The 115,343-nt window shown below is 63.6% G+C and carries 94 protein-coding genes, 5 pseudogenes and 1 riboswitch (2 of these 100 cut by a window edge); of the genes and pseudogenes, 31 read left to right on the top strand and 68 right to left on the bottom strand.

Features of this window, described 5'->3' with window-relative positions:
• A protein-coding gene (locus HB777_20195) for a sigma-54-dependent Fis family transcriptional regulator (protein ID QND66000.1) crosses the window boundary here: on the top strand, nucleotides 1–769 show its 3' portion. It extends 623 nt beyond the left edge of the window; the window shows 769 of its 1,392 coding nt (coding positions 624–1,392); its start codon lies off the left edge, out of view; its stop codon occupies nucleotides 767–769.
• Nucleotides 766–1,191: a GNAT family N-acetyltransferase gene (locus tag HB777_20190; protein QND65999.1), complete on the top strand. Its 426-nt coding sequence runs from the start codon at nucleotides 766–768 to the stop codon at nucleotides 1,189–1,191. The genes HB777_20195 and HB777_20190 overlap by 4 nt, the downstream gene beginning before the upstream one ends.
• On the opposite strand, the gene HB777_20185 is transcribed toward HB777_20190, so the two are convergent.
• From HB777_20185 to murA, 9 genes are all read right to left on the bottom strand, one after another.
• Entirely contained in the window at nucleotides 1,192–2,307 is a 1,116-nt protein-coding gene (locus HB777_20185) for an anhydro-N-acetylmuramic acid kinase (GenBank protein QND65998.1), read from the bottom strand.
• Nucleotides 2,308–2,317: 10 nt separating this feature from the next.
• Nucleotides 2,318–3,316 carry a serine hydrolase gene (locus HB777_20180; GenBank protein ID QND65997.1) on the bottom strand — a complete coding sequence of 333 codons (999 nt, stop codon included), beginning with the start codon at nucleotides 3,314–3,316 and terminating at the stop codon, nucleotides 2,318–2,320.
• Between the two features lie 225 nt (nucleotides 3,317–3,541).
• The gene (locus HB777_20175; GenBank protein ID QND65996.1) at nucleotides 3,542–5,290 is read right to left on the bottom strand and encodes an ABC transporter ATP-binding protein; all 1,749 of its coding nucleotides are present in this window, start codon (nucleotides 5,288–5,290) and stop codon (nucleotides 3,542–3,544) included.
• The gene (locus tag HB777_20170; GenBank protein QND65995.1) at nucleotides 5,287–6,126 is read right to left on the bottom strand and encodes an ABC transporter permease; all 840 of its coding nucleotides are present in this window, start codon (nucleotides 6,124–6,126) and stop codon (nucleotides 5,287–5,289) included. Before HB777_20170 ends, HB777_20175 begins: the two co-directional genes overlap by 4 nt.
• Entirely contained in the window at nucleotides 6,126–7,085 is a 960-nt protein-coding gene (locus HB777_20165) for an ABC transporter permease (protein QND65994.1), read from the bottom strand. The genes HB777_20170 and HB777_20165 overlap by 1 nt, the downstream gene beginning before the upstream one ends.
• A gap of 115 nt (nucleotides 7,086–7,200) precedes the next feature.
• On the bottom strand, nucleotides 7,201–8,718 hold the full coding sequence (locus HB777_20160) for an ABC transporter substrate-binding protein (protein QND65993.1): 1,518 nt from the start codon (nucleotides 8,716–8,718) through the stop codon (nucleotides 7,201–7,203).
• Between the two features lie 123 nt (nucleotides 8,719–8,841).
• Nucleotides 8,842–9,765, bottom strand: a complete 924-nt coding sequence (gene murQ, locus HB777_20155) for an N-acetylmuramic acid 6-phosphate etherase (GenBank protein QND65992.1) — start codon at nucleotides 9,763–9,765, stop codon at nucleotides 8,842–8,844.
• Between the two features lie 179 nt (nucleotides 9,766–9,944).
• Complete coding sequence (locus HB777_20150; GenBank protein QND65991.1) at nucleotides 9,945–10,826, bottom strand: N-acetylglucosamine kinase; 882 nt, start codon at nucleotides 10,824–10,826, stop codon at nucleotides 9,945–9,947.
• On the bottom strand, nucleotides 10,823–12,079 hold the full coding sequence (gene murA, locus HB777_20145; GenBank protein ID QND65990.1) for a UDP-N-acetylglucosamine 1-carboxyvinyltransferase: 1,257 nt from the start codon (nucleotides 12,077–12,079) through the stop codon (nucleotides 10,823–10,825). Before murA ends, HB777_20150 begins: the two co-directional genes overlap by 4 nt.
• Nucleotides 12,080–12,257: 178 nt before the next feature.
• On the opposite strand from murA, the gene HB777_20140 reads away from it, so the two are divergent.
• Together HB777_20140 and HB777_20135 are read left to right on the top strand one after the other, a co-directional pair.
• The gene (locus HB777_20140) at nucleotides 12,258–13,118 is read left to right on the top strand and encodes a MurR/RpiR family transcriptional regulator (protein ID QND65989.1); all 861 of its coding nucleotides are present in this window, start codon (nucleotides 12,258–12,260) and stop codon (nucleotides 13,116–13,118) included.
• A 154-nt stretch (nucleotides 13,119–13,272) separates the two neighbouring features.
• Nucleotides 13,273–13,962: an SDR family NAD(P)-dependent oxidoreductase gene (locus HB777_20135; protein ID QND65988.1), complete on the top strand. Its 690-nt coding sequence runs from the start codon at nucleotides 13,273–13,275 to the stop codon at nucleotides 13,960–13,962.
• A gap of 103 nt (nucleotides 13,963–14,065) precedes the next feature.
• Here the strand turns inward: HB777_20135 and HB777_20130 are convergent, their stop codons facing one another.
• Nucleotides 14,066–15,421, bottom strand: coding sequence for a glutamine synthetase (locus HB777_20130; protein QND65987.1), 1,356 nt, complete (start codon nucleotides 15,419–15,421; stop codon nucleotides 14,066–14,068).
• A 219-nt stretch (nucleotides 15,422–15,640) separates the two neighbouring features.
• Nucleotides 15,641–16,339: a GntR family transcriptional regulator gene (locus HB777_20125; protein ID QND65986.1), complete on the bottom strand. Its 699-nt coding sequence runs from the start codon at nucleotides 16,337–16,339 to the stop codon at nucleotides 15,641–15,643.
• A 397-nt stretch (nucleotides 16,340–16,736) separates the two neighbouring features.
• Here HB777_20125 and ftsZ point away from each other — a divergent pair, with 397 nt between their 5' ends.
• Nucleotides 16,737–17,774 carry a cell division protein FtsZ gene (ftsZ, locus tag HB777_20120; GenBank protein QND65985.1) on the top strand — a complete coding sequence of 346 codons (1,038 nt, stop codon included), beginning with the start codon at nucleotides 16,737–16,739 and terminating at the stop codon, nucleotides 17,772–17,774.
• A 60-nt stretch (nucleotides 17,775–17,834) separates the two neighbouring features.
• Here ftsZ and HB777_20115 read toward each other — a convergent pair whose 3' ends face one another.
• Both HB777_20115 and HB777_20110 read right to left on the bottom strand, forming a co-directional pair.
• A complete protein-coding gene (locus tag HB777_20115; GenBank protein ID QND65984.1) occupies nucleotides 17,835–18,899 on the bottom strand; it encodes a fructose-bisphosphate aldolase class II in 1,065 nt (354 codons plus the stop codon).
• A gap of 259 nt (nucleotides 18,900–19,158) precedes the next feature.
• On the bottom strand, nucleotides 19,159–19,326 hold the full coding sequence (locus HB777_20110; GenBank protein QND65983.1) for a hypothetical protein: 168 nt from the start codon (nucleotides 19,324–19,326) through the stop codon (nucleotides 19,159–19,161).
• Nucleotides 19,327–19,541: 215 nt separating this feature from the next.
• Between HB777_20110 and HB777_20105 the strand changes: the two genes are divergently transcribed.
• Genes HB777_20105 through HB777_20095 form a run of 3 tightly spaced genes read left to right on the top strand, consistent with a single transcriptional unit; the run spans nucleotide 19,542 to nucleotide 22,015 of the window.
• Nucleotides 19,542–20,555, top strand: a complete 1,014-nt coding sequence (locus tag HB777_20105; protein QND65982.1) for a hypothetical protein — start codon at nucleotides 19,542–19,544, stop codon at nucleotides 20,553–20,555.
• Nucleotides 20,485–21,369: a sterol desaturase family protein gene (locus HB777_20100; GenBank protein ID QND68836.1), complete on the top strand. Its 885-nt coding sequence runs from the start codon at nucleotides 20,485–20,487 to the stop codon at nucleotides 21,367–21,369. The genes HB777_20105 and HB777_20100 overlap by 71 nt, the downstream gene beginning before the upstream one ends.
• Entirely contained in the window at nucleotides 21,353–22,015 is a 663-nt protein-coding gene (locus HB777_20095; protein QND65981.1) for an isoprenylcysteine carboxylmethyltransferase family protein, read from the top strand. Before HB777_20100 ends, HB777_20095 begins: the two co-directional genes overlap by 17 nt.
• A 304-nt stretch (nucleotides 22,016–22,319) precedes the next feature.
• On the opposite strand, the gene HB777_20090 is transcribed toward HB777_20095, so the two are convergent.
• Both HB777_20090 and HB777_20085 read right to left on the bottom strand, forming a co-directional pair.
• Nucleotides 22,320–22,793, bottom strand: a complete 474-nt coding sequence (locus tag HB777_20090; GenBank protein QND65980.1) for a 6,7-dimethyl-8-ribityllumazine synthase — start codon at nucleotides 22,791–22,793, stop codon at nucleotides 22,320–22,322.
• A gap of 77 nt (nucleotides 22,794–22,870) precedes the next feature.
• Nucleotides 22,871–23,019: riboswitch (FMN riboswitch) on the bottom strand.
• 66 nt (nucleotides 23,020–23,085) lie between these two features.
• Nucleotides 23,086–24,255 (bottom strand): MFS transporter, encoded by a 1,170-nt coding sequence (locus HB777_20085; protein ID QND65979.1) that lies wholly within the window; start codon nucleotides 24,253–24,255, stop codon nucleotides 23,086–23,088.
• Nucleotides 24,256–24,304: 49 nt separating this feature from the next.
• On the opposite strand from HB777_20085, the gene HB777_20080 reads away from it, so the two are divergent.
• Entirely contained in the window at nucleotides 24,305–24,844 is a 540-nt protein-coding gene (locus tag HB777_20080) for an Lrp/AsnC family transcriptional regulator (GenBank protein ID QND65978.1), read from the top strand.
• A gap of 136 nt (nucleotides 24,845–24,980) precedes the next feature.
• Here the strand turns inward: HB777_20080 and mtnA are convergent, their stop codons facing one another.
• Both mtnA and HB777_20070 read right to left on the bottom strand, forming a co-directional pair.
• Nucleotides 24,981–26,075 carry an S-methyl-5-thioribose-1-phosphate isomerase gene (gene mtnA, locus HB777_20075; protein ID QND65977.1) on the bottom strand — a complete coding sequence of 365 codons (1,095 nt, stop codon included), beginning with the start codon at nucleotides 26,073–26,075 and terminating at the stop codon, nucleotides 24,981–24,983.
• Nucleotides 26,072–27,346 carry an S-methyl-5-thioribose kinase gene (locus HB777_20070; GenBank protein QND65976.1) on the bottom strand — a complete coding sequence of 425 codons (1,275 nt, stop codon included), beginning with the start codon at nucleotides 27,344–27,346 and terminating at the stop codon, nucleotides 26,072–26,074. The genes mtnA and HB777_20070 overlap by 4 nt, the downstream gene beginning before the upstream one ends.
• Before the next feature lie 135 nt (nucleotides 27,347–27,481).
• On the opposite strand from HB777_20070, the gene HB777_20065 reads away from it, so the two are divergent.
• The 3 genes from HB777_20065 to HB777_20055 all read left to right on the top strand — a co-directional run bounded on the left by HB777_20065 (nucleotide 27,482) and on the right by HB777_20055 (nucleotide 31,174).
• A complete protein-coding gene (locus HB777_20065; protein QND65975.1) occupies nucleotides 27,482–28,993 on the top strand; it encodes a sugar ABC transporter ATP-binding protein in 1,512 nt (503 codons plus the stop codon).
• An 82-nt stretch (nucleotides 28,994–29,075) separates the two neighbouring features.
• The gene (locus HB777_20060; protein QND65974.1) at nucleotides 29,076–30,071 is read left to right on the top strand and encodes an ABC transporter permease; all 996 of its coding nucleotides are present in this window, start codon (nucleotides 29,076–29,078) and stop codon (nucleotides 30,069–30,071) included.
• 50 nt (nucleotides 30,072–30,121) lie between these two features.
• Nucleotides 30,122–31,174 (top strand): sugar ABC transporter substrate-binding protein, encoded by a 1,053-nt coding sequence (locus HB777_20055; GenBank protein QND65973.1) that lies wholly within the window; start codon nucleotides 30,122–30,124, stop codon nucleotides 31,172–31,174.
• Between the two features lie 68 nt (nucleotides 31,175–31,242).
• Here HB777_20055 and HB777_20050 read toward each other — a convergent pair whose 3' ends face one another.
• The 4 genes from HB777_20050 to HB777_20035 all read right to left on the bottom strand — a co-directional run bounded on the left by HB777_20050 (nucleotide 31,243) and on the right by HB777_20035 (nucleotide 35,036).
• On the bottom strand, nucleotides 31,243–31,515 hold the full coding sequence (locus tag HB777_20050; protein ID QND65972.1) for a type II toxin-antitoxin system YafQ family toxin: 273 nt from the start codon (nucleotides 31,513–31,515) through the stop codon (nucleotides 31,243–31,245).
• A 2-nt stretch (nucleotides 31,516–31,517) separates the two neighbouring features.
• Nucleotides 31,518–31,775, bottom strand: coding sequence for a type II toxin-antitoxin system RelB/DinJ family antitoxin (locus HB777_20045; protein ID QND65971.1), 258 nt, complete (start codon nucleotides 31,773–31,775; stop codon nucleotides 31,518–31,520).
• 147 nt (nucleotides 31,776–31,922) lie between these two features.
• Entirely contained in the window at nucleotides 31,923–33,977 is a 2,055-nt protein-coding gene (locus tag HB777_20040; protein ID QND65970.1) for a bifunctional aldolase/short-chain dehydrogenase, read from the bottom strand.
• Between the two features lie 93 nt (nucleotides 33,978–34,070).
• Nucleotides 34,071–35,036: a sugar-binding transcriptional regulator gene (locus tag HB777_20035; protein ID QND65969.1), complete on the bottom strand. Its 966-nt coding sequence runs from the start codon at nucleotides 35,034–35,036 to the stop codon at nucleotides 34,071–34,073.
• A gap of 190 nt (nucleotides 35,037–35,226) precedes the next feature.
• On the opposite strand from HB777_20035, the gene HB777_20030 reads away from it, so the two are divergent.
• The 11 genes from HB777_20030 to HB777_19980 all read left to right on the top strand — a co-directional run bounded on the left by HB777_20030 (nucleotide 35,227) and on the right by HB777_19980 (nucleotide 50,526).
• On the top strand, nucleotides 35,227–36,876 hold the full coding sequence (locus tag HB777_20030; protein QND65968.1) for an acyl-CoA synthetase: 1,650 nt from the start codon (nucleotides 35,227–35,229) through the stop codon (nucleotides 36,874–36,876).
• 191 nt (nucleotides 36,877–37,067) lie between these two features.
• On the top strand, nucleotides 37,068–37,673 hold the full coding sequence (locus HB777_20025) for a TetR/AcrR family transcriptional regulator (protein ID QND65967.1): 606 nt from the start codon (nucleotides 37,068–37,070) through the stop codon (nucleotides 37,671–37,673).
• A 51-nt stretch (nucleotides 37,674–37,724) separates the two neighbouring features.
• Entirely contained in the window at nucleotides 37,725–38,867 is a 1,143-nt protein-coding gene (locus HB777_20020; protein ID QND65966.1) for an efflux RND transporter periplasmic adaptor subunit, read from the top strand.
• Between the two features lie 193 nt (nucleotides 38,868–39,060).
• Nucleotides 39,061–42,207: an efflux RND transporter permease subunit gene (locus HB777_20015; GenBank protein ID QND65965.1), complete on the top strand. Its 3,147-nt coding sequence runs from the start codon at nucleotides 39,061–39,063 to the stop codon at nucleotides 42,205–42,207.
• A 192-nt stretch (nucleotides 42,208–42,399) separates the two neighbouring features.
• Entirely contained in the window at nucleotides 42,400–44,409 is a 2,010-nt protein-coding gene (locus tag HB777_20010) for a CocE/NonD family hydrolase (GenBank protein QND65964.1), read from the top strand.
• Nucleotides 44,410–44,428: 19 nt separating this feature from the next.
• Nucleotides 44,429–45,379: an ABC transporter permease gene (locus tag HB777_20005; GenBank protein QND65963.1), complete on the top strand. Its 951-nt coding sequence runs from the start codon at nucleotides 44,429–44,431 to the stop codon at nucleotides 45,377–45,379.
• Nucleotides 45,363–46,250 (top strand): ABC transporter permease, encoded by an 888-nt coding sequence (locus HB777_20000; protein ID QND65962.1) that lies wholly within the window; start codon nucleotides 45,363–45,365, stop codon nucleotides 46,248–46,250. Before HB777_20005 ends, HB777_20000 begins: the two co-directional genes overlap by 17 nt.
• Nucleotides 46,247–47,212, top strand: a complete 966-nt coding sequence (locus HB777_19995) for an ABC transporter ATP-binding protein (GenBank protein ID QND65961.1) — start codon at nucleotides 46,247–46,249, stop codon at nucleotides 47,210–47,212. Before HB777_20000 ends, HB777_19995 begins: the two co-directional genes overlap by 4 nt.
• On the top strand, nucleotides 47,209–48,237 hold the full coding sequence (locus HB777_19990) for an ABC transporter ATP-binding protein (GenBank protein ID QND65960.1): 1,029 nt from the start codon (nucleotides 47,209–47,211) through the stop codon (nucleotides 48,235–48,237). Before HB777_19995 ends, HB777_19990 begins: the two co-directional genes overlap by 4 nt.
• A 1-nt stretch (nucleotide 48,238) precedes the next feature.
• Nucleotides 48,239–49,801 (top strand): peptide ABC transporter substrate-binding protein, encoded by a 1,563-nt coding sequence (locus HB777_19985; GenBank protein QND65959.1) that lies wholly within the window; start codon nucleotides 48,239–48,241, stop codon nucleotides 49,799–49,801.
• Nucleotides 49,802–49,845: 44 nt separating this feature from the next.
• Nucleotides 49,846–50,526 (top strand): TetR family transcriptional regulator, encoded by a 681-nt coding sequence (locus tag HB777_19980; protein QND65958.1) that lies wholly within the window; start codon nucleotides 49,846–49,848, stop codon nucleotides 50,524–50,526.
• A gap of 218 nt (nucleotides 50,527–50,744) precedes the next feature.
• On the opposite strand, the gene HB777_19975 is transcribed toward HB777_19980, so the two are convergent.
• The 18 genes and pseudogenes from HB777_19975 to HB777_19890 all read right to left on the bottom strand — a co-directional run bounded on the left by HB777_19975 (nucleotide 50,745) and on the right by HB777_19890 (nucleotide 72,300).
• A complete protein-coding gene (locus HB777_19975; protein ID QND65957.1) occupies nucleotides 50,745–52,283 on the bottom strand; it encodes a trimethylamine methyltransferase family protein in 1,539 nt (512 codons plus the stop codon).
• A 70-nt stretch (nucleotides 52,284–52,353) separates the two neighbouring features.
• On the bottom strand, nucleotides 52,354–54,456 hold the full coding sequence (locus tag HB777_19970; GenBank protein QND65956.1) for an FAD-dependent oxidoreductase: 2,103 nt from the start codon (nucleotides 54,454–54,456) through the stop codon (nucleotides 52,354–52,356).
• 183 nt (nucleotides 54,457–54,639) lie between these two features.
• On the bottom strand, nucleotides 54,640–56,349 hold the full coding sequence (locus HB777_19965; GenBank protein ID QND65955.1) for an APC family permease: 1,710 nt from the start codon (nucleotides 56,347–56,349) through the stop codon (nucleotides 54,640–54,642).
• 255 nt (nucleotides 56,350–56,604) lie between these two features.
• Nucleotides 56,605–58,975: pseudogene (locus HB777_19960) on the bottom strand (DUF1989 domain-containing protein).
• A 363-nt stretch (nucleotides 58,976–59,338) separates the two neighbouring features.
• Nucleotides 59,339–59,968 (bottom strand): sarcosine oxidase subunit gamma, encoded by a 630-nt coding sequence (locus tag HB777_19955; protein ID QND65954.1) that lies wholly within the window; start codon nucleotides 59,966–59,968, stop codon nucleotides 59,339–59,341.
• Nucleotides 59,961–62,942, bottom strand: coding sequence for a sarcosine oxidase subunit alpha (locus HB777_19950; protein QND65953.1), 2,982 nt, complete (start codon nucleotides 62,940–62,942; stop codon nucleotides 59,961–59,963). The genes HB777_19955 and HB777_19950 overlap by 8 nt, the downstream gene beginning before the upstream one ends.
• Nucleotides 62,942–63,217 (bottom strand): sarcosine oxidase subunit delta family protein, encoded by a 276-nt coding sequence (locus tag HB777_19945; GenBank protein ID QND65952.1) that lies wholly within the window; start codon nucleotides 63,215–63,217, stop codon nucleotides 62,942–62,944. The genes HB777_19950 and HB777_19945 overlap by 1 nt, the downstream gene beginning before the upstream one ends.
• Before the next feature lie 17 nt (nucleotides 63,218–63,234).
• Nucleotides 63,235–64,488 carry a sarcosine oxidase subunit beta family protein gene (locus HB777_19940; GenBank protein QND65951.1) on the bottom strand — a complete coding sequence of 418 codons (1,254 nt, stop codon included), beginning with the start codon at nucleotides 64,486–64,488 and terminating at the stop codon, nucleotides 63,235–63,237.
• A gap of 36 nt (nucleotides 64,489–64,524) precedes the next feature.
• Nucleotides 64,525–65,832 carry a type III glutamate--ammonia ligase gene (gene glnT, locus HB777_19935; protein QND65950.1) on the bottom strand — a complete coding sequence of 436 codons (1,308 nt, stop codon included), beginning with the start codon at nucleotides 65,830–65,832 and terminating at the stop codon, nucleotides 64,525–64,527.
• A gap of 62 nt (nucleotides 65,833–65,894) precedes the next feature.
• Nucleotides 65,895–67,223 carry an FMN-binding glutamate synthase family protein gene (locus HB777_19930; protein QND65949.1) on the bottom strand — a complete coding sequence of 443 codons (1,329 nt, stop codon included), beginning with the start codon at nucleotides 67,221–67,223 and terminating at the stop codon, nucleotides 65,895–65,897.
• A gap of 6 nt (nucleotides 67,224–67,229) precedes the next feature.
• A complete protein-coding gene (locus HB777_19925; GenBank protein QND65948.1) occupies nucleotides 67,230–67,958 on the bottom strand; it encodes a protein GlxC in 729 nt (242 codons plus the stop codon).
• Nucleotides 67,959–67,962: 4 nt separating this feature from the next.
• Nucleotides 67,963–68,859, bottom strand: a complete 897-nt coding sequence (locus HB777_19920) for a glutamine amidotransferase family protein (protein ID QND65947.1) — start codon at nucleotides 68,857–68,859, stop codon at nucleotides 67,963–67,965.
• Between the two features lie 104 nt (nucleotides 68,860–68,963).
• Nucleotides 68,964–69,287 (bottom strand): hypothetical protein, encoded by a 324-nt coding sequence (locus tag HB777_19915; GenBank protein QND65946.1) that lies wholly within the window; start codon nucleotides 69,285–69,287, stop codon nucleotides 68,964–68,966.
• Nucleotides 69,284–69,973 carry a hypothetical protein gene (locus HB777_19910; protein ID QND65945.1) on the bottom strand — a complete coding sequence of 230 codons (690 nt, stop codon included), beginning with the start codon at nucleotides 69,971–69,973 and terminating at the stop codon, nucleotides 69,284–69,286. Before HB777_19910 ends, HB777_19915 begins: the two co-directional genes overlap by 4 nt.
• Nucleotides 69,974–70,018: 45 nt before the next feature.
• A complete protein-coding gene (locus tag HB777_19905; GenBank protein QND65944.1) occupies nucleotides 70,019–71,413 on the bottom strand; it encodes an amino acid permease in 1,395 nt (464 codons plus the stop codon).
• A 14-nt stretch (nucleotides 71,414–71,427) separates the two neighbouring features.
• The gene (locus tag HB777_19900; GenBank protein QND65943.1) at nucleotides 71,428–71,589 is read right to left on the bottom strand and encodes a hypothetical protein; all 162 of its coding nucleotides are present in this window, start codon (nucleotides 71,587–71,589) and stop codon (nucleotides 71,428–71,430) included.
• Between the two features lie 33 nt (nucleotides 71,590–71,622).
• Complete coding sequence (locus tag HB777_19895; protein QND65942.1) at nucleotides 71,623–72,000, bottom strand: hypothetical protein; 378 nt, start codon at nucleotides 71,998–72,000, stop codon at nucleotides 71,623–71,625.
• A 12-nt stretch (nucleotides 72,001–72,012) separates the two neighbouring features.
• Nucleotides 72,013–72,300 carry a hypothetical protein gene (locus HB777_19890; GenBank protein ID QND65941.1) on the bottom strand — a complete coding sequence of 96 codons (288 nt, stop codon included), beginning with the start codon at nucleotides 72,298–72,300 and terminating at the stop codon, nucleotides 72,013–72,015.
• 287 nt (nucleotides 72,301–72,587) lie between these two features.
• On the opposite strand from HB777_19890, the gene HB777_19885 reads away from it, so the two are divergent.
• The 4 genes from HB777_19885 to HB777_19870 are packed head-to-tail and all read left to right on the top strand — an operon-like array spanning nucleotide 72,588 to nucleotide 76,371.
• Nucleotides 72,588–73,721 (top strand): aminomethyl transferase family protein, encoded by a 1,134-nt coding sequence (locus HB777_19885; protein QND65940.1) that lies wholly within the window; start codon nucleotides 72,588–72,590, stop codon nucleotides 73,719–73,721.
• A 41-nt stretch (nucleotides 73,722–73,762) separates the two neighbouring features.
• Nucleotides 73,763–74,359 carry a hypothetical protein gene (locus HB777_19880; GenBank protein QND65939.1) on the top strand — a complete coding sequence of 199 codons (597 nt, stop codon included), beginning with the start codon at nucleotides 73,763–73,765 and terminating at the stop codon, nucleotides 74,357–74,359.
• Nucleotides 74,356–75,321 carry an oxidoreductase gene (locus HB777_19875; GenBank protein ID QND65938.1) on the top strand — a complete coding sequence of 322 codons (966 nt, stop codon included), beginning with the start codon at nucleotides 74,356–74,358 and terminating at the stop codon, nucleotides 75,319–75,321. The genes HB777_19880 and HB777_19875 overlap by 4 nt, the downstream gene beginning before the upstream one ends.
• Before the next feature lie 9 nt (nucleotides 75,322–75,330).
• Complete coding sequence (locus HB777_19870; protein QND65937.1) at nucleotides 75,331–76,371, top strand: DUF3445 domain-containing protein; 1,041 nt, start codon at nucleotides 75,331–75,333, stop codon at nucleotides 76,369–76,371.
• Between the two features lie 214 nt (nucleotides 76,372–76,585).
• Here HB777_19870 and HB777_19865 read toward each other — a convergent pair whose 3' ends face one another.
• A complete protein-coding gene (locus HB777_19865) occupies nucleotides 76,586–77,302 on the bottom strand; it encodes a helix-turn-helix domain-containing protein (protein QND65936.1) in 717 nt (238 codons plus the stop codon).
• A 317-nt stretch (nucleotides 77,303–77,619) separates the two neighbouring features.
• Between HB777_19865 and HB777_19860 the strand changes: the two genes are divergently transcribed.
• Entirely contained in the window at nucleotides 77,620–78,978 is a 1,359-nt protein-coding gene (locus HB777_19860) for an NAD(P)/FAD-dependent oxidoreductase (protein ID QND65935.1), read from the top strand.
• 15 nt (nucleotides 78,979–78,993) lie between these two features.
• On the opposite strand, the gene HB777_19855 is transcribed toward HB777_19860, so the two are convergent.
• From HB777_19855 to HB777_19820, 8 genes are all read right to left on the bottom strand, one after another.
• Complete coding sequence (locus HB777_19855) at nucleotides 78,994–79,371, bottom strand: GFA family protein (protein QND65934.1); 378 nt, start codon at nucleotides 79,369–79,371, stop codon at nucleotides 78,994–78,996.
• A 38-nt stretch (nucleotides 79,372–79,409) separates the two neighbouring features.
• Nucleotides 79,410–80,210: a hypothetical protein gene (locus HB777_19850; GenBank protein QND65933.1), complete on the bottom strand. Its 801-nt coding sequence runs from the start codon at nucleotides 80,208–80,210 to the stop codon at nucleotides 79,410–79,412.
• A gap of 7 nt (nucleotides 80,211–80,217) precedes the next feature.
• Complete coding sequence (locus HB777_19845; GenBank protein QND65932.1) at nucleotides 80,218–82,200, bottom strand: ABC transporter permease subunit; 1,983 nt, start codon at nucleotides 82,198–82,200, stop codon at nucleotides 80,218–80,220.
• A complete protein-coding gene (locus HB777_19840; protein QND65931.1) occupies nucleotides 82,197–83,282 on the bottom strand; it encodes a glycine betaine/L-proline ABC transporter ATP-binding protein in 1,086 nt (361 codons plus the stop codon). The genes HB777_19845 and HB777_19840 overlap by 4 nt, the downstream gene beginning before the upstream one ends.
• 76 nt (nucleotides 83,283–83,358) lie before the next feature.
• Nucleotides 83,359–84,333 (bottom strand): ABC transporter substrate-binding protein, encoded by a 975-nt coding sequence (locus HB777_19835; protein QND65930.1) that lies wholly within the window; start codon nucleotides 84,331–84,333, stop codon nucleotides 83,359–83,361.
• A gap of 419 nt (nucleotides 84,334–84,752) precedes the next feature.
• Nucleotides 84,753–85,517 carry an SDR family oxidoreductase gene (locus HB777_19830; GenBank protein ID QND65929.1) on the bottom strand — a complete coding sequence of 255 codons (765 nt, stop codon included), beginning with the start codon at nucleotides 85,515–85,517 and terminating at the stop codon, nucleotides 84,753–84,755.
• 80 nt (nucleotides 85,518–85,597) lie between these two features.
• A complete protein-coding gene (locus tag HB777_19825; protein ID QND65928.1) occupies nucleotides 85,598–86,488 on the bottom strand; it encodes a DUF427 domain-containing protein in 891 nt (296 codons plus the stop codon).
• Complete coding sequence (locus HB777_19820) at nucleotides 86,485–88,140, bottom strand: ABC transporter substrate-binding protein (GenBank protein QND65927.1); 1,656 nt, start codon at nucleotides 88,138–88,140, stop codon at nucleotides 86,485–86,487. Before HB777_19820 ends, HB777_19825 begins: the two co-directional genes overlap by 4 nt.
• Before the next feature lie 113 nt (nucleotides 88,141–88,253).
• Between HB777_19820 and HB777_19815 the strand changes: the two genes are divergently transcribed.
• Complete coding sequence (locus HB777_19815) at nucleotides 88,254–89,156, top strand: LysR family transcriptional regulator (protein ID QND65926.1); 903 nt, start codon at nucleotides 88,254–88,256, stop codon at nucleotides 89,154–89,156.
• Between the two features lie 32 nt (nucleotides 89,157–89,188).
• On the opposite strand, the gene HB777_19810 is transcribed toward HB777_19815, so the two are convergent.
• The 8 genes from HB777_19810 to HB777_19775 all read right to left on the bottom strand — a co-directional run bounded on the left by HB777_19810 (nucleotide 89,189) and on the right by HB777_19775 (nucleotide 99,037).
• Nucleotides 89,189–91,219, bottom strand: a complete 2,031-nt coding sequence (locus tag HB777_19810; GenBank protein ID QND65925.1) for an ABC transporter ATP-binding protein — start codon at nucleotides 91,217–91,219, stop codon at nucleotides 89,189–89,191.
• Nucleotides 91,212–92,090 carry an ABC transporter permease gene (locus tag HB777_19805; GenBank protein QND65924.1) on the bottom strand — a complete coding sequence of 293 codons (879 nt, stop codon included), beginning with the start codon at nucleotides 92,088–92,090 and terminating at the stop codon, nucleotides 91,212–91,214. The genes HB777_19810 and HB777_19805 overlap by 8 nt, the downstream gene beginning before the upstream one ends.
• Nucleotides 92,087–92,977, bottom strand: coding sequence for an ABC transporter permease (locus HB777_19800; GenBank protein ID QND68835.1), 891 nt, complete (start codon nucleotides 92,975–92,977; stop codon nucleotides 92,087–92,089). Before HB777_19800 ends, HB777_19805 begins: the two co-directional genes overlap by 4 nt.
• A gap of 218 nt (nucleotides 92,978–93,195) precedes the next feature.
• A complete protein-coding gene (locus HB777_19795) occupies nucleotides 93,196–94,860 on the bottom strand; it encodes an ABC transporter substrate-binding protein (GenBank protein ID QND65923.1) in 1,665 nt (554 codons plus the stop codon).
• Between the two features lie 248 nt (nucleotides 94,861–95,108).
• Entirely contained in the window at nucleotides 95,109–96,293 is a 1,185-nt protein-coding gene (locus tag HB777_19790) for a mandelate racemase/muconate lactonizing enzyme family protein (protein ID QND65922.1), read from the bottom strand.
• 1 nt (nucleotide 96,294) lies between these two features.
• On the bottom strand, nucleotides 96,295–97,401 hold the full coding sequence (locus tag HB777_19785) for a mandelate racemase/muconate lactonizing enzyme family protein (protein QND68834.1): 1,107 nt from the start codon (nucleotides 97,399–97,401) through the stop codon (nucleotides 96,295–96,297).
• 35 nt (nucleotides 97,402–97,436) lie between these two features.
• Nucleotides 97,437–98,129: a GntR family transcriptional regulator gene (locus tag HB777_19780; protein ID QND65921.1), complete on the bottom strand. Its 693-nt coding sequence runs from the start codon at nucleotides 98,127–98,129 to the stop codon at nucleotides 97,437–97,439.
• 119 nt (nucleotides 98,130–98,248) lie between these two features.
• Nucleotides 98,249–99,037 (bottom strand): 2OG-Fe(II) oxygenase, encoded by a 789-nt coding sequence (locus tag HB777_19775; protein ID QND68833.1) that lies wholly within the window; start codon nucleotides 99,035–99,037, stop codon nucleotides 98,249–98,251.
• Nucleotides 99,038–99,141: 104 nt separating this feature from the next.
• On the opposite strand from HB777_19775, the pseudogene HB777_19770 reads away from it, so the two are divergent.
• A pseudogene (locus HB777_19770) lies at nucleotides 99,142–100,043 on the top strand (LysR family transcriptional regulator).
• A 49-nt stretch (nucleotides 100,044–100,092) separates the two neighbouring features.
• Here HB777_19770 and HB777_19765 read toward each other — a convergent pair.
• From HB777_19765 to HB777_19755, 3 genes are read right to left on the bottom strand one after another with little or no spacing between them, the layout of a single operon-like run.
• Nucleotides 100,093–101,244 carry an efflux RND transporter periplasmic adaptor subunit gene (locus tag HB777_19765; protein QND65920.1) on the bottom strand — a complete coding sequence of 384 codons (1,152 nt, stop codon included), beginning with the start codon at nucleotides 101,242–101,244 and terminating at the stop codon, nucleotides 100,093–100,095.
• 15 nt (nucleotides 101,245–101,259) lie between these two features.
• On the bottom strand, nucleotides 101,260–104,436 hold the full coding sequence (locus tag HB777_19760) for a multidrug efflux RND transporter permease subunit (GenBank protein QND65919.1): 3,177 nt from the start codon (nucleotides 104,434–104,436) through the stop codon (nucleotides 101,260–101,262).
• Complete coding sequence (locus HB777_19755; GenBank protein ID QND65918.1) at nucleotides 104,430–104,681, bottom strand: hypothetical protein; 252 nt, start codon at nucleotides 104,679–104,681, stop codon at nucleotides 104,430–104,432. The genes HB777_19760 and HB777_19755 overlap by 7 nt, the downstream gene beginning before the upstream one ends.
• 244 nt (nucleotides 104,682–104,925) lie before the next feature.
• Here HB777_19755 and HB777_19750 point away from each other — a divergent pair.
• A pseudogene (locus tag HB777_19750) lies at nucleotides 104,926–105,517 on the top strand (TetR/AcrR family transcriptional regulator).
• A 334-nt stretch (nucleotides 105,518–105,851) separates the two neighbouring features.
• Here the strand turns inward: HB777_19750 and HB777_19745 are convergent.
• The 9 genes and pseudogenes from HB777_19745 to HB777_19705 form a co-directional block, all read right to left on the bottom strand.
• Nucleotides 105,852–106,874, bottom strand: coding sequence for a LacI family transcriptional regulator (locus HB777_19745; GenBank protein ID QND65917.1), 1,023 nt, complete (start codon nucleotides 106,872–106,874; stop codon nucleotides 105,852–105,854).
• Between the two features lie 246 nt (nucleotides 106,875–107,120).
• On the bottom strand, nucleotides 107,121–107,912 hold the full coding sequence (locus tag HB777_19740; protein ID QND65916.1) for a sugar ABC transporter ATP-binding protein: 792 nt from the start codon (nucleotides 107,910–107,912) through the stop codon (nucleotides 107,121–107,123).
• Nucleotides 107,913–107,915: 3 nt separating this feature from the next.
• Nucleotides 107,916–108,902 (bottom strand): ABC transporter permease, encoded by a 987-nt coding sequence (locus HB777_19735; protein QND65915.1) that lies wholly within the window; start codon nucleotides 108,900–108,902, stop codon nucleotides 107,916–107,918.
• Nucleotides 108,903–109,019: 117 nt separating this feature from the next.
• The gene (locus tag HB777_19730; protein ID QND65914.1) at nucleotides 109,020–109,955 is read right to left on the bottom strand and encodes a sugar ABC transporter substrate-binding protein; all 936 of its coding nucleotides are present in this window, start codon (nucleotides 109,953–109,955) and stop codon (nucleotides 109,020–109,022) included.
• Between the two features lie 219 nt (nucleotides 109,956–110,174).
• Complete coding sequence (locus HB777_19725; protein QND65913.1) at nucleotides 110,175–111,209, bottom strand: ABC transporter permease; 1,035 nt, start codon at nucleotides 111,207–111,209, stop codon at nucleotides 110,175–110,177.
• Entirely contained in the window at nucleotides 111,206–112,744 is a 1,539-nt protein-coding gene (locus HB777_19720) for a sugar ABC transporter ATP-binding protein (GenBank protein QND65912.1), read from the bottom strand. The genes HB777_19725 and HB777_19720 overlap by 4 nt, the downstream gene beginning before the upstream one ends.
• 105 nt (nucleotides 112,745–112,849) lie before the next feature.
• The gene (locus HB777_19715; protein ID QND65911.1) at nucleotides 112,850–114,010 is read right to left on the bottom strand and encodes a fumarylacetoacetate hydrolase family protein; all 1,161 of its coding nucleotides are present in this window, start codon (nucleotides 114,008–114,010) and stop codon (nucleotides 112,850–112,852) included.
• Nucleotides 114,011–114,129: 119 nt separating this feature from the next.
• A pseudogene (locus HB777_19710) lies at nucleotides 114,130–114,998 on the bottom strand (aldose 1-epimerase).
• Between the two features lie 15 nt (nucleotides 114,999–115,013).
• Nucleotides 115,014–115,343, bottom strand: a pseudogene (locus HB777_19705) (SDR family oxidoreductase); it runs 427 nt beyond the window's last position.

Raw genomic sequence — 115,343 nt, 5'->3', positions numbered from 1 at the left:
GACGGTCATCGAAAGCGAACTGTTCGGCCACGAGGCGGGCGCGTTCACCGGCGCGCAGCGGCGGCGGATCGGCAGCATCGAGCATTCCAGCGGCGGCACGCTGTTCCTCGACGAGATCGAATCCATGCCGTCCGCGCTCCAGGTCAAGCTGTTGCGGGTGCTGGAAACGCGCAGCCTCACACCGCTTGGTTCGAACGACATCAGGCGCATCGACCTCAGGGTCGTCGCCGCGACCAAGGTCGATCTCGGCCGGCCGGACCAGCGCGGCGATTTTCGCGAAGATCTGTATTTCCGTCTCAACGTGGTGACACTGCGCATCCCGCCCCTGCGCGAACGGCGCGGCGATATCCCGATGCTGTTCGGGCATTTCCTAGGCAAGGCGGCGGAACGATTCGGCCGGCCGGTTGCGAAGGTGAATGCCGCGATCAGCGATCATCTCCAGTCGCATGACTGGCCGGGCAATGTGCGCGAGCTCGCTCATTTCGCCGATCGCGTCGCACTTGGTCTCGGCCCGGACGATGAGGTGAGGGCGGTCTCCGCGCGCGCGCCGGAGCCGGAGGCGGCATTGCCCGAACGGGTCGGTCAATACGAGGCGCAGCTCATCCGTGACGCGCTGCGCGATCATGGCGGCGATGTGCGCGGCGCCATCGACGCGCTCGGCGTGCCGCGCAAGACTTTTTATGACAAGCTCAAGCGCTACGGCATTGCCGCTTCCGAATTTCGCAATGGCGGCGATGCCGATCCACAACCTGTCTCGGGAAAGCGATGAACACGACACTGGAAACGACGGCAAATCCCTCGCCGGAGGAACTCGCCTTTCTCGGCGAACGTCTGACGGCGTTCAACGACGGCGATGTCGGCGCGTCCGAAAGAAAGGCGCTTGCGGTGTTCGTGCGCGACGAGGAGGGCGCGGTCGTCGCCGGCATTTCCGGCTACACCGCCTGGGGCTGGCTTTACGTGCAATGGCTGTGGGTCGACGAAAGGCTGCGTGGCCAGCATATGGCTGGCCAGATGCTGGATGCCGCCGAACAGGAAGCCATGGCGCGCGGCTGCCGGAACGCCTGGATCGACACCTTCAACCCAAACGCCGCCAAGGTCTATCAGCGCCAAGGTTATCAGCCTTTTGGCACGCTTGCCGATTTTCCTGTCGGCCGCAGCCGCATCTTCCTGCAGAAGAAGCTGGCTGGCTGACTACCCTGCAAGCTTTCCGCCCCGCATCGGCTGCGGTGCGCCGGTCGTGCTCGGAAAGCTGATCGGCAGGCCGCGCAGCACGCGGACCGCGAGGAAGGCAAAACATTCCGCCTCCACCGCGTCGCCGCTCCAGCCGAGGCTTTCGGCCTCCACCACCTCGACGCCGGCACGGCTGGCCAGCATGGCCATCATCGTCGGGTTGTGGCGGCCGCCGCCGCTGACCACCAGTTTCTTCGGCCGGCTTGGCAGCAGATCGAGCGCCTTGCCGACGGCGCCGGCGGTGAAAGCGGTGAGCAGCGCCGCGCCATCCTCGGCGTCCAGGCCGTCCGCCATCGCTGCGCCAAAGTCGAAACGGTCCAGCGATTTGGGATAGGCCTTGCTGAGATAAGGGTGCTGCAGCAGCTTGGCGAGCCGCGCCTCGTCGACCGTTCCCGCACGGCCAAGCGCGCCGTCGCGGTCCATCTCGCCGAGCCCTTTCGACTTGATAAAATCGTTCAGCGGCGCGTTGGCCGGTCCAGTGTCGAAGGCGATGACGTTGTCGACGCCGTCCCACCAGGTGACGTTGGCGACGCCCCCCAGATTGAGCACCGCCACCTCGCCGCTGGCGCCGGCGCTGCGCATCAGCGCGGTGTGATAGGCGGCGGCCAGTGGCGCGCCTTGCCCGCCGGCGCGCATGTCGGCCGAACGGAAGTCGTAGGCGACCTTGGTGCCCAATATGCTGTGCATCAGCTCGCCATCACCCAATTGCCTTGTCTGGCCGAGACGTCCGACCTGCGGCGCGCGATGCAGCACGGTCTGGCCGTGAAAGCCGACGACGCCGATATCGGCCATCGTCATCCCATAGGCTTCGACCAGCTCCTTGACCGCCGCCGACTGGGCACGGGTCAGGGCTTCCTCCGCAGTGCGAAAGATCGCCGGCTCCGGCCCGACGAAATTCCAGGCCCGTGCCTGCGTCAGCGCTTCTTCCAGCAGGGTGCGGATCGACGCGGGATAGGGCATCAGCCGATAGGTGCCGAAATCCTCGATCCGCTCGCCATCGGTCTTGATCAGCGCGACGTCGATGTTGCCGTCAAGCACGGTGCCGGTCATCAGTCCGACGGCCCAGATTGGTTCCATCATCTAGCTCCTAAAGTCCATTGATGAGATCGCCGACCGTCTGCCGAAGCGAAACGATTCCACTGTCGAAATGACGTGTCGGATGGATCCGGTTGGTGAGCAAGGTCCATGCCTTGCCGCTGTCGAAATCGATCCACAGCCCGGTGCCGGTGAAGCCGGTGTGGCCGATGGTTCCAGGGCTGCACAAGGCTCCGCCGGACCAGCCCGCATAGGGCCGCTCCCAGCCATGGGTGCGGTTGGTGGACAAGGGGGTGCCCATCAGCGCGATCGAACGCTCGGAAGCGCCGGTCAGCAGCCCTTGCGCGAAATCGAGCACCGAAGCGGCCGTTCCGAACAGGCCGGCATGCCCGGCACCTTGCAGCGCCGAGCAATTGTCGTCGTGGACCTCGCCGGACAGCACGCGGTGTCGCCAGGTGCAGTCCTCAGTCGCCGCGGCGACGTCGGGCTCTGTCGACCAGGCAAAGCCCGGACCGGGATCCATGTCTCGGATCGTCTTTCCCGACAGCCGCTCCAGCGCAAAGCCGAGCAGGATGAAGTTGATGTCGGAATAGACGGGCTCGCGGGCCCGCCATTCGCGTTGCAGGATGAAGGCGCGCAGCAGCTCGGGGTCGCGCCCGTAAGTGTAGATCGGCTCGACGGCTGGAAACGGCGTCTGGTGGCCGAGACATTGGCGGAACGTCACCTTCCGTTCCCAGGCCTCGGCATCATACTGGCGAAGGTCCGGCAGGACAGAGACCAGCGGCGCGTCGAGATCGATGACGCCGTCTTCCGCCAGCGCCAGGATGCGCGGCGTGGTGAAGATGATTTTGGTCAGGGATGCCAGGTCGAACCAGGTGTTGTCCTGTATGGGGCGGGGCTTCGGCACGAGTTGCGCCGAGCCGATCGAGCGGATGATGCGGTTGCCATTCCTGTCGACAATGCCAAGCACGCCGCCGGGAATGCGCTGGGTGGCAACCGCCGTGGCGAGCGGTGCGAACGCACGATCGAAAATCTGGGCGAGGTCGCTCAATGCCGGCCCCCATCGGAGAGGCAGCGATCCTTCGCGCCCCCCTCTGTCCTGCCGGACATCTCCCCCACGAGGGGGGAGATTGGATGTCGCCACCGCTTTCGCCAACCTTCTGCGTTGGAAGGTGGGCGGAAGGCCAAAACTGCCAATCTCCCCCGTGTGGGGGAGATGCCCGGCAGGACAGAGGGGGGCGCTGTCCCGCCGACCTCACATATCCCAGTGCACCCATCACACTTCCACCCTCGCCATATGATCCCCGCCAAACTGCTCCCACCGCGCCGGAGCCGGCTCAAACCCCTGCGGCCGCACCAGCGAGGGAACCTGGCGGGTATCGATCTCAAAATGCTCGTGCCGTCGGTCGATGGTCGGAACGGCGGCGATCAGCTTCTTCGTATAGGAATGCTTCGGCTTCGACAGCACCGAGGTCGCATCGCCGATCTCGACGATCTGGCCGGCATAGATGACGGCGATGCGGTGGGCGATCCGCTCGACGACCGCCATGTCGTGCGAGATGAACAGATAGGCCAGCCCGAACTCACGCTGCAGGTCGACCAGCAATTCCAGCACCTTGGCCTGCACCGAGACATCCAGCGCCGACACTGCTTCATCCAGAACCACGACAGACGGGTTCAGCATCAGCGCACGCGCGATGCACAGCCTTTGCCGCTGGCCGCCCGAGAATTCGTGGGGGTAGCGTTCCAGACTGTTCTTAGGCAGGCCGACGCGTTCCAGCAGGCTCGCCATCCTGGCCCGCGTTCCGGCATCCACCCGGCCGCCGGTGGCGATCACCGGTTCGGCCAGGATGCTCTCGATGCTGAGCCTGGGGTTGAGCGAGGCATAGGGGTTCTGGAACACCATCTGGACGGGCAGGGCGCTCTGCTGCGCGGAAGCCTTTCGCGCGCCGACCGTGAAGCTGCCGCGCGTCGACCGCACCAGCCCCAGCACGGCGCGCGCGGTCGTGGATTTGCCCGAACCACTCTCGCCGACGATGGCCAGCGTCTCGCCCGGCATCAGGTCGAAGTCGACGCCGTCGACGGCATGCACCGCGCCGGTGGCGCGGCTGAAGAAATTGCTCTTGAGGGGGAACCGCACCACCAGGCCGTCGACCTTCAAGGCCGGTTCCGTGCTTGCGCCCTTGTCGCGCCGTCCGTCCGCGCGTGTCGTGCTGCCGTTGGTGAAATGCGGCACCGCATGCAGCAGATGCTGCGTGTAGGGGTGCTGCGCACTGTCGAGGATCTGGTTCAACTCGCCCTGTTCGACGGCCTGCCCGTTCTGCATCACCATCACCTTGTCGGCGATGCCGGCGACCAGGCCGATGTCATGGGTGATGAAGATCATCGACATGCCGGTTTCCCGCTTCAGCTCGGCCAGCAGCGCCATGATCTGCGCCTGCACCGTGACGTCGAGCGCCGTCGTCGGTTCGTCGGCGATGAGCAGGCGCGGATTGCAGGCGAGCGCGATGGCGATCATCACCCGCTGCAGCATGCCGCCCGACAGCTGGTTGGGGGTGTATTTCAACCGCCGCGCCGCATCGGGAATACGCACCCGGTCGAGCGCATCCTTGGCCGCTGCCGTGGCTTGTCTTCCAGTGAGCCCACGGTGCAGCCGAAACGATTCCTCGATCTGCGTGCCGATGGTCAGCACCGGATTGAGCGAGGTCATCGGCTCCTGGAAGATCATGCCGATCTCGGCGCCGCGAATGCCGGTCAGCTGCGGTTCGGTCGCGCTCATCAGGTCGAAGAGGCTGCCGTCGGCGCGTTTCAGCTTCATGGCGCCGCCGGTGATACGGCCGCCGCCGAAATCGATGAGACGGTTGATCGACAGCGCCGTGACGGACTTGCCCGAACCGCTTTCGCCGACAATGGCAAGTGTTTCGCCATCGGCGAGGTCGAAGCTTATGCCGCGCACCACCTCATTGGCTTGCGGATTGCGGCCGAAGCCGACGCGCAGATCGCGGACGGACAGCAGCGGGATCATGCCGGCGCCCTCCGCATCCTCGGGTCGAGGATATCGCGCAAGGCGTCACCAAGCAGGTTGAAGCCGAGGATGCTGATCATGATCGCCAGCCCCGGGAAGATCATCAGCCAGGGCGCGGTCTCCATCAGATTGCGGCTGTCGCTGAGCATCAGGCCGAGCGATGCGGCGGGCGGCTGCGTGCCGAGCCCGAGGAAGCTCAGACCTGCTTCGGTCAAAAGCGACCAGGCCAACGCCAGCGTCACCTGGACCGTCAACGGCGCCACCAGATTGAGCAGCAGATGGCGCGTGACGATGTAGCTCGAACTGCTGCCGAAGGTGCGCGCGGCGTCGACGAATTCGCGCGCCTTGAGCGACAAAGCAGGGCCGCGCACCACGCGGGTGAAGATCGGCGTGTAGACGATGCCGATGGCAACGATGCTGGTCCATGTGCCCGGCCCGGCAACGGTGACGATGAGCAGCGCCAGAAGGATTGCCGGGAAGGCCAGCAGCACATCCATGATCCGCATGACGACGCCGTCCCAGCGGCGCCCGAGCCAGGCCGCGGCCAGCCCGAGCACCGTGCCGGCAAGGGTGGCGAAGGCGACGGAGAAGAAAGCGACGGTGAACGACTGGCCGATCCCCGCCATCAGCCGGCTGGCCACGTCGCGGCCGAACAAATCGGTGCCCATCCAGTAGGCGCCGTTGGGCGCATGCAGCCGGTCGACCCGGTATTGCGTGATCGGGTTGTGCGGCGTCAGCCCTAGCATACCGAGGATGGCGACCACGAGATAGACGCCGACGATGACGCCGCCGATGCGGCCGCTGCCGTGGGCGAAGATGGCGCGCAGGATGCGCATCAGGACTCTCCCAGCCGGATGCGCGGATCGAGCGCGACATAGGCGAGGTCGACCAGGAGATTGACGATCATGAAGTTGAAGGCGATGAACAGCACGCTGCCCTGCACCAGCGCGTAGTCGCGTTGCAGGATCGCATCGAGCACCATGCGGCCGAGACCGGGCAGGGCATAGATCTGCTCGACGATGACGGCGCCGCCAAGCAGATAGCCGAATTCGATGCCGCTCAGCGTCACGACCGGGATCAGCGCGTTAGGCAAAGCATGCCGCCAGATGACGCTGCGCGCCGATGCGCCCTTGCTGCGCGCGGTGCGCACATAATCGTCGCTCAACACGTCGAGCATCGCCGAGCGCGATATGCGAGTGACCGACGCCGCGAAGGCGAAGCCGAGCGTGATGGCGGGCAGGATCAACTGGCTGAGATTGCGCAAGGGATCCTGCCAGAGTGGCGCGAATTCGCCCATCGCCGGCAGCACGCCGAAGCCCGCCGACAGCGTGTAGATGATCAGCAGGCCAAGCACGAAACTCGGCGTCGACTGGCCGATCATGGCGGCGATGCGCACGCCCAGATCGGACAGTTTCTCATTGTGGGTGGCGGCAAAGATCCCGGCAGGCATGCCGACGGCAAGCGCGATGACCATCGACAGCACGGCCAGTTCCAGCGTCAGCGGGAAGCGCTCGAGGATGACGTCGAGCACCGGCCTGCCATAGGTGACCGAAATGCCGAGATTGCCGTGCAGGATGCCACCGATCCAGCGCCAGTACTGCACGAACCAGGGCTGGTCGATGCCGAAATAGGCGGCGAGCGAATCCCGCTGCGCCGGGGTGAGCAGGCCAGCTTCGGTGCCCAGCATGGCCGTGATCGAATCGCCCGGCACCATCCGGATCGCGACGAAGACCAGGATGGACACGCCAAGCAGAACGAGAGGAAACGTCGCCAGTCGTCGCATCAGATAGTTCACGCGAAGAAGTCCTCTCGTCCTAGAGCATGATGCCGAAAAGTGTGAAGCGGTTTTCTCGGACAAACGGATATCGTTTGTCCAGACATCATGCTCTATCTCTAGAAGCCTGCGGTGGCTACTGCTGGATGGTAACCTTGCTCAGGCTGAACAGCGTGCCCGTCGGCGTCGGCACGAACCCGGCGATGTTCTTCTGCTGGGCTGTGTAGCTGTACGAGGTGTAGAGCCAGATCCACGGCGACATTTCCGCGAGGTGCTTCTCGAACTCGGCGAAGATCACCTTGCGCTTCGCCGGATCGGTCTCGGCGCGGCCCTGCTGCATCTGGCTGTCCAGCGTGTCGTCGATGTAGTTCGCCACCTTCTGCAGATTGCCCGCCTTGGTCCAGTAGCGGTTGTACATGGTGTAGGGGTCGGCGCGGCCGCCATTGAGCGCGATCGCCATGTCGAAATCGCCCTTCAACCAGGCGTCGACATAGACGTTGAGCTCCATCATCTTGATGTCCAGCTTGACGCCGATTTCGGCGAGCTGCGACTGGATGACCTGTGCTTCCGCCGCCGCCGTCGGCGGCTCGCCGGTGGCGCCGATCACGGTCGCCGAAAAGCCATCGGCAAAGCCGGCTTCAGCCATCAGCTTCTTGGCCTTGTCGAGATCGCGCTTGTAGCAGAACAACTGGCTCGGATCGGTCGCGAGCGCCGGGATGGTCAGCGGTCCGGTGACCTTGCCTTCGCCGAGCGAGGCGGTGTCGAGCACCTCCTGGCGGTCGATGGCGCAGGAGATGGCCTGGCGCACCTTGAGCTCGGTCATCGGCTTGCGCGACGGATTGAGCTGCAGCACGTGATAGGAGAGCACCGGCACGCGGTTCAGTTGCAGGCTGGTCTCCTTCGGCACCAGCGTGGCGACCAGCGGGTCGTTGAGCAGCGCGAAATCGATCTGTTTGGTGCGCATGGCGGCGAGGATCGCGGCTTCGTCCGGCAGCACGCTGATCTCGATGCCGTCGACGCCGGTCGCGCCGCCGGCCCAATCCTTGTTGGCGCTCAGCTCTTCCTTCGCATTGGGGTCCCATTTGTCGAGCTTGAACGGGCCGGAGCCGACCGCCTTGGTGCCGATCGAGCCGGCCTTGATTTCATTGGCCGGAACGATGGCCGCGTTGACGTCGCTCATCGCCGTCAGGATCGGCGCATCCGGCTGCGACAGATGGAACACGACGGTTGCCGCATCCGGCGTGTCGATGCTGGCGATCGAAACGAAGTTGGCGCGCGCCACTGCGCCCGTCTTCTCGTCGAGGATGCGTTCGAACGATGCCTTGACGTCGGCCGAGGTCACGGCGGTGCCGTCCTGGAACTTCGCCTTCGGATCGAGCTTGAAGGTCAGCGCCTTGCCGTCCTTGGAGAATTCCCACGAGGTGGCGATGGCGGGGATGATCTGCAGGCTGGCATCGACGCGCACCAGCGGCTCATAGATCAACTCCAGCAGCCGCAGCGACGAAAACGCCGTCTGCTTGTGCGGGTCAAGCCCGGTGGCGTCCTGCGACCAGGCCATATGCAGCGTCGCCGCCTGCGCCGAGACCGTCGCGACGCCGAGCATTGCCGCCAGCGTGATGCCCGACAGCAATGTTCTTGTGAGATGCCCTACCATTTTCGTCTCCCATTTTTGATTTGACTTGATGCCTTGCAGTTTCTGCCGACCGCTTCCAAGACACACATGCTTTGGAGTATCGGCCCAGTCTATTCGGCTTCACGCCGTCTTGTCTAAAGCGCTTCATGCGGTCTCGTTGCTGATTGCCTTTCGCAGGAAGCCTCCGGCCTTGCCGAGCGCCGCGCGTGCCTCCTCGACACCCATGCCGGTGATCGTCACCAGGATCGCCAGTTTCACATCATTGCCGGTCTGGCCGAGCACTTGCTTGGCTTGCTGGGCAGCACACCCGGTGGTCTGCATGACGATCCTGATCGCCCTCGCGACCAGCTTCTTGTTGGAGGGATTAAGGTCGACCATCAGATTCTGGTAGCTCTTGCCGATGCGGATCATCGAGGCGGTGGTCAGCATGTTGAGCACCAGCTTCTGCGCGGTTCCCGATTTCAGCCGGGTCGAGCCGGTGAGCACTTCCGGACCAACGACCGGCGAGATGGCAATGTCGGCGATGCCGGCAATGGTCGATGCCGGATTGCAGGATAGCGCGACCGTCGTTGCGCCCACCTGCCGGGCATAGTTCAGCCCGCCGATGACATAGGGCGTGCGGCCGCTGACCGCGATGCCGACCACAACGTCGTCCGATGTGAGTCCGATCTCCTGCAACGCCCTGGCGCCCATTTTCGGATCATCCTCGGCGCCTTCCGTCGACCGCACCAGGGCGTCGGGACCGCCTGCGATCAGGCCAACCACCATGCCATCGGGCACGCCGAAGGTGGGCGGACACTCCGAAGCGTCGAGAACGCCAAGCCGGCCGCTGGTGCCGGCGCCCATGTAGATCAGACGTGCGCCTTTCTGGAAGGCAAGCACGATGCGATCGACCGCGGCCGCGATGTCAGGCACGACCTTTTCGACGGCCGCCGGGACGGCCTTGTCCTCATCGTTGATCTTGCGCAGGACATCGACGGTCGGCAGCAGGTCGATGTCCATCGTCCGAGGATTCCGGCCTTCGGAAACCAGACGGTCCAGCTCGGACATCAACCCTTGTTCGGTCATTCCAGTGCTTTCAAAAAACCATGCGGCACAGCCGGAAGAGCGGAGATCGCCGACCGGCACCCGCACACGCGGACTGGTGGTCCGTCGCCGCTACCCTGTTTTCTTTTGTTAACTTTCTAGAATTGGATATTCACATCGTCAACAGAAATTTGGAATATTTTATTCCTCCCGACAAGGCGCTATCGTCCGCCGAGCGGCCTTTTGGCTAGGATGATCGCGCCCGACACGGCGTCGCCGTCGGCGGGCTTCAGGCGACGCCGGACATCGGGGGAGAGCCAGGGTTCGAGCGGACTGGACAGGCCGCCGAGCAACGTCACCCGGGGCGCGCCTTTTTCGAACAGCACCCGCACGAGCGTATCGATCTGCTCGGCCGCACTTTGCACGATGCGCCGCCCGACCGGATCGCCCTGGTCGGCGTGGCGCATCACCATCGGCGCCAGGGCCGCATAGTCCGTTGCGGTTGCCCGATCCATCCAGGCGACCGCTTCCATCGGGTCACCCTCGAAGCGCTGCATCACCTCCGCCAGAAGTGCCGTCCGCTCATGCCGGCCGTCATGGCCGCGCAATGCGAGCTGCACGGCTTTCAGGCCGAGATCGGCGCCGCTGCCCTCGTCGGAAATCGGAAAGCCGTAGCCACCGACACGCAGGTCGCGTCCCTTGACAAAGCCGAGGCCGATCGAGCCGGTGCCGGCAATGACGATGGCGCCGTCCTGGCCCGAATGCGCGCCCAGGCAGGCGCCGACGCCGTCGCTGACGAAATCGATGCTGGCGAAGGGATGCGCGATCGCCCGCAATGCCTCCAGCGCGCCCTTGCGGCCGATACCGGCAAGGCCGATGCCGGTATGGATACGGGCGATCTCGGCTGGTCCGAAACCGGTCTCCTCGATCGCCGTGCCAAAGGCTTTCGCGACCGATGCCCAGGCGGCGTCGATGCCGAGCCGCGTTGTCGCTGGACCGGACAGGCCCTGTCCCAGCACGTTTCCCTGGGCGTCCTCGATCCGTGCCCGGCAGCCGGTGCCGCCGCCGTCGACGCCGAGGAAATAATGCTCCGCGTCGTTCATGCGCTCAGCCGCTCGATGTCGGCGCCGCACAGGCGCAGCTTGCGGTCCAGTTGTTCATAGCCGCGGTCGAGATGGTAGACCCGGTTGATGGTCGTCTCGCCCTCGGCGACAAGTGCCGCCAGCACCAGCGATACCGATGCGCGCAAATCGGTGGCCATCACCGGCGCGCCATGCAGTTTCTCGCCGCCGCGCACCAGCGCCGTGGTGGCTTGCAGCTTGATGTTGGCGCCGAGCCGCATCAGTTCGGGCACATGCATGAAGCGGTTCTCGAAGATGGTTTCACGCAGCAGCGACGCGCCGTCGGCGCAGCACATCAGCGCCATGAACTGCGCCTGGAGATCGGTCGGAAACCCCGGATAGGGTTCCGTCGTCAGGTCGACGGCCCTGAGTGGCCGGTCGCGCGAGACGATGAGCCCGCGGTCGCCGGGCCAGACGCTGACGCCGGTGGCCTCCAGCAGTTGCACCACCGAGGCCATGTGCTCGAGCCGGGCATGCGTCAGTTCGAGCTGGCCGCCGGTGATCGCCGCGGCGATGGCATAGGTGCCGGCCTCGATGCGGTCGGGGATGATGTCGTGCGTGGCTACATGCCAGCTCGTATCGCCCGCGATCAGGATGCGGTGCGTGCCGGCGCCCTCGATGCGCGCGCCCATGGCGATGAGGCAAGCGACGAGATCCGCCACTTCGGGCTCGCGTGCCGCGTTGAGGATCTCGGTTTCGCCCTTGGCCGTGGTCGCCGCCATCACGGCGGTTTCCGTCGCGCCGACCGATGGCGAGCTCAAGACGATGCGCGTGCCGGTCAGTCCGTTCGGCGCAGAGGCAACGATTGAGCCGTTTTCAATGGCGATCCTGGCGCCCAGTGCGGCGAGTGCCGCGACATGCATGTCGACCGGCCGCGCGCCGATCGCGCAGCCGCCCGGCAGCGAAACCCTGGCATGGCCGAACCGGGCCAGCAGCGGCGCCAGCACGAGCACCGTCGCGCGCATCTTCCGCACCGTGTCGTAGGACGTCTCCTTGGAAACAGCGGCGCTGGTGTCGATCGTCGCGGCATGCGCCGACCGGGTCACCTCGGCGCCGTGCAGCCGCACCACGCCGAGCATGTTTTCGACATCGGTCACATCAGGCAGATTGGTCAGTTCGAGCGGGTAGGGGCTGAGCAGCGCCGCCGCTATCTGCGGCAGGGCCGCATTCTTGGCGCCGGATATGGTGACCGCGCCTTCCAGTCTTTGTCCGCCGACGATCCGCAATCTGTCCATGGGCTGCAACCTTGTGCGACGAAGCCGGGCACACTCGGGCGGCTCTCTCAGGAGATGCTGCTCCGAATCCCGGATTTGGCCCGGTCCAGTTCGAGAATTAATTCTACGTTCTTGGCTGTCAATCGGAATTGGAATATTTTATTCCTTGAGCCGGCACCTGAAAGCGCGAGGAAATCCCGTGTCCGTCCTGAACAGGATCAAGGCGAAGCTCGACGGCATGGCGCCTGGTGATCGTGAGATCGGCCAGTACATCGTCGACAATCCCGACCAGATGCTGCGCCTGTCGACGGCCGCACTCGCGGCCGAGATCGGGCGCAGCCAGTCGAGCGTCGTCAAATTCAGCCAGAAGCTCGGTTATGCCAGCTACCAGGAACTGAAGCTCGCCGTCAGCGAGGCCAAGGCGCAGGAATGGCAGGTGCCGGCCGGCATGATCCACGGCTCGATCGAGGTCGGCGACAACTACCAGGTCATTTTGAAGAAGCTGATCGGCAGCAAGCTTCTGTCGATGCAGCGAACCGCCGAAGCCAACAGCGAGCGCATCATCTCCAGGACGCTGGAATTGCTGGACAAGGCGCGCCGCATCCATCTGGTCGGCGTCGGCGCCTCCTCGCTGGTGGCGCGCGACTTCTCCTACAAGCTGATGAAGCTCGGCCGCAATGTCCTGCACGACAGCGACAGCCATATCCAGATGGCCAATGTCTCGACGCTCGGGCCTGATGATGTGCTGTTCGCGCTGTCCTATTCCGGCGCCAGCATCGAAACCCTGCGCATTGCCGAGCTTGCCCGCAAGCGCGGCACCATGGTGATCGCCGTCACCGGCCTGCATGACAATCCGCTGAGCCGGGTCGCCGACATCTGCCTCTACACCATCGCCGACGAGGAGCGTGCGCGCTCGTCCTCCATCACCGCGCGCGACGCGCAGCTGACGCTGACCGACCTCTTGTTCATCCTGCTGGTGCAGAAACAGCCGGATGCCAATGAGTATGTTCACAACAGCGAAGTGGCGGTTTCGGTGCTGAAGGCCGAGCGGTCTTCGTAGCGCCACAGGCGATGCTGGGCCGCGCAACGCCGGTTCCGCGGCCGCCTGGCTCAACAACCGCGGCGATGCCACCTCTTGCCTGTCACCCGCGAAGGCGCGACCCTGCCTCATCTGGCGAAACGTTTCCGCCGAAATCCGCAAAGGGAGAAAAATCATGACATCCGATGTGGCCGTCATTGCAGGCGCAGGTGCTGGTCTGAGCGCTTCGCTTGCGCGCCTTCTCACCCGGGAAGGCTTTCGCGTGGTTCTGGCCACCCGCAACGTCGAGAAGCTGAGCGCTCTGGTCGATGAGACCGGTGCGCTGGCCGTCGAGACGGATGTCGCCGACGCTGCGTCCGTCGCCAAGCTGTTCGACGCCGCCGACAAGACGGGCCCGCTGGCGCTTGCGGTGTTCAACGCCAGCGCGCGCACCCGCGGCCCGATCGCCGAGCTCGATGCCGAAGCGGTCAAACAGGCATTGCTGGTCGGCGCCTATGGCGGCTTCCTGGTCGGCCAGCAGGCGGCGCGGCGGCTGCTGGCGCGCGGTTCCGGATCGATCCTGTTCACCGGCGCCACTGCCAGTGTGAAGGGATTTCCCGGCTCGGCCGGCTTTGCCATGCCGAAGTTCGGCTTGCGCGGCCTGGCGCAGTCCATGGCCCGCGAACTCGCCCCGAAGAACATCCACGTCGCCCACTTCATCATCGACGGCCAGATCGAGCCCCCCGGACAGGCAGCCGATCCCGACCGGCCGGACCGCCGCCTGTCGCCGGACGCCATCGCCGAGGCCTATCTCACGGCCCATCGCCAGCATCGTAGCGCCTGGAGCTCGGAGCTTGAGCTGCGGCCCTGGCTCGAGACGTTTTGACAATCCAGCTGATCGCCCCGGGGGAAGTAACGCATCGGGGTCGATGCGGTCATAGTTCACACCGCCGACAATCTGGTCAACCACGGTGCCCCTATAGGTCAGCCTAAACGCTTTCGAGGTATGTCTCGATCTCGAAATCGCTGACATTGAGCGCGAACGTGTTCAGCTCCTGGCGTTTGCAGGCAACGAAAGAGTCGCGCAGGATTGCCGGAAAGATCTCCGCCACATGCGTCCCGCTTTCGAAGGCGGCGATCGCGGACGCCCAGTCCGGTGGCAGCTTTGCCGGCGGAAGGCCCTGGGCATCGCTGCCGATCGGATCGCCTGGCGACAACTGTCTTTCGATGCCGGTCAGCGCGGCGCCCAATATGGCCGCAAGCACCAGATAGGGATTGGCGTCCGCTCCCGAAACGCGATGCTCGATACGGCGCGCTGCGGTCGGTCCGCCGGGAATGCGGATGGCGACCATGCGGTTCTCATAACCCCAGGCGACCGCGGTCGGTGCGTAGGATCTTGGGCGTAGCCTGCGGTACGAATTGAAGTGTGGTGCGAACACCAGCGTGCTCTCGGCCATCGCCGCCAGCAGGCCGCCAACCGCATGACGCATGGTCTCCGAGCCCTGGTCGGTGCCGTCGTCGAAGACATTGCGTCCTTCGCCGTCGACCAGGCTGAAATGGACGTGAAAGCCGTTGCCGGCGCGGTCGCCATAGGGCTTGGCCATGAAGCAGGCGGCAAAGCCGTGCTTGCGGGCAATGCCCTTCACCGTGCGCTTGAACAGCACCGCATCGTCAGCCGCCCGCAAGGCGTCCGCGACATGGTTCAGATTGATCTCGAACTGACCGACACCGTTTTCGGCGATGGCCGTGTCGACGGGAATGCCTTGCGTCCGGCAGGCTTCGTAGACGTCATGGATGAAGGATTCGAAGTCGTCGATCTCGTCGATCGACAGCGCCGCGTCGGAATCGAGACGGCGTCCGGTCACCGGCGAGACCGGTCCGACCGGCCGCTGCGATTGCGGATCGACGAGGTAGAATTCGAGTTCCGTTGCCGCGACCGGGGTCAGGCCCAAGGCCTTGTAGCGATCGAGGATGCGGGCCAGCGCCCGTCGCGGGTCGCCGAGATAGGGCGCGCCGCTTTCGTCGGCAAGCCAGAGCGGGACGAGCGCCGTCGGATGCGCCGTCCAGGCCACCGGCAGAATCCCGCGCCCGGTCCATTGGCACAGTCCGTCGGCATCGCCGGTCGAGAATACCAGGCTGTTGCCTTCGATATCCTCGCCCCAGACATCCAGCCCGATCAGCGAATAAGGCATACGCAGCTTGCCTTCCAGCGCCTTCCTTGCCTGCTCGACGGGAATGCGCTTGCCGCGCATGATGCCGTTGAGGTCGCACACCGCGGCCCTCAGGCTCTGGATGTCGGTCCTGCTGTCAAGCCAGTTCAAAACGTCCGCAATTGCATCGCTCAATTTATAACCTCTGGTTTTTGAAGGTCCCGCAGCCTGCTCGGCTGCACTGTCCCTGGTAAAGATAGCTTGTGAGTTTTCGAAAACGGACATGGCTGTCGCCAAGGCCTTTTCCTTATTTTTTCAAGTCACTAGCTGGGATGTCGGGAGGCATTTCAAAACCAATTGCGCGATCTGCGATCGCAACATAGAGGCAAGAGCACGGAAAGCCAAGGGGCCACTTCAGCTTCTCGTCTTCGGAAATCTGGCCTGCTGCAGGATGTGCGAGGCGCCCTCGTCGATATCGCGCACGATGGCCGCGCGGGCGCGCTCGCCGTCCTGGGCTTCGATCGCCGCGACGACTTCCTCGTGAAAATCGATGTCGAGAATGGAGGCGAGGTCATCCTCGAACCCCATGGCAAGGTTCCTGAGAAACGGGCCGACCTGCATCCATACGGTCTCGATCAGAAAGATCATCTGCTCGTTGCCGCAATGGCGATAGATCGAGAATTTGAAGTCGTGGTTCTTGCGCAGGTAGTCGTCGATATCGCCCTTGCGGGCCGCCAAGGTCAGGTCGGTGCAGTGGCGCCGGATCGTCCGCAGATTGTTGCCGTTGATGCGTTTTGTCGCCAGTTCGGTCGCCGAGCCTTCGAGGATCGTGCGCACGGCGGTCAATTGCGAAAACCGTTCGGCCGAAATGACCGGCACTTCCACGCTGCCGTTCGGCATCGGGCTCAGCGCGCGCAGTGCCTGAAGCCGCATGAAGGCGCTGCGCACCGGCATGTCGCTGGTGCCGAGTTCCTTGGCGAGCTTTCGCGAGGTCAGCTTCTGGCCCGGCGTGAACTGGCCCGACATCAGCGCTCGCACGAGCTCCAGATAGACCTTCTCATGCAAGGGAACGGTGTCGACGGCGGTCAACCCGAATTGTGTTTTGTCGGCCATTGGCGGGAGCGCTGCTTCATTGGTTCTGAAATCTACCCTGACGACAACAGCCGCGAAGATCTTGCCTGGCCGATCGCGGCGAGAACGCCAAGTCAGCGATTTATCCACACATGATAGACGTTTCGATCGTTGCGCGGCAAGCCAGCCCGTCACCTGCCGGCCGTTGCACCCAAGGCTGGAGGCTTGATTGTTGGGCGAGCGGCGTCTGCGCCACGCTGTGCAAAACCGTCATCACAAATCTTGACCTTGCGCGCACTTGCACCTCTGGCCGCTCTCTGGCTTTTTGGGGTACCCATCGCAACGGACTGATTCGCGTCATGCCGCTCGATTGCAATGTCTATTGAGCAGTCTGCTTGTGGGTCGTGAAGCGCGCGCAATTGACGAAGGAGAAACAGGCATGGCCGAGTTCAAGAAGCCCGAAATCTCCGAGATGAGACCCAAGATCACCGTTATCGGCGTCGGCGGCGGTGGCGGCAATGCCGTCAACAACATGATTACGGAGCAGCTTCAGGGCACCGAATTCATCGCCGCCAACACCGACGCGCAGGCGCTGACCATGTCGAAGGCGACGCGGCTGATCCAGCTAGGCGCTCACGTCACGGAAGGATTGGGCGCCGGATCGCTTCCCGAGATCGGCCGCGCCGCGGCCGAGGAATCGCTCGACGAGATCATGGATCATCTGGCCGGCACGCATATGTGTTTCGTCACCGCCGGCATGGGCGGCGGCACGGGAACCGGTGCGGCTCCGATCATCGCCCAGGCGGCGCGCAAGGCCGGCATCCTGACGGTTGGCGTCGTCACCAAGCCCTTCGCCTTCGAAGGCAGGCGCCGCATGCAGATGGCCGAAGAGGGCATCGAGCGGCTGCGCGAGAGCGCCGACACGGTGATCGTCATCCCGAACCAGAACCTGTTCAGGATCGCCGATGCCAAGACCACCTTCGCCGATGCGTTCGTCATTGCCGACCGCGTGCTCTATGCCGGCGTCAGCTGCATCACCGATCTCATCGTCAAGGAAGGCCTGATCAATCTCGACTTCGCCGATGTGAAATCGGTGATGCGCGACATGGGCCGCGCCATGATGGGCACCGGCGAAGCTTCCGGCGAGGGCCGGGCAATGAAGGCGGCGGAAGCCGCGATCGCCAACCCGTTGCTCGACGAAGTGTCGATGAAGGGCGCCAAGGGCGTCCTGGTCTCGATCTCGGGCGGCAGGGACATGACCCTGTTCGAGGTTGACGAGGCCGCGACCCGCATTCGCGAAGAGGTCTATGAGGACGCCGACATCATCGTCGGCGCGATCTTCGACAAGAGCATGGAAGGCCGCTTCAGGGTCTCGGTGGTGGCGACCGGTCTCGACCGTGCGTTTGGTGTGGAGGATGCCGATGCCGGCATCGCGCGCGACCACGGCGGCCAGCCGCCAGCGCGGACGCTTCAGTAGGCTGGGCAAGACGGGCAGGGCGCTGTCGCGCTCCTGCCCGTCGATATCAAGCGCCCCAATTCACCCAAACTTCGGGTCGAGACTGCCAGACTTATACCGCTTGGCCATCTCCGCGACCGGCAGCGGCTTGATCTTCTGCGCGTTGCCGGCGGTGCCGAACTGTTCGAAGCGCTCCTTGCAGAGCTTGCGCATGGCGGCCATGGCCGGCGTCAGGTACTTGCGCGGATCGAACTCGCTCGGATTCTCGGTCAGCACCTTGCGGATGGCGCCGGTCAGCGCCATGCGGTTGTCGGTGTCGATGTTGATCTTGCGCACGCCGTGCTTGATGCCGCGCTGGATTTCCTCGACCGGAACACCCCAGGTCGGCTTCATCTGGCCGCCATATTTGTTGATGATCTCCTGCAGATCCTCCGGCACCGAGGACGAGCCGTGCATGACCAGATGCATGTTCGGCAGGCGGCGGTGGATCTCCTCGATGACGTTCATGGCCAGCACCGCGCCGTCGGGCTTGCGCGAGAATTTGTAGGCGCCATGGCTGGTGCCCATGGCAACCGCCAGCGCATCGACATGGGTGTCCTTGACGAATTCGACCGCCTGTTCGGGATCGGTCAAAAGCTGGTCGTGGCTGATCGCGCCTTCGACGCCGTGGCCGTCTTCCTGTTCGCCGCCGCCGCTCTCCAGCGAGCCGAGCACGCCGATCTCGCCTTCGACGGACACGCCGCCCCAATGCGCCATGTCGACGACACGCTTGGTGATGCCGGAATTGTAAGCGTAGTCGGCCGGCGACTTGCCATCTTCCTTCAGCGACCCGTCCATCATGACCGAGGTGAAGCCGTACTGGATGGCGGTGACGCAGGTGGCTTCGTTGTTGCCATGGTCCAGATGCATGCAGACCGGAATGTCGGGATGGATTTCGACCAGCGCGTCGATCAGCTTGGCCAGCACCACGTCATTGGCATAGGCGCGCGCGCCACGGCTTGCCTGCAGGATGACCGGCGACTTGGTCTCCTCGGCGGCCTCCATGATGGCGAGGCCCTGTTCCATGTTGTTCATGTTGAAAGCGGGTACGCCATAGCCGTATTCGGCGGCGTGGTCGAGCAATTGTCTCAGTGTTATGCGAGCCACCCAATAGTCTCCCGTATCTGGTTTCAAGCGCAACGTCGCGGGCCGGCCGGTCGCCGGTCGGCCCTTGATGCTTCTGGCCGGATTTCAACGGAACCGCAACCTTCAGAGGCCTTCTCGATCGCAATTCTTGTTGCAGGGCTGAAATCCGGCCTGTTTGATGACCTCAGGCCGCGATTGTAGCGCGCAAAATCGTTTGGCACCTGCGCGCAAATCATTTGGCACTAACTTGCTGTGATTGAAGGGGCGCTCCAAGGGCGGTTTAACGGGCCTCTCGTACGGTGGCGGGCTGCCGTTTGCGCATCTCCCGCAATGGCTTCTCCACGAACTCAAACGACAAGGCGGCGATCGCCAGCGTCAGCGGCGCGACGATCAGAAATGTCGGGGTCGCGACCGCCCTGACACCATCCAGTGCCGGATTGTACTTCAACGAAAATTCCCCAGCCTGTTGCTTGGCACTGTATCACCACATCGAAAACTACGCGACCTGCTCCGAGCCGATGCTGTCGAAGCTCCCTGCAGGTTCCAGAAGTGAAGGGGCCTTGTTCCAGTGTCCCCGACAGACCTCGATTAACCCTCTGTTAAGGACGTTCTTGCCGGAAAGCCGACGAAGTGCTTCCTTGTGGAGATGGACGGGATTGCCAAATGCGGGAAGAGATCTTAGCAAAGACCGATCTGACATCAGCACGAGAGCTTCGAATTGCCGGTACTCCTGCGATCCGATTGATCTGGGTTGTCGCAACCTATTCGCTTGTTGCCCTATTTTTTTCCCCCGACCTCTATTTGCTGAACCTCAAGGCGTTCGCGCTGGATTTCCTACCCGTGGCGCTGACCGCCTGCTCCCTGGGGCTGATAGGAACTGCTGTTCTTCGCAGGCCCGCGTCGCCTTTGTCCTTTCTGGCCGAAATCTTGGCAGCGAGAGGCCTCGGAGCCATGACGATCACGCTCGGCACTTGCGTCGGAATTGCCGCTTTCTGGACCTTCAAATACAACATCACGCGGCTCGTTCCCTTCTACGCAGATCGCACGCTTGCCAACATCGACTTCGCCCTGCATTTCGGCGATCCGTGGCGATGGCTGCATGCCGTGACACCTCCAGCAGCGATCCCGGCGCTGGTGCTCCTCTACTTTCCGGCATGGCTATTCCAATTCTTCACCGCGATCATAGTTGCTGCTTTTTGCCGCGAGCCGCTGCGGACCAGGTACATGGTTGCATTCACCATCACGATGATCGGACTCGGAACCGTGATGGCGACCGCAGTCGCGTCGGCCGGTCCGATTTTCTATGACACCTTCGTTCCTGGAGGCGGGCTACGGTTTGCAGACCTCAGGGCCGCTCTAGGCAGCAGCTCAGCGGCCCTTCCTATGGTCGAAGTGGCCAGCCGCCTCCGTAACGCCTACGAATATGGTGCGGAGAACGTCTTCGCCGGCATCTCCGCCATGCCCAGTATCCATGTCGCTGTGGCTGCGCTCAATGCTCTCTTTTTCTCGCGGATCAACCGATGGATCGGCGCGGCCGCTTGGGTGTTCGCGGCCCTGACGCTGTTCGGGTCGGTCTATTGGGGCTGGCACTATGCCATTGACGGCTATGTTGCGATCGCAGCCGTTGTATCAATCTGGGTTGCTTCAGCTCGCATGTGCGGGGGCGACAGTGTTTGATCTGTTTGACCTGATCGACCCAAAGGCGATCGTGATCGTCTTCATGATTTTCGTTCCGCTGGAGCACCTGTTGCCTCTGCATGAGGGGCGGCTGTACCTGCGTCGAGCGCTTTCAACCGACCTTCTGCATCTGTTTGTGACCGGAGTTCTCTTCAAAATCGGCTTTCTGATCCTGATCGCTGGCTGCATGGTAGGCATCAACTCGGCTGTGCCAAACCTGGTCGGCCAAACTATCCGGACCCAGCCGTTCTGGCTTCAGACGATCGAGGTGATCGTTGTGTCGGATCTCGGCTTCTACCTCGCTCACAGGCTGCTCCACGCCGTCCCGTTCCTGTGGCGCTTTCATGCGATCCATCACAGCATCGAAGAACTCGATGCTCTTGCTGCCCACCGTGTCCACCCCTTGGACCAACTGTTCGTCAAGGCGGCGTCGCTCCTGCCGATCTATGCCCTCGGGTTCGCTGTCGGGCCTTTCATCGTTGCTGGAGTGATCTACCACTGGCAGGCGCTGTTGATTCACTCGAACATCAAGATCGGATTTGGGCCGCTGAAATGGGTGGTCGCCTCGCCACTCTTCCACCACTGGCACCACGCCAACGAACGCCAGGCTTTCGACAAGAATTTCGCTGGCCAGCTCTCCATCATCGATGCGTTGTTCGGCACCATGTACATGCCCGAAGCCATGCCGTCGAAATATGGAACCGACGAGCCGGTGCCCGATGCCTACCTTGGACAACTCGCCTATCCATTCAGCCGACCAGCAGAGAGGGTGGTCTTGCAGATATCGGAGTTGACTCATGATCAGCCAAATTGAAGACTTCGCCGGTCGGGCCGCGATCCTCGTTATCTTCACGTTTTTGATGGTGTGGGAGACCGGGACAATAGGCGGGATATTTCACGCTGAGACTCTCGATGGATGGTCTCTGATACTGACCTCACGCATCGCGGCCTTCATATTCCTAGGTTGCTCGCTCTTGTTTACGCTGGTGAGGCTGCCAGCGAAATCAAGTGCGGCCGGGCTTGCTCCCCGCGTCGTCTCCATCGCGGGAACTTTTGTCATGTCCCTCCTGGTCGTACTGCCGATCGGAGATGTGCCGACAGAAGTCCGATTGTTTGGCACCACGATGATCGTGGTGGGGACGCTGCTTTCGATCTATTGCCTGATCTGGCTGGGACGATCGTTTTCCATGATGGCAACAGCTCGAAAGCTCGTCACGGCAGGACCTTACAGTATCGTCAGGCATCCACTTTATGCGGCGGAGGCGATCACCATGATTGGTGTGATCATAGCCAACTGGTCGGTCTCGTCGGTGACGGTGGGCGCTTGCTGGTTTGCACTCCAATACCGGCGAGCCTTGAACGAGGAACATGTGCTGCGAGCTGCATTCCCTGAATACCAGAAATATGCCGAGCGCGTGCCTATGCTGGTTCCACATTCACGCACTCTCTCCACCCGATGACCGGGCTCCAAAAAGGGCAGGCGTTCGCCGGCCCTTTCGCTTTCTAACTCCTCGGCAACGCGGCAGTAGGCACCGTGAACCAGCGGAGGCATGGCGCGCCACACCCTTCGTGATACGGTGCTCTTGCTGCCAACCGGCCCAGGAGCGGGCGCCATCCGAATTCCATTCACATGCTCAATCATCCGCCGAAGGCGCTCCTGCGGGCCATAGACGCCGCGCTGAAGCCCTTTCGTCCGGCAGGGCTGGCGGTCAACTGACATGGCTGATCGCTCGGACTTGGTGCCATCCGATCTTGCGCGTTACGTCACGCCGCGATCAACTCCCGCGCCGCCAGGAGCTGCACGCAGGCATTGGCCGCTTCCTTGCCCTTGACGGTGAAGTGCTCGAAGAAGAAGCGGTGGTGCTCGGCGCTGTCGTGGTAGTTGTGCGGGGTGAGCACCGCCGACAGCACCGGCACACCGGTCGACAGCTGCACGTTCATCATGCCGTCGATCACTGCGCTGGCGACGAACTCGTGCCGGTAGATGCCGCCATTGACGACAAAGGCGGTACCGAGGATCGCGGCATAGCGGCCGGTCCCGGCCAAGGTCTTGGCATGCAGGGGGATTTCATAGGCGCCCGGCACGTCGAAGACATCGACGGTGAAGCGATCGCCTCCGAGAGAGGCCAGTTCAGCTTCGAAGGCCTGCACGCACTGGTCGACGATGTCGGCATGCCAGCGCGCCCTGATAACGGCGATGCGAACAGGTTCGTAGTCTTTGTGGGAATGCTGATTCATGGGTCCATCCTTCCGTTTCGAACCAGAATCAGGACGCACGATACGCAATCCGGCCCGCCGAGGCGGTCCGTCTTGCGTTTCGTTCTCTTCCATCCGGACTCTAACCGTCGGCTCCGGAATCACACCGGATCTGCTGACCTTTCCGATTTTGCCGGAAAGCGCTCGCGGGCTTGGGTAGAAAACCCTTACCGCCGGTGGGGACTTTCACCCCGCCCTGAGAACATTAACGGCTTTGTATGAAAGGGCAGGGCGCTGCTGTCAACCGTGAGAAGGTTGGGCCAAGCACGTTCGACTACCGCGTGCGCCACGCCGCCGCCGATGCGGCTACCAGCGTCAGCAGCGCTGCAACCATCGCGCAGACAGCAAAGCCGAAGTTGGAGTAAAGCGGTCCGAAGCTGGTGGTGCCGACGAAGACCGCGAGGTAGGTCACCGCGCTGTTCAAGCCCATGATCGTGCCGCGCCGCGACGGATCGAGCGCCGACAGGCGCATCACCAGGACGTTCAATCCGAAATGATTGGCCAGTCCCCAGAGCGCGACCATGGCCAGGGTCAGGCTGAAGCTGTTGCTCGTCGCGGCGATCGCGACATAGACGGCCGCGACGAGAAGATAGGCAAATGGCATGACGCGGCGCGCGCCGATCCGGTCGATGACACCGTCGAGAAGTGCTGCCATGCCGAAACCCACGCCATAGGCAAGCGCCGCCAGCCCATTGGCGCTGACCGGCTCTCCCAGCCCGACATGAAGATGGTCGCCGAGATAGCCATAGACACCGTAGAAGGCGGTCATGAAGGCGGCGCAAGCGATCAGAAGCGGGACGATGCCGGGGATGCCAAGGGCCTCCAGCGGGGCGGGCGCCGACCCGGCCTTCCTGATGTCGCTGAGCGAGGTCACTGTCAGCCCCACCCATGCAAGGGCCGCAAGCACCGCGACCGCGGCAAAGACGGCACGCCAATGCACGAGATCGGCAAGCACGGCCGACAGCGAGACGCCGGCCACCATGCTGAGCGTCCATCCGGTCAGCACGACGCCGATCGTGCCGCTTTCACGGCCGGGCGGAGCGATGGCCGCGGCGCTGGCATAGATCGCCGGCATGGCGATGCCGGCAGCGATGCCGGCGAGCAGCTGTGCGGCGACCAGCAGGATCACCGTGGGTGCCGCGGCGCTTGCAACCAGCGCCAGTGCCAGCAGCAACAGGGCGCCCTGCAGCATCCGGCGGGCGCCGAGCCGGTCGATGTAGCGGGCCAGGAACAGGGCGCTTGCGGAGGTGCCGAGGCCGAACGCGGCCGCCGCAATCATCACGGCCGGCACGCTGGTGCCGAACGACGAGGCGACAGCCGGTGCAATCGGACCCAGCACAAGCGAGTTCGAGCCGATGACCGCGATGCAGCCCGTCAACAGATAGGCAAGCGCCGGAATCGGTGCTCGGGCAGTCAATGGTGCAACTTGATCAATGTTCGACATATCAGCATAATGGCCGTATTCTATTCAGCGGAGAACCAGGAATTTCGCCATGGATGAAGAAACAGATGGCATTCTGCAGAACAAGGCTGCGGCCCGCGACCTCGACGCGATTGACCGAAGAATATTAGGCGTCCTGGTCGATGACGCCACGATCAGCTACGCCGAACTTGGCGATCGCGTAGGCTTGTCGCCACCGGCAGCGCATGAGCGGGTCAAACGGCTCCGGCGCAGCGGCGCCATCCGCAACACAGTCGCCATCATCGATCCCCGGGCGGTGAAAAAGCCTTTGCTTGCCTTTGTCCATATCGACACCAAGGGCTGGGGAAAGACGCCGGAACTGATGGCGGTCTCGCAATATCCCGAAGTCGAGGAGATCCATACCGTCGCCGGTGATACCTGCATGCTGCTGAAGGTCCGCACGGAAGACACCAGAGCACTCGAAGGCCTTTTGGCGCGCCTGTACGAAACGCCGGGCGTCACCTCGACGCGCAGCTATGTGGTTTTATCGACCTATCTGGAGCGGCCGGTGCAGCCGGGCATTACCGAGACATGGCCGACCCCGAAGCATATGGCCGAGCCTCTGTACTAGAGCAATTCTAGGAAAAGTGTGAAGCGGTTTTCCCGGGAAAAGCGCATGGCGCTTTCCCTTGGGAATTGCGTCAAAACAAAGAGTTAGAGCGGTTAGCCGTTTCCGTGAATCGGTGAACTGCTCCAGACGCGCGGAACTACGCGCGCTCGGGAAACATCGCCTTCAGGCCCTCGCGCGATGCCTTGGCAACGCCGCGCTCAGTGATCAGGCCGGTCACCAGCCGCGCCGGCGTCACATCGAAGGCCGGGTTTGCCGCCGGCGTCGTCTCCGGCGAAATGCGCACCTGGGCAATCTCGCCGGCAGCGGTCTTGCCCCAGACCAGCGACACCTCGTCGGCCGAGCGCTGCTCGATCGGGATTTCGGCCAGTCCGTCATGCACCGTCCAGTCGATGGTCGGCGAGGGTAGCGCGACATAGAACGGCACATCATTGTCGGCGGCCGCGAGCGCCTTCAGATAGGTGCCGATCTTGTTGCAGACATCGCCGTCGGCGGTGGTGCGGTCGGTTCCGACGATGACCATGTCGATCTCGCCGCGCTGCATCAAATGGCCGCCGGCATTGTCGACGATCAGCGTGTGCGGCACGCCATGGCCGGCCATCTCCCATGCGGTCAGCTGGGCGCCCTGGTTGCGTGGCCGTGTTTCATCGACATAGACATGGACCGAAATGCCGGCCTCCGTAGCCAGATAGATCGGCGCGGTGGCGGTGCCATAGTCGACCGTCGCCAGCCAGCCGGCATTGCAGTGGGTCAGGATGTTGACCGGCTCGCCCTTCTGCTTGCGCGCCGCGATCGCCTTGATGATGGCGAGACCGTTCTCGCCAATGGCGCGGTTCAGCTCGACATCCTCGTCGGCGATCTCACTGGCGCGCCGATAGGCGGCCGCGGCGCGTTGTTCCGTTGGCAGGGGCCGCAGGAAGCGCCGCATTTCGTCCAGCGCCCAGCGCAGATTGATCGCGGTCGGCCGTGTTTCGTGCAGGGTCTCCCACACGGCGTCGAGCGCTGCATCCGATGGATCGTCAGCCATCTGCATGGCGACGCCATAGGCTGCGGTGACGCCAATGAGAGGTGCGCCGCGCACCCACATGTCGCGGATGGCGGTGGCGATGCCGGCAACCGTGCCGATGGTCTCGATGCGGAAATCATGCGGCAGCCAGCGCTGGTCGATAATATCAACCGAACGCCCGTCGTCGCTCAGCCAGATGGTGCGATAGTGGCGGTCGCCGACGTTCAAATGCTGCTCTCCTGTTCGATCAGCGCGGCCAATTTGTTGACCTCGTCGATGCTGTGGATATGGCGCCGGTTGACGGCAATGTGACGGCCGAATCTCAGCGCCTTTGCTTCACAACTGGCGCGCAGATCCTCATCGGCAATGGTCTCGAAATCGGCATTGTGGGCAAGGCCGAGGATGCGCCGGTGAACCTCGATGCCGGCAAAGCCGAGCAGGTCGGTCCAGATCTGGTGCAGCACATGGTCGAGCGCCTGCTCGGCGCCGAGCCTGTCGCCCTGATCCTCGAACAGGCTCTTCTGATAGAGCATGCCGGTGCGCTCGGTGCGCCACATCAGGGAGAACTCGGCGCGGAACACCGACCAGGTCTCGACTGTCACCTCAAGCAGATAGGCACGCATGGCGTCGCGCTTGCCAGTCTGCTCATGGCCGCGCTGCGAGAAGAACGACATCCAGAAATTGGCGAGCAGCATGCCGACATCGAAGGCCATCGGGCCGTAGAAGGCGAACTCCGGATCGATCATCCGGGTTTCCGTGTCGGTGACCATGATCGAGCCGGAATGCAGGTCGCCATGCAACAGCGTTTCGGCATTGGCGGCGAAGATGTGCTTGAGCCGCTGCGCCTCGACCTTGAGGTCGCGGTCGGCGCGCAGTTCGGCGACGAGGCCGTCGAGCTGCGGTGAGGTGTGGCGGTTCATCTTGGCGTCGAAATAGGGGTCGGAAAACACCAGGCTCTCGGTGATGTCGCAAAGCTCGACATTGTCGGCGAACAGCGCCAGATCGGCCTTGCGGTCCTTGGCCGTCATGTGCAGATCGGAGCCGCGAAACAGCGTGCGGGCCATGAACAGGCCGATATCCCGGGCAATGTTCGGCAGCTGCCGGCCGTCGATCAGGGCGCGGCGCAGGATGATGTGCGGCGGCGCAAGATATTCCATGATGATCAGCGCCTGGCGTTCATCGAAATAATGGATCGCCGGCACCGATCCCGGTGCGCGTGCTTCTTGCCTTGTCAGCGCGTGATATTCGAAGAAGGAGCGTTTCAGCGGCAGCGGCCAACTGTCGCCGACCAGGCGGACATAGGGCAGGGCCTGCTTGACCACGGCCGCACCGCTGGTGCCCTCGACGATGAACACCAGGTTGAGATTGCCGTCACCGACCTCGCGGACCTTCCAGGCGCCAGTGTCCTTGCCGATCTTCGCGCACAGCGCCTCGTTGTCGCCAAGGCGGGCAGCCAGGGTCTCGACCGACAGGGCTTCGAACGGCAATTCTTCAGTCATGGTCATCCTCCCGCATATGCGCTCCGAACATAACGGAGGCATGGCGGCCGGGCCAAGCTAGGAAGCGATCTGGCAATTGTCAATCGTGTTGACAATTGCCGATGCAGCCCATAGCGTCATGTCAGGGAGGAACGCATGGTCGGCAATGCCGTGTTCCGCGTAGAGGGACTGAGGAAATCCTTTGGCCACAACGAGGTGCTTGGCGGCGTCTCGCTCGAATTGCATGCCGGTGAACTGACCGTGCTGATGGGCGCCAACGGCGCCGGCAAATCCACCCTCGTCAAGATCATCTCTGGCGTCTATGAGCGCGGCGGCGGCACCATGGCGCTCGCCGACCAGGATTTCGCGCCAAAGACCCCGGCCGAGGCGATCCGCGCCGGCGTCGTCACCGTGCATCAGAACATCAATGATGGTGTCGTCGCCGATCTCGACGTCGCCACCAATCTGACCCTCGACAGGTTGAGCGGCAAAGGCGCGCCGACCCTGTTCAATCCGGTCCGCGTGCGCCGGGAGGCCGAAGCGGTCGCCGACCGCATGGGGCTGGCCATCGATTTGAAGGCGCGGGTGAGCGATCTTTCGCTGGCCGATCGCCAGATGGTGGCGATTGCCCGCGCGCTGGCGCACCAGCCGAAAGTGTTGATCCTCGATGAGCCGACCTCGTCGCTTTCGAGCGCCGAGGCTGATCGGCTGTTTGCGCTGATCGACAGGCTCCGCGAGCAGAGCGTGGCGATCCTGTACATCTCGCACCGCATGTCGGACATCAGGCGGTTGGCCGATCGCATCATCTCTATGCGTGACGGGATCATCTCGGGCATTTTCGACAAGAAACCGCTCGACTATGAGGGCGCGGTCAACGCCATGCTCGGCCGCAAGATCCATCTCGACCAGATCGTCGTCAGGAATTCGGCCAAGGCGGTCCTGACGATCGAAGGTCTACGCATTGCGCCAGGCGCCCGGCCGATTTCGCTGACGCTTGGCGACGGCGAGGTCGTTGCCATCACCGGCCTCGTCGGTGTCGGCAAGACGGCGCTTGCCGAGACGCTGTTTGGCGTGCGCCAGCCATTGTCCGGCACCATGACGATGAACGGCAAACCCTATGCACCTGGAACAGCCGGCGAGGCGATCGCTGCCGGCGTGTTCCTCGTCGCCAAGGACCGCGGCGAGAACGGCATCGTTGGCGGCTTCAACATCCAGGAAAATATCAGCCTGCCGTTTCACAAGCGTATGTCGCGCTTCGGCATCCTGAGGCGCCGCCTCGAACGCACCACGGCCCGCCGGCAGATCGAGGAGCTGGGCATCGTCTGCCGTTCCGAGAAGGACGAGATGTCGGAGCTGTCCGGCGGCAACCAGCAGAAGGTGATGGTCGCCCGCTGGATGGCCCAGGATGCAAGACTGTTCATTCTGGATGAGCCGTTTCAGGGCGTCGATATTTCGGCCCGGCGCGACATCGCCGCCAAGCTGAGAGCCAGTGCAAACGGCCGCGCCACGCTGTTGTTCGTCACCGAGCTCGACGAGGCGCTGGAGACCGCCGACCGCATCCTGGTCATGTCGGAGCAGACCATCGTTGGCGAACACCGCAATGCCGACGTCGATCTCGATCGCCTGCTGGCCGAGGTCGCCGGCGGGCCGTTGCACAGCGCGGCCTGAAGGGCGTGGCTAACAGGAATTGGAATGGAGAGACTATGGGTTCGAGTTGGGTAAAGACGGCAGCAGTGCGCGGGAGCGCTGAATGACGCTGCGCGATCACGCCATCCGCTACGGGTTCATCGTGCTCTTGTTCGGGCTCGTCGCCTATTTCTCGATCGCCGCCGACGGTTTCGTTTCGCCGCAAAGTGCCGTTTTCATCTTCCAGTCGGTCGCCATCACCGGCGTGCTGGCGCTCGGCGTCACCGCCACGCTCGTCGTCGGCGGCTTTGACCTGTCGATCGGCTCGGTCGCCACCTCAGCCATGATGGCGGCGGCCTATGTGATGGTGGTGCTGGAGCAGAACGCTCTCGTCGCGGTGGTCGTTTGCCTGCTGATCGGCGCCATTGTCGGCCTGATCAACGGCTGGCTGATCGTCTACATGCGCGTGCCCGATCTGCTGGCGACGCTCGGCATGATGTTCCTGCTCGTCGGCTTGCAACGTATTCCGACCGAAGGGCGCTCGATCGCCACCGGCATGACCATGCCCGACGGTTCGGTCGCCAACGGCAAATTCTCTGACGCCTTCCTGGCGCTCGGGCGCCACCGCTTCGATTTCTTCATCCCGAACCTCATTCCGGTGTCGGTCGTGGTGCTGCTCGTGCTCGCCGTGCTGATCTGGTTCTTCCTCGAATACACCCGCTTCGGCCGCATGATGTATGCGGTCGGCAGCAATGAGCGCGCCGCCGAACTCGCCGGTGCGCCTGTCAAGGCATACAAGATCTGGGCCTACGTTATTTCAGGAGTTTTTGCCTCGATCGGCGGCATTTTGCTCGCTGCCCGGCTTGGACGCGGCGACATCGCCTCGGGTAATAATCTGCTGCTCGATGCGGTTGCCGCGGCGCTGATCGGCTACGCGGTGCTTGGCGCCGCCAAGCCGAACGCCTTTGGCACCGCGGTCGGCGCGCTGTTCGTCGGCATCTTGCTGCAAGGCCTGACGATGATGAACGCGCCTTACTACACGCAGGATTTCGTCAAGGGCGTGGTTCTGGTCGTCGCCCTTGTCTTCACCTTCGCCCTTTCGGGCAGAGGCAGGAGGTAACTTTCGGCCGGAACAGGATTTTGGGTTCAACAAGAGTGGAGGAAAACAAAGTGAGCATTACAAGAAGACTTCTGGGGAAGGTGGCGCTCGGATTGGCCGGCGCAACCGTGCTGATGCAGTTCCCGGCGCTGGCCGCGGACAAGCCGGCGCCTTTCGACAAACCCGGCGTCAAGATCGCGCTGGTGCGTTATCTCTCGACCGGCGACTTCTTCCAGGCCTATCTCTCGGGCGTCGAGGCGCAGTCGAAGGCGCTCGGCATCGACCTGCGCGTCCTCGACAGCCGCCAGGATGCCGCCCTTCAGTCCGACATGGTCGATCAGGCCATCGCGCTCGGCGTGCAGGGCATCATCATCCAGCACGGCCTGACGGAATCGATGAAGGACGCCGCCCAGCGCGCGGTCGACGCCGGCATCAAGGTGGTGGCCTTCGACGTCAATGTCGAAAACCCTAAGATCCCGCAGGTTGAACAGTCCGACCGCGACCTGGCGCGCCTCGCGCTCGAGCAGGCGGTCAAGGACAATGGCGAGAGCTGGAATGCCGGCTATGTCTATGTCGCCGGCATCGCGCCGCTCGACCGCCGCAACGAGACCTGGGTCGACGTGAAGAAGAAGTATGCCGGCATCAAGGAAGTCGCGATGTTCGGCACGCTCGACAATCCGATCGCCAACTCCGTCGCCAACCAGGCGCGCTCGGTGCTCTCCGCTCATCCCGACATCAAGGTGATGTTCGCCCCCTATGACGAATTCGCCAAGGGCGTGAAGATCGCCGTCGACGAGGCGGGCCTGAACAAGGGCATCAAGATCTATTCGGCCGACATCTCGACTTCGGATATTGCCGCGATGCGCGAGCCCGACAGCGCCTGGGCTGCCACCGCCGCGACCAACCCGGCCGTCGTCGGCCAGGTCTCGGTGCGCGCGCTGGCGCAGCTGTTGGCCGGCGAAGACCCCGGCCACAACGTCGTCGTGCCGCCGACGCTGATCACCCAGAAGGACCTCATCGACAAGGACATCAAGAATATGGAAGACCTGTCGGCCAAGCTGCCGCAGTTCGCCCATGCCGACGTCGCGATGCCGGCCTGGATGCCGAACCCGAACGCGAAGTAATTTATCCGCTACCCAAAAGCCGCTTGCAGCATCTTGTTGCAGGCGGCTTTTCAGCGATCATGCCTCGGCTACTCCTGAAACAGGTCGGAATGGGAGCCGGTGCGGGCGAGCTGTAGCTCATCACCGACGACGCGGTAGATCAGGAGCCAGTCCGGTTCGATATGCGCGTCTCGAAAGCCCTTCCAGTCACCTTTCAGAGGATGATCTTTATACGTCACCGGCAGTTCATGCCCGGCGATGAGCAGGCCTAGCAGATCGCGCAATTTCCCAAGGTTCTTGCCACGCTTTTCCATACGCTTCACATCCCGGCGAAATTGCCCGGAGTGAATGGGCGCCGGCATGCTTAGAGCCCCAGATTCTTGAACAATTCATCAGCCGAGGCGAAGCGCTTGCCTTCACCTTTTTCCAACTCGGCCATGGCCTTTCGCGTGATTGCGTTAGGCACTTTCACCGGGAAGGGAAATTCCTTGTCGGCAGCCACGCGCACCAGTAGCAGGCGGATGGCGTCGGAAACGGACAATCCCATCGCCGCCAGGGCTTCCGTTGCCTGATCCTTTGTCGCCGTATCGATCCGAGCGCGAACCACGCTATCCGTTGCCATATCATAACTCCTGACTGAGCTACAATGTAGCTACAGATGGCTGGCTTTTCAAGCCGGTTGGTTCTCTCGCAAACTCATTCGCGAAAGTCCGACTCCCGTGGTGCGTACGATCGGCAGCGTGTTGTCACGACTGCCGATCAATTGCCACTACCGCAGCGCTGCCGCGATATTGCCGCCATCGACCGTCGTCACATCGGCGGTGGTCCGGTCGGCCAGCGCGTGGTGCAGGAAGGCCTGCGCCACATCCTGCGCCGTCACTTCCTGGCCTAGCAGATTGCCGGACATGTAGTCCTTTTCCGACACGCCGCGTGCGCCCGAACGGCTGGCGATCATGGCGTCGGTCAGAAGCCCTGAGCGGATGCGGTCGGCATTGACCGCGTTCGAGCGAATGCCGTGCGCGCCATAGTCGAGCGCGTATTGCCGGGACAGGAACAGCGTCGCCGCCTTCGGCACGCCATAGGCGCCGAATTTCGGGCCGGGGTTGACCGCCTGCTTGGAGGTGTTGAACAAAAGCACGCCGCCGGTGCCCTGTTCGAGCATGATGCGCACTGCGTTCTGCGCCACCGACTGATGGGCGAAGAAGTTGAGTTCGAAACTCTTGCGCAAAAGTGCATCGTCGAGCTCGCCGATCCGGCCTTCCCAGGCAGCCCCAGCATTGGAGACCAGAATGTCGACGCCGCCGAACACGGCGACCGCCCTGTCGAAGGCGGCACGCACCTGTGCCGGGTCGGTGATGTCTGCGGCGACACCGATCGAATTGTTGCCGGCCTTTTTGGCGGCTTCAGCGGCCTTTTCAGCGTCGAGATCGACGACGACGGCATGGGCGCCATTGTCGGCGAACAGTTTTGCCGTCGCCGCGCCAATCGCGCCGGCGCCGCCGGTGATCAGCACCACCTGGCCGGTCAGCGGCTTCGGCTTGTTGGAGGCGAGCTTGGCTTGTTCCAGCGACCAGTATTCCAGCGGGAAAAGATCGGACTTTGCGAGCGGATGGAAACGGCCGACCGCCTCGGCGCCGCGCACCGCCTCGATCCACATTTCGCCGACATCGGACGCGATCTTCGCGTCCTTCAGCGTGCGACCATGGCCGAACATGCCGAGGCCCGGCACCAGCGTCAGCCGCGGCATCTGGTCGAGCATGGTGCGCTTGACCTCGTCCAGCGCATCATTGGTCTCGAAATAGGCGCGGTAATCCTTGGCGAAGGCGTCGACATGGCTCTTGATCACGGATTTGTAGTCACCGGTCTTGTCCGCATCGGGCGCCGGCAGCGCCATCGGCCCGGTCTTGATGCGGATCGACAGATCGGGTGTCGACACGCCGCGTCCGGCATAGTCGGCAATCCCGGATGAATTGATGAAATCGACGATTGCCGGCGAAGTGCGGAAATCGCTGATCATGCGGTCGAAGCGGCCTTCGCCGCGCGCCACCGCCACCGCGCCGCGCAACGACGGCGCAATGGACGCGGGTGTCGCGAGCTTTGCCGGCAAGGCCGCCTTTGCAGCCTGAGGCTTGCCGTGATTGGCAATGTAGTCCTCTGCGACATTCACATAGTGGATCATCCGGTCGTAGGCTTGTTTGGCATCGTCGCCGAAGGTGAAGATGCCATGCTTGTCGAGGATCAATCCTTCGACATCAGGGGCGGCATCAAAAATATCGGCGGCCGCCTTGGCGAGGTCGAAGCCGGGCATGATGTAGGGCACATAACCCATCTTGCTGCCGAACACCGTCTTCACCAACGGCTTCGAGTCTTCCTGGTCGACGATTGCCAGGATGGCGGTCGAGTGCGTGTGGTCGACGAATTTATGCGGCAGGAAGGCGTGCAGCAGCGTTTCGACCGAGGGGTTGGGCGACGACGGATCGATGAGGTTGACGCGCTGCAGCGCGACCATGTCCTCGTCGGCCAGCCTGTTCAGCGCGCGCGCCTTGAGCAACGGCTTGAGCTTGACCGCCGGCAGGCCCTGCGGCTCGATGACGCCCATGTCCCAGCCGCTGCCCTTGACGCACAGCACGTCCCACTCGTCGCCGACCAGATCGGTCGCCGTCGTCTTGCAGGAGGTGTTGCCACCGCCATGCAGGACCAGCCGTGGTTCGCCGCCGAGCAGCCGGGTCGTGTAGACGCGCAGCGCCAGGTCGCGGCCGACACCCTTTTTCGCATAGTCGGCAACGAGCTTTTCGGCTGCATCGTCATTCCACAAATTCTTCATGTTCGCTTCGTCCGGTTGCTGTCTTTGATGGTGAGAAACAGGAATGCCGCGACGCTTTGATGACAACGCGCCAGCGGCGGAGAGGAGGATTTCCTAGGAGGCCTTTTCTGTCGTGGCAGCCGCATGATCCAGAAGCCGCTGCGCCATGCGCGCGCCGACCACCAGATGCGTGCAAAGGCCGCCGGCGATCGCCGCGAGCAGCGGTTCGAACTTGCTGTCCTCCTGCACCACCATCAGCCGCCTGGCGATGGCGCGCAGCGAGGACAGTTCGGCGGAGATCACCCGACGGTTATAACTGCAGTCGAGCACCTTGCCCTCGGCGTCGATGATCTGCCCGGCAATCACGCCGGCAGCGCCTTGTTGGCGCAGGTCAGCCATTTCGTCAGGAGTGAGCGCGCCGCATTTGACCAGATGGCTGTCGGCGTCGACCGCGCCGACCGAGTACAGCGCCAGATCGCATTCACCGACCCCTGACAGCTGTTCGCGGATCACCGGCTCGGCGCGCAGCGCCCGCGCCAGCTCTTCCGTCGACAGCACCAGTGGCGCGTAGAAGTTCAGCCCCTTGGCGTTGAGCCGCCGCGCGATCTCCATCGTGCATTGGTCTGGCCGGTAGGAATAGGGAGCGCCGAGATTGCCGCAGAGCTGCACCACCGTGACATCCTGCAGGTCGGCATAGGACATGATGTCGGCGATCATGTAGACGGTGCGGCCCCAGGCGACGCCGATGCGGTCGCCCTTCTTGACCAGTTCGAGAAAGACGCTTGCCGCCAGCACGGCGATTTCCGTCGACGGGTCGGCGATATGGTCATTTTCGGGCGCGATCCAGACGGCATCGAGGCCCAACGTATCCTCGAGCTTGCGCGCCAGCACGTCGTCGGTGAAAAGCTGGGTCGAGGTCGAAATGTTGACGATGCCGGTCTCGCGCGCCTTGCGCAGATACATGGCGACCGAGGCACGGGAAATGTTAAGCTGGCTCGCCACCTGGTCCTGCCGCAGGCCATGGGCATAATAAAGCCAGGCGGCCTTGTGGATGAGCTGTTCTGCCGGTCGGATCGCCATGCCGTCTCCTCGGCTGACATTATTCACGGCTCTCGACAAAAGTCAAACTGGGGAAGGGTATGCGATTCCCCTGCGTCCAGCGAATCTGGATCATCATTGTGCCAAATGGGCTCTATCGTGGCATCGTTGATGGTGACGCGGCCCGAGCCTGTGATTAGAAGGTTCTGAAAGAAAGCGCGGGGAGCATGGGATGGGCAATCCTTACGAACAGGATCTCGACAAGAACGCGGCCAACCATCAACCGCTGACGCCGCTTACCTATCTGGAGCGCGCGGCCAAGACCTATCCCGACCAGATCGCCATCATCCATGGCCGCCAGCGCATCGACTATCGCAACTTCTGGCAGCGGTCGCTGAAGTTCGCGTCGGCGCTCGACAAGCGCGGTATCGGCAAGGGCGACACCGTCACCGTCATGCTGTCCAACACGCCGCCGATGCTGGAGGCGCATTTCGGCGTGCCGATGACCAAGGCGGTGCTGCATTCGCTCAACACCCGCCTGGACGCGGCGGTCGTCGCCTTCCAGCTCGACCACGCCGAGACCAAGGTGCTGATCGTCGACCGCGAATTCTCCAGCGTCGTCAAGCAGGCCCTGGAGCTGGCCAAGGTCAAGCCGCTGGTCATCGACTATGACGATCCCGAATACGCCGCCGACGCGCCGTATCCGAAAGGCAAGCGGATTGGCACTCTGGACTATGAGGCGTTTGTTGCTGGCGGCGACGAGGATTTCACCTGGTCGATGCCCGAAGACGAATGGGACGCCATTTCGCTCAACTACACCTCCGGAACGACAGGCAACCCGAAGGGCGTCGTCTATCACCATCGTGGTGCTGCCCTGATGGCCTACACCAACACCATCCATGCCGGCATGGCCAAGCACGCGGTCTATCTGTGGACGCTGCCGATGTTCCACTGCAATGGCTGGTGTTTTCCCTGGACGCTCGCCGTCCAGGCCGGCACCCATATCTGCCTGCGCTGGGTGCGGCCGAAGCCGATCTATGACGCCATCGCCGATCACGGCGTCACCCATCTGTGCGGCGCGCCGGTCGTCATGTCGGTGCTGATCAACGCCAGGGACGAAGACAAACGCGAATTCCCGCAGACGGTTACCTTCAACACGGCCGCGGCGCCGCCACCGGAAGCCGTGCTGTCCGGGATGGCCGATGCCGGCTTTGCCGTCACCCATCTCTACGGGCTGACCGAGACCTACGGCCCGGCGGTCGTCAACGAATGGCATGGCGCCTGGGACCGTCTCGAAAAGGGCGAGCGCAGCGCCAAGAAGGCACGCCAGGGCGTGCGCTATGCAGCGCTCGAAGGCCTGACCGTCATGGATCCCGAGACGATGCTGATAACGCCGGCCGACGGCGAGACCATTGGCGAGGTCATGTTCCGCGGCAACATCGTCATGAAAGGCTATCTGAAGAACCGCAAGGCGAGCGACGAAGCCTTTGCCGGCGGCTGGTTCCATTCCGGCGATCTCGGCGTCATGCATCCCGACGGCTACATCCAGCTCAAGGACCGCTCCAAGGACATCATCATCTCAGGCGGCGAGAACATCTCCTCGATTGAGGTCGAGGACGCGCTCTACAAGCACCCGTCCGTTGCTTCTTGCGGCGTCGTCGCCAGGCCCGACGACAAATGGGGCGAGGTGCCTGTCGCCTATGTCGAGCTGAAGCCCGGCAAGACGGCGACCGAGGCCGAGATCATCGAACACTGCCGTGCGCTGCTCGCCCGCTTCAAGGTGCCGAAGGCGGTGATCTTCGCCGAAATCCCGAAGACGTCCACTGGGAAGATCCAGAAGTTCCGGCTGCGCGAGATGGCGAAGGTAACTTCGTCATCCTAGGGTCTGCGCCGCGTCGCTCCGCTCCTTGCTTCGCCCTAGGATGACGAAGCGCGTGGTGGCCGATCGCCCAGTCCCTGTCACCATCTGTCACTATCTTGTACGCGTACGTCGATTTCGCGTTGACAGGTCGCTCATTTCGATTTACGACTGACGAAAGTTGAAATTCGTCACTCGTAAATTGACAGAGGATCATGTCCGAAGCCGCCACCATAGTCGCCGACGCCGCTCGACAGGAAAATGTGACCCGCATTCTCGACTGCGCCGAGCGCCTGTTCCGGCACTATGGCTATGGCAAGACCAATGTCGCCGACATCGCCCGCGAACTCGGCATGTCGCCGGCCAACATTTACCGGTTCTTCGCCTCCAAGGTCGAAATCCACCAGGCGGTCTGCGGCCGGATGCTCGGCGCCAGCTACAAGATGGCCTACGAGATTTCGCGCCTGCCGATCAGCGCCGAGGAGCGGCTTCGGCGCTACGTCCATGCGCAATACAAGATGACGATGGAGGTCATGCTTGACGACCAGAAGGTCCACGAGATGGTCATCGTCGCCCTCGAACGCGACTGGGGCGTGATCGACAAGCATGTCGACAGCATTCATGACCTGTTTGCGGAAGTGATCCGCGACGGCATCGAGGCCGGTGAGTTCAGGCAACAGGACCCGGTGACCGCGTCGCGCTGCTTCGGCGCCGCCACTGTCATCCTGTGCCATCCGCAGATGGTGGCGCAGTGCCTGGCCAAGACCAACCGGGCGATGCCCGACGATCTGATCGACTATGCGGTCAGAGCTCTGAAGTAATAGCCGCCGAACGCCGGTGTCGACCGTTTATCTCCAGTCGGGAGTACCAAGATGTCTTTGTCCAGTTCCATCCTCCGCAAGCTGCCTGTTGCCGGCCTGATGGTCGCGGCGCTCGGGCTCGCGGGCTGCAGCCAAGAGAAAGCCGAAGTCAAGGACATCATCCGCCCGGTCAAGGTCGTCGAGATCGCCCAGGCGCATGACACCCGCACGCTCTCCTATTCCGGCTCGGTGCGGGCCCGCACCGAAAGCGCACTGGCTTTCCGCGTCAACGGCAAGATCACCGAGCGCCTCGTCGACATCGGCCAGCATGTGGCCTCGGGCGATGTGCTGGCCCGCATCGATCCCATCGACTACGACCTGTCGGTCAAGAGTGCGCAGGCATCACTTGATGCCGCCGATCGGCAGGTCGAGACATCAGAGCTTGCCCGCAAGCGCGCCGAGCAGCTGTTTGACAAGAAGTTCGCGCCGAAAGCGCAGCTCGAGCAGGCGACGCTGAGCTACGACCAGGCTGTCGCCACCCGCGATTCCGCTCGCTCGACGCTTGCCCAGGCCAGGAACCAGGTCGGCTATACCGATCTCAAGGCCGACAGGGACGGCATCGTCACCGCGGTCAGCGCCGATGTCGGCCAGGTTGTCGGCTCCGGCGCGCCGGTGGTCACCGTTGCCGTCGACGGTGAAAAGGAAGTGCTGATTGCCGTGCCGGAGATGGAGATCGCCGAATTCAAACCGGGCAAGATCGTCAAGGCGGGCTTCTGGTCCGACGACGCGCTGGCGCTCGATGGCAAGGTCCGTGAGGTAGCCGGCAGCGCCGATCCGCAGTCGCGCACCTTTGCCGTCCGCGTCAGCCTGCCCAACGATCCGCGCGTGCTTCTCGGCATGACCGCCAGCATTGAAGCCTCGGCGGCCAATGAGCGGCAGCTCGTGTCGATCCCGCTGAGCGCACTGGCCGAGCAAGGCAAGCAGTCGATCGTCTGGACCGTCGATCGCGGCGCCGACACCGTTCACGCTCGCCCGGTCAAGGTCGCCGCGTTCGCCGCCGATGGCGTGCGTGTTGCCGAGGGACTGAAGCCCGGCGACGTCGTGGTCGCTGCCGGCACACAGTTCATGACCGAGAACCTCAAGGTGAAACTCGCTGGCGATGCGGCACTGCAGTCCGCATCCGCGGCAGACGGCGACGCCAAGCAGGTGCGCTGACGACAGACAACCGGCTGCGCGTTCCCGCAGCCGCTGGTTTCCGGGCGGCGTGGCCCGAAGGTCGAGACGTCAGGCCGATGTAACCCCCACATCGATCCGCGTCCCACCGCGATGAGTGTCTCTCCGCTCGGAGAGCCTCGCCGCCCGGAAGCCACTACCGAACCTCGATTGCTGAACAGATGGATCTGCATCCATGACCAATTCCACGGAAGAAAAGCGGCCCTTCAACCTGTCGCGCTGGGCAATCGGCCATCCGTCCATTGCGCGGTTCCTGTTCGGCCTGATCATCATTTCCGGCGCGCTCGGCCTGATGCGCATGGGCCAGAAGGAAGATCCCGATTTCACCTTCCGGGTCATGGTCGTCCAGGCAATCTGGCCGGGCTCCTCGATCAAGGAGATGGAAGACCAGGTCGTCAACAAGATCGAGCGCAAGCTGCAGGAAACGCCGCATCTCGACTTCGTGCGCTCCTTCACCCGCGCCGGCAGCGCCATCATCACGGTGCAGATCAAGGGCGACACCAACGCCGCCGAAGTGACGGACGCGTTCTACCAGGTGCGCAAGAAGGTCGGCGATATCCAGGGCGACCTGCCGCAAGGCCTGCTCGGCCCCTATTTCAACGATGAGTTCGGCGACACCTTCATCACCCTGCATTCGATCAGCGGCGATGGCTTCAGCTATCCCGAGCTGAAGAAGTTCGCCATCCAGGCGCGCGACATGCTTTTGACGACGCCGGGCGTCGAGAAGGCGGTCATCATCGGCGACCAGCCGGAAAAGCTCTATATCGACGTTTCGTCCAAGGCGCTGGCCGAACGCGGCCTGACGCTGACCGATCTGCAGAACGCGATCAAGGGACAGAACAATGTCGACCCGGCCGGCTCCGTCGACACCGGCACCAATTCGGTGCGCATTTCCGTCGAAGGCGACGTCAGCAAGGTCGAGGATATCAGGAACCTGCGCCTGCGCGCCGGCGGCCAGGTCACAAGGCTGGGCGACATCGCCACGGTCACGTCGGGGCTGGAAGATCCCTTCCAGCGCAAATACCGCTTCAACGGCCATGACAGCGTGCAGCTCGGCGTCGTCATGGCCAAGGGTTTCAAGGTCACCGATGTCGGCAAGGATGTCGAGGCAACCTACAAGCGCTTCGAGGAGGCGCTGCCCTACGGCGTTTCCGTCGACCAGATTTCCGACCAGCCGGGCGTCGTCACGGATGCGGTGGCCGAATTCATGCATGCGCTCGGCGAAGCGCTGCTGATCGTGCTCGTCGTCTCGTTCCTGTCGATTGGCTGGCGCTCGGGCCTGGTCATCGCCATCGCCATTCCGCTGGTGCTCGCCGCCACCTTCGCCATCATGTACGAGCTCGGCATCGACCTGCAGCGCATCTCGCTCGGCGCGCTGATCATCGCGCTCGGCCTGCTCGTCGACGACGCCATGATCGTCGTCGAGATGATGGAGCGAAAGCTGGAGGAGGGGCTGGTCAAGATCGAGGCGGCGAGCTTCGCTTATTCCTCGACCGCCTTCCCGATGCTGACCGGCACGCTGATCACCACCGCCGGCTTCATCCCTGTCGGCTTCGCCGCGTCGACGGCCGGTGAATATGTCCGCACGCTGTTCTACGTCGTCGGCATCGCGCTGATCGTCTCGTGGTTCGTCGCGGTCTATTTCACGCCATGGCTAGGCAACATGATCCTCAAGCAGCGCAAGCACGCCGGCAGCCATCACGACGCCTTCGACACGCGCTTCTATCGCCGGCTTCGTGCCACCGTCGGCTGGGCGGTGCGCCACCGCATCGTCGTGCTTGTCATGACGCTGGGCACTTTCGCCACTAGCCTGTGGGCGTTCCAGTTCATCCCGCAGAACTTCTTCCCGCAATCGTCGCGGCCGGAAATCCTCGTCGACCTCTGGCTGCCGGAAGGCACCAGCATCAAGGAGGTCGAGGCGCAGGCCAAAGCGCTTGAAAACAAGATGATGGACGACAAGGACAAGCGCTTCATCGCCACCTATATCGGCGAAGGCGCGCCGCGCTTCTTCCTGCCGCTCGACCAGCAGCTGCGCAATCCGAATTTTGCCCAGCTCTTGGTGATGGCCAATGACGAACCGGCCCGCGAACGGCTGATCGTCAAATTGCGCACCGTCCTGGCGGAGGACTTCCCGTCTGTCCGCGCCAAGGTCGATCGCCTGTTCCTCGGTCCGCCGACCGGCTGGCCGGTGCAGATGCGTGTCATGGGGCCGGATCGCCAGGAGGTGCGCCGCATCGCCGATCAGGTGAAGGCGAAGTTCCGCGAGGATCCGCTGCTTGGCGCCGTCCATGACGATTGGCTCGAGCCGGTGCCGGCAATGAAGCTGGTCATCGACCAGGATCGCGCCCGTGCGCTCGGGGTCACCTCGCAGCGCATCCGCCAGATGCTGCAGGCATCGATGTCCGGCGCCCCGCTCGACGACTTCCGCGACGGCGAGGAGACGGTGTCCATCGTCGCCCGCGAGCCGGATGCCAGCCGCAGCCTGCTGTCCTCGGTCGACTCGGTCTATATCCCGACGGATTTCGGCGGCTTCGTGCCGCTGTCGCAGGTGGCCAAGGTTGTGCCGGTGCTGGAGCAAGGCATCGAGTGGCGCCGCGACCGCCTGCCGACCATTAGCGTGCGGGCAACGCTGCCCGACGGCGTGCAGTCGAATGATGTCGTCACAAAGCTGTACAAGGAGATGCAGGGCCTGCGTGACGGGTTGGCGCCCGGCTACAAGGTCGAGATCCAGGGCGGCGCGGAGGATTCGGCGGAAAGCCAGGCTTCGATCGCCGCCAAGGCGCCGATCATGCTGGCCATCATCGTCGTGCTTTTGATGATCCAGCTGCAGCATTTCGGCAAGGCGATGCTGGTGCTGGCGACCGGTCCGCTCGGCATTATCGGCGCTGCCGCCGCCCTCTTGATCAGCGGCGCGCCGTTCGGTTTCGTCGCCATCCTCGGCGTCATCGCGCTGCTCGGCATCATCATGCGCAACTCGATCATCCTGGTCGACCAGATCGATCAAGACATCGCGAGAGGTATGGACCGCTCCGAAGCGATCATCGGCTCGGCCGTGCGCCGCTTCCGGCCGATCGTGCTGACGGCGATGACGGCGGTGCTGGCGCTGATCCCGATCTCGCGCGCCGTGTTCTGGGGGCCGCTCGCCTACGCCATGATGGGCGGCATCGTCGTCGCCACCGTGCTGACCATCCTGGTGCTGCCGGCGGGCTACGCCCTGTTCTTCGGCCGCGAGCCCAAGAAGCGGGGCGCAGCCGAGCCGACGGACGATCTGGAACTGAGTCAGAAAGCCGACCGGCCGCAACTGGCGCTGGCCGCCGAATAGAGGCTGTCGGCCGGGCGTTGCCGCCCGGCCGACAAGGTTCGCTTCTACCATCCAACCTCACAATCTCTCGCCGCGCTGCCCCATCGGCGGTGCGCTTGACGGCATTCGGCGCCAAAAAGCGCGAAGCGGGATTGCGCCGTAAATCGCCTTGTTGTACGAACGTTCAACAAGGCGATTTAACGAGTACCTGCCGTGGTACGAACCGAGTTCCCCTTTGCCGTCGAAACCGTCGATCCGCTCTGGATCACGCTGGCCGACGGCACGCGTATCGCCGCCACTTTGTGGCGTCCGCGCACCGATACCAAGGTGCCCGTCGTCGTTGAAATGGTGCCTTATCGCCGCCGCGACGGCACGGTGGCGCGCGACATCGACATCCACCCCTGGCTCGCCGGCCACGGCATCGCCTGCGCCCGCATCGATATCAGGGGCTCCGGCGATTCCGACGGCGATCTGGCCGATGAATATCTGCCGCGCGAGCAGGAGGACGCCTGCGAGATCATCGCGCATCTCGCCGCACAGCCCTGGTGCAACGGCAATGTCGGCATGACCGGCATTTCCTGGGGCGGCTTCAACGCGCTGCAGGTCGCGGCGCGTCGGCCGCCGGCCTTGAAGGCGATCATCGCCAACTGCGCCACCGATGACCGCTATGCCGACGACATCCACTATATGGGCGGCGCGCTGCTGACCGAGCAGGAGATGTGGTCGAACTTCATGCTGGTGAAGAAGGCGATGGCGCCCGATCCGCAGATCGTCGGCGAGGCCTGGCGCGCCATGTGGGCCAGCCGTCTTGCGGCGACAAGCTCGCTGTCGGAAATCTGGCTCGCGCATCAGCGTCGCGACGACTACTGGCGGCAGGGCTCGGTCTGCGAAGACCACGCCGCGATCGAATGCGCGGTGATGGCCGTCTGCGGCTGGGAGGACAGCTACTCCAACTTCGTCCCGCGTCTGCTCGAACATCTGCCGGGGCCGAAGCTCGGCATCGTCGGCCCCTGGTCGCATGCCTATCCCTGTCGCGGTGCGCCGGGGCCGCTGATCGGCTACCTGCAGGAGGCGCTGCGCTGGTGGCGGCATTGGCTGTGTGGCGAAGACACCGGCATCATGGACGAACCGCTCTACCGCGTCTGGATCACCGGCGAGGAGCGGCCACAACCTTTTTATCTCCCCGACCATGCCGGCAACTGGGCCGCCGAGGACCAGTGGCCGTCGCCGCGTATCGAGCGCCGTGCCTTGCACCTGAACGCCGCCGGGTTGGGCAGCGAACCTGCGCCGGGCGCCACGCTCTCCGTGTGCTCGCCGGCCACGGCCGGGCGCGACTGCGGCCGCTGGGGCGGCTATGGCGGTTCCTGCCCGGACATGGCCATCGACCAGCGTCGTGAGGACGGTCTGGCGCTGTGCTTCGACACGCCCCCGCTCGACAACGACCTGACCTTGCTCGGCGCGCCGGAGCTCGATCTGCTCGTCACTGTCGACCAGCCGCATGTCAACCTCGCCGCCCGGCTGTGCGATGTCTATCCCGACGGCACCTCGGCGCTGATGACCTATGGCGTGCTCAACCTCAGCCACAGAGACAGCCACGAGCATCCGACCCCGTGTCCGATCGGAACACCGTTCCGCGTTCGGCTGAAGCTCAATGATTTCGCCCGCACGGTGCCCAAGGGCCACCGCATCCGGCTGGCGCTGGCCAACCAGCACTGGCCGATCCTGTGGCCGCAGCCGAAACTGTCGACGCTGTCGGTGGCGACCGGCGACAGCACGCTGATGCTGCCGGTGCGGCCGCCGTCGGCTCGCGACCGCGACGTGCGCTTCGAGCCCGCCGAAACCTCGCCGCCGGTGCCGACGACGACGCTGGAAGAAGGATTCGACCGCCGCATCGTCACCGACGATGTCGGCTCGGGCGTGCAGACCATCGCGCTGAGTTCAGACCACGGACGCAGGCGCTACGACGATCGCGCCATCACCGTGTCCTCGGCCAACAGCGACACGGTGAGCATCAGCAGTGACGATCCGCTGTCGGCGAAACTCGTCACCGAATACCGCTGGGCGATTGCCAGCGGCGATGCCGACACCGAAGCGTTTGCCGTCACCGAGCTGACATCGGACGAAACGCACTTCAGCCTGAGCTGGCGGATCGAGGCGCGAGAACGGGGCACGCTCGTCCACAGCGCCTCGGCAACGCGGCGCATCAGGCGCGATTTCGCCTGACAGGAGCGAAGAGGAGACCATGCTTGCATATGCAGTGAAGCGCATCGGTCTCGGGATCCTGATCCTCGTCCTCGTCATGGTCGCCATGTATGCGGCCGTCTTCCTGGTGCCGGGCGATCCGGCAACCGTGGCGCTCGGTCCGCGCGCCACGCCGGAACTGAAGCGGCTGCTGATTGAGCGCATGGGCCTCGACCAGCCGGTCTGGTGGCAGATCGTCGAATTCTTCCGCAACGCGCTGACCGGCAATCTCGGCTACGACGTCTGGTCGAACCGGCCCGTCTCCGCCCTGGTCCTGGAAGCGCTGCCCAACACGCTGATCCTCGGGCTGACCGCGCTTACCGTTGCGCTTCTCATCGGGGTTCCGCTCGGCTGCCTGTCTGTGATGCGGCGCGGCACAACAGCCGATGCCATCATCGGTGTGCTCTCGGTCGGCGTCATCGCCGTGCCGTCCTTCGTCGTTGCCATCTATTCGCTGCTGCTTTTTGCTGTGACGCTGCGCTGGCTGCCGGCCATCGGCGCCGGCGAGGCCGGTGACTTCGTCAGCCAGGCCAAGGCGCTGATCATGCCGGCGGCAGCCATCGCGCTCGGCTGGATCGGCTACATCGCCCGCATGGTCCGCGCCTCGATGATGGAGGTGATGGGTGAACCGCACATCCGCACCGCGCGCTCGTTCGGCCTGCCGGAGTGGAAGATCGTCTCCAAATACGCGCTGCGCATCGCCATCATCCCGACCATCTCTCTGGTCGCCGTCGGCCTCGGCAGCATCCTGTCCAGCGCCGTCTTCGTCGAGGCGGTGTTCGCCCGGCCCGGCATCGGCAAGCTCATCACCGACGCCGTCAACACCCGCAACTATCCGGTCGTCATGGGCACGGTGCTGATCATGACCGCCATCTACGTCTCCATCACCATCGCCGCCGATCTCCTGATTGCGCGGCTCGACCCGAGGGTGCGCGATGTCTTCCGTGGCTGACGCCTCGCTCTCCCTTCCGGACCGACAAAGGCTGCCGCTGCTGCGCGCGCTGCTCGCCGATCCGTTCACTTGCGTAGCGCTGATCCTGGTCACCGGCTTCCTAGTCACCGCCGCTTTCGCACCATGGCTGGCGCCCTACTCGCCGATCAAGATCGACGTGCTGCACAAGCTGCAGCCGCCATCGCTCGCGCACTGGTTCGGCACCGATCATCTCGGCCGTGATCTGCTGTCGCGCGTCATTTTTGGCGCACGCACGGCGCTGACCATTGCCATGGTCTCCGTCGCCATCGCAGGCGCCATCGGTTTGATGCTCGGGCTTATCGCCGGCTACGGGCCGCGCTGGCTCGACGCCATTCTGGTGCTGAGCTTCGACAGCCTGAACTCGCTGCCGATGATCATGTTCGCGCTCGCCATCATCACCGTGCTCGGCGCCGGCACCGGCACGCTGATCATCGTCATCGCCGCGACCTCGTTCCCGAGCTATGCCAGGCTGATCCGAGCGCAGACGCTGGCGCTGAAGAACAGCGACTACATCCTCGCCGAGCGCCTGCTCGACGCCAGTGCCGCGCGCATCATCTTCATCCACCTTCTGCCCAATGTCGTCGGCCCGCTGATCATCCTTCTGTCGATGGACATTCCGGTCGTCATCATGGTCGAGGCCGGCCTTAGCTTCCTCGGGCTCGGCGTGCGCCCACCGACGCCGTCCTGGGGCTCGATCCTCTATGATGGCTATACCAGCATCCGCTCGGCACCGTTCATGGTCATCTTCGGCGGGCTGCCGCTGGTGCTGGCGACGCTCGGCTTCACCTTCCTCGGCGAGGGCCTGCGCGACTATCTGGACCCGCGCCTGCAATTGCGGAGGCCGGCATGACCGGCTCGCTTTCCGCCGTCGATCTCAGCGTCCGCTATGAGACGCCGCATGGCGCAGTGCATGCGCTGCGCCATGTCGACATCGAGGCGCATCCCGGCGAGGTGATCGGCATCGTCGGCGAAAGCGGCTGCGGCAAGTCCACGCTGGTCACCGCTTTAGCCAACCTGTTGCCGGCCAATGCCCGCATCGACGGGTCGATCAGCTACAATGGCGTCGACCTGGCGAAGCTCGACGCACACCATCAGCGCCTGCTGCGCGGCGACGAGATCGCGCTGGTCGGCCAGGATCCGATGACCGCCTTCAACCCGGTGCTGACCATCGGCGACCAACTCGTCGACTTCCAGCACCACCGCAAGGATCTCGGCCGCGCGCAGAAGCGGGCGCGGATCGCCGCTATGCTCGGCCGCGTCGGCATCGCGGATGCCGAACGGCGGATGGCCTGCTATCCGCACGAACTCTCCGGCGGCATGCGCCAGCGCGTGGCCATCGCCGCAGCCCTGCTGACCGATCCCGGCCTGCTCATCGCCGACGAGCCGACGACGGCGCTCGACGTGACCATGGAGGCGCAGATCATCCATCTGCTGCGCGAACTCCGGCGCGACTACAACGGAATCATCATCGTCGTCTCGCACCATCTCGGCGTCATCGCCGAGCTCTGCGACCGGGTCTATGTCATGTATGCCGGCGAGGTGGTCGAGGGCGGCGAGGTCGACGCGATCTTCCACGACGCACGGCACCCCTATACGCAAGCGCTGCTCGCCTGCGATCCGGCCCGTTTCCACGAAAGGCTGGAGAGGCTGCCGACCATTCCCGGCTCACTGCCCAACTTGACGCAGCCCCCAATGGGTTGCGTCTACGCGCCGCGCTGCGACCGCGCCTTCGCGCCTTGCGCTTCGGTCGCGCCGCCACTGGTGAAACTGTCCGCCTCGCATGTCGCGCGCTGTCACGCGGTGACGCCATGAGCCCGCTGCTCGCCATCGACGATCTGTCGGTGACCTTCGCTCGCAGCGGCTTGCTCAGCCGCCTGATCAATCCGTTTCCTTTGCCAAGCTTCAACGTCATCGACGGGGTGACGCTGTCGCTGATGCCGGGCGAGACGCTTGGGCTGGTCGGCGAGTCCGGTTCCGGCAAGACGACGCTTGCCCGCACCATTCTTGGCCTCGTGCGCGCCGCCGCCGGCCGCATCATTTTCGAGGGCAGGGACGTGGCGACACCAGCCGATTTCCGCGCCATGCGAAGGCGCTCGGCGATGATGTTCCAGGATCCGGTCGCCTCGCTCAGCCCGCGCCTGCGCATCGGCACACTGCTCACCGAACCGCAGATCATCCAGGGGCTGCCGATGCCGGACCGCCGTGCCGCGGCAAAAGCGCTGCTGGCGTTGGTCGGCCTGCCGGCCTCCTTCGTCGACCGCTTTCCGCATGAGCTGTCGGGTGGCCAGGCGCGCCGTGTTGGTGTTGCCCGTGCGCTGGCGATGAAGCCGCATCTGCTGCTCGCAGACGAGCCGACGGCTGGGCTCGATGTCTCCGTGCAGGGCGACGTGCTCAACCTGATCGGTGAATTGAAGCGCGAACTCGGTTTCGCCGCCATGATCGTCACCCACAATCTGGCCATGATCCGCCATGTCAGCGATAGGCTGGCCATCATGTATCTCGGCCGGCTGGTCGAGACCGGGCCGACGCAGGATGTGTTTTCGGCGCCGCTGCATCCCTACACCGCGACGCTGATCCAGTCCGAGCCGATACCCGATCCGCGCCGGCGCAGCCAGAACCCTGCCGTCACCGGCGAGATTCCGAGCGTGTTCCGTCGCCCATCGGGCTGCGAATTCCACACACGCTGTCCGATCGCCCGCGATCGCTGCAAGACCGAGGCACCGGCCTATCGACCGATGGGCACTGACCGGATGGTGCGCTGCCATTTCCCGCTGGTGACAGGCGGGCAAGAACGGGAAGCCTTCTCACGCGCTTCCGCAAACCAAAGGGGAAACTGACATGACGCAATGGAACATGGACAGACGTGCATTCCTGAAAGCGGCTGGCGTGCTGGGCGCCGGCCTGGCGATGAAGCCGGGCTTCGCCTGGTCGGCTGCCGGCGACACGTTGCGCATCCGCATGGAGGGCGATCTGCAATGCCTCGATCCCGCCTTCATGAATGGCGGCATCGAGGATGTCATGATGCGCGGCATCTATGTCTCGCTGAACCACTTCGACGATATCAGGAAGGGCTCGCCGTGGTCGCTGTGGGGCGCGGAAAAGCTCGAACAGAAAGATCCGAAGACCATCGCCTTCACCTTGATCGACGGGCTGAAATGGTCAAATGGCTTTGGCGCGGTCACATCAGATGACGTGAAGTTCTCGTTCGAACGCATCGCCGACAAGAGCCTGTCGTCGCCCTGGGCCTATCAGTTCGAAAAACTCGACCGCGTCGAGGTCGTCGATGCCAGAAACGGCATCATCCACCTCAAAGAACCCTACCAGCCGATTTTCGTCACCAGCCTGCCCTACTATGGCGGCCACATCATCAGCCGCGCCGGCACCGAGAAGGCGGGCGGCAAGTTCACCACCGAGCCGCCGGCGACCTGCGGTCCCTACCTCTTCTCCGACTGGCAGCAGAAGCAGAAGGTGACGCTGACCGCCAACCCTGACTGGCCGGGGCCGAAGCCGGATTTCGGCAAGGTCGAGATCTATGTCGTCGCCGACGATCAGGCGGCACAGCTGGCCTATGAGGCCGACGCCTTCGACTACACCAAGATCGCCATTTCGGCGACGAAGGCGGTCAAGGCCAGCCCACCCGCCGACACGAACCTGATTGAGGCGCAGTCGACCCGTTATGTCTGGCTGACCATCAACATGCTGAGCCCGCGCCTCAAGGACCTGAAAGTCCGCCAGGCCGTACAGTATGGCGTCGATGTCGGGCAGATCCTGACCGGCGTCTATGACGATCTCACCAAGCGCTCCACTGGCGTCGTCCAGCCCGGCACCAAATTCGCGCGCGCCAGCAATCTGATCGCCGCACCGGACTATGAGAAGTCCGCGGCACTTCTGGCCGAAGCCGGTGTCAGCGACCTGTCGCTGACCTTGACGGTGATGAATGATTCCATCCGCACCGCGACCGCGCAGATCATCCAGGCCAGTCTCGAACAGGCCGGCATCAAGGTCGAAATCCAGCCCTATGACGAGGCTGCCTTCTGGGGCGTCGGCGACAAGACGCAAGGCGAGGGCTACAAGAACATCGACCTGGCGCTGATGGATTTCGCCGGCGGCATCGACCCGTCCGAGAACCTGGTCTGGTTCCGCCCCGACCAGATCGGCGCCTACAACTGGTCCGGCTTTGACAGTGCTGAGTTCGAAACCAGCTATCAGCAGTTGGTGGCGGAAAGCGACGAGGCCAAGCGCATCGCCTTGTCCAACCGGATGGAGGACCTGATGGAGCAATCCGGCGGTTTCGTCTTCATCTGCCACCAGCCGCTGGTGGTCATCCACAAGACCAGTTTCGAGCCCGTTATCTATCCGGATGGCCACCCCAATCCGGTGCTGTTCAAGAAGAAGGCATGATCGCTTCCGTGGACAGCAAAGATGTGATCGTTTAGCTGGGCTTGATGACGGACAGAGAACCAGCACCCGAAAAACGCAAGCGCGGCGCCAAGAAATCGCCGCCGCGCTTCAGCCGCGAGCAGGCGGATGTGCGCCGTTCCATGCTGATCGAGGCGGCGACGCGATGCCTGTCGGTCGGCGGCATCGGCGCCTTCACCATCGATCGTATCTGCAAGGAGGCCGGCGTCTCGCGCGGCCTCATCAACCATCACTTCGAAAGCCTCGATGGCTTGCTGGTCGAAGTCTACAAATCCTCGCTCTACGCCAGCGTCAACAACCAGATCGCCGAAGCCAAGCGCCGCCGCGCCGAGACGTCAGACTGGTCGCCGCAGGCAGCACTTGCCGCCCTGGTGCACTCGAATTTCTCGCCCGATTATTTCAGCCGTGACAATCTCTTGATCTGGCTGTCGCTGTGGGGCGAGATCGCCGTCAACCCACGCCTCAAGGCGGCGCATCGCGAACTCTATGACGCCTACCGGGCGGAACTCGCCGAGGACATCGCCGCGGTCGCCGTGCCGCGCGGCAGGCAAGTCGATGCTCCGACGCTGGCGCGCAATTTCATCGCGCTGGTCGATGGGCTCTGGCTCGAATGGTGTCTTGATGAAAGCGTCGTGACCCCGCAGGCCGCGGAGGCTGCGGGGTTTGAGATGCTCGAGGGGCAGGTTGGGCCTTTGCGGGACGCGTAAGTATTTCAGGTCGGCGCTATGACCCCCCCTCTGTCCTGCCGGACATCTCCCCCTCAAGGGGGGAGATTGGCAGCTCCGATGAAGGCGCTTCTCCTTCAACGTCGATGGTTTGCGAAGGCCGAAGTGAAATCCGATCTCCCCCCTTGAGGGGGAGATGTCCGGCAGGACAGAGGGGGCGACCGGATGCTACCCTCAAATCAGCATCGCACCCCATAATCTCAATTCAGCGGGCAACCGCCCTCGCGTTTCCGCCGCTCCATATAATCCCGCAGCGCCTCGTCGATGCCGGGATCGATCGGCGGCTGCTCATACTCGGCGACCATGCGTTTCCAGATGACATTGGCGCGTTCGCGCGCAGTGATCTGGCCGCGCTCCATCCAGGTGTCGTAATTGTCCCAGTTGGAGACCAGCGGCGAGTAGAACGCCCGCTCGTAGCGCTGCATGGTGTGCGCGGCGCCGAAGAAGTGCCCGGCCGGGCCGACCTCGCGCACGGCTTCCAGCGCCAGTGTGTCGATGTCGACCACCGGCGGGTCGAAATAGGCGCACATCATCTGCAGCATCTCGGCGTCGATGACCAGTTTCTCGAACGATGCCGTCAGCCCGCCGCCGAGCCAGCCGGCCGCGTGCAGCACCAGGTTGGCCCCGCCCATCAGGCAGCCCCACAGCGACATGGCGCTCTCATAGGCGGCCTGCGCATCGACCGAATTGGCGGCGGTGACGTTGCTGGAGCGGAACGGCACGCCGATCAACCGGCAGAGCTGACCGGTGATCTGCGCGGCCTGCGTGTATTCCGGCGTGCCGAAGGCCGGCGCGCCGGTCTTCATGTCGACATTGGAAGTGAAGCCGCCATACATCACCGGCACGCCGGGGCGCACGATCTGGGTCAGCACGATGCCGGCCAGCGCCTCGGCATGTTGTTGCGACAGCGCGCCGGCCAGCGTCACCGGGCTCATCGCGCCTGCCAGCGTGAACGGTGTGATGACATTGACCTGGCCATGTTCGGCCAGCGCGATCAACCCTTCGGCCATCGGCTCGTCAAGCTGCAGCGGCGAATTGGTGTTGATGATGCCGGTGAACACCGGCATCTCCTGCGCCAGATTTTCGCGCGTCGTGCCCAGTGAAATCGCCACCATCTCCAGTGCGTCGATGGCCCGCCCGCGGCCGAGCGCCTGCGGCTGCCAGTTCTTGTCGAGCAAGGTGATCTCGGCATAGTAGAGGTCGAGATGGCGTGTGTTCTGGTGCAGGTCGAGCGGCTCGAACGGCCCGCCGCCCTCTTGATGCAGCACGTTGAACGACTGGATCAGCTTCAGATAATCGCACATCTCGGCATAGGTGCCGGGCCGGCGGCCGCGATCATTGTCCATGACATAGGCCGGGCCGCCGACCGACGACAGGATGCAGTGCCGCCCGCCGACCTTGACGTTCTTCGCCGGATTGCGGGCGCGCAGTTCGAAAGATGACGGCGCCATAGCGACGCGCTCCATGACCATGGCGCGGTCGAAGCGCACCCGCATCTCGCCGTCGTCGACATCGCAGCCGGCCGAGCGGTAGAATTGCCGCGCCTGCGGCTGCAGCACCCGCATGCCGATCTCTTCGAGGATGGTCAGGCCCATTTCGTGGATCGTCTGCACCTGATCGGCCGACAGGATCTCGATCGGCGCGTAAGGCCGCGTCAGCTGCTTCCACGGCCGCTGCTCGATGCCGCCGATCTCGCGTTGCGGGCGGCCGGGTCTGCGACGTGCCGTGATGCGCTCCATGGCCTTCTAGAACTCCTTTTTTGACGCAATTCCGGACGGAAAACCGGTTCACACTTTTCCTGGAATTGCTCTATTCAGCAGCTGTCCGCATATCGAAATCCGCCACCGCGTCGACGATGGGCGTGTCGCGGCGGTAGGGTTGCCAGCGGATTTTCGCACCGATCTCCTGAGCCAGCTTATGGCCGCTGTGCACCGCGTGCGCGATGGCGCCCGGCGCCAGCGTGTCGCCGATACGATCGACGCTGCGGATGCCGGCACCGTCAAGCGCCTCCGCCCGTTGCGTCAGCGCCTCGAACAGCTCGCCGCGCGGCAATCTCAGCCCGACGATCAGCACCGAGCGGCAGGCCACGCGGACCTCCTCGCCAGTGAACAGATGCGCCAGCGTCGCCATCTCGCCGTCGAAGGATTTCAGGAGGTGCAGCGTGGTCACCGGCACCTTGCGCCGCGCCAGCGCGCGATGCACCAGCGGCAGCTCGTTGGTCATGACCGTCCAGGCGGAAGCCTGGCCCGCCGGCGTCACGTAACTGACCGGGATGCCCTGTGCCGCCAGATGTTCGGTCAGAACGCCGCCCATGTAATAATTGTCGAAATCGAAGACCAGGGTCGGCCCCTTGGGAACCCGGCCTTCGGCGATGTCGTCCGGGGTGAGCACATCGGGATGGTCGAGCCGGCCGACCGGAATTTCCAGCGAGGAATAGAGCATGTTGCTCCAGCGCGCGCCGGTCGCCAGCACGACACGATCCGGCGCCAGGTCGATGATCTCGTCCACGCCCAGCGCACTCTCCGGATAGAGCGAGACGTTGCTCATCTCGCCGAGGCGCCCGAGCCGGTAGTCGACGACGCGGTTCCAGGCCGAAAGGCCGGGCAGCGTCTTCTCGAAAGTCAGCCGCCCGCCGAAACTCCGGCTGCTATCGGCGAGCATGACCTCATGGCCGCGGCGGCCAAGCGTCAGCGCGCATTCGAGCCCGGCCGGTCCGCCGCCGACAATCAGAATTCGTTCGGGATTGTCGGCACGCTCGACGCGTTCGGGATGCCAGCCGCGCCGCCACTCTTCGCCAGCGGTCGGGTTCTGGGTGCAGCGTACCGGCACGCCGTCATGCCAGCTCGAAATGCAGATGTTGCAGCCGATGCATTCGCGGATCTCGACCTCGCGGCCCTCGCGGATCTTGTTCGGCAGGAAGGGGTCGGCGATCGAAGGCCGCGCGCCGCCGATGAAGTCCAGAACGCCGCGCCGGATCTGCGAGACCATGGTGTCGGGCGAGGTGAAGCGCCCGACACCAACCACCGGCTTTTTCGTTAGCGACTTGACGAAATCGATCACCGGCTCATGGCTGCCTTCACCGGTGAAGCGCGACGCCGAACAGTCGGTCGGACTGGAATCCATCTTGACGTCGAACAGGTCGGGCAGGTCGGCCAGCACCTCGACCAGTTCGTGCGCCTCGGAGGGCTGATTGCGGCCGGGCCTGCCGCGCAGTTCCTCGAGGCTGACGCGCAAGGCGACACCGCAATCCTTGCCGACGGCATCCTTGGTGACCTCGATCATCTCGCGCACGAAGCGCACCCGGTTCGCGATCGATCCGCCGTATTCGTCGACGCGATGATTGTATTCGGGCAGCAGGAACTCGTAGCCGAGATAGCCCATGCCGGCATAGACATAGACGATGTCGAAGCCCGCCGTACGCGCCTTGCGCGCCGCTTCGGCCTGGCATCTCAAGACCTCGCGTATATCGGCCTTGTCCATGGTCTTCGGCCGCAAATTGCCCATGAAGCCGACATGCGTGGCCATCCAGGGAATGCCGGACGGCGACAGCGGCGGCAGGCGGCTTGTCCTGTTCATCACCGACGCGCCGCCGTGCCACAGTTCCACGCCGGCCAGCGCGCCATGGCGGTGCACGGCCTCCGTCATCAGCGCATGCGCGCGGATGTCGTTGTCGTCCCACAGCGTGGCGAAAGGCAGCGGCGCGTCGTCCGAACTGGGGTCGATCGAACAGGCCCCGGTGCAGATCACCCCCCATCCACCCTCGGCCTTGGCTTCGCGAAAGGCGGCGCGCACCCGTGGCAGGGCGTTGGTCATGCCGCTGGCGTGCGGCACTTGATAGAAGCGGTTCGGCGCGGTGACCGGCCCGATCCGCATCGGCTCGAACAGGATTTCGTAGCGAGGATTGCAGGTCATAGGAGCTTCGCGAATATGCTTGTTGAACGATCGTACAACAAGCATATTCGCACGACTGACGGAACGCAATGGACCTGACACCGGCCGCAGCGAAAAAGCCCACCCCGACAGTATCGGAGTGGGCTTCAGCCGGGAGGCTCGGGTCGAGCGCGACGACACGCGCTCGGCCCCTTCAGTTTGCCGTCAGATGACGAAGAACCAGTTTGCGAGCAGCATCACCACGACGCCGGCGACCAGCGTCAGGTAGGGCAGCATGCCTGCCTTCTTGACCGCCAGATCCGACGAGCTCATGCCGAGATCGGCCAGCATATGGTCGGGGAACTTGCCCTTGTCCTGGATGTAATGGCGGAAGCAGAACACCGGGATGATCAAGGCCGCGGTGATCAGCCCGGCCCACAGCGCCATCGGGTTCCACACCTTGGCGCCGGCGCCCATGAAGATGGCGTTGACATAGGCGAAGATCGCTCCGATCCCCAGCAGCCAGGTCGGCGCCTTCCATGGCCGGGCGATATGGCCGTTGTCCATGCGGTGGATCCAGCCGGCGTTGAGGTTGAGGAAGTTGAAGATGATGTAGCCGCAGTTCGACACGGCGAGGATGAAGAAGAAGCTCGTCGCGTCGGCCGAGGCTATAGCCAGCACGATCAGGTTGAAGACCAGATCGGTCCACATTGCCCGCGTCGGCGCGCCATGTTCGTTGACATGGCTGAGATAGCGCGGCAGCCAGCCATCGACCGAGCCCTGGTAGAGCGTACGCGAGGAACCGGCCATGGCGGTCATGATGCACAGCACCAAGGCCAGGATCATCAGCATCACCAAGAGGCTGTGGATCAGTGCGCCGCCGCCGACCATGCCGGCCAGTGCGTCGGCGACACCGGAGCCGTCGACGATTGGCGTCGCCAGCATGCCGTTGAGGCCAAGCACGCCCTGGAAGGTGAAAGGCACCAGGATGAACAGCAGCATGCACAGCAGGCCGGAATAGAAGATGGCCTTGAACGTGTCGGTGCCCGGGTTCTTGAACTCCGAGGTGTAGCAGACGGCGGTCTCGAAACCGTAGGTCGACCATGCGGCGATGAACATGCCGCCAAGCACCAGTGTCCAGCCGGCGATGTTCCAGGCGCCGGGCTCAGGCGCGTAGGCGGCGGCCAGCGGCACCAGCGGCGAGAAATTCGCCCAGTTGATCTGGCCGGTGATGATCGGCACGACGCCGACGATCAGCATCGGGATGATGACCAGCAGGCCGATATATTTCTGCACATTGGCCGTGCCGAGGATGCCGCGATGCTGGATGGCGAAGATGATCAGCATCAGCACCGCGCCGATGAAGAAGGTCGCGTTGAACGTGAACGAGACCGGTCCCAGCGTGTGGCTGTAAAGCGTCCAGTTGCGGATCGCCGGCGTTGCCGCGGCGGTCACCGCCGTGATGGCGTCGGCGGCACTGGTTCCGGCGTGCGCGGCGATATAGGCGACGACATCCGGCGAGGCATCGGTGAACAGCGGCACCGGCGCCAGCGCGTTGAGGATATAGGCGGCGGCGATCGAGCAGCCGAGCGACAGCACCGGCGACCAGGCGAACCAGTTGCACCACACCGACAGCGGCGCGATGAACTTGGAATAACGCAGCCAAGCGGTGGCGCCGTAGATCGAGGCGCCGCCCGACTTGTTCGGGAACAGGCCGGCGATCTCGGCATAGGTGAAGGATTGCAGGAAGCCCATGATCATGGAGGCGATCCAGATCCCGAAGGCCAGCGTGCCGGTCGTGCCGGCAATGCCGCCGATCGAAAACAGGACGAGGGCAGGAACGCCGCTCGCCACCCAGAAGGCGCCGCGCCAGTCGATATTCCGGTGCAGCTTGCTTTCGGCAGGCTGCTCCAGTGCAGTCGCTATTGTGCTCATGTGTCTTTGTTCCCCATTTTGATGTTCCCCGTTCGTGACGGCCGCGACTTCGCGAGGCTTCATCATCGACGCATGCTTTGAGCGGCTGCCGGTGTTTCCACTCAGTCGCATTTTTTTCTTAACAGTGAAGATTGATCCGGCGCGCTTTCAGGTCAAGCGTTTTGTGAAGCCGTGCACATCACGCTTGCGAGCGCACCGACTTACACACTCGGCGACGTCGCCGACCGACCGGTCTGTTCGTCGCGAAAACGGCCATCAGGAGCGCGGTTTGGTCTTCTGCGGATCGTAATGCGCAAACGCAACGACGCGCGCCGGCAGCCGCTTGGCATGGCCGTCGAGCTTGCCGATCTCGACCTCGGAACCGACAGCGGCGTGGGTGACGTCGAGCCTGGCCAGCGCGATGGTCTTGTTCAGCGCTGGCGAGCGCATGCCTGATGTGACCACGCCGATCTGGGCGCGGCCGACATGGACGCAGTCGCCATGGTCGACCGCGACATTGGCGTCGATGTCGAGACCGACCAGCTTTGTCTGCGGGTGCTCCTTGCGCCGGATCAGCGCCGCGCGGCCGATGAAATCGTCGGTCTTGGTCTTCAACGGTACGGTGAAGCCGATACCCGCCTCGAACGGATCGGTCTGGTCGGAAAATTCGTAACCGGCGAAGATCAGCCCGGCCTCGATGCGCACCATGTCGAGCGCCTGCAGCCCCATCGGCTTCAGGCCATGCGGCTGGCCGGCTTCCCAGATGGCGTCGAACACCTTTTCGGCGTCGCGCGGATGGCACCAGATCTCGTAGCCGAGTTCGCCGGTATAGCCGGTGCGCGAGACGACGACCGGAATGCCGTTGCCGCCGCCGATGCGCGCCACCGCAAAGCGGAACCATTCGAGTTCATCGATCGACGGCTGCAGCGGCGAGGTCCAGATCACTTCCCTGAGGATGTCGCGGCTCTTTGGTCCCTGCACGGCGACATTGTGCATCTGGTCGGTGGAGGAACGCACCAGCACGTTGAGGCCGAGTTTCGCTGCCGTCTCGCGCAGCCATTCGCCGGACAGATCATCGCCGCCGACCCAGCGGAAATTGTCCTGGCCCAGCCGCAGCAGCGTACCGTCGTCGATCATGCCGCCATGCTCGTAGCACATGGCCGAATAGACCACCTGGCCGACGCCGAGCTTCTTGACGTCGCGGGTCAGCGTGTACTGCAGCAGCGCTTCCGAATCCGGACCGGTGATCTCGAATTTGCGCAGCGGCGACAGGTCCATGATGACGGCGTCCTGCCGGCAGGCCCAATATTCGGCGATCGGCCCGTCCTTGGCGAAGGCATTGGCGAGCCAATAGCCCCGGTACTCGGCGAAGTTGCGGGTGTGCTTGGCAAAGCTCGAATGAAATGAAGTCTCGCGGGTCATTTTCGGTTCCGAGATCGGGCGTCATGCGTCTGGCGATCGCTCGCGAGAATTTGTGCTGGCCGGAATAGGTCCGCACATGGATGTCGGTCGGGTTCCAGCCATTGGCCGGCGTCGTGTCGTCGGGGCAGGCGGAGGACACGCAGACGATGTCGGTGAGTGCCCTGAGCAACACATAGTCGCCCGGCCGCGACCATGGCTCGTCGGACACCATGACGCCATGCGCGTCGATCGCCGTGTTGAAAAAGAAGTTGATCGCCATCCAGCCGGCGCGTGGCGTGACGCCCTTGTCGGCCAGCGCGCGGTTGAAATTCTCCGAGCAGTTGGTGTGGCCGGGATAGCCGATGTCGTCGTAATATTTGGCGGCGCAAGCGAGCGCGAAGGCGTCGTGCCGGCCGCAGGTATCCTGTACCACCTCGACCAGTGGCTCCATGTCCTGGTCATAATATTTCGAATGCAAGCCGGGCACCGGGTAGCTCGCACCCATCAGCGTCCGGGTCGTCGTCACGTCGAGCGGATGGTCGCGGCCCTTGTCCAGCTTGCGCGCCGAAAAGCACTGGAAGTCGGTGCACTGGCGTCCGTCGACATCAATGATCTGCAGATAGTCGCCCGCCCTAACGAAATAGGATTCCGCCGTCGCCGAGTGAACACGCAAATCGAGCACCGGGTCGGCAAGCGGGTCGGCCAACTGCGACTTCGTCGCCGGGCGGATCGTGGCGCGGCGAACGATGATCGTGAGTGGCGTCGCTGTGTCGTGACCGTAAACCAGCATCGGTCCGCCGGGGGCCGCAATCAGCATCGCGCCATCTCGCGCGACGGTGAAAGCCTGCTCGGTTCCGGCCGGCGTCGCGCCGCCGAAGACGCGCACCGCCTTGGCATGGTCAAGCTGTACCTGCCGCCGAGCGAGCCCGCGGCGCAGGGATGCGAGACTGTCGTCGCCCTCGACCAACAGCGCCTTGATGCCGGCGGCATTGCTGTTCGGTGTTTCACCAAGGATGCCAGGATCGGTCGCGCCGGTCTTGTCCCAGGCCAGAATTTCGCAGGCCTGACCACCCTCGACATTGCGCACGGTGATCGTGTCGCCGGCCTCGATCTCGATGAGAACCGCGCCGTTGCCCTGGATCGTGTAGCGCTCCATGCCGGGCGGCAGCGCGATCTGGCCGGGCCTCAGGATGAGGCTCGGCCGGGGCGGTCCGGCTGCAATTGCGGGGTAGGGCGACTGGCTCATCTCAGCCTTGCGGTTCGAGAAACAAGTTTGCCTGTACGTGAAATTATTTTAGCAGCAAGAATAGCAGTGCGGTCGGGTTTGGCAAGGCGAAGGTGGCATTTCGGACGCAGTCGCTTCAGGTTGAATTTCGTCGATCAGCCTTGTCTCCGAACGTCAGCGCTGCCCCTCATCTGGCTGCCGCCATCTTCTCCCCGTAAACGGGGCGAAGGACGCTCGTCGCCGATTTCGCCAAGTGCCGACGCTAAAGAGATGGCGCGGCATTGCGGCCAGCGTCTTTCGCCCCGTTTACGGGGAGAAATGCCCGGCAGGGCAATGAGGGGCAGCGCCGAGATTCAAAATTGGCTTCTCCGGTGAGCGTCGAAACTAACCCAGTTCCTCGGAATGGCTGATGTCGACACCGTATTCGGCGGCCGCATCGAGCATCGTGTGCCACAGGCTTTCGGCGAAGGTCGCAAATACCAGAAGATTGAACACCGCCTTTCCGTCCGGTCTGTCTCTGCCGCGCCAGAGCGTGACGCTGGTGTGATCCATCGACGTTGCGGCTGCAGCGCCGATAGGGAACGCTGTGGCATGCAGATCGATCGACGACAGCTTGGCCAGGATCGTCCGCGCCCTGGCTCCGGAAATGCTGATCAGCACGCGCGCGTGCGATTGATCGGACAGTGAGGCAGGCCCGGACAATGCCGGCACCAGCGTTGGCATCGTGTGCTTGCCGCCCTTCGACAAGACGAAGAACTGGTCCGGACCCGAACAGATCAGGGTAGCGTCCGAGGCCAGGATCGCCTTCGGCGCATTCGGAGCCGCCACGCCGAAACGGGCCTTGGCCGCCTTTGCCAGTTCGGCCGCTTTGCCGCGCCGCGCCATCACCTGGACGAGGTCGAAATTGCGAATCTCGGTCAGCGAGACGCCGGCCTCGATACCGCGTGCACCATGCGCGCCTGTGACCAGCGCCTTTTCAAGGGGACTGCGAGGGACCCAGGAAAAATCAACCACGCTGGCGCCCTCCATCCGGATCGTAGAAGACGGGATTGCAGAGTTCGACGTCATAGTCTTCGCCGCGCAATGGATCATGCGCATGGACGATCTCGCCGATGCGTTCGCGGCCGTGTTCGACCAGCGCCAACCCGATCCACTGATCCAACGTCGGCGAGAAGCAGACCGAAGTGACATAGCCCTGGTCATTGCCTGGGCCGGGTGTCTGCCCCTTCGGAATGATGTGCGCGCCGGAGCGCAGGCGGCGCGCCTTGTCGACCGGCTTGATGCCGACAACGACCTGGCGATTCGGCGCGACCAGCGCCTCGCGGCCGGCCATGACGCGGCCGATATAATCCTTCTTGGTCGACATCATTTTGCCCAGGCCAAGATCGGCCGCCGTCGTCGTGCCGCTCAGTTCCGGTCCGGCGATGTGGCCCTTTTCGACGCGCATGACGCCGAGCGCCTCGGTGCCGTAAGGTGTCACGCCGAATGGCGCCCCAGCCAGCATCAGATTGCGCGCCATGGCGTCGCCAAAGCGCGCCGGCACTGAAATCTCGAAGGCCATTTCGCCGGAGAATGAGATGCGGAACAGCCGCGCCTTGAGGCCGCCGCGCAACGTCACTTCGCGCGCGCCCATGAACGGAAAACCTTCGTTCGACAGGTCCTCCGCCGGATCGACGATTTCCCTGAGCAGGTCTCGCGTTTTCGGGCCGGCAATCGAGAATTGTGCCCACTGGTCGGAGACAGAAGTCAACTGCACGTCGAGCTCCGGGAACAGAACCTGCCGGCAGAATTCGAGATGCTGCATCACCAGCCCGGCCTTGGCCGTGGTGGTGGTCAGAAAATAATGATCCTCGGCCAGCCGCGACGTCGTGCCGTCGTCATAGACGATGCCGTCCTCGCGCAGCATCAGCCCATATCGCGCCTTGCCGACAGCAAGACCGGAGAAGGTGTTGATGTAGACGCGGTCGAGGAAGGCGCCGGCATCGGGGCCGTGCACGTCGATCTTGCCGAGCGTCGAGACATCGCAGAAGCCGACGCCGCCGCGCACCGCCTTGACCTCGCGGGTCACTGATTCCAGCCAGTCCTTCTCGCCGGCGCGCGGATACCATTGCGCCCGTTTCCACAGGCCTGTGTCGACGAAGATCGCACCCTGTTCCACAGCCCAGTGGTGCGATGGCGTCAGCCTGGTCGCATGGAAAGTCTCGTCGCGATGATGGCCGGCGAAGGCGCCGATGGCGACGGGCACGTAAGGAGGCCGGTAGATCGTCGTGCCGGTCTCAGGGATCGACCGGCCGCTCACCGCCGCCATGATGGCGAGGCCGGCGACATTCGAGGTCTTGCCCTGGTCGGTGGCCATGCCGAGCGTCGTGTAACGCTTCAGATGCTCGACCGATTCAAAGCCTTCGCGCTGCGCCAGTTCGATGTCGGAGGCGGTGACATCGTGCTGGTAATCGACAAAGGCTTTTCCCTTGCCGGCGACATGCCAGAGCGGCGTCAGCGAAAAAGCCTCGTCGTCGGCGACAGGTGCTGTGCCCACAGTGCCATTGTGCCCCGCGTCACGCGCGGCGGCCGTGCCGGCGGCAAATCCCTGGCTCAGGCAGGCGCCGAGCCCGAAATCGCCATTGGCGGCACCCGCGGCAACCATGCCTGGAGGGGCGCCATCCGGCACGAAGGCAGCAATGTCGTCACGCCATTTCGGCCGGCCACGATGGAAGGAGGTCAGTCCGACGGCCGGGTTCCAACCGCCGGAAACGGCGAGGCCGTCCGCTTCGACCTCGGCGCGTGCGCCGCCGGTCAGCGACACCGCGATTTTCCTGACACCGTCCTTGCCGCCGTCGACACCGCTGACGGAACCGTGCAGCACCGGGAAGCCGCCCTTGGAGGCCAGCGAACGATGCGCCGGCGACACGTCAGGCCGTGCATCGATGACCGCCGCGATCTGCAAGCCGGCACTGAGTGCGGTCTCGACCGTGCGCCAGCCATCCTCATTGTTGGTGAACAGCGCGAGGCGCTTTGCCGGTGTCGCTGCATAGCGCGCGACATAGGTCCGCATGGCGGAGGCCATCATCACGCCGGGTGTGTCGTTGCCGGCAAAGACGATAGGCCGTTCGATGGCGCCGGCCGCGACCACACAACGTTTGGCCACGATCCGCCACAGCCGCTGGCGTACCTGATGCTCGGGCGGTGAGGGCAGATGGTCGCTGACCCGCTCAATCGCGCCATAGGTGCCGCCATCGTAGACGCCGAACAGCGTCGTGCGGGTCATGATGCGGACGTCGGGCATGTCAGCCAGTTCAGCCAGCGTCCGCGACAGCCATTCGGCTGCCGGCACACCATCGATCATGCCGCCATCCGACAGCAAGCGGCCACCGAGCGTGAAATCTTCCTCGCACAGGATGACGCGGCCGCCAGCGCGGCCGGCCGCCAATGCTGCCGCCAGCCCGGCCGGGCCGGAGCCGGCGATCAGCACATCGCAATGCGCCCATGCCTTGTCGTAGTGGTCGGGATCAGCGACGCCGGCGGCGCGGCCAAGGCCGGCGGCGCGGCGTATCGCCGGCTCGTAGATCGCTTCCCAGAATTTCGCCGGCCACATAAAGGTCTTGTAGTAGAAGCCGGCAACGAAGATCGGCGCGAACAGCTGGTTGACCGACATCACGTCATGGCGCAGCGACGGCCAGCGGTTCTGGCTGGCGGCCTCCAGCCCTTCATAGAGCTCCGCCGTCGTCGCCTTGGTGTTCGGTTCGCGCCTTGCGCCGCTGCGCAACTCGACCAGCGCGTTGGGTTCTTCCGAACCGGATGTCAGGATGCCGCGCGGGCGATGGTATTTGAACGAGCGGCCGACCAGCTTGACGCCATTGGCGATCAGCGCCGAGGCGAGCGTGTCGCCCTGGAAGCCGGAGAAAGCCTTGCCGTCGAAACGGAAGTTCAGCGGTGCCGAGCGGTCGACAAGGCCGCCATTGCCGAGCCGGTGTGTCTGCGCGCCGGCCATCACGCACCAACCTTCGTAGCGCCGGCGCCCGCCGCCGGCTCAACCGACGAAATTTCGTGCGTCAGCGTGTTGCGGGTGACCTTCAGCCAGGCTCGGCAACCGCCGCCATGGTACCAGTATTCGCTGGTCTGCCCGGCAACGTTGTCGCGCAGATAGACATAGTCGAAGACCTCGTCTTCCGAGGCGCCGGCTTCGGGCCGCACCGGCTTGGCGTCGCCGAGATAGGTGAATTCGCCGAGTTCGCGTTCACCGCAGAAGGGACAGACAATGCGCATGCTGTTCTAGACCGCCTTCAATGCAGGTTCGGTTGGGCGCCCTGGCCCTTTTCGTCGATCATGGCGCCAGTCCGGAAGCGGTCGAGGCGGAACCGTGCCGCCTCTTCGTGCGGGACATCGCGGGCCAGAAGATGGGCAAACACGAAACCGGAGCCCGGCGTCGCCTTGAAGCCGCCATAGCACCAGCCGGCGTTGAGATAGAGCCCGTCGACCGGCGTCTTGTCGATGATCGGCGAACCGTCCATCGACATGTCCATGATGCCACCCCACTGGCGCAGCAGCCGCACGCGGCCGATCATCGGCATCAGCGCCATGCCGCCCTCGCAGACGTCTTCCATCACAGGCATGTTGCCGCGCTGGGCATAGGAATTGTAGCCGTCTATGTCGCCGCCGAAGACCAGGCCGCCCTTGTCGGACTGGCTAACGTAGAAATGACCGGCGCCGAAGGTCATGACACCAGGGATGAGCGGCTTGATCGCCTCGGAAACAAAGGCCTGCAGCACATGGCTTTCTATCGGCAGGCGCAGACCGGCCATCGCCGCCACGCGCGACGAACTGCCGGCGACCGCCATGCCGACCTTGCCGGCGCCGATCTTGCCGCGCGAGGTCTCGACGCCGGTCACCTTGCCATTGGCCTCCCTGACGAAGCCGGTGACTTCACAATTCTGGATGATGTCGACGCCGAGCGCGCTCGCTGCGTGCGCGTAGCCCCAGACCACCGCATCGTGACGCGCCGTGCCGCCGCGCCGCTGCAAGAGCCCGCCTTGCACGGGAAAGCGCGCATTGTCGAAATTCAGGAACGGTATCATTTTCCTGACCGCGGCGAGGTCGAGCAGTTCGGCGTCGATGCCGTTGATCCGCATGGTGTTGCCGCGCCGCGCATAGGCGTCGCGCTGTGCGTCGGAGTGGTAGAGGTTGATGACGCCGCGCTGGCTGACCATCGCATTGTAGTTGAGGTCCTGCTCCATCCGCTCCCACAGCTTCATCGACAATTCGTAGAAGCCGGTGTTGCCGGGCAAGCCGTAATTGGAGCGGATGATGGTGGTGTTGCGGCCGGCATTGCCGGAGCCGATCCAGCCTTTTTCGAGCACGGCGACATTCTTGATGCCGTACTCGCTGGCGAGGAACCATGCGGTGGCAAGCCCGTGGCCGCCGCCGCCGATGATCACCACGTCGTAGCGATCCTTCGGCGTGGCGTCGCGCCAAGTGCGCTGCCAGTTCTTGTGGCCGGACAGGGCGGCGCGGGCGAGCGAGAAGATAGAATATTTCATCAGTTCATTCCGAGGTCGCTCGCGTCGCGCTGGTGGTCAGATATCCAGCGTGTGGTCGCGCTCCCATTGCGTGAAGTGCGAAGCATAGGAATTCCATTCCTGGTGCTTCAGCTTTAGGTAGGCCGACGAGAATTCCTCACCAAGCGCCGCCTTGAGCGATTTGTCCTTGTCGAACTCGCGCAAGGCGTCGAGCAGGTTGAGCGGCAGCTTGGGCGCGCCCTTCACCGTATGGCCATGCTGGTACATGTCGATGTCATAGCGCTTGCCGGGATCGGCCTTCGAGCGGATGCCGTCGAGCCCGGCCGCGATGATGACCGCCTGAAGGAGATAGGGGTTGGCAGCACCATCCGGCAGGCGCAGCTCGAAGCGGCCGGGGCCGGGCACGCGCACCATGTGGGTGCGGTTGTTGCCGGTCCAGGTCACCGTGTTCGGCGCCCAGGTCGCGCCCGAAATGGTGCGCGGCGCATTGATGCGCTTGTAGGAATTGACCGTCGGGTTGGTGATGGCGGCCAGCGCGGAGGCATGCTTCATGATGCCGCCGAGGAAATTCCTGCCCTTGGCCGAGAGGCCGAGTTCCATCGCATTGTCGGCGAAGACGTTGGTCTCGCCGGCCTTGTCCCACACCGAGATATGGGCATGGCAGCCATTGCCGGTCAGGCCCTGGAAGGGTTTGGGCATGAAGGTCGCGCGCAGGCCATGCTTCTCGGCGATCGACTTGACCATGAACTTGAAGAAGGAGTGCTTGTCGGCGGTCGCCAGCGCGTCGTCGAAGGCCCAGTTCATCTCGAACTGGCCGTTGGCGTCCTCGTGGTCGTTCTGGTAGGCGCCCCAGCCGAGCGCCAGCATGTGGTCGCAGATCTCGGCGATGACGTCGTAGCGCCGCATCACCGCTTGCTGATCGTAGCAGGGCTTCGAGGCCGTGTCGTATTCGTCGGAAATCGTCTTGCCGTCCGGCGAGATCAGGAAGAACTCGGCCTCGACGCCGGTCTTGACGTGCATGCCGTCGCTGGCGGCTTCCGCGATCAGCCGCTTCAGCGTGTTGCGCGGCGCCTGGTCGACCTCCTTGTCGTCCATGATGCAGTTGGCGGCCACCCAGGCCACTTCCGGTTTCCACGGCAGCTGGATCACCGAATCCGGATCCGGCACCGCCAGCATGTCGGGATGTGCCGGCGTCAGATCCAGCCAGGTGGCGAAACCGGCAAAACCGGCACCGTCCTTCTGCATGTCGGCGATTGCCTGTGCCGGCACCAGCTTGGCACGCTGGCCACTGAACAGGTCAGTGTAGGAAATCATGAAATATTTGACGTTTTTCGCCCTTGCGAATTCTGCAAGATCAACTGTCACGGAAGTTCCCCATTTTTTGTCGATTGTGGCCCCAGAGCGTGTGGGCTTCGGCCCTTCGTTGATTAGAAGCCGTTCTTCCCCGGTATCCAGTTGGTGCCGGCCAGCGGCACGCCGGCCATGGCGGCTGCCTCGATCGTCAGCGCGACGAGGTCCTCGGGTTCGAGATTGTGCAGGCTGTTCTTGCCGCAGGCACGCGCTATGGTTTGCGCTTCCAGCGTCATCACCTTGAGGTAGTTCGCCAGCCGGCGTCCGGCGGCCACCGGGTCGACCCGCTTCATCAATTCGGGGTCCTGCGTGGTGATGCCGGCCGGATCGCGGCCCTCGTGCCAGTCGTCATAGGCGCCGGCCGTGGTGCCGAGCTCGTTATACTCCGCCTCCCAGCGGGGATCGTTGTCGCCGAGCGCGACGAGGGCGGCCGTGCCGATCGAGACCGCGTCGACGCCGAGCGCCAGCGCCTTGGCGACATCGGCGCCGTTGCGGATACCGCCGGAGACGATCAGCTGCACCTTGCGGTGCATGCCCAAGTCTTGCAGCGCCTGCACCGCCGGCCTGATGCAGGCAAGCGTCGGCATACCGACATTTTCGATGAACACTTCCTGGGTTGCCGCGGTGCCGCCCTGCATGCCGTCGACGACGACGACATCGGCGCCGGCCTTCACGGCAAGCGCTGTGTCATAATAGGGGCGGGCGCCGCCGACCTTGACGTAGATCGGCTTTTCCCAGTCGGTGATTTCGCGCAGTTCGAGGATCTTGATCTCGAGATCGTCGGGTCCGGTCCAGTCGGGATGGCGCGAGGCCGAGCGCTGGTCGATGCCCTTTGGCAGCGTGCGCATTTCAGCGACACGGTCGGAAATCTTCTGGCCAAGCAGCATGCCGCCGCCGCCCGGCTTGGCGCCCTGGCCGACGACGACTTCGATCGCATCGGCGCGGCGCAAATCGCGCAGGTTCATGCCATAGCGCGACGGCAGATATTGATAGACCAGTTGCTTGGAATGGCCGCGCTCTTCCTCGGTCATGCCGCCGTCGCCGGTGGTGGTCGAGGTGCCCGACAGGGTCGCGCCACGTCCGAGGGCTTCCTTGGCCGGGCCCGACAGCGAGCCGAAGCTCATGCCGGCGATGGTGATCGGGATCTTCAGCTCGATCGGCTTCTTGGCATGGCGAGAGCCCAGCACGACTGATGTGTCGCAGCGCTCGCGATAGCCTTCGAGCGGATAGCGCGAGATCGAGGCGCCGAGGAACAGAAGGTCATCGAAATGCGGCAGCTTGCGCTTGGCGCCGGCGCCGCGGATATCATAGATGCCGGTCGCCGCGGCGCGGCGGATCTCGGAAAGCGTGTAGTCGTCGAAGGTCGCGGATTTGCGCGGCGTCGTCGGCGGGTTGCGATAGGTCATGCTGCCTCAATACGCGTCGGCGTTGTCGATATTGAAATTGTAGAGGGTACGCGCCGAGCCATAGCGCTTGAACTCCGACGGCTTGACGCCGGTCACGCCGGCGCGGTCGAGCAGGCCTTGCAGCAATTCCAGATGCTCGGTCCGCATCTCCTTGGCGATGCAGTCGGCACCCAGGCTGTCGACCTTGCCGCGCACGAACAGCCGTGCCTCGTAGATGGAGTCGCCCAGCGCGTCGCCGGCATCGCCCAGCACCACCAGATTGCCCGACTGCGCCATGAAGGCCGACATGTGGCCGATATTGCCGTGTACGACGATGTCGATGCCCTTCATCGAAATGCCGCAGCGCGACGAGGCGTTGCCTTCGATGACCAGCAGGCCGCCCTTGCCGGTGGCGCCGGCATATTGGCTGGCGTCGCCTTTGATGGTGATCGAGCCCGACATCATGTTCTCGCCGACGCCGGGGCCTGCCGAACCATGCACGGTAATCGTGCTGCCCGAGTTCATGCCGCCGCAGTAATAGCCAACGCTGCCGCGCACATCGATGGCAACAGGCTGGTCGACGCCGACGGCGACCGAATGGCTGCCTTTCGGGTTCAACACTTCCCATGCCGTTTCATTCGAGCCGGAAGCCAGGTTGTGCAGTGCCTGGTTGAGTTCGCGCAACGACGACACATCGAGATCGAAGACCCGGGAGGCGTGGTCGTGCGCCGTCTTTGAAAGCTTGGTTGCCGGCATGAACTCAATGCTCCCAGAAATAGACGGTTGCGGGCTCGGGTTCCCAGACCCTCGCATTGTCTATGCCGGGCAGTTTGGTGAGCGCGCGATATTCCGAGCCGAAGGCGACATACTGGTCGGTCTCGGCCATCACGGCGGGCTTGCAGGCGATCGGATCGCGCACCACGCCGAAGCCGTTCTTGGTGCCGACGACGAAGGTGAAGAAGCCATCGAGGTCGGAGAGCGTACCTTCCAGCGCCTCGCCGAGATTCTTGCCATGCGCCATCTGCGACGAGAGATAGGCGGCCGCCACTTCGGTGTCGTTCTCGGTCTCGAATTTCATGCCTTCGCGGATCAGCTCGCGGCGGACATTGTTGTGGTTCGACAGCGAGCCATTGTGCACCAGGCACTGGTCGGCGCCGGTCGAGAACGGATGCGCGCCCATCGTCGTCACCGCCGATTCCGTCGCCATGCGGGTATGGCCGATGCCATGCGTGCCGGTCATCTTGCGGACATCGAAGCGATCGACCACCGCCTCGGGCAGGCCGACTTCCTTGTAGATCTCGACCACGTCGCCGGCGCCCATGATGCGGATGTCGGGGCGCAGCGCCTGGATGGTTTCGCGCGCCTCGTCGATCTTGGCGGGCGTGGTCCTGACGACCGCATGGGTGGATTTCACCGCGATCGTCACCGGCGTGCCGATGGCCGTCGCGAGCTCAGCCTCGAGGCCGCGGAAATCGCGGTCGGGCTTGGCCGACTGGATGGTGATCTTGGCCTCATTTTTGGAGGGCGCGCCATAGATGGCGATGCCGGCGCTGTCGGGACCGCGATCGCTGAGCGAGATCAGCATCTGCGACAGCATCGCACCAAGCTGGGGTTCCAGCGACTTGTCCTTCAAAAACAGTCCGACAATTCCACACATGTCAGCCTCCCGGTGTTTTGTAGCGAAGAGATCGTTTGCAGCTAAGAGATGATGTATCGAATGAGTCCCATAAATTCAATCATATGAAAAAAATTTTCCTCTAGTTACGTATGCGGCCCAATGCCGCTCTGCGCACTGTCACCGTCTCGCCGGGCATTGTGAACCCATTTGGCGGTGCGAATGCGGGCGATCTTGTAGGCGTCGAGGATCGACAAGGCATAGATCAGGAACCCGCCGGCGTGACGGCCGACAAAGCTGGCGTCCGGCGGTGCGATCTTGGCTGTCACCCATGCCAGGATCACCATGAAGAAAAGGAACTGCAGGCCGCGCACCGGCACGCCGAGAATGACGTGGCCGCTTGCCGGCAGCACGATTGCAGCGCCGAGAACCAGATAGGGGTTGGTGGGCGCAGTGATGGAATTGGTCATGCGGCCTGCCGTTCGCTTTTGTTGATCGCGTCGCGAAGCGCCGACACCGACACCAGCAGTCTTTCGATCAGCGCGGGGTCGAGTGTGGCGTCGCCAAATTCGGCCTGCCGGAACACGCCATAGCGCGCCCGCTCGGCTTCGGCCAGCAGCCAGACGATGCGTATACCCTTGGGCGTGATCAGCAGTTCCTTGGCGCGCCCTTCGGAGAAGATCTCGATATGGCTGGCGATGAGGCCTTGTGGAAAGCGCGCCGCCCTGCGGTCGGTGCGCAGCACGGCCTCGGCAGGAAATCCCGGCGCCTTGGGCAGCGTATGCTCAAGATGATCGAAATTGGAGAAGGTCGTCGGCGAGCCCGGCCGCATCATCATGTCGAACGTCGCTGGCACCGCGACCTCTTCGATGATCGAAACACTGAGCCAGCGCGCCGGCAGTTTCCGCGTCGCCAGCGTATCGACGATGGTGCGCACCTGGACGCGTTGGCTGTTCCAGGATCCTTCCCAGGTGATGACGCCGGCGGTGCCGTCCGAAACATTGGCTGCGTTGGCGACGACTGTGCGGATGCGGCCCTGCTCGACGGCGAGCGCCATCGATGCCCTGTTGCGACTGGCACGCGCCTGCCAGGCAAGGTGGAGGACGAGAGCCAGGACAATGGCCCCGGCCAGCAGTGCTGATGTCACCTCGGACATTTTCTCATGCCAGGCCCGCCAGGGATCCGGACGGGCCTACTCCCATCAATAACCCTGCGGCTTCGGCCACGGCATGGTGAACTGGTCGCCGCGCCGCACGAATTTGTAGCGATAGAAATGGAACCACAGCGAAATCAGGAAATAGAAGGCGACCATGGCGATCAGCTGCGAGCCGAAGCCGAGGAAGATGGCGAAGAAGGTCACCACGCACAGGCAAAACAGCACGATGGCCGGGATCGGATGGAAGGGGTGCGTGTAGCCTCGCCGAATCGAACCCAGCGGCCACTTCTTGCGGAACATGATGATGTTGATGCTCATGAACGTGTATTGCAGCACGCCCGACAGGATCGAGAAGGTGATCGCCTGGTTGAGGTCGGCGATGAAGGCGAAGGCCAGCGCGATCGGCAACAGGAACAGGATCGAGCGATACGGCGTGCGATACTTCGGATGCACGGCCGAGAACCATGTCGGCAGATAGCGGTCACGGCCGAGCGAGAACCAGGCGCGCGCCGCATCGTTGATGCAGCCATTAGCCGACGCCAGCGCGGCAAGCAGCGTCGCGACGAACAGCAGGTTCTCGAGTAGCGGGCTGCCGGTCAGCTTGCCCGCGTCCCACAGCGGATAATAGGTGATGCCGAGATATTCCCATGGCATCATCGAGGCGCAGACGTACCAGGTCATGGCGGCGGCGATCAAAAGCGTGATCATGCCGGCCATGGTGCCGTAGGGCAGCGAACGCGCCGGCGAGCGCACTTCCTCGGCGGCCTGCGTGGTGCCCTCGATGCCGAGATAATACCAGATGCCGAACTGGAAGGCGGCGATGACGCCGATCCAGCCATAGGGGAGCGCATTGCCGGGAGTGACCAGTTCGTTCAGCTTCAGCACCGCGCCTTGCGTCCACGGGCTGACCGAAAAGAACAGGATGACGATCGAGACATAGGCGATCGCGGTGATGACGAAGTTGACGTTGAGCGTCATCAGCACGCCGCGATAGTTCAGCCACGCCAGAACGACGATGGTTGCGGCGATGAAGGAATTGTGGGTGAGCCCTTCGACCCCCGCCTTGGCGACAATGGTGTCGCCAAGCAGGATGGCGTCGGACACTTCGAGCATCGTGTAGGCAAAGACCAGGAACAGCGCGACATTGAACGCCATGAGCGGTCCGACGATGTGCTTGGCCTGCGCATACTGGCCGCCGGCGGCGGCGACGGTCGATGTGACCTCTGAATCGATCATCGCGACCGAGGTGTAGAGCAATCCGACGACCCAGCAGACGATAAGTGCTGCCAGCGCGCCGCCCTTGTCGGCGGCAAAATTCCAGCCGGTGAATTCGCCGACCAGAACGATGCCGACGCCGAGCGCCCAGACATGGGCGGGGCCAAGCACGCGGAGCAGTGAAACCCTGTCCCCGTGAACTGCCGGTTCAAGTGTGACCGTCATTGTTCAATCCCCACTCAGATCCGGTGTTTTTCGGAAGCGGCTTCAAGCTCGCCTTCGCGCGACGAGGTCAGCACCTCTTCGGAGAAGGTCGTGTCGACCTTGAACCAGTCGTAGAGCATCCACAAAGCGAGCACGATCGAGATGCCCCAGCATGCGTAAGAGAGTGCCACCCACATGATCGTGTCCCCCAACTGCTTGTCGTCAAAACTTTACTTGTCGTCGAATTTTTCGTTGATGACGTCGCGATATTCACGGTCGGATGCGCGAAACAGGAAGACGAAATAGCCGATCAGCACCGCGGCCATGATGATCAGCGTCGGCCAGTCGATGACATAGTGGAAGCGGTTCTGGATGATGTCGTGTGCGGTCTCGGGCGTGTAGCCGAGCTTTTCCCAGATCGACGCCATTGTCGGGTTCTGGCCGAGCGCTTCCCACGTCTTGGCGTCGAGCGCGTCGATGGATTTCGCCGCACCGGCAAGGCCGAGCTTCAGCGGCAGCCACAGCGCCACGAAAATGGCGACCACGACGACGGCGATGTCGAAAACCTGCCCGGCCTTGCTCTGCTCCGGTGGCGTGTAGCGGGACATCTCTTCTACCCCTCAGGACTTGCGGTTGCGGAACGCGTCGGCGTTCTTGATATCGAGCCCGTAGATGAATTCCTTGTCTTCCTTGTAGTGCTTGACCATCGCCAGGATCGCGGCCGTGTTGAAGATCAGCACGGCGGCGGCGGCGATCGCGACCACGGCCTTGATGCCGCCGTGCGGGATGTAGGGCCATGTCATGAGGAGAACGAAGAGGATCGTCGCCCACAGGCAGACGATCAGGAGCGCGGATCCGCGCACGTCGGAACGGTACAGCGCTTCGATGCGCTGCTGCATGTCTGACATCGGTTTTCCCCTTTTTCCAACGCTCGACCCCGAATTGGCCGCTCGCTGCCCTCTTTCAAGAGAGTGAAATTTTTTTCATAAATTCAGTCCGAATTTCGCAATTGTCAAGCGCGATTTACGTCGGGTTAACCGTTTGCTTCGCGAGATGAATTTTGCCTGACAATGAAATTAATTGCTTATGGGTATTGCGGCGCCCTGAGGTTTGCGGTCAATATTCGGCCAAAGCTCCCGCCGCTGCGCAGGGGGCAGGGAACAGCTAAAGAATTTTCGAAACGGAGGACGAGCGGATGACGGCATCCTGGAGATTTTCGACCCTGGCGGATCGCCATCGCGCGCTCGGTTCGAAGCTCGAAGACTGGAGCGGCATGGGAACCGCCTGGACCTACGACAAGGATGCCGACGAGGAGTACATCGCCATCCGCACCAAGGCCGGCCTGATGGATGTCTCCGGCCTCAAGAAGGTCCACATCACTGGACCGCATGCCTCACACCTGATCGACCTGGCGACGACGCGCGATGTCGAAAAGATCTACCCCGGCAAGTCGGCCTATGCCTGCATGCTGAACGAAGCGGGAAAATTCACCGACGATTGCATCCTCTACCGCACCGGTCCCAACGCATGGATGGTCGTGCATGGCTCCGGCACCGGCCATGAGGAGTTGCAGCGTGCTTCGGTAGGACGAGATGTCTCTCTGCGCTTCGATGACAATCTGCACGATTTGTCGCTGCAGGGTCCGACATCAGTCGACTACCTCGCCAAGCACGTGCCGGGTATTCGCGACCTCAACTATTTCCATCACATGCAGACGCAGCTGTTCGGCTTGCCCGTCATGATCTCGCGCACCGGCTATACCGGCGAGCGCGGCTACGAGATCTTCTGCCGCGGCCAGGATGCCGGCACGATCTGGGACAGGATCCTCGACGAAGGCAAGAGCGCCGGCATCATTCCATGCCGCTTCACCACGCTCGACATGCTGCGCGTCGAAAGTTATCTGCTTTTTTATCCCTACGACAATTCCCAAAAGTATCCGTTCGAGAATGAAGGCCCCGGCGACACGCTGTGGGAACTCGGCCTCGACTTCACCGTCAGCCCCGGCAAGACGGGTTTCCGGGGCGCCGAGGAGCATTACCGCCTGAAAGGCAAGGAACGCTTCAAGATCTATGGTGTTCTGCTCGACGGCAAGGAGCCGGCCGATGAGGGCGCTCCGGTCTATCGCGACGGCAGGCAAGTCGGCGTGGTGACCTGCGCCATGTATTCGCCGCTGGTCAAGAAATCGATGGGCATCGCCCGCCTCGACGTCGACTGCGCGGTCAAGGACACCAAGCTCGAAATCCGCAACAAGAGCGGTGCCATCAAGGCCACCGCCCAGCCATTGCCATTCGACGATCCCAAGAAGACCAAGCGCACGGCGAAAGGTTGAGGCATAGTCAACAGCGAGGGGTTCGAGGCACGAAGACTTAAATGGCAGCCAAAAGTATCATCAGCCGGCCCGTTTACGGAACCTTGTCTCCGCAGCCCGGCAAGCATCATCTTTTTATCGCGGATGCAGAAGGCGCGCTGGCGATGGCGGAGATGGCCGAGAGGGCGCCGCCCGGATTTTTCGACGACGCCGAAATCGTCTTCATTCCCGGCCCTGACGGCAAACACATCGCCGCCCTCAAAGCGCTTAAACCGGCACAGTTTCATCAGGCGCCGTCCTTCGCCAGCCTGCTGCCTCGGCTCAGGCAGACACTCGCCAACGCGCATATGGGCTTGCGCCTCTATCTCTCGGGCACCGAGGGCCTGATCGGCCAGGCGATGCAGGTGGCGCTGGAGGCCGGCATCGACCACACCTCGATCCAGACCGAGCACCGTGGCTCGCTGGCGCGGCGCATGCAGTGCGTCCACTGCAAGGGCATCACCGAGAATGTGACGACGCAGCCGGCGACCTGCGCGCATTGCGGCCTGCTGCTTTTGGTGCGCGATCACTATTCCAGGCGCATCGCCGCCTTCCAGGGCGTCTGCATCAATGCGGAAGATCGCTCGGAGGTCCCTCCAATGGAGGAGATTTTTCGATGAGCACTGGAACAACAAAACTCGATGTCGTGGTCAGCGATGTCGTTCCGGTCAACGACCTGGTCACCCGTTTCCATTTTCGCCGGCGCGACGGCGAGCTTTTGCCGACCTTTTCCGGCGGCGCCCATGTCGTGGTCGAGATGCGCGACGGCGAGCGGACCCGGCTCAATCCCTATTCGCTGATGGGCTCGCCGCTCGACACGCGCGAATACACGATCAGCGTGCGCCGCGACGATGTCGGCCGCGGCGGCTCGCTGTTCATGCACCGGAATGTCCGGCCCGGCCTTGAGATGGTGGTCAGCTACCCGGTCAACCTGTTCTCGCTCGACCTGCGCGCCAAGAAGCATCTGATGCTGGCGGGCGGAATCGGCATCACGCCGTTCATGGCGCAGACCGCGCAACTGGCGGCGGAAGGCGGCAATTTCGAACTGCACTACACCTGCCGCACCGCATCGCTCGGCACCTATGCCGATGTGCTGCGCGAGCGCTACGACCGCCGGGTCAGGCTCTATCATGACGACCTTGACGAGCGTATCGAACTCGACCGGTTGCTGTCGACGCAGCCGCTCGGCACGCATCTCTATGTCTGCGGCCCGGCCGGGATGATCAACTGGGTGCGCGATCGCGCGGCAAGCCTTGGCTGGCCAGCGGAAACCGTGCATTTCGAACATTTCGCGGCGCCCCAGCCCGGACTGCCTTTCGATGTGACGCTTGCCGTCAGCGGCAAGACGATCCGCGTGGATGAGCAGCAGAGTCTTCTGGAGGCGATCGAGGCGGCCGGCGTCGATCCGCCCTATCTCTGCCGCGGCGGCGTTTGCGGCCAGTGCGAGACCAACGTCATTTCTTGCGACGGCAAGTTCATCCACAACGACCACTGGCTGAGTGAGGAAGAGCACCGTTCGGGCAAGAAGATCATGCCCTGTGTGTCGCGCTTCGAAGGCCGGTCGTTGGTCCTGGAACGGTAGGAGAGAATCATGGGCATCACCTTTCGCAAGGAAACGTTCCGCGACGACTTCACCTTCAAGAACAGCCCGGAGCACATCAGGCGCTTCCCGTTTCCGTTCCACGAAGACGCCTACATGTATGCGGTCAACATCGAGCCGCATGTCGTCGGCCCGAAGGGCAGCGTGCTGGAAAACCTGATCGACGTCGACGAGCACTATGTCGCCGAGATGCAGGACCGTGCGCTGGTGCTGGCCGAGGATCCGCTGCGCTGCCAGTCGCTGCCGCACATGACGCTGGCCGGTTGGGACCTGCTGGAACTGTTGATGGAGCAGCAGGCGCTGGGCTATCCCGAGCATTTCATGCTGACCCGCGACGGCGATCGCTGGCGCTGGATCAACCGGCCGCTCGGCATCGACGACACCTTCACCTTCGGCGACACCTCGACGCTGCCCTACGGGCCGATGGAATACATCACCCGGCAGAGCCAGGGCGATTTCTGCATCCTCGACCAGCGCGACGGAAATTTATGGATGGATGCCGGCATGGTCACCACCCAGGCCGACTGGTCGCTCGATTTCGACATCGGCATGAACTTCTTCGAATGGCACGCGCCGGTACCACTGGCGCATGAGAAGGGGATTTTCGTCAGGGCGCTGAAGTTCCTCACCAACATCCAGCAGGGCAAGCCGGCGCGGCGCCTGAATTGGACGATGACGATCAATCCACGCCTCGACACCAGCCCAGAAAATTACCACAAATGGGGACCGGACCGGGCGACGGTGACGCCGGCGAATGTCGGCGACAAGGTGCATCTGCGGGTCGAACTGCAGAGCTTCTGGCGCCTGCCGCGCTCGAACGGCATCGTCTTCCCGATCCGCTGCTACCTGATCAAGATGGACGAACTGGTGACGCAGCCGAAATGGGCCCGGCGCCTGCACCGCGTCATCCGCGACCTGCCCGACGAACTCGCCAACTACAAGGGTCTGACGCGCTATCGCCCGGCGCTGGTCGAGTGGCTGTCGAAGCTGGATGATGGAAGCGCGACAAGTCCGGGGTTTGGGCCGGATTGAAGCGCCGCCCGCGAAGCTGCCGATCTCCCCCCTCGTGGGGGAGATGCCCGGCAGGGCAGAGGGGGGCGCGAAGGAACGCAAACCTTTCCCGTGCCCGCGCAAGACCAACAACGCCCTAAGGTTGCAGATCCAATCGATTGAGAAGCAGGTGCTCTACGGCGCCCCCCTCTGTCCTGCCGGACATCTCCCCCACACGGGGGGAGATTGGCAAAACTCACCCCGCGCTCTGCGGATAGCAAATAATCGACAAATACCGCATCGGCAGCTTGGTCAGCTGCTCCGGCCCGTGCGGCGCGTCGGCGTCGAAGAACAGGCTGTCGCCGGGCTTCATCGGGTAGAGGTTGCTGCCATGCCGGTAAACGACCTCGCCTTCGAGCATATAGAGGAACTCCATGCCCTCATGCTGGAAGGTTGGAAACACGTCGGAATCCTCGGTCAGCGTGATCAGATAGGGTTCGACGACGACGCCGCTGGTGTTGGAGCCGATATGGCCGAGCAGATTGTACTGGTGGCCGGCGCGCGTGCCGCGGCGCTCGACATCGAGACCTTGGCCGGCCTTGACGAAGACGGCGCTGCGCTCTTCCTCGAAGCGGCGGAAGAAGGCCGTCACCGGAACGCCGAGCGCCCGCGACAGCGCCTGCAAGGTGGTCAGCGACGGCGAGGTGATACCGTTCTCGATCTTCGACAGCATTCCCAGCGAAATGTCGGTGGCGACCGCGAGATCAGCGACGGTGATGCCGAGCTTCTTGCGGAAGGCCCGCACCTCGCGGCCGATCGCCACCTCCAGCACTTTTTCGCGGGTGTCGCGAATGGCATGCGGGTTCTGCGTCAGCGGCGCGCGAATGGTTTTCCCGTCGGCCGAGACCTTTGGCAGCGGCTTGGCTTTCGCGGCCGCGGGACCAGCCTTGGAATCGGAAGTTTTCTTCGCCATGTCGCCCCCGGGACTCTGCGGATTTATTTCACTCTAGGTGAACATGTCAGGTGCCGATACAGCAGCGCAACCGCGACGGCAAGTCGCCTGAAAGCGCATGCGCACGATCCGGCGTTTGGCCGCGTCCGGTTTTTCTCAGGAAATCCACCGTGGCGGAACCCAGTTTCAGCAGCGGACTGTTGACAGCGCGAAAGGGCGAATTACTGTCCCTGTGAGTGAAATTTGTTTCGTAAGAGCAATTCCAGGAAAAGTGTGAAACGGTTTTCCGTCCGGAGTTGCGTCAAAACAAAAGTCGAATTCAGATCGGGAGGCCTGCCATGAAAAGTCGCGTTGCCGTCATCGGAGCCGGACCCTCCGGCCTGGCACAGCTCAGGGCCTTCAAATCGGCCGCCGACAAGGGCGCCGACATTCCTGAAATCGTCTGCTTCGAAAAGCAGTCGGATTGGGGCGGCCTGTGGAACTACACCTGGCGCACCGGCCTCGACGAGCATGGCGATCCGGTGCACGGCTCGATGTACCGCTACCTCTGGTCGAACGGACCGAAGGAATGCCTGGAATTCGCCGACTACACATTCGAGGAGCATTTCGGCCGGCCAATCGGCTCCTATCCGCCGCGCGCCGTGCTGTGGGACTACATCAAGGGCCGCGTCGAGAAGTCAGGCCTGCGCAAATGGGTGCGCTTCAACAGCCCGGTGCGCATGGTGACGTTTTCCGACGAGACGAAGAAATTCACTGTCACCGCGCATGACCGCACCAACGACGTCACCTACTCTGAAGAGTTCGACAATGTCGTCGTCGCTTCCGGCCATTTCTCGGTGCCCAATGTGCCCTATTTCGAGGGCTTCTCGACCTTCAACGGCCGCATCCTGCACAGCCATGATTTCCGCGACGCGATGGAGTTCAAGGGCAAGGACATCCTGATTATCGGCCGCTCCTATTCGGCCGAGGACATCGGCTCGCAGTGCTACAAATACGGCGCCAAATCGATCACCTCCAGCTACCGCTCGAAGCCGATGGGCTTCAAATGGCCTGACAATTGGAAAGAGGTGCCGCTGCTGCAGAAGGTCGTCGGCAAGACCGCGCATTTCAAGGATGGCACCACCAAGGACGTCGACGCCATCATCCTGTGCACCGGCTACCTGCATTCCTTCCCCTTCCTGACCGACGATTTGAAGCTCAAGACCGCCAACCGCATGTGGCCGCTCGATCTCTATGAAGGCGTCGTCTGGGAGAAGAATCCGCAGCTCTCCTATATCGGCATGCAGGACCAGTTCTACACCTTCAACATGTTCGACGCGCAGGCCTGGTTCGCCCGCGACGTCATCATGGGCCGCATCAAGCTGCCGTCGGCCGAGGCGATGGCGGAGCACGGCGCGAAATGGCGCGCACGTGAGGAGACGCTGGAAGACGCAGAGCAGATGATCTGGTTCCAGGGCGACTACACCAAGGAATTGATGGACCAGACCGACTACCCCGGCTTCGACGTCGAGGCGGTCAACCAGACTTTCATGGAGTGGGAGCATCACAAGGGCGAAGACATTATGAGCTTCCGCGACCATGCCTACCGTTCACTGATGACCGGCACCATGGCGCCGCTGCATCATACGCCCTGGCTGCAGGCGCTGGACGATTCGATGGAGAGCTATCTTGAGGTGAAGGGCGTGGCGGCGGAGTAACCGGCGGGCTTGCCGTCAGGCCGGCGCCGCGACCCAGCCGTGGCGACTCTTGCCGTAGACAGACTGCGTCGGCGCCGGGAATGACGGGTCTCCGAAACAGCCGACGGCGACTGCCACCGCTGCCGGTCTCCGCGACGGATACCAGAAGACCGTCGAGCCGCACGTTCCGCAGAAATGGAAGGTGACGGGAAAGCCGCTGTCGGAATCGCGCTGGTAAGTCTGGAATGAGCCGCTGATCTCGATCGCGGCGGCATCGAAGAAGGCGGCGATCCCGAACGGACTGCCGGTCCGTCGCTGACAGTCCAGGCAATGGCAAAGCGAGACCTTGGCTGGCTCTTGCGGACATCGGATCTGCAATTGGCCGCAGGTGCAGCGAGCTGTCCGGCCTGTCATCACTCTCTCCTTTGCAGGGTTCGGCGGTTGAACGTTACTCAATCCGGTGGATAGTCGGGAGCAGCATCCGTCTCCGTCACCTTGACTGAGATAACGTCGCTCTCGTTGGCATAGTCGGGGCTATCGCCGCGCATGGCCAGCATGTCGGCCATCAGCAGGAACTGCATGGTTCTGAGCGCCCAGCCGGTCGGCTCCTCCGGCCAGGCGAAGACGCCGGCGGCGTCGCCGCCGAACTTCACATCGTGGCAGACGAAACCGACCTCGACCTTCCAGGATCGCAGCGTCGCGCCTGGCGGTGGGTAGGGAGGATCGGGAAGCTCGAAGTGGTTGGCGACCATGATCTTCGTCGGCACATCAGGCGTGATGCCCTTGGCTTTGAAGGCGGCAGCGGCGTCGTCATGGAACCGCTCGAGCAGGCCTTGCCCCGACAGCCTATAGGTAGCGCGGAAAACCCCGCCGCACCAGACGGATTCGTTGATGTCGTTGAAGATCAGCAGAGTGGCGCGAAAACGGCGCAGCCTTGGCGCCAGCGCCGGCCAATCGCATTCGGCAGGTGTCGCCGGTGTCGCGATGAAGTCGTCGAGAAGATCGCTGCCGCGCACCGGGCTGCTCAATACCGAGCAGTCTTCGCCGTAGAGGTGCCAGAGCTTTCGCAACTCCGCTGCCGCGATGCCGGGCTTTCGCAGTTCCTCCACCGAGGCGCGGACCCGCGCGATCGCATAGTTCGTCGCCGCCTCCAGCGTGCCGAAGCCTGATATCAGGTGCTCGCCGTCCGGCTCGCCGGTTCTGGCCATATCGAAAACGAGGACAGCGAAGGGTGGCTCGCCCGGCTCGGACATCCGGCTGTTATCCCAGCCTTGCCCTGGCCTTCGCCGTCCAGGCGCTGAACAGCCGATCGGCGACGATGCCGATGAAGGCGATGGCCAGACCCGCGACGATGCCGCGGCCGGAATCGGCCTTGGACAGCGCGATGAACACTTCCTGGCCGAGATCGCGCGTGCCGACCATGGCGCAGATGATGATCATGGCGAGCGCCATCAGGATCGTCTGGTTGACGCCCAGCATGATCTCCGGCAGCGCCAGCGGCAGTTGCACGCGAAAGAAGGTCTGGCGCGGCGTGCAGCCCGACACCTTGGCCGCCTCGATCAGCGCCGGCGGCACCTGCCTGATGCCGTGATTGGTGTAACGGATCGCCGGCACCACGGCGAAGGCTATCGTTGCGATCATTGCGGTGACGTCGCCGACACGGAACAGCATCACCACCGGGATGATGAAGCAGAACGACGGCAGCACCTGCAGCGTGTCGATGATCGGCGTGACGATCTTCTCGAAACGGTCGCTGCGCGCGGCCATCAAACCGATGGGAATGCCGATCAGGCAGGCGATAAAAGCCGAGATGCCGCAGAGATAGACGGTCGCCATGGTCTTCTCCCACAGACCGGTTACGGCGCAGAAGGCGGTTAATGCGGCGACCAATACAGCGAGGCGCAAGCCGCTGAGCTGATAGCCCGCGAGGCCGAGCAGGAAGACCGCGCCCAGCCACGGAAAGCCTTCGCAAAAGGCGCGCAGCGGGTTCAGCAGATTGAGGATCAGCGCCACGCGGAACGCTTCGATCGTATCGAAGAAGTTGATCGTCACCCAGTTCACCGCCGCTTTCCACAGCGGCGCGGTGGTGAAGGTGATCGCTTTCGGCACCACTGCCAAGGCCGGCACGAACAGGCCGAGCAGTGTTGTCACGACAAGGATGGCGATGGCCAGCGTCAGGTTGGGGTAGCGCCGCCAGAGGCTTGGGCTCATCTCCTGATGGACATGGCCCTTTGCCTGTTTGTGCGCGATAGCCTGGCTCAGCCGGTCGAGCGCGATGGCGAGCGCCACGATGGCAAGGCCGGCTTCCATCGCCTCGCCGACCTTCAGCGCGCGCAGTGCCAGAAGCACGTCGTAGCCGAGGCCGCCGGCGCCGATCATCGAAGCGATGATGACCATGTTCAGCGCCAGCATGATCACCTGGTTGACGCCGACCATCAGTGTCGGCCGCGCCGATGGCAGCAGCACCCGCCACAGTTTTTGGCGGGCCGTGCAGCCGGCCATCTCGCTGAAATCGTCAATTTCGGAGGGCACACGCGACAGGCCTAGCATCGTCGCCCGCACCATCGGCGGGGTGGCGAAGATGGCGGTCGCGATCATCGCCGACACCGGGCTGTTGCCGAACAGCAGCAGCATCGGGATCAGGTAGGCGAAGGTCGGGATCGTCTGCATCAGGTCAAGGGCAGGGGAGACGATGAGCCTTTCGGCCCATGGCTTGCGCCACGCCCAGATGCCGGCGAACAGCCCAGTGACCATGCAGAACGGCACGGCGATGGAGATCAGCGCCAGCGTCAGCATGGCACTGGTCCATTGGCCGAACAGGGCGATGTAGAGGAAGCAGCCACCAACCAGCAGGCTGAGTTTTCTGCCGCCAACGGCATGACCGGCGAGGAAGGCGGCGGCGCAGACGCCGACCCAGGACAGGCGCGGCAGGACATAGGCCTCAGTGCCGTGACCGATCTTGAAATTCTTGGCCAGGAGATTGAGCGCGAAATCGAGGGGAACACCGAGCACCGCGGTGATCGAGCGGGTCAGCCATGACAGGTTGGACTTGATCCAGCGCATCAGCGCGCTGACCCAGTCGGCGACCGGCACGACGGCGCTGGCCGGATAGTTGACGGCCCAGGGCAGGCGGTCCTGCAACAGGAACACGACAAGCACGGCGGCAAGCGCGAACGCCCAAATCAGCAGCCAGATCTGAATCGGCCGCGACCTTGCCTCGCTGGCGCTTGCCGTCACCGTCATGCGCCGGTCCTTGAGCGATCGATGCCGGCCAGCAGATCGATCACCGCTTGCGGCGTCACCTCGCCGATCGGCTTGCCGGTGCCGTTGACCACCGCGAACGGCTTGTTGGCGGCAACGATACCGGCCGAGAAGCTGGCGATCTTGGCATCCGGCGCCACCGTGCCGCCATGCTCCGAGCCATCGCAGGCGCGCATCAAGCTGCGTGCCGAGATCACCTTGGCGCGGTCGACGTCGCGGGTGAACTCGGCGACATAGTCGGTCGCCGGGTTGACCACCAGCTCCTCCGGCGTGCCGGTCTGAATGACCTCGCCATCCTTCATGATGGCGATGCGATCGGCCAGCCGGATTGCCTCGTCGAAATCATGGGTGATGAAGACGATGGTCTTGTGCAGCATGGTTTGCAGCCGCATCAGCTCGTCCTGCATTTCGCGGCGGATCAGCGGATCGAGCGCCGAGAACGGCTCGTCGAGGAACCAGATTTCCGGTTTGGTCGCCAGGCTTCGGGCAATGCCGACTCGCTGCTGCTGGCCGCCGGACAGCTCGCGCGGATAGAAATGCTCGCGCCCCCTCAAGCCGACTAGCTCGATGACCTCGCGCGCCCGTGCCTCGCGCGTCGGCCGATCCTGCCCCTGGATGCTGAGCGGGAAGGCAATGTTCTCCAGCACATTGAGATGCGGCAGGAGGGCAAAATTCTGGAACACCATGCCCATGCGATGCCGGCGCAATTCGATGAGAGCTGCATCCGAGATCTTGAGCAGATCCTTGCCCTCGAATTCGACCTTGCCGTGGGTCGGCTCGACCAGCCTCGACATGCAGCGCACCAGTGTCGACTTGCCGGAGCCCGACAGGCCCATGATGATAAAAATCTCGCCCTGGCGGATTTCGAGGTCGACGGCGCGCACCGCGCCGACAAGCCCGGCGGCAGTAACATCCGCCATACTGGCCTTGCCGTCGCGTTCGCGGATGAAGTTCGCCGCATTCGATCCGAACAGCTTCCAGACATTGCGGCAGGCAAGCTTTATCGGGCGGGCATCCTTTGGCGTGCCCGCCCCATTGGACCCCTGTTCAGTCTTGTCCGTCATTCAAACGTCCTTCTGGAACATCAACAAGTGAGGCCCGGCTGGTCAGCAGCCGGATCTCATTTTCCAGTCGGAAGGATCACTGCGCCCAGGCTTTCCAGTCTGCCTCATGGGCGGCGATCCAGGCGGCTGCGACGTCTTCCGGCGTCTTGCCGCCGAGATCGATCTCGCCGCTCATCTTGTTGAGCTCGTCGGTGTCGATCGTGTAGGCCTTCGCCACCTTGTAGGCGACCGGCCATTTGTCCTTCATGCCGGACCAGGAGTACTTCCAGATCTCGCCATGCGGCTTGCCGCAATCATATTTGGCGTCGGGGTTCACGCCCCATTTCGGGTCGTTGTAACACTCGGGCGTGTATTCGGGGAATTCAACCCACTCGCCCTTGTACTTGGCCGGCGCCCAGTGCGGCGAATAGATCCACAGCATGATCGGCGCCTTGCGCTGATAGGCCGAGTCCAGCTCGGCGAACATCGCCGCGTCGGTGCCGGCATGGATGACGGTGAAGGGCAGTTTCAGCGCCTCGACGCGCTCGTCGTCAAAGCCTTCCCAGGTCACTGGGCCGCCGAGATAGCGACCCTTCGGTGCGGTCTCGGCCGTCGAGAAGGCTTCGGCGCATTTCGGATCCTTCAGCGCTTCCCAATTGGGCAGGCCAGGGCATTTCTCCTTCATGTATTCGGGAAACCACCATTCTTCCTTGGCCTTCGGTCCAAGCTTGCCCAGCCGCTCGGTCTGGCCGGTGGCATCGGAGGCTTTCATGGCCTCGCCGGCGGTCGTGTCCCAGAATTCCAGGCCGACATCGAGATCGCCATTGGTGAGACCCGTGGTCAAGCTGGAGAGGTAGTCGGCCGTGGGATACTCGACGGTGTAGCCGAGCTTTTCCAGGATGCCGCCGAGGATCTTGGCGTTCAGGTTGACGCTGGTCCAGTCGAACAGCGCGATCTTGATCGGGTCATTGGATTCGGGTGCGGCGGCTTGGGCGGAAGGTGTCAGTGCACTCGCCGCGGCGAGTGCGAAGGCTCCCATTGTTAAGTTCGAAATCACACTGCGAAGTGACATGCTTGTTCTCCTTCAAGCTGTGAAAATTATCGTTCGTTCCCTTCTTGCGGCTTTTCTTGATTGTGTTGGAAAGGCTGGTCTTTGCGCAAGGCCGTCGGCACCAGATTGTTGCCCCGGCTTTGGCCGGCGCAGGCAAGATGGTGCTCAATTCTAGTGATGATGGAATGGGACTGGAGTGTCAGCGTCATGGCTGCCGACGGATCGCTGCGGGAGCGATCATCCGCGGATCGATTGCCAGTCCTGCGGCGCCCTGCAAGGTGCGAGCCATCAAGGTCCCATATTCTCGGCTGTCGACCCGGCAAGCCCCATCTCGCCAAGGCCGTTTCATAGGATGAAATTATATATACCAAGGTTCATGTCGCGCAACGACTAACGCCTCGCGGGACGCATAAATTCAGACTGCAGGCAAAGTCGGACCCCTACCAGCAGACGTAGCCGCCATCGACAATCAGGTCGAGGCCGGTGACGAAGCTCGCGGCGCGGCTGGCAAGGAACACCGTCGGTCCGACCATTTCTTCCGGCGCCGCCATGCGCCCCATCGGCGTGTCACGCTTGAAGATCTTGACCTCTTCGGCCACCTCCGGTCGCTTGTTCATCGGCGTCAGCGTGTAGCCCGGGCTGACGACATTGACGCGCAGGCCGCGATCGGCCCACTCCATGGCGAGGCTCTTCGACATGTGGATGACGGCGGCCTTCGAAGAGTTGTAGTGCGCCTGCGTCAGTCCCCGGTTGACGATGGTGCCGGACATCGAGGCGATGTTGATGATCGAGCCTTTGCCTCGCGCCAGCATCTTGCGCGCCTCGGCCTGGCAGGACAGGAACACGCCGGCGACATTGACCTCGTGCACCTTCTGCCATGTCTCCAGCCGCATCGTCTCGGCGGGTTCGGAGCCGGCAATGCCGGCATTGTTGACTGCGACGGTCAGCGCACCGAGTTCGGCCTCGATGCGATCGATCGCCGCCGCGAGATCGCTCTGCGACGTCACCGTGCCGGTCAGCACCAGCGCCTTGCGGCCGAGCGCCGTGATCCGGTGGGCGGTTTCATCCAGCCCACCCTTCGACGCGTGGCCGAAACAGGCGACGTCGGCGCCCGCCTCGGCCAGTCCGATCGCGATTGCCTGGCCGATGCCGCTGCCGGCGCCAGTAACCAACGCGACATCGCCGTCCAGCTTGAAAAGATCCATCGATAGCCCTCCCTGCCTAGGGGAGGGTATGCGCTGAGCGGTGCTTCGATCAAGCGCCCGCGCGCAAGCGGCGTCGATGCTCAGAAATAACCGCTCGAGGCGGCCGTGGCTTCCTTCGGGATTTCGACGCCATCGACCAGGATCTTGTCGACCAGCTCGTGGTGGAAACAGACCAGGCCCTTGATGCGCTCCGCCTCATGCACCGGCTCAGGATAATACCAGACCAGGTTCTCATGGCGCTTGGCCTTGGTCGTCACGTGGTAGTAGTTGGAGATGCCCTTGTAGGGGCAGCGCGAGATGTAGCGGCTGGGCGCGAACATATCGAGCCGCGTGTCGGCGATCGGCAGATAGTGGCGCACCGGATGGCCGGTCTCGAACAGGAACACGCCGCGGCGTGAATCGGCGACCTGTTCGCCGTCGAGGATGACCTGGACGCGTCGCGACGACGGCAGGCAGTCGACCCGGCGGAACGGATCGCGGGCGTGGACGAAGATTTCTTCGTCCTCCTCGAACCAGTGGCCCATCTTGCTCCAGGTGAACGACATATAGTCCGATATCGGGGGACAGCCCTTGACCGGATCGAGATAGCGCCAGGCCGCGTCCTCGACCAGCGTGATGCCGGTGTTAAGCGAATAGTGGGTGGCTATGCCCTTGAATGGGTCCTCTGTCGTCGTCTTGCTCGGCAGCAGGAACTCCTCGCGAACGTCGCCGATCGGGAAGTAGTAGACCGGCAGGTGATCGGATTCGTAGAACACCAAGGCGTTGGTCGTATCGGCCACGGTCATTGACCCCACCTGCACACGCAGGCGCTTCTGCGTGGGCATGGTGAAGGCTATGTAGCCCGGCTCGAAATCGTACTGCACGATGTTATCGAGCAAGGGAAAATGCGGCCCACGGCCGCGCAGATGGGGCTTGCGAATGGTAGTCTCCCGGTTCTCTTCTTTCGTGATCGGGCGCTGGCGCACGATCAACTCAATGACACGCGATCGAGCAGCAGCCCGGCGGCGATCGGCGGCAGTCCGCTGACATTCTTGCGCACCGGCACCAGCAGATCGGGGAAATAGCTGAAGATGACAGGCGTCGCGTCGAGCAGCAGCTTCTGGATGTCGGAGGCGGCAGCGCGCTGCGCGCCGACATCGAGCGCCTTCAAATAGCTGGTGACCATGCCGTCATAGGCCGGGCTCTTGAAATGCGCCGCGTTCCACGGGCCGTCGCTGACCAGCGGGCTCTTGAGGAAGACGTTGGGCACGCTGCGATGCGCGTAGTCGGTGATGCCGAGCGGGCTGTCCAGCCAGTCCGATTGGCCGAACACTGCCTTGCCGTAATATTTGTCCTGGTCCTCGATGTTGAGCGAAATGCGGGCGCCAATCTCCTTGGCGAAATTCTGGAACAATTGCGCGTAGCCGGGAATGTCGGAATAGCGCAGCGTCGTCAGCGTGATGTCGAAGCCGCCGGCGAGGCCCGCCGCCTCCAGCAATTGCTTTGCCTTGGCGATATCCTGGACGCGTTGCGGCACCGTCTTGTCGGTCGCGGGGAAGGCCGGCGCGAACGGGCTGTCATTGCCGGTCGCCGCCATGCCACGGCACAGGCCGTCGACCAGCTTCGAACGGTCGATGCACAGCGCCAGCGCCTGGCGCACGCGCTTGTCGGTGAAGGGGCCGGTGTCGCAGCGCATGTGAAGCTGGCGGTGCGCGGTCGAGGCGACACGCAACACGGTGATGTCGGGGCTGTTCAGCACCACCTGGCTGACATCGAGCGGAACCGCGTCGAGAATGTCGACCTCGCCGGCCTGCAGCGCCAGGATGCGCGGCTGCACGTCGCCGTAGAACTTGAACTCGAGCCGGTCGGGCAGCGCCTTCTCACCCCAATAGTCGGGGTTGCGGATGAAGGTCGCGCCGACCTTTGGCGTGTAGGTCTCCAGCCGGAACGGCCCGGTGCCTTCGAACGTCTTTTCGTAGTCGCCCTTGTAGCTCGCCGGCAGGATGACGGCGTTGTAATTGTCGATCGACACCGAATAGGGAAAGCTGCCATTCGGCGCATCGAGGTGGAAGGCGACGGTGTGGTCGTCGACCTTCTGGGTGCCACCCTTCGACAGCAGCCCCTTGAACACGGAAAGTGCATTGGAAGCACCGTTGGGGTCGGCCAGCCGGTCGAACGTCGCGACGACGTCGTCCGCCTTGAAGTCCTCGCCATTGTGGAATTTCACGCCCTTGCGCAGCTTGAAGGTCCACACGCTGCCGTCCTCGTTCGGCGCCCAGCTCTCCGCCAGCACCGGCTTCAAGGTGAGGTCCGGCTGCGTGATGCAGAGAAATTCGGCGGTCTGGAAAACCAGCTGGTAGCTGCCGCTGTCATAGTAGGTGACGGGATCGATGGCGCCGCCCGGCGTCGCCACGCCGGCGCGCACCGTGCCGCCCGGCTTGCCCTCGGCACGAGCCTGCTGCGTGCCGAGGCCGGCGGCCGCGACAAGGCTGCCCAGAAAGGGCAAGGAAAGACCAAGCACGCTGCCATGGCGCAGGAAGTCGCGGCGGCCCAACCTGCCGGCCAGCAATTCGTCGACAGCGGAATTTTCGATTGCGGTGAGCATTCTGCGAGCGTTGTCGATCATCCTGAAATGCTTGGGCATGGCTGGATTCCTCGCTTATCTTGGGGCTCGGCCATCTAGTTCATTGTTGACTGCCGCCGGAAAGCGATATTTTTTGATAGGGGTCATCGAAATTTTCGATGCAAGAGGTGGGCATGGACACTGAAAATCTGCGCAGCTTTCTCGAAGTCGCCACCCATGGCAGCTTCACTGTCGCGGCCAGCCGGCTCAACCTCGCCCAGTCCACCGTCAGCGCGCGGATCAGGGGGCTCGAGGAGCAGTTGGGACGCCGGCTTTTCGTCCGCGACCGCGATGGGGTCACGCTGACGCCGGCCGGCCGGCAGTTCCTGCCGCATGCCTCGTCGATCACCCGTACATGGGAGCAATCGCGGCAGGACATCGCCGTTCCCGATGGTTACGAGACCTTGCTGCGGCTGACCGCGCCTGCCTATCTGTGGGACCGCATCACCTCGCCATGGGTCGAGTGGATGCGCGCCAGACGACCGAACGTGGCGCTGCGGCTGGAGGGCAGCTTTCCGGATTCGGCGATCGACCAGCTGGCGGAAGGCCTGCTCGACATCTGCATCCTCTATCTGCCACGGCCGCATCCCGGCATCGTCTACGAAACGCTGGCCGTCGATCAGGTCGTGCTTGTCCAGCATGCCGCGCAGACCAAGCCATGGACCGAAAACTACATCCTGATGGACTGGGGGCTGGAGTTCCGCATCGAGCACGACCGCGCCTTTGCCGGCATGGTCAAGCCGGCCATATCGGCGGGACTGGTCTTCATCGGGCTGCAGCATGTGCTGTCGCAGCAGGCCGCCGCCTATCTGCCGCTCAGCGCCGTCAGCGGCCACATCGAGCGCGGCGAGATGCGGCGCATCGACAACGCGCCGGTGTTCCAGCGACCGATCTACCTCGCCTATCCCTCGAACCCCGTCTCGTCGGATGTTCTGGATGTCGCGCTCACAGGCCTGCGCACGCTGGCCAGGGACTGGGCGGAGGGGCAGGGCTTTTCGGAAGGCGACCGTTCCCTGAGCATGGCAGGCCAGATCTGACTGCCAAGCCACACGAGCGACGGTAACGCCCGCTATGCCGGCTCGGTTACGACCGCCCTCTGCAACCTGGCCAATTCGGCGTAGGGAATATGGCAGCGGATCGAATGGCCGGGCTGGGCTTCGCTCAGCGGCGGCTCCTGCTCTTCGCAGATCGGGCCGATCTTGCGCGGGCAGCGCGTGTGGAAGACGCAGCCCGACGGCGGATTGGTGGCGCTAGGGATTTCGCCGTCGAGGCGAATGCGCGCCGTCTCGGTCTGGTCGAGTTTGGGCACCGCCGACAGCAGCGCTTCGGTGTAGGGATGATGCGGTCCGGAAAAGACGTCTTCCGAGGGGCCGAGCTCCATGATGCGGCCGAGATAAAGCACGGCGATCTTGTCGGAGAGGTAACGCACCACGGCAAGATCATGCGAGATGAAGATGTAGCTGACATCTTCCTTCGATTGCAGGTCGGCGAGCAGGTTGAGGATGGCCGCCTGCACCGAGACGTCGAGCGCCGAGGTCGGCTCGTCGCACACGACGATGCGCGGGTCGCCGGCGAAGGCACGCGCGATGGCGACGCGTTGCTTCAGGCCGCCGGACAGCTGGCGTGGCTTGACGGCCAGATGCCGGTCGGTAAGCCGCACCGAGCGGACGAGGTCGTTGAGACGCGCCTCCAGCGCCTTGCCGGAGAGGCCCGCCAGCCGCTTCAGCGCGCGGCCGATCAGATGGCGGATCGAATGCGAGCGGTTGAGTGCGGAGTCCGGGTTCTGGAAGACGATCTGCATCGCCTTGATCTGGTCGTCGCTGCGGTTCTCCAGCCTGGGCGCCAGGGCCTTGCCCTCGAGCTCGATGGTGCCGCCCGCGTCAGGCGGCACCAGGCCGAGCAGCAGCCTGGCGAAGGTCGTCTTGCCGCTGCCGGATTCGCCGACCAGACCGAGTGTCTCGCCGGGCCGCAGGTCGAGCGACACGTCCTTGACGGCGCGCAGCGCATGGCCGTGGCTGGCATAGGTCTTGTTGAGCCCCGCGACGCGCAGCACCGGTGCTGCCGCCACCTTTGGTGCGGGCGCCACATCGCTCGGTGTCGCGCGCGGCAGCGCCTGCGCCTTGTCGTGATGGAAGCAGCGCGACAGCCGGCCGCCCAGATCATAGAGCGGCGGCAATTCGCTGCGGCAGCGGTCGTCGGCGAGCGCGCAGCGGTCGGCGAAGGCGCAGCCTTTGATATCGGCTCCAATGCCGGGCAGAAAGCCAGGAATGGTGTCGAGGCGACCCTGATCCTTGCGCTGGCCGCCGCGCGGCAGGCAGCGCAGCAGCGCCACGGTGTAGGGATGACGCGGGTCGTTGAACACGACCTCCGTCGGCCCTTCCTCGACCAGCATGCCGGCATAGAGCACGCCGACCCGGTCGCACATGTTGGAAACGACGGCGAGGTTGTGGCTGATGAACAGGATCGAGGCCGACAGTTCCTGCCTGAGCTGCGCGATCAGGTCGAGCACTTCGGCTTCCACCGTCGCATCGAGGCCGGTGGTCGGCTCGTCGAGGATCAGCGTCGAGGGATCGTTGGCCAGCGCCATGGCGATCGCCACGCGCTGCTGCATGCCGCCCGACAGCTGGTGCGGATAGCGCTGCATGACGCTTGTCGGGTCGGAAATGCGCACGCGGTTCAGCATGGCGATGGCGCGGTCGGTGGCCGCTTGTCCGGAGATACCGCCAAGCTCGAAAATCTCGGTCAACTGCCGGCCGATGCGGATCGACGGGTTCAACGCCTTGCCTGGGTCCTGATAGACCATCGAGACGCTTTCGGCGCGGGCGCGCCTGAGCGCCTCAGCATCGAGCTTCATCACATCCTGGCCGTCGAGCGAGATCGCGCCGCCGGTGATCGAGCCGTTTCTCGGCAAATAGCGCACGACGGTGAGCGCCACGGTGGATTTGCCGCAGCCGGATTCGCCGACCAGCCCATAGGCTTCGCCCTGGCCGATGGTGAGGCTGAGGTTGCGCAGCACTGCGCGGTTGCGGCCGGCGACGCGGTAGGCAACCGACAGATCGGTGAGTTCGAGTGCGTTTTTGGCCTTGGCGGGCTTAGTCATTGAGCGCTCCGTGAACGCCGTCGGCGGCCAGGTTGACGCCGATCACCAGCGAGGCGATGGCCAGCGCATCGAACAGCACCGTCCACCAGAAGCCGCCGCCGATCATGCCGTAATTGTTGGAGATCGAGAGCCCCCAGTCAGGCGAGGGCGGCTGGATGCCGAAGCCCATGAAGGAGAGCGTGGCGACGGCGAAAATGGCATAGCCGAGCCGCACCGTGGTTTCGACCAGGATCGGCGGGATGACGTTGGGCAGGATCTCGACGAACATCGTATGCAGCGCACTTTCATGCCTGAGCTGTGCGGCGGCGACATAGTCGAGTTCACGCTCGGCAAGCACCGCGGAGCGCACGGTGCGCGCGATGATCGGTGCGAAGCTGAGGCCAATGACGACGATGACCGTCGTCTTCGAGGTGCCGAGCGCAACGATTGCCAGCAACGCGACAATGACCACTGGGATCGCCATGAAGGCTTCGAGGATACGGCTGACGACATCGTCGACGAGGCCGCGAAAATAGCCGGTGATGAGGCCAAGCGCAGTGCCAGCCACCGTCGCCAGCAAGGTTGCCAACGGTGCGACGGTGAGGATGTCGCGCGAACCGACGATGACCCGCGAGAAGACGTCGCGGCCGATCTGGTCGGTACCGAACCAGTGTTCGGAAGAAGGCGGCGCCAGCGCATTGATGATGTCGTCGGCGAGCGGGTCGTAGGGCGCGAAATGCTCGCCGAACAGCGCGCAGGCAACCCAAAACAGCACGATGGCGAAACCAACAAGGAATGTTCGCGAGCGCAGCAGGGAGTAAAAGACCTCGGCCAGCGGGCCGCGCCGGCGCGTGTCGTCGGGAACGGGGGAAGTGCTTTGGACGGCGCTCATTGATCTGACCCCAGCCGGATGCGCGGATTGAGCATGGAATAGAGGAAGTCGGCGATCAGTGTCGCCACGGCATAGACGATGCCGATGGTGAGAATGCCGGATTCCAGCATCGGGAAATCCTTGCCGCGCGCGGCGGTGAAGATCAGCGAGCCGATGCCCTGGTAGCGAAACAGTGTTTCGATCACCACGAGGCCGCCGATGAGATAGCCGGTCTGCGTGGCGATAACGGTGATGGTCGGCAACAGCGCGTTGCGCAGCACATGCCGCCAGATCACCGTGCGCCAGGGCAGGCCCTTCAGCACGGCCGTTCGCGTGTAATCGGAATCGAGCGCTTCGATCATGCCGGAGCGTGCCATGCGGGCGATGTAGCCGAACAGCACCAGGAACAACGGCAGCGAGGGCAGGATCAGGTAATAGAGCTGGGTGAAGAAACCGGCGTCGCGCGGCCATGCCGCCGAGATCGGCAGCCAGCGCAGCCAGACACCAAAGATCAGGATCAGGATGATCCCGGTGACGAACTCCGGCAGCACCGTCACCGACAGGCCGCCGAGGCTGATGATGCGATCGAGCGGGCGGTTGAGATTGAGTGCCGCGACGACCCCGCCCAGAATGCCGATCGGCACCACCAGCACGAAGGCGACCGTCGCCAGCTTCATCGAATTGCCGAGCGCATCGATGACGAAGGGCGCGACCGGCGAGCGGAAGATGTAGGACGTGCCCATGTCGCCCTGGACGAAGTTGGATATCCAGCCCCAGTACTGGGTCAGCAGTGGGCGATCGACGCCGAGCGTGTGATTGAGCGCATCGACCGCGCGCTGGTCGGCGAACGGACCCAATATGGCGCGTCCGACATTGCCGGGCAGCACCTGGCCGCCCAGGAACACCATGATGCTCAGCAGGAACAGCGTCACTACCGACAGCGAGAGGCGCCGCACAAGAAAGGAGAAGATGGCTAGGACTCCTTGTGGAGCCAGCCCCCATGCGGGAGCTGGCTGTTAGAGGATTGGCTTTCCCTTCTGAGCATGATCCCGAAAAGTGGGTACCGGTTTTCTCGGACAAACGGGAACCGTTTTGTCCGGAGATCATGCTCCAACAACGAGTTTGTTCAGGCCTTCGATGCCTTGTCGAGGAACAACTGCGACATCGCGGTCGGCTGCACGCCGGCCACGCCCTTCGCCGTCGCCGTCAGATAGTCGTAGAAATAGCCGAAGATGACCGGCGTTTCCTCGAGCAGCAGCTTCTGGATCTTGCCGGCGTCGGCCTTCTGCGCCTCGAGGTCGAGCGCGGCGATGTAGCTGGTCGCCAGCGCGTCATAGTCCTTGTTCTTGAAGTGTGCCGCGTTCCAGGTGCCTTCGCTCTTCAGCGGTGCCGCGAGATAGACGTTCGGCACGCCGCGGTGGCCGTAGTCGGTGATGCCCATCACCGAATCCAGCCAGTTCGATTTGCCGAACACCGCATCGCCGTAATAGCCGCCCTGGTCGAGGATGTTGAGGTCGAGCTCGACGCCGATCTCCTTGACCCAGTTCTGGATGAGCTGGGCGTATTCGGGGATTTCCAGATAGCGTTCGGTGGTCAGCGTTATCTTGAAGCCCTGGCCAAGGCCGGCCGCTTCCATGAGCTGCTTGGCCTGGGCGATGTCCTGCTTGCGTTGCGGCACGCTCGTATCGGTCGAAGGGTAGACAGCGGCGAACGGGCTGTCATTGCCCAGTGCGGAGCGTCCCTTCATCAGGCCGGCGGCCAGCTTGTCGCGATCGAGGCAGAGCGCAATGGCCCGACGCACGCGCGCATCCTTCAACGGGCCTTCGTCGCAGCGCATGTGCAACTGCTGATGGGCCGACGACTTCAGGCTGATGATGTCGATGTTCGGATCGTTGAGCAGTGCGACGCCGGCCAGCACCGGCAGCTGGTTGATGATGTCGACCTGTCCGCCCTGCAGCGCCAGGATCTGCGGCTGCGTGTCGGTGAAGAAGGTGAACTCGGTGCGCTCGGGCAATGCCTTCGGCCCCCAATAGTCCTCATTGCGGACGAAGGATGCACCGACCTTTGCCGTGTATTTCTCGATTTTGAACGGTCCGGTGCCGTCGAAGCTTTTCTCGTAGTCACCCTTGTAGCTCGCCGGGATGATGACGGCATTGTAATTGTCGGACGACAGCATGTAGGGGAAGTTGCCGTTCGGCGCGTCGAGGTGGAATTCTACCGTGTAGTCGTCGACTTTCTTTGAAGCGCCCTTCTGCAGGATGCCGGTGAACACCGACAGCGCGTTGGACGAGTTTGCCGGATCGGCAAGGCGGTCGATGCTGGCCACGACGTCGTCGGCCTTCATCTCGCCGCCGCTGTGGAATTTTACGCCCTTGCGCAGCTTGAAGGTCCACACCGTGCCGGTGTCGTTCGGCTTCCAGCTTTCGGCCAATGCCGGTTGCAGCACGAGGTCGGGGCCGTCGACGCAGAGGAACTCGGCAACCTGCTGCATCACCAGCAGGCCGCCGGCGTCAGCGATGGTGACCGGGTCGATCGTCGCCGCCGGCACGCTGCTGGCGACGCGGATGGTGGCGCCGGGTGCGCCCTGGGCGCGCGCCAGCGATGGCATGCCGCCGAGGCCGGCCGCCATGCCGATACGGCCGAGCAGCGGCAGCGACAGGCCGAGCAGGCTGCCGTGGCGGACAAAGTCGCGGCGGCTGACCCTGCCGTCGACAAGGCCGTCAATCAGGTGATTTTCAAGCGGCGAACGATTGCGCCGGATCAGGTCGAGAATGCTGTAGTTCTTGCTCATGGGTTTTTACCCTTTCCCCTATTTCTTATGGTTGACGAAATTTCGTGGATTGCTCCATTTTCCGGCCGCCAGAGAGGTTCTGTCGACCGGAACTTTAGCATGCGGTTTTGTCCGGTCCATCCAATCGTGGCGTGGACGCGCCGGATCGTTGGCTGCACTGCTCCTTCGTCCTGTCCGACCTTCCCGACCGAAGTCGCGGCGGCTGGCTTCTCGTTTCTTGGCCACTTGTCTTGGCCGCTTGCCGTCCTCTAGTTCAGCGGCAAACGGCGATAGGTTCCGGGCTTTGCCGGGTCATGATACTTGTTGCACGGTCCTTTCTCGGTAAAGTCTCTGTGACAGGCGGCGAGGTTTTCGCGCGACAAGGTGACGCCAAGGCCGGGACCTTCCGGCACCCGCACGAAATTGTTCTTCGGCGAAAATGGTCCTTCCTCGGTGACATCCATCGGCAGCATACGAAACAGCGACTGGTTCGGCTCCCTGATCCAGCCGAGTGCCGCGCACAGATGCAGATAGGCAGCACTGCCGATGCCGCTGTCGCCGCTGTAGCACCAGAAATCGATGCCGGCGTGCTCGCAGGCGCCGACGAAACGCAGCAGCCGGCCGATGCCGCCATGCGTCGTCGGGTTGCCGACGAAAGCGTCCGGCACCTTGGTTTCCATGGCGCGCGCAATGTCGATGTTGTGGGTCGAGAATGGGATCGAGCAATGGCGCCGCAATTCGCGCATCTCCTCGATGGTCGCCACCGGATCCTCCCAGTTGCGCACACCGAGATCCTCCAGCGGCCGCGCCAGCCGCCGCGCGGTGCTGAGTGAATAGGCCTGGTTGGAATCGATGCGGATCATCGCATCGTCGCCAAGTTTGCGGCGGATCAGCTCGACCATCCTGAGCGAGACTTTCGGGTCCTCGGTCGAGAACTTGCCTTCGAAGAAGGTCGTTCCATAGGTCTCATGCAATTCGACGCAATAATCGGCGACCTCTTCCGGCGTCGTCTCGCCCTTCACCTTTGGCCCATCGCCGCGCAACGAAAAATAGTCGGTGAACGGGATGTCCTTGCGCACGGCGCCGCCCAGCAACTGGTAGAGCGGCTGGTTCCACGCCTTGCCGCGCAGATCCCACAACGCCATCTCGATTGCGCCGAAAGCCATGATGCGGGTGCGGTCGTTGATCGACTGCACGCCGGTCCAATAGGGCAGGCAGACGTTCTCGGCGCCGGCGATGTCGAAGGCATCCCGGCCGACCAGCCGTGGCGCCAGGACATCATTGATGATCGTGGCCGCCGCCGGGGTCGGCGCCTCGCCAAGGCCGATCAAGCCGTCCTCGGTCTCGACCTCGACGATGGTCGGCGAAAACCCGTCGAGCTCGCCGAACACCCAGGCGTAGGGCGCTTCGAGGCGCAGGTTGATCGGCGTGGCTTTGATGCTGCGGATTTTCATCTCAGCGGCCGATCTCGAAGAAAGGCTTGCCCAGCAGGTCAGGAACGACATCGATGCCAAGGCCGGGGCCATCTGGAATGCCCATGCGGCTGCCGGTGACCGGCGGCATGTTCGATGCCGTGCGCACCGTCACCCATTCATGGAAGGCGATGGCGTGCAGCCGGCGCTCTTCCGGTGTCGACAGTGACAGATGCGCCATCGCCGCCGTGTCGATCTCGGCGCCGCCGGTGTCCTCGACCGTGATCATGAAGCCCAAATCGACGGCAACATCGCGGATCTGCCGGGTCTTGGTCACGCCGCCCAGCCGCGAAATCTTCAGCGTCAGCCCGTCGGCCGCGCCCCGGCGATGGATTTCCAGCATTTCCTCGAGCGAGGTGACGGATTCGTCGAGCACCATCGGCTTGTCGAGCATGCGGCGCACCGACATGTTCTCGTCGATCGTCGTGCAGGGCTGCTCGAACGTGTAGTCGATGGCGCGTGTGGCGTCGGCGAACTGGCGCGCCTGGTAGGGTGTCCAGCCGGCATTGGCGTCACAGAAGATGACAGTGCCTTTCGGCACCGAGGCGGCGACCGCGGTGACGCGTTCGATGTCGTCATGGACATTGCCGCCGACCTTGACCTGCAGCCGGTGAAAGCCGTCCTTGACGATGCGCTTGGCCAGCGCGGCCATGGCGTCGACGCTGCCATGGGTGACGACCTTGTAGAGTTCGGCGGTGTCGCTTTCCTTGCCGCCCAGCAGCGTGACCAGCGGCACGTCGGCGGCTCGTGCCGCGAGATCCCAGCAGGCCATGTCGAGCGCCGACTTGATGTAGGGATGGCCCTTGAACACCGTGTCCATCAGCCGGCCGATGCTGGCCAGCCCGCGCGGATCGTGGCCGATGAGGTGCGGTGCGATTTCCGGTACGCCGGCGCGGGTGCCGGACGGGAAGGCGGCGGAGTAAAAGTTGCCGAGCGGCGCCATTTCGCCCCAGCCGGTGAGGCCGCTGTCGGAGGTGATCGACACGATGACGGCGTCGAAGGCTTCGGCCTCGCGCCCCTTCGACATGCGATAGGGCCCGTCCACGAAGGGCTGCACGACATGGTAGGCTTTGATGGTCTCGATCTGCACGTGTCTGTCCATTGTCTGCGGTGGTGAGGAACGGGTCAGACGCCTTTCGACGGGCGCTGTTCGAGGCCGCGCGCGTAAGAAAGCAGCTGTTCGAAGTCGAGGTGGATATGCTCTCGGGCATGGCGTTGGGCGGCGCGCATGTCCTTGCCCTTCAGCAGCCGCACATAGGTCTCGTGCACGTCTTCGGCCGGCACCGGCTCGTTGCGCGCATGCTGGTGCAGCGCGAAATACATCTGCAATCGGCTGGTCAACCGCTGCCAGGTCTCCAGAAGCACCGAATTGTCGGCCCATTCGTAGATCAGGCCATGCAGTTGCAGCGCGGTTTCGATCTGGCGGGTGGTGTCGAGGTTGCGGGTCGCCTGCTTCACCGCTTCGTGGCGCCGGTCAAGTTCATCGAAGAAACGCTGGTCGCGCTGTGGCCATGTCCGTTCGATGGCGAACTCGTCCAGCACCTGGTTGAGCGAATAGGCATCGTCGATGTCCTTGGCGGCGACATCGATGACGAAGGTGCCGGCATAGGGAATGCTGGTCAGGATGCCTTCCTGGACCAACTCGCGCATCGCCTCGCGCAGAGGCGCGCGGCTGACCCGCATCTGTTCGGAAATCCGCAGTTCGTTGAGCTTCTGTCCTGGTTGCAGTTGGCCGGTCAGGATCGCGCGTCGCAGCAGCGCCACGATTTCGGCGCGGCGCGTCGTGTCCGCGATCGGGCTGAAATCCGCATTCCCCATTCGGCCACTCCCAAGGAAACCGAAAGTAAGACAAGCAGATTGTCGACAATCTAACAAGAGGTCAATTTCGGATTCTTAGGGGCCGGTCGGGGACCGCTGGCATGGCTGTCTCTTCAGCCTCAGGCCGCGCGGCCGTAGAAGCCGACGCGCTCCTCGGCGCTGAACATCACGCCGGGCTTCTCATAGTAGGAAAACACCGCGATCATGCGCTCGCGCTCGCCTTCGACGGTGGTGACGCGATGCGCGGTGTTCTTGCCGCGGAAGACATTCAGCGTACCGGGCTTCATGCGCAGGATTTTTGCATCGGGGTCGCGCCCTTCAAGCAATCTGGCGACGCCGTCATAGTTCGGATTGTCGTCGGATCGCAGATCGGTGCGATATTCGAGGTCGCCGCCACGCTCCGCTGCCTGCAGCAACAGCGTCGTCGTGAATTCCGAACGGTCGAAATGCCAGTTCAGCGCCTCGCCGGCGCGATAGGCCATGACGTTGGTTCGGGCCAGGGGATCCTGCATGACATGCAGCCTGGTCTTGCCCATCGTTGCGGCCAGGAAGCGCAGCAGCGGCTCATATTCGTAGATGGCGAGCACGACGCTGCCCGGAATCTGGTCGGCACAGACGGTGTGGCTTATGGTCTCGACCTTGCGCAGCGCCGGATGGTCAGGCCCTAGCTCGGGAATGTCCGGCTTGAAGTAGATGTTGTGCATGCGCTTGTGCACATGCGATCGCGCGGCCATCACCGGCTGGATTTCGCGCACGGCCTTTTCGGCCACGCCGGGACGCAAAAACCCTTCCAGATTGAACATGCCGTCGGCTTCGAGCGCGGCGATGGAGTGTTCGACAAGGCGCTGCCATTCGGCGCTGCCTTCGCGGTCGAGCGGATAGCGGTCGAGATCGAGGATGTCTTTCATCGTCATGGGCTCCGAGGTTCCGACCCGCAGAAGACGGCAAAAAAATCTTTCTCTCAACGCGGAAAATAATTAGGATTGAGCAAGAAAAACTTATGGAGCCTGGTGTGGAACGGTTGCCACCGCTGAATGCGATCAAGGCTTTTGAAGTCGCCGCCCGTGCCGGCAGCTTTACTTTGGCCGCCTCAGAGCTTGGCGTCTCGTCGGCGGCTGTCAGTCAGCAGATACGCAATCTCGAAACCTGGTTTGGCAAGCAATTGTTCGTGCGCAGCGGCAACCGCATCGCGCTCACCGACGCCGGCCACGCCATCTATCCGCAGACCGCGAAGGCTTTGGGCGACATCGCCGCCATAGGCCAGCGCATGCTGGAGGGGGAGTGCGGACGCGTCTGGTCGTCAGCGTGCCATTCTCGCTGGCCGAACTGTGGCTGGCGCCGAGGCTGGCCGCACTTCTCGATGCCTTTCCGCAGATGGCGATCGACGTCCGCGTCGAGGACGATCCGGTCGATCTGATGCGCCAGAACATCGACCTGCGCATCAGCTATGGCGACTATCACTATCCCGGATTGAAACTCGTTCGTCTCGTCCATGACGACGTGCTGCCGGTCTGCGCGCCGGAATTCTGGCACCGGCACGGCAATGGCGATCCCGGTCTGGCCGATCTGCATGAGAGCCAGTTTATCCATACCAATTGGGGTCCGAACTATGCCTCGCACCCGACCTGGGCGGACTGGTTCGCGGCCTCCGGCGGCAGTCGCTCGCCCGACCCGTCGCACGGGCGGCGTGTCGGCCTGTCCAGCCTTGCGATCGCCTCGGCGAGGCTGGGTCTGGGCATCGCTCTTGGCCAGCGGGTCATGGCGCGCGCCGATCTGGAGGCGGGCCGCTTGATCGCGCTCTCCTCCGTCTCGGTCCGCCTCGGGCACCCCTATTGCGCGTTCATGCCGCCGGCCAAGGCCGACCGCGCCGATGTCGCCGGTCTGGTGGAGCTACTAACGAAAGCGGCGCCCTGACCTGTGGGCAGGTCAGGACGCCGCGCCGAAACCGGGCCTGCGGGGGGAGTCAGGTGGCCGGCTTCGGAGGCAGTGGCGAGATCGGCATTCCAGGTCCGATCTTCTGCAGATTGCCTGTAATCACCTGGTCGCCTTCGGCAACGCCGCTCAGGATGGCCACCTGATCGCCGCTCGTCGGTCCGAGCGAAACCAGCCGCTGGTCGACCGTGTTGCCCTTGCCGACGACGTAGAGATATTTGCCGAGCTGGCTCGAGCCCAGCGCCGTCTGCGGCACCATCAGCGCATCGGCCTGCTGCCTTACATGCAGCCGGACACGAACATATTGGCCGGGCAGCAGCGTGAACTTGCCGTTGCCGATCGTGGCGCGCGCCGTGATCGTGCCGGTCGAGCGGTCGACCGAATTGTCGATGAAGGTGAGTTCGCCCTTCTGGCTGGCCTCGGTCTGGCCAGGAAGCAGAACTTCGACCTCGATCGGGCCGTTCGCACGGGCCTGCTCGATCTCGGCCAGATCCGTCTCGCTCGGATTGAAGGTGACATAGATCGGATCGAGCTGCACCAGCGTGTTGAGCACCGTACCGGCGACGCTGACCAGCGTTCCGACCGAGGCCTGGTTGCGACCGAGGCGCCCGCCAAACGGCGCCCGGATTTCGGCATAGCTCAGATTGAGCTCCGCCGTGCGGACCGCCGCCTGGTTGACCGCAAGCGACGCCTGCGCTTCGCGCAAGGTGCTGGTGCGCTGGTCGAAGCCGTCCTTGGCGAGGTAGCCGCTCTTGGCAAGCTCGGTACCGCGGCCAAGATTGGAGCGGGCATAGTCGAGCGTCGCCGTGTCGCGCTGCACCTGGGCTTTCGCCTGGTCAAGAGCCGCCTGGAAGTCGTCAGGTGAGATCTTGTAGAGGAGGTCGCCCTGCCTGACATCGACACCGTCAGCAGCGGTCTGCTCCTGCAGATAGCCGGGAATCCTGGCCTGCAAGGTGATGTTGCGGATAGGCTCTGTCCGCGCAGCGTAGTCGAGGTAGATCGGGATCGTCTTCCTGACGACGCTGACCACCGGCACCGGCATGACGAACGCCGCCGGGGCAGGCGTCGCCGCGGCCGTGCCGGCATTGAGGCTGAGATTGCCCATGTCGAGCAGGTGGACGCTGGCCACCGAGATCGCACCCAGCGCGACAGCCGTTCCCAACGCGATTTTCCATTTACGCATGATCAGTCTCCAATCCTATTCAGCCGCTTCCGCCAGAGGCGGGAAGGCGGGCTTAGTCGTTGGTTCATTGTCTTGAGAGGCCGGCTCGTCATGGCCGCGCCGTTCGCGCAGCTGTTCGATGACCGCGTAGAAGACCGGCACGAACACCAGCGACAGGATGGTCGCCGCGACCATGCCGCCGAACACGGTGGTGCCGATCGACTGACGGCTCGCCGCACCGGCGCCGGTTGCAAACATCAGCGGCAGCACGCCGAGGATGAAGGCGAAGGCCGTCATCAGGATCGGCCGCAGCCTGAGCCGTGCCGCTTCCATCGCCGCGTCGACGATACTGAGGCCTTCTTCGCGCCGTCGCCGGGCGAACTCGACGATCAGGATCGCGTTCTTCGCCGCCAGGCCGATCAGCATGACGAAGCCGATCTGCGAGTAGACGTCGATCTGCATGCCGCGCAGCAACAAAGCCGCGAAGGCGCCGAACAAGGCCAGTGGCACCGCCAGCAGCACCATGAACGGCATCGCCCAGCTCTCATACTGCATCGCCAGGATCAGGAAGACGAAGACGATGGCGAGGCCGAAGACGACGGACGCGATCGATCCTGCCTTGAGCTCCTGGAAGGTGATGCCGGTCCATTCGAAACCGAAATCCCTGGGTAGCGCCGTGGCAGCGGCTCGTTCCATCGCGGCAACCGCCTGGCCCGAGGAGAAGCCGGGTGCGGCGCCGCCATTGATCGAGGCCGAGGCGTTGTTGTTGTAGTGCGGCACTGTCTCCGGCCCGACGAAGGGCACGAGCTTGCCCAGCGTCGAGAGCGGCACCATGCCGCCGGAGGCATTGCGCACATAGAGCCGCGAAATGTCGGCGGCACCCGCACGTGCATCCTTGTCGGCCTGGATGGTCACCCGGAAGGTGCGGCCAAACAGGTTGAAGTCGTTGACGTAGAGCGAGCCGAGATAGATCTGCAGCGTGCTGAAGACGTCAGGCAGGTTGAGGCCAAGCAGTTTTGCCTTGCTGCGGTCGAGGTCGTAGTTGAACTGCGGCGTCGAGGTCGAGAATGGCGAGAACAGCTGCTGCGGATTGATCTCCGGCTGCTTGCGCGCCTCGGCGATCACGGCTTGCGTCGCATCGTTGAGGGCTGAACTGCCGCGACCGGTGAGATCCTCGACGACGAATTCGAAGCCGCCCGTGGTGCCGATGCCAGGGATCGACGGCGGATCGAAGCTCAGCGCAAAGGCTTCCGGAATCTGCATCAGCTTGCCGCGCACGTCGGAGACGAGCTTCGAGGCACTCTGGTCGGGGCCGCGTTCCTCCCATGGCTTCAGGATGGCGAATTCGACCGCCGAATTCGATTGCGCGGCACTGGTCAGGAAGTTCAAGCCGCTGATCGAGCCGACAATGTCGACGCCGGGCGTTGCCTGAAGGATGTCGCGCGCCTTCTGCGCCACCGCGTCGGTGCGTTCCAGCGACGCGCCGTCGGGCAACTGGATGACAACGAAGAAATAGCCCTGGTCCTCGACCGGAAGGAAGGTCGAAGGCAGGCGCTGCCAGACGAAGTAGGTGGCGACCAGTCCGGCCGCGAACAGCCCGAGCATGATCCAGCGCAAGCGGATGAGGATGCGCACGCCATTGGCATAGGCGTGTGACAGCTTGTCGAAGCCGGTGTTGAACCAGCGGAACGGGGCGAACTGCGTCTCTCCGCGATGCCGCAGGAAGGCGGCGCTGAGCGCGGGACTCAGCGTCAATGAGTTGAAGGCGGAGATGCCGACGGAAATCGCCACCGTCAGCGCGAACTGATTGTAGAGCTTGCCGGAGACGCCGGGAATGAAAGCGACCGGCACGAACACCGCCATCAGCACGGCGGTGGTGGCGATGATCGGACCGGTGACCTCGCCCATCGCGGCCTTGGTCGCCGCAAGCGGCTTGAGTCCGGCCTCTAGCTGTCGTTCGACATTCTCGACCACGACGATGGCGTCGTCGACGACGAGGCCGATGGCCAGCACCATGCCGAGCAGGGAGAGCATGTTGAGCGAGAAGCCGAGCATCTCCATGACCACCAGTGTCGCCACCAGCGACACTGGAATGGCAATGGTCGGGATGATCGTGGTGCGCCAGCTCTGCAGGAAGATGAACACCACGGCGACGACCAGCACCAGCGCTTCGCCGAGTGTGATCAGCACGTCATGCATCGACGCCGAGACGAAGCGGGTGGTGTCGTAGTGCATCGCATAGGCGACGCCCTTCGGGAAACGGCCCGAAAGCTCCTGCATCTTGTCCTTGACGCGCTGCTGAAGATCGAGCGCGTTGGAGCCGGGCATCTGGTAGACGGCAAGCACCACGGTCGGGTCTTTGCCGAAGAAGGCCGACGATGAATATTGCAGCGCGCCGAGCTCGATGCGGGCGACGTCGCGCAGCCTGACCAGCGAGCCGGTGTCCGTGTTGGCGCGCACGACGATATCGCCGAATTCCTTCGGGTCGCTTAACCGGCCGACGGCGTTGACCTGCATCTCGAAGGCGGTGCCGGCCGGTGCCGGCGATTGGCCGATCTTGCCGGCCGCCACCTGGACGTTCTGCTCGGCGATGGCGTTTTGCACGTCGACCGCGGTGATGCCGAGATTGGCGAGCTTGTCGGGATCGAGCCAGACGCGCATCGAATAGCGCCGCTCGCCGAAGATCTGCACGTCGCCGACGCCGGGCAGGCGCTTCAGCGGATCGACCACCTGCAGATAGGCAAGGTTGCTCAGCGCCACCGGATCGACCGAACTGTCGGGTGAGGTCAGGTTGACGATGAGGACGAAATTCGGGTTCTGCTTCTTGATCGTCACGCCGCCCTGGTTGACGATCGCCGGCAGCGACGAGGCCGCCTGCGAGACGCGGTTCTGGACGTCGACGGCAGCGGTGCTCAGCGAATAACCGACATCGAAGGTGATGGTGATGGTCGAGGAGCCGTCATTGGAGCTCGTCGACGACATGTAGGTCATGCCCTGCACGCCGTTGATCTGCTGCTCCAGCGGTGTCGTCACCGTGTCGGCCACCACTTGCGCGCTGGCGCCCGGATAATGGGCGCTGACCACGACCTGCGGCGGTGTGATATCGGGAAACTGCGAGACGGGAAGCAGGAAATAACAAATCGTCCCGGCGAGCACCATGATGATGGCGATCGCCGAGGCGAAGATCGGACGGTGGATGAAGAAGTTTACCACGAGACGCAAGCCTCCCCGGCTGCTCTTGCCCGCCCGAAGGCGCTGGCAACCCTGGACAACTGGCCGTGCCCGTCACGGGAGGCTTCCCGTGACCGCAGCAACGGCACCTCGCCACGCTGCTCATCGGCAAGCGAGCGAAGCATCTTCTCGAAAGCGCGGGGGTCGACCCCATCTGCTTTCATGACCAGCCGGATCATCGGATCCCGGACGGCCTCATCTATGGTAAGATCGCGGCGCTGTGGCATTGGCCGGCTCCTTGTCTGTCGATTCGCAGCCCATGCTCGCGAACCGTTTTTCATCTCTTCACCGGCCGGAGCCGCATGAATTGCAGTTTTTCGCTCATTCCGATCTGGCAGGACCAGTTCACGGCCTTGTTATTGACGGAAGGCGACATAGGTGTTACCAGTAAGTAACATTTGCATAGTTACAGACCGGTAACACCCTAGTCAAGAGGTGGCCGTGGTTTTTAGGAAACGAAAGGAGATCATGATGACAGACGGCGTCGTGGAGCGCTCACGTCCCCGGGATCGAATCCTGGAGACGGCGCGTGACATGTTCCACAAGCATGGCATCAAGGGCGTCGGCGTCGACGCTATCACCGAAGCTGCCGGCACGAACAAGATGACGCTGTATCGTCACTTCGAGATCCAAGGACGAGCTGATCATCGAATGCCTGCGCGCCAATGCGGCCAAGGCCGGCGCCATGTGGGATGCATTCGAGGCCGAATTTCCTGGTGACAAGCTTGCACAGCTGCACGCCTGGGTTCGCAAGGCGGCTGCCATGCTCAATGCTGACGGCCGTGGCTGTGACATGGCCAATGCCGCCGCTGAGCTGACCGAGCCCGACCATCCGGCCAGGCTGGTGATCAAGGAGCTCAAGGAAGTCCAGCGCCAGCGCCTTGTGACGCTATGTCGAGATGCCGGCATTGGTCAGGCCGAGCTGCTCGCCGATACGCTGTCGCTGTTGTTCGAGGGCGCGCGTGTCAGTGTGCAGACCGTGGGTGCCGAAGGTCCGAGCACGCAGTTCGTGCGCATGGCCGAAGGGCTGATCGTTTCCTTCCGGGGCACCGCTGCCGGTTGAAATCCGCCACGACTGTTGGCGGCTTACCGATCTGTGACCGAGGTGATGCCTAGCGCTCGCCCGCGCGCAGGCGGCACTGGAATTTCCGATGGCTGAACGAAAAAAGCCCGCTGCCGGGAGGAGGTGGCAGCGGGCTCGATTTCGAATGTGGCGCGGGAGGAGGTGCACCCCATTCAGCGTCGGCATCGCATCTGGGAGGAGTAGATGGCCGACAACCAGAAACTACGAATTGCCCAATGATTCGGCAACAATGAATTGTGCATAGCTGCTGTGCAGATTTGCCGTATCAATTATCCTACAAATCCGGAAACAGGCTTTGCCAGGCCACCCCGCCTTACTGCACTGGGACGTTTTCCCTGAAGATCAAGCGCGGCTCGATGAACTTTCGCGTCAGATAGGGCGCCGAGGAGGCAATCGAGCCGAGCAGGCGAATGACCGACTGTTCCGCGATCAGCCGGGCATTCTGGTCGATCACGACATCCAGCAGGTCGTCGACGAGGTGGCCCCGCGTGTCCTTGGTCAAGTCGTGGCAGATGAACACCGGCTTGCGGTTCGGCCTGGCTTCCCGGATCGCCCTTGCAACGCCCGAGTGTCCGGCTCCGACGCAATAGATGCCGAGCAGCTCCGGCTCGTTGTGCAGCGTCTTCATGGTCTCGGCATAGCTGACATCGGGCTCGTCGTTGATCTCGACGGCGCTGCTGATCGTCAAATTGGGGAACTCCTCGTTGAGCACCGAGCGGAAACCCATTTCGCGTTCCTCGTGGCCGCGATAAGAGCGCGAGCCGACGACCATCGCCAGATGACCAGTTCGGCCGCCAAGGAAGCGTCCCATCAGCAGCGCCGCCGTTCGTCCCGCCACCCGGTTGTCGATGCCGACATAGGCCGAGCGCGGTGCCGCCGGAACGTCGGACACCAGCGTCACCAGGCGCATGCCGGCGTCGACGATATCGCGCAGGATGTTGCGTGTGCGCGGATGATCGACGGCGATGACACCGACACCATTGGCCCTGAGCGACAGGTTTTCGACCGCGCTCTGCAGCGCGCTCGGCGAGATTCCGGCAAGGTTGTGGATCCGGCACGAGGCGACGAGCGGCAGGCGCGCGGCGTAGTCCTCGATATACCCGGCGAGATCGCGCATGAAGGCGTTGCTGCCGATCGGCAGCAGGAATTCGAGATGGGCGGGCCGCGACGGCAGCGTCACCTGATCGGCGACCGGCAGGTAGCCGAGCTGCTTGGCCGCCTCCATGACACGCTGCCGGTTGGCCGCGCTCGCACCCGCGCGGTTGTTGAGCACCCTGTCGACCGTTGCGGTCGACAGCCCGCAACTGCGGGCGATATCGGAGACAGTGGCTTTCATGGCGCAACCCACGGCCCGCGATTGCGGGCGATATCGGAGACAGTGGCTTTCATGGCGCAACCCACGGCCCGCGATTGCGGGCGATATCGGAGACAGTGGCTTTCATGGCGCAACCCACGGCCCGCGATTGCGGGCGATATCCGAGACGGTGGCTTTCATGCCGCAACCCTATGCGCCGATGCAATGCCGCGCCAGACGAGCGATGCGATTTGAGGTGACGGATGATTGCCGCCCATCACCCGACAGTCAGTGCGATGGCTTGCCATCGGCGATGGCATCGCGGATTTCCTTGTCCGACATGCCGGTGATGATCCGTTCGACCTCCGCCACGCTGGTTTTCTTCGGGTCGATGTCGTCGGCGACCACCTTGCCTCGGCGCATGACGACGATGCGGTCGACCACCTGGAAGACATGGTGGATGTTGTGGGCGATGAAAATGCAGGAATGGCCGGAATCGCGGGCGTTGCGCACGAAGCTCAGCACGCCCTGTGTCTCGGCGACGCCGAGATTGTTGGTCGGCTCGTCCAGGATGATCAGGTCGCTGTCGAAATGCATGGCGCGCGCGATCGCCACCGCCTGGCGCTCGCCGCCCGACAGCGAGCCGATCGGCGTCGTCGGCGGGATGTTCTTCGAGATGCCGACCTGCTTGAGCAGGTCGCGAGCGACCGTGTTCATGGCATCCTGGTCCATCCGGTTGAGGAAGCGCGGCGGCTTGATCGGCTCGCGCCCGAGGAACAGATTGCGGGCGATCGACAGTTGCGTGACCAGGGCAGAGTCCTGGTAGATCGTCTCGATGCCGTGGGCGATGGCGTCGCTGGTGCTGCGCAGGCTCACCTTCTTGCCGCGGATGAAGATGTCGCCGCTGGTCAGCGGAACAGCCCCCGAAAGCACCTTGATCAGCGTCGACTTGCCGGCGCCATTGTCGCCGAGCAGGCCGACGATCTCCCTTTCATTGACGTGGAAATTGGCATCCTCCAGCGCCTGCACGCGGCCATAGGACTTGCGGATGTTCTGCATGCGGATCAGCGGCTCGGCCATGGTTCAAGTCCCCGCCTGATGCCGGCGTTCAAGCCATGAATGCAGCGCCATCATGCCAAGGATGATCGCGCCGATGAAGATGTTGTAGGCAAGGCCGGGCACGCCGATCAGCACGATGCCGTTGCGCATGACGCGCAGGATCAGGATGCCGAGCACGGTGCCGATGATCGTGCCGCGCCCGCCGGTCAGTGCGGTGCCGCCGATCACCACCATGGCGATGACTTCGAGTTCATAGCCCGTGCCGCTGTTGGGGTTGGCGGCGGACGTGCGCAAGGAACTGATGACGCCGGCAAGCGAGGCCATGACCGACGACAGCACGAACAGGCCTATCTTGACGCCGCTGACATTGACGCCGCGGGCGCGTGCCGCACTGGGGTTGCCGCCGGCCGCCTGGATCCAGTTGCCGGTGCGGCTCTGCGTCAGCACGTAGCCGAGCGCGATCGCCGCGGCGATAAACCAGAACAGCGACATGTAGATGCGGAATGGCCCGATGAAGAAGTCGCCGACCAGCGCCTCCGCCAGCCAGCTGCCTTCGGCGCTCCAGGTGCGCTGCGGAAAACCGTCGGTGACGAAAAGCGCGGTGCCGCGCACCACCAACAACATGCCGAGCGTCACCAGGAAGGACGGGATCTTGAGCTGCGTGACGAACCAGCCATTGACCAGCCCGATGCAGGCGGCGACCAGCAGCGCGGCGACAAAGCCGACCTCCAGCGAAGTGAGGCCGCTGTTGAACAGCGTCCACATCAGCACCGGCGAGAAACCGAACAGCGAACCGACGGACAGGTCGAATTCGCCCGACGTCATCAACAGCGTCATCGCCAGCGCGATCAGGCCGAGCTCGACGGTGAAGGCCAGCGTGTTGGAGATGTTCTGCGGCGACAGGAAGTCGTGATTGAAACCCCAGAAAACGGCGATCTCGACCACGAGCAGCACGAAGGGGCCGAACTCGGGCCGCGCGATCAGGCGTTGGATGAGCGAACGATTTTCCACAGGCAATCCGCGACATGAGTGGAAGGCTGAGCCTTGCACATTCGCGTGCGAAGGGCTCGGCGAAATGGAGATGTAGTCGCGACCGCCAGGGCGGTCGCGACTGTTGAGATTGGGATGTTACTTGCCGGACAGGATGTCGTCGTAGACCTGCGCGGTGTCCTTTTCGTAGAGCGCGCCGGTGATGACGTTGAAGCCCGGAGGAATGCCGCTGGCGGCCATGTTGGCCAGCGAAAGCGCGACATAGCTGGTCGCCTGCGGATCCTGCCACTGGCCGGCATTGACGTAGCCGGTCAGCACTTCCTGGGTGGTGTCGAGCGAATTACCCCAGCCGACGACCGGGATTTCGCCCGCCTTGATGCCGGCCTGGTCGAACACCCGCTTGATCGAGCCGGTGACGAGATCGCCGAGACCGATGATCGCCTTGACCTTGGCCTTGTTGGCAGTGAGGTAGTCGACCATGCGGTTGATGGCTTCGGCCTGGTCGAGCGTCGCTTCGGTGATTTCATAGGTGATGCCGAGCGGTTCGAAGACGCTCTTGATGCCTTCTTCTTCCTGCACGCCATAGGTGGCGCCGGGAATCTCGACCGGCATCCAGACGAAGTCGCCCTTCTTCACCAGGCCCTTGTCGACCAGATACTGTGCCCAGTGCTTGCCGAAGGTGACATTGTCGCCGCCGACATAGGCGTTGAAGTCGGCTTTCGGATCGGGCGTGTTGAAATTGATGATCGGCACTTTCGCCGCCCGCGCTTCCTTGACGATCTCGATCAAGCTGCCCGGATCGGGGCTCGTGGTGACGATGCCATCGGCTTTGGCGGAGAGGGCGGCGCGAACCGCTTCCTGCTGCGAGGCCACATCGCCATTGTGGAACGAGGTGTTGACGGTGTTGCCGGTGTCCTTGGCCCATTGCTTGGCGCCGGCCAGGAAGTAGGTCCAGACCGGATCGGCCGGACCGCCATGCGAAATCCAGTAGAACGTCTTGGCCTGTGCCGCTGCCGGAACAATCGTCAGCGCCACCAACAGGCCATATAGAACGAGTCTTAGCCGTGTCAGCATTTGATTTCCTCCCTTTTTAGATGGTCAGTTCTGAATCCGTCCCTTGTTCTGCGTCTTTTGCCAGCGCCGGTTGGATGCGTCAGAGCATTCCCTTTTCCGACGGATGGCAAGCCTCCTATCTGCAGATGTAGTTGTCGTCTGACGAGGCGCCATCAGCGCTCCCATCAGATCGCATCAGTTCAGTTGATTTTCCGACTGTCGGATAATTGTTGTCGAGGCTCAGCCGAGCGGATTGTCTTCACCGTGTCCGGCGCGCCGGTTGCGCCACAGCCTGAACAGCCGGTCGACCGCGAGGGCAAGCACGACCAGAGCACCGGTGGTGAAGGCGGCCCAGATGGCGTCCACGCCAAGCAAGGTCATGGCGCTCAGTATTGTCTGCAGAACCAGCATGCCGATCGCGGCACCGATGACGCTGCCGTTGCCACCCGAAAGTGATGTGCCGCCAATAATGGCCGCCGCGATCGCCAGCAGCCCGAAAGTGCCGCCGTCACCGGGGGCGATGGCGCCCTGGGCGCCGACATGGACCACGCCGGCAAGCCCGGCCATCGCACCCATCAGCACCAGCGTCAGCACCCTGACCTTGTCTGTTGGAATGCCGGCATAGGCGGCAGCCCGCGGATTGCTGCCCACGGCCTGGACCCGGTAGCCGAAGCGGGTGCGGTGAAGCACGACATGCATCGCCACCGCCAGCACGACAAAGACGATGCCTGTCACCGGCACAATGACAAACGCCTTGCCCGACAGCGTGGCCAAGACATTCCCATCCGCGCCCGGCGGCGCGATTGTCTCTCCCTTGCCGACGACCAGCGACAGGCCCTGGATCATCCACCATGTGCCGAGCGTCACCAGCAGAGCCGGCAGGCGCAGCGCGATCACCAGAAGGCCGTTGATCAGCCCGAGCCCGGCGCCGGCCGCGACACCCGCCAGGGCGGCAAGCCAGGGGTTCATTCCGGCAACCACGAGCAGGGCCGTGAAGGTTGCCGCGAGATGGAACACCGCAGCGGCCGAGAGGTCGATCTCGCGCATGGTGAGCACGAACACCATGCCGATCGCCAACAGGCCGGGCAGGGCGGCTTGCCCCAGCAGTGACGACAGATTGGCCGCATCGACGAAGGAGGGCTGGAGCCAGCCGAGCAGCCCAAGCATGGCGGCGAGCCCGACAACGGCACCGGTCTCGGCCGGCAGCCGAATGCGGCGCCTCGGCTTACGGTTCGCCGATCCGGCCAAAGGCGGTGCGGTATCGGTTCTGGTCATGCAACGCTCTCCGGCTTGATCTGGCGGCCTTCGCCCTCTGCCTCGCCCGCCGCGATCAGCTGCAGCAGCCTCCCGCCATCCATGTCGGCGCCGGCGATCTCGCCGGCGAGTCGGCCCTGGTGGAAGGCAAGGATGCGATCGCTCAACCCGGTCAGCTCGGACAACTCTCTCGAATGCAGCAGCACGATGCAGCCGCTGGCCGCCATCTGCCGGATCAAGGCGTAGATTTCCTGCTTGCTGCCGATATCGATGCCGCGCGCCGGCTCATCGAGCAGCACCACTTGCGGGCCGATTTCCAGCCATTTGGCGATGATCACCTTCTGCTGGCCGCCGGCCGACAGCGAGCCCGCCGCCGTCTCCGGAGCGGTCCTGATGCGCAGCGCCTCGATCTGCCGCGCGGCGCGGCCGAGCGCCATCACTGGTGAATACCAGAGCGACCCCCAGTCGCGTGCACCGACGATGACGTTCGCCAGGTTGAAAGCGATGGACTTGTCTTGCATCAGCCCGTTGCCGCGCTCGCCTGAAATCATGCAGATGCCGCGCCGCGCCGCTTCCGTGCGGGTCTTCGGCAACCCGTCCCCGTCCGGGAAGCGCACTCTGCCCGCGCGCGCCTTGTGCTGTCCGAACAACAGGGCAAGCAGGTCCGACACGCCGGAGCCGGCAAGCCCGGCAAGGCCGACGATCTCGCCCGCGCGCGCCGTGAAGCTGACATCCGACAACCTGCCGCCGCCGAGCCCAGAAACCGCGAGCTGCGGCCGCAGCGTGCCCGCAAGCGTCGGCATGGCCCTGAGCGGCAGCGGAAACAGCGACTGGCGCAACTGGCCGATCATCGCTTCCTCCGATGTCGTCAGCTCCTGTCGCGCCTTTGACAGCACGTCGCGGCCGTTGCGGATGACCGTCAGCTGGTCGGCAATGGCCAGCGCATCCTCCAGCCGGTTCGAGGCGTAGAGCATGCTCATGCCCTTGGCTTTCAGCCCCCGCAGCACCGCGAACAGCCGCTCGGTCTGACGCCGGTCGAGCGCCGAATGAGGATCGTCAAGGATGAGCAGTCTCGGGTTTTCCAGCAGCGCGCGGGCAATCGCGATGAGTTGCCGCTCACCCGGCCCGAACTCGCCGAGCGGGGCGTGGACATTGACGGCGAGACCAAGCTGGCGCAGCAGGTCACGGCTGCGCGCCTCCATTTCGCGCCGCGAGATCAGCCCGTTGTGCAGCGGTTCGCGGTTGACGAACAGATTGGCCAGCACCGGGCGCTCCGGAAACAGCCCCGCCTGCTGCAGGACGACGCCGATGCCGAGCTTTCGCGCCGCATTGGGGCTGCTGATCGTCGCCTTCTTGCCGTCAAACTCGATGGTGCCGCTGTCTGGCCGGACGATGCCTGCCAGCACCTTTATCAGCGTCGATTTGCCGGCGCCGCTTTCGCCAACCACAGCGTGGATCGAGCCGCGCTCGATCACAAGGTTCATGTCTTCGAGCACGACCGTGCCGCCAAAGCGTCTGGCAACATTGCGCAAGAACAATATCGGCGAATCGGACATACGGACGGCCCCCCGACCGCACCACGATCTTGGAGCGGATTGCGTCCGCAGTCACCCGGATTCCGCATAAAATTGTGTTGATGGCGATCCGGGGCGAAAGCCGGCTTAGATAAGGTCGGCCTTCGCCAACTCCCGCATCAGATGGCTGGCGCCGTAGGTCCAGTGCGGGCAGTCGGGCGACAGCCGCACCCGGTTGACCAGCGCACCGAATTTTTCCGACGAGATGGTGACGATGTCGCCGACCTTGTGCGTAAAACCCTTGCCCTTTTCGCCGCGATCCTTGGACGGCACGAACATGGTGCCGAGATAGAGCGCCAGTCCGTCCGGATACTGGTGGTGCGGTCCCATGGCGGCGGCAACCAGTTCTTCCGGCGAGCGGCTGATCTCGGCCATCGAGCTTGCGCCCTCCAGCGAGAACCCGTCCTCGCCCTCGACCTTCAGGTGCACGACGGCCCGCTTGACGTCATCGATCGAGAATTTGTCGTCGAACAGGCGGATGAAGGGACCGAGGGCGGCCGAGGCATTGTTGTCCTTGGCCTTGCCGAGCAGCAGCGCCGAACGCCCTTCGACATCGCGCAGATTGACGTCGTTGCCGATTGTAGCACCGACGATCCTGCCGCTTGAGGCGGCGATCATGGCGATCTCGGGCTCCGGATTGTTCCAGGTCGACACCGGGTGCAGGCCGACATCGGCGCCGAAGCCGACCGAGGCCATCGGCTGGCACTTGGTGAAGATCTCTGCATCGGGGCCGATGCCGACTTCCAGATATTGCGACCAGGCGCCGCGCGCGATGAGCTTGGCCTTGATCTCCATCGCTTCGGGCGAACCGGGCTTCAGCTTCGACAGATCGTGGCCGATCAGTCCGGCAATGTCGGCGCGGATGGCGTCGGCTTTTTCAGCCGAACCGCGCGCCTGTTCCTCGATCACCCGTTCCAGCAGGCTGACGACGAAGGTGACGCCCGAGGCCTTGACCGCCTGCAGGTCGACTGGGGAGAGCAAATACGGTTTTGCCGGATCGCGCCTGGTCTCAAAACTGTTGGCGGCGATGTCATCGAGCGGTCCGATCGCTCTGCCCTTGGCCGATACCACATGGCCAACAGGATCCCGCATCTCGCAGATGTCACGCACAGTCGGTGCCGCACGCGACGTGATGTCGAAAACCGTGCCGTCGCGGACCGTGACCACCAGGGGATGGGGCGCGGCCGATGATCGGGCGCGGCCGAGAAAGACACCATCGTCGTCAGGCAGAAAGATCATGTTCGTCACTACTCTCTCGTCACAGGGCAGGATGTTTCAACATTGTGGAGTGCCATGGTCTCTTCTTCAAGTCGGACAGGCCATGTCCCTGCGCCGACGAACGCCGCTTCGCAACTCTCGATTCGGCGCTACAGTCCATCCCAGCGTAGACGCAAATGCGCGCTTGTCGATCTGCCCTGTTCCAGCGCGCTCAGTCCGCTGCCGTGATGGGCGTCCACGACATGTGAAACCGGTTCGAAACAGAAGAAATCGGCATCTCGTGCCGGCGAATAGAGAACGAAGACGTTCAGCGTCGACGATGCCTCGACCGTGACATGGATAGCGTCATCCGGCTGGGCGATCGAGGCACGGCCGTCCCAGCCTTCGAACGCGTTGTTGACCCAGGTGTCGGGAAGGGGCGCAGCTTGCGAGAAATCCCAGTCCGGGCGGGAGGCAAGCGGCACAACCGCCGTCGGCAGGTGGCGTTCGTCCTCCAGCCAGACCCTTGTCGCCGATGCCTGGAGCGAGGTGTGCGGGCTGCGCGGAAACCAGGGATGGAAGCCGAGCCCGTAGGGCAGGCGCGTGGCGGCGCGGTTCTCGACGGTCAGAGCCGCGGCCAGCGCGCCATCCTCCAGCGCGTAGCGGACACTTGCGTGGTAGCGATAGGGCCCGATGGCCCCGTTTTCCAGAACCAGCTCCATTTCAGTGCCGGTTCGTCGTGTCAGCCGCCACGGTCGTTGAAAACCGTCGCCGTGGATCGGGAACGGCTCGCCTTCGACATTGGGTTCGATCGCATGGTAGCGCCCTTCGAATTCGAACCCCCGCCGGAAATACGGTTCGACCATGGAATCAACAATTGGGACCCGAACTTCATCAGACCCGTCGATGGTTTGATAACAGGCGTGGGCATCCGGCCGGGGCGCAGCGCGTCATAGCGCAGGATGGCGGCGCCCAGGCGAGGGCTCACCACCAGGCTTGCGCGCCCGTCGGCAAGCTGGACCGCGTCACTGTTTGTCATCGACGGAAAGCCACTCTACCAGCCACCATCGACGCTGATGTTCTGGCCGCTGATCATGTCCGCGGCTGGGGAGACAAGGAACAGCACGAGATCGGCGACATGCTGCGGCTCGATGCGACGCTTCAAGCTCTGGTTGGTCAGAATCCAGTCGTTGTATTCCTGGAGCCGTTCCCCGAAAACGCGCTCCTCCGCCTCGGAAACGACAGCGCCCGGCGATACTGCGTTTACGGTAATGCCGTGCGGTCCCAATTCCCGCGCCAGCGACTTCGTGAGACCCAGCATGGCGCCCTTCGAGGCTACATAAGGCACGTAACCCTCCCAGCGGCCGTTCAGTGTCACCGAACA

Origin of the sequence: Mesorhizobium loti, from assembly GCA_014189435.1 — a bacterium.
In the GTDB taxonomy this organism is placed as follows: domain Bacteria; phylum Pseudomonadota; class Alphaproteobacteria; order Rhizobiales; family Rhizobiaceae; genus Mesorhizobium; species Mesorhizobium loti_G.
The sequence above is the reverse complement of the archived record's forward strand: the minus strand, read 5'-3'. Positions and strand labels throughout refer to the sequence as shown.

Bases quoted from the DNA above. Each gene is read 5' to 3' on its own strand.
- HB777_19740 (QND65916.1), bottom strand. From the start codon at position 107,912: ATGGCCGAGCCGCTGATCCGCATGCAGAACATCCGCAAGTCCTATGGC.
- HB777_19995 (QND65961.1), top strand. From the start codon at position 46,247: ATGACCGGCTCGCTTTCCGCCGTCGATCTCAGCGTCCGCTATGAGACG.
- HB777_19810 (QND65925.1), bottom strand. From the start codon at position 91,219: ATGACTAAGCCCGCCAAGGCCAAAAACGCACTCGAACTCACCGATCTG.
- HB777_20105 (QND65982.1), top strand. From the start codon at position 19,542: ATGCGGGAAGAGATCTTAGCAAAGACCGATCTGACATCAGCACGAGAG.
- HB777_19860 (QND65935.1), top strand. From the start codon at position 77,620: ATGAAAAGTCGCGTTGCCGTCATCGGAGCCGGACCCTCCGGCCTGGCA.
- HB777_20050 (QND65972.1), bottom strand. From the start codon at position 31,515: ATGCCGGCGCCCATTCACTCCGGGCAATTTCGCCGGGATGTGAAGCGT.
- HB777_20080 (QND65978.1), top strand. From the start codon at position 24,305: ATGGATGAAGAAACAGATGGCATTCTGCAGAACAAGGCTGCGGCCCGC.
- HB777_19970 (QND65956.1), bottom strand. From the start codon at position 54,456: ATGACCTGCAATCCTCGCTACGAAATCCTGTTCGAGCCGATGCGGATC.
- HB777_19845 (QND65932.1), bottom strand. From the start codon at position 82,200: ATGACGGTGACGGCAAGCGCCAGCGAGGCAAGGTCGCGGCCGATTCAG.
- HB777_19720 (QND65912.1), bottom strand. From the start codon at position 112,744: ATGTCCGATTCGCCGATATTGTTCTTGCGCAATGTTGCCAGACGCTTT.
- HB777_19910 (QND65945.1), bottom strand. From the start codon at position 69,973: ATGTCCGAGGTGACATCAGCACTGCTGGCCGGGGCCATTGTCCTGGCT.
- HB777_20045 (QND65971.1), bottom strand. From the start codon at position 31,775: ATGGCAACGGATAGCGTGGTTCGCGCTCGGATCGATACGGCGACAAAG.
- HB777_20015 (QND65965.1), top strand. From the start codon at position 39,061: ATGACCAATTCCACGGAAGAAAAGCGGCCCTTCAACCTGTCGCGCTGG.
- HB777_19840 (QND65931.1), bottom strand. From the start codon at position 83,282: ATGACGGACAAGACTGAACAGGGGTCCAATGGGGCGGGCACGCCAAAG.
- HB777_20175 (QND65996.1), bottom strand. From the start codon at position 5,290: ATGATCCCGCTGCTGTCCGTCCGCGATCTGCGCGTCGGCTTCGGCCGC.
- HB777_19990 (QND65960.1), top strand. From the start codon at position 47,209: ATGAGCCCGCTGCTCGCCATCGACGATCTGTCGGTGACCTTCGCTCGC.
- HB777_19830 (QND65929.1), bottom strand. From the start codon at position 85,517: ATGGATCTTTTCAAGCTGGACGGCGATGTCGCGTTGGTTACTGGCGCC.
- HB777_20125 (QND65986.1), bottom strand. From the start codon at position 16,339: ATGGCCGACAAAACACAATTCGGGTTGACCGCCGTCGACACCGTTCCC.
- HB777_20100 (QND68836.1), top strand. From the start codon at position 20,485: ATGTTGCGATCGCAGCCGTTGTATCAATCTGGGTTGCTTCAGCTCGCA.
- HB777_19920 (QND65947.1), bottom strand. From the start codon at position 68,859: ATGTGTGGAATTGTCGGACTGTTTTTGAAGGACAAGTCGCTGGAACCC.
- HB777_19900 (QND65943.1), bottom strand. From the start codon at position 71,589: ATGTGGGTGGCACTCTCTTACGCATGCTGGGGCATCTCGATCGTGCTC.
- HB777_20190 (QND65999.1), top strand. From the start codon at position 766: ATGAACACGACACTGGAAACGACGGCAAATCCCTCGCCGGAGGAACTC.
- HB777_19795 (QND65923.1), bottom strand. From the start codon at position 94,860: ATGAGCAAGAACTACAGCATTCTCGACCTGATCCGGCGCAATCGTTCG.
- ftsZ (QND65985.1), top strand. From the start codon at position 16,737: ATGGCCGAGTTCAAGAAGCCCGAAATCTCCGAGATGAGACCCAAGATC.
- HB777_19950 (QND65953.1), bottom strand. From the start codon at position 62,942: ATGGCCGGCGCGCAGACACACCGGCTCGGCAATGGCGGCCTTGTCGAC.
- HB777_19875 (QND65938.1), top strand. From the start codon at position 74,356: ATGAGCACTGGAACAACAAAACTCGATGTCGTGGTCAGCGATGTCGTT.
- HB777_20095 (QND65981.1), top strand. From the start codon at position 21,353: ATGATCAGCCAAATTGAAGACTTCGCCGGTCGGGCCGCGATCCTCGTT.
- HB777_19890 (QND65941.1), bottom strand. From the start codon at position 72,300: ATGTCAGACATGCAGCAGCGCATCGAAGCGCTGTACCGTTCCGACGTG.
- HB777_19980 (QND65958.1), top strand. From the start codon at position 49,846: ATGACGGACAGAGAACCAGCACCCGAAAAACGCAAGCGCGGCGCCAAG.
- HB777_19975 (QND65957.1), bottom strand. From the start codon at position 52,283: ATGGAGCGCATCACGGCACGTCGCAGACCCGGCCGCCCGCAACGCGAG.
- HB777_19745 (QND65917.1), bottom strand. From the start codon at position 106,874: ATGAAAGCCACTGTCTCCGATATCGCCCGCAGTTGCGGGCTGTCGACC.
- HB777_19800 (QND68835.1), bottom strand. From the start codon at position 92,977: ATGGTGTTCCTGGGCGGCCAGGTGCTGCCCGGCAATGTCGGACGCGCC.
- HB777_19850 (QND65933.1), bottom strand. From the start codon at position 80,210: ATGTCCGAGCCGGGCGAGCCACCCTTCGCTGTCCTCGTTTTCGATATG.
- HB777_19755 (QND65918.1), bottom strand. From the start codon at position 104,681: ATGCCACAGCGCCGCGATCTTACCATAGATGAGGCCGTCCGGGATCCG.
- HB777_19780 (QND65921.1), bottom strand. From the start codon at position 98,129: ATGGGGAATGCGGATTTCAGCCCGATCGCGGACACGACGCGCCGCGCC.
- HB777_19940 (QND65951.1), bottom strand. From the start codon at position 64,488: ATGAAATATTCTATCTTCTCGCTCGCCCGCGCCGCCCTGTCCGGCCAC.
- HB777_20035 (QND65969.1), bottom strand. From the start codon at position 35,036: ATGGCGATCCGACCGGCAGAACAGCTCATCCACAAGGCCGCCTGGCTT.
- HB777_20065 (QND65975.1), top strand. From the start codon at position 27,482: ATGGTCGGCAATGCCGTGTTCCGCGTAGAGGGACTGAGGAAATCCTTT.
- HB777_19905 (QND65944.1), bottom strand. From the start codon at position 71,413: ATGACGGTCACACTTGAACCGGCAGTTCACGGGGACAGGGTTTCACTG.
- HB777_19790 (QND65922.1), bottom strand. From the start codon at position 96,293: ATGAAAATCCGCAGCATCAAAGCCACGCCGATCAACCTGCGCCTCGAA.
- HB777_20025 (QND65967.1), top strand. From the start codon at position 37,068: ATGTCCGAAGCCGCCACCATAGTCGCCGACGCCGCTCGACAGGAAAAT.
- HB777_20000 (QND65962.1), top strand. From the start codon at position 45,363: ATGTCTTCCGTGGCTGACGCCTCGCTCTCCCTTCCGGACCGACAAAGG.
- HB777_19765 (QND65920.1), bottom strand. From the start codon at position 101,244: ATGCGTAAATGGAAAATCGCGTTGGGAACGGCTGTCGCGCTGGGTGCG.
- HB777_19885 (QND65940.1), top strand. From the start codon at position 72,588: ATGACGGCATCCTGGAGATTTTCGACCCTGGCGGATCGCCATCGCGCG.
- HB777_19965 (QND65955.1), bottom strand. From the start codon at position 56,349: ATGAGCACAATAGCGACTGCACTGGAGCAGCCTGCCGAAAGCAAGCTG.
- HB777_20185 (QND65998.1), bottom strand. From the start codon at position 2,307: ATGGAACCAATCTGGGCCGTCGGACTGATGACCGGCACCGTGCTTGAC.
- HB777_20085 (QND65979.1), bottom strand. From the start codon at position 24,255: ATGTCGAACATTGATCAAGTTGCACCATTGACTGCCCGAGCACCGATT.
- HB777_19815 (QND65926.1), top strand. From the start codon at position 88,254: ATGGACACTGAAAATCTGCGCAGCTTTCTCGAAGTCGCCACCCATGGC.
- HB777_20030 (QND65968.1), top strand. From the start codon at position 35,227: ATGGGCAATCCTTACGAACAGGATCTCGACAAGAACGCGGCCAACCAT.
- HB777_19855 (QND65934.1), bottom strand. From the start codon at position 79,371: ATGACAGGCCGGACAGCTCGCTGCACCTGCGGCCAATTGCAGATCCGA.
- HB777_19805 (QND65924.1), bottom strand. From the start codon at position 92,090: ATGAGCGCCGTCCAAAGCACTTCCCCCGTTCCCGACGACACGCGCCGG.
- HB777_19895 (QND65942.1), bottom strand. From the start codon at position 72,000: ATGTCCCGCTACACGCCACCGGAGCAGAGCAAGGCCGGGCAGGTTTTC.
- HB777_19870 (QND65937.1), top strand. From the start codon at position 75,331: ATGGGCATCACCTTTCGCAAGGAAACGTTCCGCGACGACTTCACCTTC.
- HB777_19925 (QND65948.1), bottom strand. From the start codon at position 67,958: ATGCCGGCAACCAAGCTTTCAAAGACGGCGCACGACCACGCCTCCCGG.
- HB777_19865 (QND65936.1), bottom strand. From the start codon at position 77,302: ATGGCGAAGAAAACTTCCGATTCCAAGGCTGGTCCCGCGGCCGCGAAA.
- HB777_20005 (QND65963.1), top strand. From the start codon at position 44,429: ATGCTTGCATATGCAGTGAAGCGCATCGGTCTCGGGATCCTGATCCTC.
- murA (QND65990.1), bottom strand. From the start codon at position 12,079: ATGGACAGATTGCGGATCGTCGGCGGACAAAGACTGGAAGGCGCGGTC.
- HB777_20060 (QND65974.1), top strand. From the start codon at position 29,076: ATGACGCTGCGCGATCACGCCATCCGCTACGGGTTCATCGTGCTCTTG.
- HB777_19775 (QND68833.1), bottom strand. From the start codon at position 99,037: ATGAAAGACATCCTCGATCTCGACCGCTATCCGCTCGACCGCGAAGGC.
- HB777_19820 (QND65927.1), bottom strand. From the start codon at position 88,140: ATGCCCAAGCATTTCAGGATGATCGACAACGCTCGCAGAATGCTCACC.
- HB777_20020 (QND65966.1), top strand. From the start codon at position 37,725: ATGTCTTTGTCCAGTTCCATCCTCCGCAAGCTGCCTGTTGCCGGCCTG.
- HB777_20070 (QND65976.1), bottom strand. From the start codon at position 27,346: ATGACTGAAGAATTGCCGTTCGAAGCCCTGTCGGTCGAGACCCTGGCT.
- HB777_19880 (QND65939.1), top strand. From the start codon at position 73,763: ATGGCAGCCAAAAGTATCATCAGCCGGCCCGTTTACGGAACCTTGTCT.
- HB777_19985 (QND65959.1), top strand. From the start codon at position 48,239: ATGACGCAATGGAACATGGACAGACGTGCATTCCTGAAAGCGGCTGGC.
- HB777_20170 (QND65995.1), bottom strand. From the start codon at position 6,126: ATGCGCATCCTGCGCGCCATCTTCGCCCACGGCAGCGGCCGCATCGGC.
- HB777_20135 (QND65988.1), top strand. From the start codon at position 13,273: ATGACATCCGATGTGGCCGTCATTGCAGGCGCAGGTGCTGGTCTGAGC.
- HB777_20150 (QND65991.1), bottom strand. From the start codon at position 10,826: ATGAACGACGCGGAGCATTATTTCCTCGGCGTCGACGGCGGCGGCACC.
- HB777_19945 (QND65952.1), bottom strand. From the start codon at position 63,217: ATGCGCATTGTCTGTCCCTTCTGCGGTGAACGCGAACTCGGCGAATTC.
- HB777_20040 (QND65970.1), bottom strand. From the start codon at position 33,977: ATGAAGAATTTGTGGAATGACGATGCAGCCGAAAAGCTCGTTGCCGAC.
- HB777_19915 (QND65946.1), bottom strand. From the start codon at position 69,287: ATGACCAATTCCATCACTGCGCCCACCAACCCCTATCTGGTTCTCGGC.
- murQ (QND65992.1), bottom strand. From the start codon at position 9,765: ATGACCGAACAAGGGTTGATGTCCGAGCTGGACCGTCTGGTTTCCGAA.
- HB777_20090 (QND65980.1), bottom strand. From the start codon at position 22,793: ATGAATCAGCATTCCCACAAAGACTACGAACCTGTTCGCATCGCCGTT.
- HB777_19835 (QND65930.1), bottom strand. From the start codon at position 84,333: ATGTCACTTCGCAGTGTGATTTCGAACTTAACAATGGGAGCCTTCGCA.
- HB777_19725 (QND65913.1), bottom strand. From the start codon at position 111,209: ATGACCAGAACCGATACCGCACCGCCTTTGGCCGGATCGGCGAACCGT.
- HB777_19730 (QND65914.1), bottom strand. From the start codon at position 109,955: ATGCTGACACGGCTAAGACTCGTTCTATATGGCCTGTTGGTGGCGCTG.
- HB777_20160 (QND65993.1), bottom strand. From the start codon at position 8,718: ATGGTAGGGCATCTCACAAGAACATTGCTGTCGGGCATCACGCTGGCG.
- HB777_19930 (QND65949.1), bottom strand. From the start codon at position 67,223: ATGACCTATCGCAACCCGCCGACGACGCCGCGCAAATCCGCGACCTTC.